This is a genomic window from Brevibacterium metallidurans, from assembly GCF_037101285.1.
Taxonomy (GTDB): domain Bacteria; phylum Actinomycetota; class Actinomycetes; order Actinomycetales; family Brevibacteriaceae; genus Brevibacterium; species Brevibacterium metallidurans.
In genome coordinates, this window is sequence record NZ_BAAAAF010000002.1 from 56,513 (window position 1) to 169,590 (window position 113,078).

General features: G+C 68.1%; 101 protein-coding genes and 1 tRNA gene (2 of these 102 running past the window's edge). 66 read left to right on the forward strand and 36 right to left on the reverse strand.

Going from position 1 to position 113,078, the window contains the following annotated elements; translation table 11 throughout:
- The 3 genes from AACX88_RS02875 to metX form a co-directional block, all read left to right on the forward strand.
- Window positions 1-2,844, forward strand: partial view of an error-prone DNA polymerase gene (locus tag AACX88_RS02875; protein ID WP_339391602.1) — the 3' portion only. The gene continues 528 nt to the left of window position 1, outside the view; only the last 2,844 of its 3,372 coding nucleotides appear in the window; the start codon falls outside the window, past its left edge; its stop codon occupies window positions 2,842-2,844.
- Window positions 2,845-2,963: 119 nt separating this feature from the next.
- A complete protein-coding gene (locus AACX88_RS02880; protein ID WP_339391603.1) occupies window positions 2,964-4,286 on the forward strand; it encodes a bifunctional o-acetylhomoserine/o-acetylserine sulfhydrylase in 1,323 nt (440 codons plus the stop codon).
- 1 nt (window position 4,287) lies between these two features.
- Window positions 4,288-5,322, forward strand: a complete 1,035-nt coding sequence (metX, locus tag AACX88_RS02885) for a homoserine O-acetyltransferase MetX (protein WP_339391604.1) — start codon at window positions 4,288-4,290, stop codon at window positions 5,320-5,322.
- Between the two features lie 36 nt (window positions 5,323-5,358).
- Here the strand turns inward: metX and AACX88_RS02890 are convergent, their stop codons facing one another.
- Together AACX88_RS02890 and AACX88_RS02895 are read right to left on the reverse strand one after the other, a co-directional pair.
- Window positions 5,359-7,392 (reverse strand): acyl-CoA dehydrogenase family protein, encoded by a 2,034-nt coding sequence (locus tag AACX88_RS02890; RefSeq protein ID WP_339391605.1) that lies wholly within the window; start codon window positions 7,390-7,392, stop codon window positions 5,359-5,361.
- An 84-nt stretch (window positions 7,393-7,476) separates the two neighbouring features.
- Window positions 7,477-8,130 (reverse strand): TetR/AcrR family transcriptional regulator, encoded by a 654-nt coding sequence (locus AACX88_RS02895; RefSeq protein WP_339391606.1) that lies wholly within the window; start codon window positions 8,128-8,130, stop codon window positions 7,477-7,479.
- Window positions 8,131-8,188: 58 nt separating this feature from the next.
- On the opposite strand from AACX88_RS02895, the gene AACX88_RS02900 reads away from it, so the two are divergent.
- From AACX88_RS02900 to AACX88_RS02920, 5 genes are all read left to right on the forward strand, one after another.
- Window positions 8,189-9,478: an acetyl-CoA C-acetyltransferase gene (locus tag AACX88_RS02900; RefSeq protein ID WP_339391607.1), complete on the forward strand. Its 1,290-nt coding sequence runs from the start codon at window positions 8,189-8,191 to the stop codon at window positions 9,476-9,478.
- The gene (locus AACX88_RS02905; protein ID WP_339391608.1) at window positions 9,475-10,830 is read left to right on the forward strand and encodes a 3-oxoacyl-ACP reductase; all 1,356 of its coding nucleotides are present in this window, start codon (window positions 9,475-9,477) and stop codon (window positions 10,828-10,830) included. The genes AACX88_RS02900 and AACX88_RS02905 overlap by 4 nt, the downstream gene beginning before the upstream one ends.
- Window positions 10,830-11,672, forward strand: a complete 843-nt coding sequence (locus AACX88_RS02910) for a MaoC/PaaZ C-terminal domain-containing protein (RefSeq protein WP_339391609.1) — start codon at window positions 10,830-10,832, stop codon at window positions 11,670-11,672. The genes AACX88_RS02905 and AACX88_RS02910 overlap by 1 nt, the downstream gene beginning before the upstream one ends.
- 152 nt (window positions 11,673-11,824) lie before the next feature.
- Window positions 11,825-11,912 (forward strand) — tRNA-Leu (locus AACX88_RS02915).
- 164 nt (window positions 11,913-12,076) lie between these two features.
- The gene (locus AACX88_RS02920; RefSeq protein ID WP_339391610.1) at window positions 12,077-13,384 is read left to right on the forward strand and encodes a M20/M25/M40 family metallo-hydrolase; all 1,308 of its coding nucleotides are present in this window, start codon (window positions 12,077-12,079) and stop codon (window positions 13,382-13,384) included.
- Here AACX88_RS02920 and AACX88_RS02925 read toward each other — a convergent pair.
- Together AACX88_RS02925 and AACX88_RS02930 are read right to left on the reverse strand one after the other, a co-directional pair.
- Window positions 13,338-14,369 (reverse strand): DMT family transporter, encoded by a 1,032-nt coding sequence (locus AACX88_RS02925; RefSeq protein WP_339391611.1) that lies wholly within the window; start codon window positions 14,367-14,369, stop codon window positions 13,338-13,340. The genes AACX88_RS02920 and AACX88_RS02925 overlap by 47 nt on opposite strands.
- Window positions 14,327-14,530, reverse strand: coding sequence for a DUF5703 family protein (locus AACX88_RS02930; RefSeq protein WP_339391612.1), 204 nt, complete (start codon window positions 14,528-14,530; stop codon window positions 14,327-14,329). The genes AACX88_RS02925 and AACX88_RS02930 overlap by 43 nt, the downstream gene beginning before the upstream one ends.
- A 37-nt stretch (window positions 14,531-14,567) precedes the next feature.
- Between AACX88_RS02930 and AACX88_RS02935 the strand changes: the two genes are divergently transcribed.
- A complete protein-coding gene (locus AACX88_RS02935; RefSeq protein ID WP_339391613.1) occupies window positions 14,568-15,281 on the forward strand; it encodes a histidine phosphatase family protein in 714 nt (237 codons plus the stop codon).
- A 42-nt stretch (window positions 15,282-15,323) separates the two neighbouring features.
- Here the strand turns inward: AACX88_RS02935 and AACX88_RS02940 are convergent, their stop codons facing one another.
- Window positions 15,324-16,157 carry an undecaprenyl-diphosphate phosphatase gene (locus AACX88_RS02940; protein WP_339391614.1) on the reverse strand — a complete coding sequence of 278 codons (834 nt, stop codon included), beginning with the start codon at window positions 16,155-16,157 and terminating at the stop codon, window positions 15,324-15,326.
- Between the two features lie 71 nt (window positions 16,158-16,228).
- On the opposite strand from AACX88_RS02940, the gene AACX88_RS02945 reads away from it, so the two are divergent.
- Entirely contained in the window at window positions 16,229-17,128 is a 900-nt protein-coding gene (locus AACX88_RS02945; protein WP_339391615.1) for an aldo/keto reductase, read from the forward strand.
- A 23-nt stretch (window positions 17,129-17,151) separates the two neighbouring features.
- Here the strand turns inward: AACX88_RS02945 and AACX88_RS02950 are convergent, their stop codons facing one another.
- The gene (locus tag AACX88_RS02950; RefSeq protein WP_339391617.1) at window positions 17,152-17,451 is read right to left on the reverse strand and encodes a hypothetical protein; all 300 of its coding nucleotides are present in this window, start codon (window positions 17,449-17,451) and stop codon (window positions 17,152-17,154) included.
- Window positions 17,452-17,527: 76 nt separating this feature from the next.
- Here AACX88_RS02950 and AACX88_RS02955 point away from each other — a divergent pair, with 76 nt between their 5' ends.
- From AACX88_RS02955 to mshC, 3 genes are read left to right on the forward strand one after another with little or no spacing between them, the layout of a single operon-like run.
- Window positions 17,528-18,091, forward strand: coding sequence for a DUF3090 domain-containing protein (locus tag AACX88_RS02955; RefSeq protein ID WP_339391618.1), 564 nt, complete (start codon window positions 17,528-17,530; stop codon window positions 18,089-18,091).
- A gap of 1 nt (window position 18,092) precedes the next feature.
- A complete protein-coding gene (locus AACX88_RS02960; protein WP_339391619.1) occupies window positions 18,093-18,908 on the forward strand; it encodes an SCO1664 family protein in 816 nt (271 codons plus the stop codon).
- A gap of 40 nt (window positions 18,909-18,948) precedes the next feature.
- Window positions 18,949-20,208 (forward strand): cysteine--1-D-myo-inosityl 2-amino-2-deoxy-alpha-D-glucopyranoside ligase, encoded by a 1,260-nt coding sequence (gene mshC / locus AACX88_RS02965; protein ID WP_339391620.1) that lies wholly within the window; start codon window positions 18,949-18,951, stop codon window positions 20,206-20,208.
- 26 nt (window positions 20,209-20,234) lie between these two features.
- On the opposite strand, the gene AACX88_RS02970 is transcribed toward mshC, so the two are convergent.
- Window positions 20,235-21,065, reverse strand: coding sequence for a PAC2 family protein (locus AACX88_RS02970; RefSeq protein WP_339391621.1), 831 nt, complete (start codon window positions 21,063-21,065; stop codon window positions 20,235-20,237).
- Window positions 21,066-21,087: 22 nt separating this feature from the next.
- Here AACX88_RS02970 and AACX88_RS02975 point away from each other — a divergent pair, with 22 nt between their 5' ends.
- Window positions 21,088-21,747 (forward strand): HAD family hydrolase, encoded by a 660-nt coding sequence (locus tag AACX88_RS02975; protein ID WP_339391622.1) that lies wholly within the window; start codon window positions 21,088-21,090, stop codon window positions 21,745-21,747.
- Here the strand turns inward: AACX88_RS02975 and AACX88_RS02980 are convergent.
- Window positions 21,725-22,534, reverse strand: coding sequence for a RecB family exonuclease (locus tag AACX88_RS02980; protein ID WP_339391623.1), 810 nt, complete (start codon window positions 22,532-22,534; stop codon window positions 21,725-21,727). The genes AACX88_RS02975 and AACX88_RS02980 overlap by 23 nt on opposite strands.
- 132 nt (window positions 22,535-22,666) lie before the next feature.
- Here AACX88_RS02980 and AACX88_RS02985 point away from each other — a divergent pair, with 132 nt between their 5' ends.
- Genes AACX88_RS02985 through arc form a run of 3 tightly spaced genes read left to right on the forward strand, consistent with a single transcriptional unit; the run spans window position 22,667 to window position 26,611 of the window.
- Entirely contained in the window at window positions 22,667-23,827 is a 1,161-nt protein-coding gene (locus AACX88_RS02985; protein ID WP_339391624.1) for a site-2 protease family protein, read from the forward strand.
- Window positions 23,828-23,873: 46 nt separating this feature from the next.
- On the forward strand, window positions 23,874-24,965 hold the full coding sequence (locus tag AACX88_RS02990) for a tRNA (adenine-N1)-methyltransferase (protein WP_339391625.1): 1,092 nt from the start codon (window positions 23,874-23,876) through the stop codon (window positions 24,963-24,965).
- Window positions 24,962-26,611, forward strand: coding sequence for a proteasome ATPase (gene arc / locus AACX88_RS02995; protein ID WP_339391626.1), 1,650 nt, complete (start codon window positions 24,962-24,964; stop codon window positions 26,609-26,611). The genes AACX88_RS02990 and arc overlap by 4 nt, the downstream gene beginning before the upstream one ends.
- 33 nt (window positions 26,612-26,644) lie before the next feature.
- Here the strand turns inward: arc and AACX88_RS03000 are convergent, their stop codons facing one another.
- Entirely contained in the window at window positions 26,645-27,043 is a 399-nt protein-coding gene (locus AACX88_RS03000; protein ID WP_339391627.1) for a DUF3054 domain-containing protein, read from the reverse strand.
- A gap of 31 nt (window positions 27,044-27,074) precedes the next feature.
- On the opposite strand from AACX88_RS03000, the gene dop reads away from it, so the two are divergent.
- The 7 genes from dop to AACX88_RS03035 are packed head-to-tail and all read left to right on the forward strand — an operon-like array spanning window position 27,075 to window position 33,111.
- Complete coding sequence (gene dop, locus AACX88_RS03005; protein WP_339391628.1) at window positions 27,075-28,613, forward strand: depupylase/deamidase Dop; 1,539 nt, start codon at window positions 27,075-27,077, stop codon at window positions 28,611-28,613.
- Window positions 28,613-28,804: a ubiquitin-like protein Pup gene (locus AACX88_RS03010; protein ID WP_095375555.1), complete on the forward strand. Its 192-nt coding sequence runs from the start codon at window positions 28,613-28,615 to the stop codon at window positions 28,802-28,804. The genes dop and AACX88_RS03010 overlap by 1 nt, the downstream gene beginning before the upstream one ends.
- A gap of 1 nt (window position 28,805) precedes the next feature.
- Window positions 28,806-29,603 carry a proteasome subunit beta gene (gene prcB / locus AACX88_RS03015; protein WP_339391629.1) on the forward strand — a complete coding sequence of 266 codons (798 nt, stop codon included), beginning with the start codon at window positions 28,806-28,808 and terminating at the stop codon, window positions 29,601-29,603.
- On the forward strand, window positions 29,600-30,289 hold the full coding sequence (gene prcA / locus AACX88_RS03020) for a proteasome subunit alpha (RefSeq protein WP_339391630.1): 690 nt from the start codon (window positions 29,600-29,602) through the stop codon (window positions 30,287-30,289). Before prcB ends, prcA begins: the two co-directional genes overlap by 4 nt.
- Complete coding sequence (gene pafA / locus AACX88_RS03025; protein ID WP_339391631.1) at window positions 30,289-31,692, forward strand: Pup--protein ligase; 1,404 nt, start codon at window positions 30,289-30,291, stop codon at window positions 31,690-31,692. The genes prcA and pafA overlap by 1 nt, the downstream gene beginning before the upstream one ends.
- A gap of 35 nt (window positions 31,693-31,727) precedes the next feature.
- Complete coding sequence (locus tag AACX88_RS03030) at window positions 31,728-32,687, forward strand: FKBP-type peptidyl-prolyl cis-trans isomerase (RefSeq protein WP_339391632.1); 960 nt, start codon at window positions 31,728-31,730, stop codon at window positions 32,685-32,687.
- Window positions 32,688-32,736: 49 nt separating this feature from the next.
- Window positions 32,737-33,111: an FKBP-type peptidyl-prolyl cis-trans isomerase gene (locus AACX88_RS03035; RefSeq protein WP_339391633.1), complete on the forward strand. Its 375-nt coding sequence runs from the start codon at window positions 32,737-32,739 to the stop codon at window positions 33,109-33,111.
- Between the two features lie 24 nt (window positions 33,112-33,135).
- Here AACX88_RS03035 and AACX88_RS03040 read toward each other — a convergent pair whose 3' ends face one another.
- The gene (locus AACX88_RS03040) at window positions 33,136-34,263 is read right to left on the reverse strand and encodes a DUF3866 family protein (RefSeq protein WP_339391634.1); all 1,128 of its coding nucleotides are present in this window, start codon (window positions 34,261-34,263) and stop codon (window positions 33,136-33,138) included.
- A 50-nt stretch (window positions 34,264-34,313) separates the two neighbouring features.
- On the opposite strand from AACX88_RS03040, the gene AACX88_RS03045 reads away from it, so the two are divergent.
- The 5 genes from AACX88_RS03045 to AACX88_RS03065 are packed head-to-tail and all read left to right on the forward strand — an operon-like array spanning window position 34,314 to window position 40,110.
- Window positions 34,314-35,330 carry a helix-turn-helix transcriptional regulator gene (locus AACX88_RS03045; RefSeq protein ID WP_339391635.1) on the forward strand — a complete coding sequence of 339 codons (1,017 nt, stop codon included), beginning with the start codon at window positions 34,314-34,316 and terminating at the stop codon, window positions 35,328-35,330.
- Complete coding sequence (locus AACX88_RS03050) at window positions 35,314-36,195, forward strand: WYL domain-containing transcriptional regulator (RefSeq protein WP_339391636.1); 882 nt, start codon at window positions 35,314-35,316, stop codon at window positions 36,193-36,195. The genes AACX88_RS03045 and AACX88_RS03050 overlap by 17 nt, the downstream gene beginning before the upstream one ends.
- Window positions 36,196-36,254: 59 nt before the next feature.
- Complete coding sequence (gene tatA, locus AACX88_RS03055; RefSeq protein WP_339391637.1) at window positions 36,255-36,530, forward strand: Sec-independent protein translocase subunit TatA; 276 nt, start codon at window positions 36,255-36,257, stop codon at window positions 36,528-36,530.
- Window positions 36,531-36,586: 56 nt separating this feature from the next.
- Window positions 36,587-37,372: a twin-arginine translocase subunit TatC gene (gene tatC, locus AACX88_RS03060; RefSeq protein WP_339391973.1), complete on the forward strand. Its 786-nt coding sequence runs from the start codon at window positions 36,587-36,589 to the stop codon at window positions 37,370-37,372.
- A complete protein-coding gene (locus tag AACX88_RS03065) occupies window positions 37,369-40,110 on the forward strand; it encodes a DEAD/DEAH box helicase (RefSeq protein ID WP_339391638.1) in 2,742 nt (913 codons plus the stop codon). Before tatC ends, AACX88_RS03065 begins: the two co-directional genes overlap by 4 nt.
- 57 nt (window positions 40,111-40,167) lie before the next feature.
- On the opposite strand, the gene secA2 is transcribed toward AACX88_RS03065, so the two are convergent.
- Together secA2 and AACX88_RS03075 are read right to left on the reverse strand one after the other, a co-directional pair.
- Window positions 40,168-42,429, reverse strand: a complete 2,262-nt coding sequence (gene secA2 / locus AACX88_RS03070; protein ID WP_339391639.1) for an accessory Sec system translocase SecA2 — start codon at window positions 42,427-42,429, stop codon at window positions 40,168-40,170.
- A gap of 19 nt (window positions 42,430-42,448) precedes the next feature.
- The gene (locus AACX88_RS03075) at window positions 42,449-44,107 is read right to left on the reverse strand and encodes a 5'-3' exonuclease H3TH domain-containing protein (protein WP_339391640.1); all 1,659 of its coding nucleotides are present in this window, start codon (window positions 44,105-44,107) and stop codon (window positions 42,449-42,451) included.
- A gap of 78 nt (window positions 44,108-44,185) precedes the next feature.
- On the opposite strand from AACX88_RS03075, the gene AACX88_RS03080 reads away from it, so the two are divergent.
- Both AACX88_RS03080 and AACX88_RS03085 read left to right on the forward strand, forming a co-directional pair.
- Entirely contained in the window at window positions 44,186-45,100 is a 915-nt protein-coding gene (locus AACX88_RS03080) for a metal-dependent hydrolase (RefSeq protein WP_339391974.1), read from the forward strand.
- A 276-nt stretch (window positions 45,101-45,376) separates the two neighbouring features.
- Window positions 45,377-46,129 carry a polyprenol monophosphomannose synthase gene (locus tag AACX88_RS03085; protein WP_339391641.1) on the forward strand — a complete coding sequence of 251 codons (753 nt, stop codon included), beginning with the start codon at window positions 45,377-45,379 and terminating at the stop codon, window positions 46,127-46,129.
- Between the two features lie 86 nt (window positions 46,130-46,215).
- Here the strand turns inward: AACX88_RS03085 and AACX88_RS03090 are convergent, their stop codons facing one another.
- Entirely contained in the window at window positions 46,216-46,557 is a 342-nt protein-coding gene (locus AACX88_RS03090; protein ID WP_339391642.1) for an RNA polymerase-binding protein RbpA, read from the reverse strand.
- A 48-nt stretch (window positions 46,558-46,605) separates the two neighbouring features.
- A complete protein-coding gene (locus AACX88_RS03095) occupies window positions 46,606-47,397 on the reverse strand; it encodes a glycerophosphodiester phosphodiesterase family protein (protein WP_339391643.1) in 792 nt (263 codons plus the stop codon).
- Between the two features lie 55 nt (window positions 47,398-47,452).
- Here AACX88_RS03095 and AACX88_RS03100 point away from each other — a divergent pair, with 55 nt between their 5' ends.
- Window positions 47,453-47,803, forward strand: coding sequence for a hypothetical protein (locus AACX88_RS03100; RefSeq protein WP_339391644.1), 351 nt, complete (start codon window positions 47,453-47,455; stop codon window positions 47,801-47,803).
- Window positions 47,804-47,962: 159 nt separating this feature from the next.
- Complete coding sequence (locus AACX88_RS03105) at window positions 47,963-48,733, forward strand: septal ring lytic transglycosylase RlpA family protein (RefSeq protein WP_339391645.1); 771 nt, start codon at window positions 47,963-47,965, stop codon at window positions 48,731-48,733.
- 46 nt (window positions 48,734-48,779) lie between these two features.
- Here AACX88_RS03105 and AACX88_RS03110 read toward each other — a convergent pair whose 3' ends face one another.
- A complete protein-coding gene (locus AACX88_RS03110; protein ID WP_339391646.1) occupies window positions 48,780-49,742 on the reverse strand; it encodes a helix-turn-helix transcriptional regulator in 963 nt (320 codons plus the stop codon).
- A gap of 85 nt (window positions 49,743-49,827) precedes the next feature.
- On the opposite strand from AACX88_RS03110, the gene AACX88_RS03115 reads away from it, so the two are divergent.
- From AACX88_RS03115 to AACX88_RS03140, 6 genes are all read left to right on the forward strand, one after another.
- Window positions 49,828-50,844, forward strand: a complete 1,017-nt coding sequence (locus AACX88_RS03115; protein ID WP_339391647.1) for an SDR family oxidoreductase — start codon at window positions 49,828-49,830, stop codon at window positions 50,842-50,844.
- 94 nt (window positions 50,845-50,938) lie between these two features.
- On the forward strand, window positions 50,939-52,291 hold the full coding sequence (locus tag AACX88_RS03120) for a flavin monoamine oxidase family protein (protein ID WP_339391648.1): 1,353 nt from the start codon (window positions 50,939-50,941) through the stop codon (window positions 52,289-52,291).
- Between the two features lie 17 nt (window positions 52,292-52,308).
- Window positions 52,309-53,847, forward strand: coding sequence for an APC family permease (locus AACX88_RS03125; protein ID WP_339391649.1), 1,539 nt, complete (start codon window positions 52,309-52,311; stop codon window positions 53,845-53,847).
- 1 nt (window position 53,848) lies between these two features.
- Entirely contained in the window at window positions 53,849-54,277 is a 429-nt protein-coding gene (locus AACX88_RS03130) for a helix-turn-helix transcriptional regulator (protein WP_339391650.1), read from the forward strand.
- Between the two features lies 1 nt (window position 54,278).
- Entirely contained in the window at window positions 54,279-54,698 is a 420-nt protein-coding gene (locus AACX88_RS03135) for a VOC family protein (RefSeq protein WP_339391652.1), read from the forward strand.
- Window positions 54,699-54,705: 7 nt separating this feature from the next.
- On the forward strand, window positions 54,706-57,069 hold the full coding sequence (locus AACX88_RS03140) for an ATP-binding cassette domain-containing protein (RefSeq protein WP_339391653.1): 2,364 nt from the start codon (window positions 54,706-54,708) through the stop codon (window positions 57,067-57,069).
- 36 nt (window positions 57,070-57,105) lie between these two features.
- Here AACX88_RS03140 and AACX88_RS03145 read toward each other — a convergent pair whose 3' ends face one another.
- On the reverse strand, window positions 57,106-57,363 hold the full coding sequence (locus tag AACX88_RS03145) for a type II toxin-antitoxin system Phd/YefM family antitoxin (protein ID WP_339391654.1): 258 nt from the start codon (window positions 57,361-57,363) through the stop codon (window positions 57,106-57,108).
- A gap of 515 nt (window positions 57,364-57,878) precedes the next feature.
- Here AACX88_RS03145 and AACX88_RS03150 point away from each other — a divergent pair.
- A complete protein-coding gene (locus AACX88_RS03150; RefSeq protein WP_339391655.1) occupies window positions 57,879-59,189 on the forward strand; it encodes an MFS transporter in 1,311 nt (436 codons plus the stop codon).
- Window positions 59,190-59,196: 7 nt separating this feature from the next.
- Here the strand turns inward: AACX88_RS03150 and AACX88_RS03155 are convergent, their stop codons facing one another.
- The gene (locus tag AACX88_RS03155) at window positions 59,197-59,763 is read right to left on the reverse strand and encodes a maleylpyruvate isomerase family mycothiol-dependent enzyme (RefSeq protein WP_339391656.1); all 567 of its coding nucleotides are present in this window, start codon (window positions 59,761-59,763) and stop codon (window positions 59,197-59,199) included.
- 134 nt (window positions 59,764-59,897) lie between these two features.
- Here AACX88_RS03155 and AACX88_RS03160 point away from each other — a divergent pair, with 134 nt between their 5' ends.
- The 6 genes from AACX88_RS03160 to AACX88_RS03185 all read left to right on the forward strand — a co-directional run bounded on the left by AACX88_RS03160 (window position 59,898) and on the right by AACX88_RS03185 (window position 65,365).
- Window positions 59,898-60,644 (forward strand): DUF5058 family protein, encoded by a 747-nt coding sequence (locus AACX88_RS03160; protein ID WP_339391657.1) that lies wholly within the window; start codon window positions 59,898-59,900, stop codon window positions 60,642-60,644.
- An 11-nt stretch (window positions 60,645-60,655) separates the two neighbouring features.
- Window positions 60,656-61,384, forward strand: a complete 729-nt coding sequence (locus AACX88_RS03165) for a hypothetical protein (protein WP_339391658.1) — start codon at window positions 60,656-60,658, stop codon at window positions 61,382-61,384.
- 25 nt (window positions 61,385-61,409) lie between these two features.
- The gene (locus AACX88_RS03170) at window positions 61,410-62,642 is read left to right on the forward strand and encodes an amidohydrolase (RefSeq protein WP_339391659.1); all 1,233 of its coding nucleotides are present in this window, start codon (window positions 61,410-61,412) and stop codon (window positions 62,640-62,642) included.
- 5 nt (window positions 62,643-62,647) lie between these two features.
- Window positions 62,648-64,102, forward strand: a complete 1,455-nt coding sequence (locus tag AACX88_RS03175) for an amidase (protein ID WP_339391660.1) — start codon at window positions 62,648-62,650, stop codon at window positions 64,100-64,102.
- Between the two features lie 151 nt (window positions 64,103-64,253).
- Entirely contained in the window at window positions 64,254-64,769 is a 516-nt protein-coding gene (locus AACX88_RS03180; RefSeq protein WP_339391661.1) for a ferritin, read from the forward strand.
- A gap of 134 nt (window positions 64,770-64,903) precedes the next feature.
- The gene (locus AACX88_RS03185) at window positions 64,904-65,365 is read left to right on the forward strand and encodes an Hsp20/alpha crystallin family protein (protein WP_339391662.1); all 462 of its coding nucleotides are present in this window, start codon (window positions 64,904-64,906) and stop codon (window positions 65,363-65,365) included.
- Between the two features lie 73 nt (window positions 65,366-65,438).
- Here the strand turns inward: AACX88_RS03185 and AACX88_RS03190 are convergent, their stop codons facing one another.
- Window positions 65,439-66,158, reverse strand: coding sequence for a class I SAM-dependent methyltransferase (locus AACX88_RS03190; protein WP_339391663.1), 720 nt, complete (start codon window positions 66,156-66,158; stop codon window positions 65,439-65,441).
- A gap of 143 nt (window positions 66,159-66,301) precedes the next feature.
- Between AACX88_RS03190 and AACX88_RS03195 the strand changes: the two genes are divergently transcribed.
- On the forward strand, window positions 66,302-67,561 hold the full coding sequence (locus tag AACX88_RS03195; protein WP_339391664.1) for an aspartate aminotransferase type Ic: 1,260 nt from the start codon (window positions 66,302-66,304) through the stop codon (window positions 67,559-67,561).
- A gap of 90 nt (window positions 67,562-67,651) precedes the next feature.
- Here the strand turns inward: AACX88_RS03195 and AACX88_RS03200 are convergent, their stop codons facing one another.
- The 3 genes from AACX88_RS03200 to AACX88_RS03210 form a co-directional block, all read right to left on the reverse strand.
- Window positions 67,652-68,506, reverse strand: a complete 855-nt coding sequence (locus tag AACX88_RS03200) for a 3-hydroxybutyryl-CoA dehydrogenase (RefSeq protein ID WP_339391665.1) — start codon at window positions 68,504-68,506, stop codon at window positions 67,652-67,654.
- 65 nt (window positions 68,507-68,571) lie between these two features.
- Window positions 68,572-69,072: a peptide deformylase gene (locus AACX88_RS03205; protein WP_339391666.1), complete on the reverse strand. Its 501-nt coding sequence runs from the start codon at window positions 69,070-69,072 to the stop codon at window positions 68,572-68,574.
- Window positions 69,065-72,466, reverse strand: coding sequence for a pyruvate carboxylase (locus AACX88_RS03210; RefSeq protein WP_339391667.1), 3,402 nt, complete (start codon window positions 72,464-72,466; stop codon window positions 69,065-69,067). Before AACX88_RS03210 ends, AACX88_RS03205 begins: the two co-directional genes overlap by 8 nt.
- Window positions 72,467-72,642: 176 nt before the next feature.
- Here AACX88_RS03210 and AACX88_RS03215 point away from each other — a divergent pair, with 176 nt between their 5' ends.
- Window positions 72,643-73,458: a ParA family protein gene (locus AACX88_RS03215; protein WP_339391668.1), complete on the forward strand. Its 816-nt coding sequence runs from the start codon at window positions 72,643-72,645 to the stop codon at window positions 73,456-73,458.
- A 138-nt stretch (window positions 73,459-73,596) separates the two neighbouring features.
- Here the strand turns inward: AACX88_RS03215 and AACX88_RS03220 are convergent, their stop codons facing one another.
- On the reverse strand, window positions 73,597-74,178 hold the full coding sequence (locus AACX88_RS03220; protein ID WP_095375580.1) for a MerR family transcriptional regulator: 582 nt from the start codon (window positions 74,176-74,178) through the stop codon (window positions 73,597-73,599).
- 215 nt (window positions 74,179-74,393) lie between these two features.
- Window positions 74,394-75,137, reverse strand: a complete 744-nt coding sequence (locus AACX88_RS03225) for a lysophospholipid acyltransferase family protein (protein WP_339391669.1) — start codon at window positions 75,135-75,137, stop codon at window positions 74,394-74,396.
- Window positions 75,138-75,253: 116 nt separating this feature from the next.
- Here AACX88_RS03225 and AACX88_RS03230 point away from each other — a divergent pair, with 116 nt between their 5' ends.
- The 3 genes from AACX88_RS03230 to AACX88_RS03240 are packed head-to-tail and all read left to right on the forward strand — an operon-like array spanning window position 75,254 to window position 78,289.
- Entirely contained in the window at window positions 75,254-76,042 is a 789-nt protein-coding gene (locus tag AACX88_RS03230; protein WP_339391670.1) for an alpha/beta hydrolase, read from the forward strand.
- 29 nt (window positions 76,043-76,071) lie between these two features.
- Window positions 76,072-76,500: a hypothetical protein gene (locus tag AACX88_RS03235; RefSeq protein ID WP_339391671.1), complete on the forward strand. Its 429-nt coding sequence runs from the start codon at window positions 76,072-76,074 to the stop codon at window positions 76,498-76,500.
- Between the two features lie 34 nt (window positions 76,501-76,534).
- A complete protein-coding gene (locus tag AACX88_RS03240; RefSeq protein ID WP_339391672.1) occupies window positions 76,535-78,289 on the forward strand; it encodes a DEDD exonuclease domain-containing protein in 1,755 nt (584 codons plus the stop codon).
- On the opposite strand, the gene trpD is transcribed toward AACX88_RS03240, so the two are convergent.
- Window positions 78,257-79,378, reverse strand: coding sequence for an anthranilate phosphoribosyltransferase (gene trpD / locus AACX88_RS03245; protein WP_339391673.1), 1,122 nt, complete (start codon window positions 79,376-79,378; stop codon window positions 78,257-78,259). The two genes, AACX88_RS03240 and trpD, sit on opposite strands and share 33 nt — an antisense overlap.
- A gap of 219 nt (window positions 79,379-79,597) precedes the next feature.
- Between trpD and ctaE the strand changes: the two genes are divergently transcribed.
- The 4 genes from ctaE to qcrB are packed head-to-tail and all read left to right on the forward strand — an operon-like array spanning window position 79,598 to window position 83,797.
- Entirely contained in the window at window positions 79,598-80,236 is a 639-nt protein-coding gene (gene ctaE / locus AACX88_RS03250; protein ID WP_438501752.1) for an aa3-type cytochrome oxidase subunit III, read from the forward strand.
- Window positions 80,237-80,293: 57 nt separating this feature from the next.
- On the forward strand, window positions 80,294-81,082 hold the full coding sequence (gene qcrC / locus AACX88_RS03255) for a cytochrome bc1 complex diheme cytochrome c subunit (protein ID WP_095375587.1): 789 nt from the start codon (window positions 80,294-80,296) through the stop codon (window positions 81,080-81,082).
- Between the two features lie 49 nt (window positions 81,083-81,131).
- Window positions 81,132-82,175: a cytochrome bc1 complex Rieske iron-sulfur subunit gene (gene qcrA / locus AACX88_RS03260; protein ID WP_339391674.1), complete on the forward strand. Its 1,044-nt coding sequence runs from the start codon at window positions 81,132-81,134 to the stop codon at window positions 82,173-82,175.
- The gene (gene qcrB / locus AACX88_RS03265; protein ID WP_339391675.1) at window positions 82,172-83,797 is read left to right on the forward strand and encodes a cytochrome bc1 complex cytochrome b subunit; all 1,626 of its coding nucleotides are present in this window, start codon (window positions 82,172-82,174) and stop codon (window positions 83,795-83,797) included. Before qcrA ends, qcrB begins: the two co-directional genes overlap by 4 nt.
- 1,430 nt (window positions 83,798-85,227) lie before the next feature.
- On the opposite strand, the gene AACX88_RS03270 is transcribed toward qcrB, so the two are convergent.
- The 6 genes from AACX88_RS03270 to AACX88_RS03295 all read right to left on the reverse strand — a co-directional run bounded on the left by AACX88_RS03270 (window position 85,228) and on the right by AACX88_RS03295 (window position 90,859).
- Entirely contained in the window at window positions 85,228-85,629 is a 402-nt protein-coding gene (locus AACX88_RS03270; RefSeq protein ID WP_339391676.1) for a cytochrome c oxidase subunit 4, read from the reverse strand.
- Window positions 85,626-87,323, reverse strand: a complete 1,698-nt coding sequence (gene ctaD, locus AACX88_RS03275) for an aa3-type cytochrome oxidase subunit I (RefSeq protein ID WP_339391677.1) — start codon at window positions 87,321-87,323, stop codon at window positions 85,626-85,628. Before ctaD ends, AACX88_RS03270 begins: the two co-directional genes overlap by 4 nt.
- Entirely contained in the window at window positions 87,320-88,192 is an 873-nt protein-coding gene (ctaC, locus tag AACX88_RS03280) for an aa3-type cytochrome oxidase subunit II (protein ID WP_137826136.1), read from the reverse strand. The genes ctaD and ctaC overlap by 4 nt, the downstream gene beginning before the upstream one ends.
- A 109-nt stretch (window positions 88,193-88,301) precedes the next feature.
- Window positions 88,302-88,952 (reverse strand): leucyl/phenylalanyl-tRNA--protein transferase, encoded by a 651-nt coding sequence (aat, locus tag AACX88_RS03285; RefSeq protein WP_339391678.1) that lies wholly within the window; start codon window positions 88,950-88,952, stop codon window positions 88,302-88,304.
- A 35-nt stretch (window positions 88,953-88,987) separates the two neighbouring features.
- Window positions 88,988-89,341, reverse strand: a complete 354-nt coding sequence (locus AACX88_RS03290) for a HesB/IscA family protein (RefSeq protein WP_339391679.1) — start codon at window positions 89,339-89,341, stop codon at window positions 88,988-88,990.
- A gap of 132 nt (window positions 89,342-89,473) precedes the next feature.
- The gene (locus AACX88_RS03295; RefSeq protein WP_339391680.1) at window positions 89,474-90,859 is read right to left on the reverse strand and encodes a dipeptidase; all 1,386 of its coding nucleotides are present in this window, start codon (window positions 90,857-90,859) and stop codon (window positions 89,474-89,476) included.
- Window positions 90,860-90,882: 23 nt separating this feature from the next.
- On the opposite strand from AACX88_RS03295, the gene AACX88_RS03300 reads away from it, so the two are divergent.
- Window positions 90,883-91,488 carry a DUF3043 domain-containing protein gene (locus AACX88_RS03300; protein WP_339391681.1) on the forward strand — a complete coding sequence of 202 codons (606 nt, stop codon included), beginning with the start codon at window positions 90,883-90,885 and terminating at the stop codon, window positions 91,486-91,488.
- On the opposite strand, the gene AACX88_RS03305 is transcribed toward AACX88_RS03300, so the two are convergent.
- Window positions 91,463-92,566, reverse strand: a complete 1,104-nt coding sequence (locus tag AACX88_RS03305) for a quinone-dependent dihydroorotate dehydrogenase (RefSeq protein WP_339391682.1) — start codon at window positions 92,564-92,566, stop codon at window positions 91,463-91,465. The genes AACX88_RS03300 and AACX88_RS03305 overlap by 26 nt on opposite strands.
- Window positions 92,567-92,675: 109 nt before the next feature.
- Between AACX88_RS03305 and AACX88_RS03310 the strand changes: the two genes are divergently transcribed.
- From AACX88_RS03310 to sucB, 3 genes are all read left to right on the forward strand, one after another.
- A complete protein-coding gene (locus AACX88_RS03310; RefSeq protein ID WP_339391683.1) occupies window positions 92,676-94,160 on the forward strand; it encodes a leucyl aminopeptidase in 1,485 nt (494 codons plus the stop codon).
- A 139-nt stretch (window positions 94,161-94,299) separates the two neighbouring features.
- The gene (gene lpdA, locus AACX88_RS03315) at window positions 94,300-95,688 is read left to right on the forward strand and encodes a dihydrolipoyl dehydrogenase (protein ID WP_339391684.1); all 1,389 of its coding nucleotides are present in this window, start codon (window positions 94,300-94,302) and stop codon (window positions 95,686-95,688) included.
- 20 nt (window positions 95,689-95,708) lie between these two features.
- Complete coding sequence (sucB, locus tag AACX88_RS03320; RefSeq protein ID WP_339391685.1) at window positions 95,709-97,592, forward strand: 2-oxoglutarate dehydrogenase, E2 component, dihydrolipoamide succinyltransferase; 1,884 nt, start codon at window positions 95,709-95,711, stop codon at window positions 97,590-97,592.
- Between the two features lie 61 nt (window positions 97,593-97,653).
- Here the strand turns inward: sucB and AACX88_RS03325 are convergent, their stop codons facing one another.
- Entirely contained in the window at window positions 97,654-99,207 is a 1,554-nt protein-coding gene (locus AACX88_RS03325) for a hypothetical protein (RefSeq protein WP_339391686.1), read from the reverse strand.
- A gap of 156 nt (window positions 99,208-99,363) precedes the next feature.
- Here AACX88_RS03325 and lipB point away from each other — a divergent pair, with 156 nt between their 5' ends.
- Genes lipB through AACX88_RS03340 form a run of 3 tightly spaced genes read left to right on the forward strand, consistent with a single transcriptional unit; the run spans window position 99,364 to window position 101,852 of the window.
- Window positions 99,364-100,002, forward strand: coding sequence for a lipoyl(octanoyl) transferase LipB (gene lipB / locus AACX88_RS03330; protein ID WP_339391687.1), 639 nt, complete (start codon window positions 99,364-99,366; stop codon window positions 100,000-100,002).
- A 10-nt stretch (window positions 100,003-100,012) separates the two neighbouring features.
- Window positions 100,013-101,065 carry a lipoyl synthase gene (lipA, locus tag AACX88_RS03335; RefSeq protein WP_339391688.1) on the forward strand — a complete coding sequence of 351 codons (1,053 nt, stop codon included), beginning with the start codon at window positions 100,013-100,015 and terminating at the stop codon, window positions 101,063-101,065.
- Window positions 101,066-101,120: 55 nt separating this feature from the next.
- Window positions 101,121-101,852: a DUF4191 domain-containing protein gene (locus tag AACX88_RS03340; protein WP_339391689.1), complete on the forward strand. Its 732-nt coding sequence runs from the start codon at window positions 101,121-101,123 to the stop codon at window positions 101,850-101,852.
- 177 nt (window positions 101,853-102,029) lie between these two features.
- On the opposite strand, the gene AACX88_RS03345 is transcribed toward AACX88_RS03340, so the two are convergent.
- A complete protein-coding gene (locus tag AACX88_RS03345) occupies window positions 102,030-102,470 on the reverse strand; it encodes an RDD family protein (protein ID WP_339391690.1) in 441 nt (146 codons plus the stop codon).
- A 142-nt stretch (window positions 102,471-102,612) separates the two neighbouring features.
- Here AACX88_RS03345 and glnA (AACX88_RS03350) point away from each other — a divergent pair, with 142 nt between their 5' ends.
- The gene (glnA, locus tag AACX88_RS03350; protein WP_339391691.1) at window positions 102,613-104,037 is read left to right on the forward strand and encodes a type I glutamate--ammonia ligase; all 1,425 of its coding nucleotides are present in this window, start codon (window positions 102,613-102,615) and stop codon (window positions 104,035-104,037) included.
- Window positions 104,038-104,156: 119 nt separating this feature from the next.
- On the forward strand, window positions 104,157-105,626 hold the full coding sequence (locus AACX88_RS03355; RefSeq protein WP_339391692.1) for a mycothione reductase: 1,470 nt from the start codon (window positions 104,157-104,159) through the stop codon (window positions 105,624-105,626).
- A gap of 39 nt (window positions 105,627-105,665) precedes the next feature.
- On the opposite strand, the gene AACX88_RS03360 is transcribed toward AACX88_RS03355, so the two are convergent.
- From AACX88_RS03360 to AACX88_RS03370, 3 genes are read right to left on the reverse strand one after another with little or no spacing between them, the layout of a single operon-like run.
- Window positions 105,666-108,707 carry a bifunctional [glutamine synthetase] adenylyltransferase/[glutamine synthetase]-adenylyl-L-tyrosine phosphorylase gene (locus tag AACX88_RS03360; RefSeq protein ID WP_339391693.1) on the reverse strand — a complete coding sequence of 1,014 codons (3,042 nt, stop codon included), beginning with the start codon at window positions 108,705-108,707 and terminating at the stop codon, window positions 105,666-105,668.
- Window positions 108,708-108,711: 4 nt separating this feature from the next.
- The gene (gene glnA / locus AACX88_RS03365) at window positions 108,712-110,064 is read right to left on the reverse strand and encodes a type I glutamate--ammonia ligase (RefSeq protein WP_339391694.1); all 1,353 of its coding nucleotides are present in this window, start codon (window positions 110,062-110,064) and stop codon (window positions 108,712-108,714) included.
- Between the two features lie 3 nt (window positions 110,065-110,067).
- Complete coding sequence (locus tag AACX88_RS03370; protein WP_339391695.1) at window positions 110,068-110,271, reverse strand: hypothetical protein; 204 nt, start codon at window positions 110,269-110,271, stop codon at window positions 110,068-110,070.
- Between the two features lie 343 nt (window positions 110,272-110,614).
- On the opposite strand from AACX88_RS03370, the gene ald reads away from it, so the two are divergent.
- Together ald and AACX88_RS03380 are read left to right on the forward strand one after the other, a co-directional pair.
- Window positions 110,615-111,733: an alanine dehydrogenase gene (gene ald / locus AACX88_RS03375; protein ID WP_339391696.1), complete on the forward strand. Its 1,119-nt coding sequence runs from the start codon at window positions 110,615-110,617 to the stop codon at window positions 111,731-111,733.
- Window positions 111,734-112,576: 843 nt separating this feature from the next.
- Window positions 112,577-113,078 carry the 5' portion of a GrpB family protein gene (locus AACX88_RS03380; protein WP_339391697.1) on the forward strand. The gene runs 62 nt beyond the window's last position, so 502 of the gene's 564 nt are visible here — the first part of the coding sequence; its start codon is at window positions 112,577-112,579; its stop codon lies beyond the right edge, outside the window.

Sequence of the window (113,078 nt, forward strand, 5' to 3'; positions counted from 1 at the left end):
CTCCTCGTCCTCGCCCGCGGGGTCGAGGGCTACCGCAGCCTCTCGGCGGCGATCACCGAGGCGAACCTCCGCGGGGAGAAGAACCGTCCCGTCTTCGACCTCGAGGACCTCGCGGCCAGGAGCGCGGACTGGATGGTCCTCACCGGCTGCCGCAAGGGTCCGCTGCGGCGGGCCCTGGGCGATCCCGACGGCGGACTCGCGGCCCTGCGCCGGCTGACCGCGCTCTTCGGACCTGAGTCGCTGGCCGTCGAACTCAGCCGCGACGGCACCCCGGATGACGACGAGAGGCTGCGCCACCTCGGCGAACTGGCACAGCGGACGGGACTGCCGGTCACGGCGAGCAGCAACGTCCACTTCGCGAGCCGCGCGCACTGGCGTTCGGCGCAGGTGCGGGCCTCCGTGCGCTCCCGGCGTCCCCTCGACGAGCTCGCCGGGTGGCTGCCGACGACCGCGGTCAACCGGATCCACACGGGTGCGGAGATGGCCGCGCGGTTCCCTGCCGCCGCCCTCGACGGGGCGGTGCGGATCGGTGCGGAGTGCGCGTTCACCCTCGAGACCGCGCGCCCCGAGCTGCCGCGCGCCCCGATGCCCGAGGACCGCGACGCCGAGGAGTACCTGCGGCAGCTCGTCACCGACTGCGGTCTGCGCCGCTACGGCACGCGTGCTCAGCACCCCCGGGCGTGGGAGCAGCTCGACCGGGAGATGGACATGATCGCCGAGCTCGGCTTCTGCGGGTACTTCCTCATCGTCCACGACATCACGAGCTTCTGCCATCGGGAGTCGATCTTCTGCCAGGGCCGCGGCTCGGCGGCGAACTCCGCGGTCTGCTACGTCCTCGACATCACCGCCGTCGACGCGGTCAAGCACAACCTCCTCTTCGACCGCTTCCTCTCCCCGGACCGCAAGGGGTACCCCGACATCGACATCGACATCGAATCGGGGCGCCGGGAGGAGGTCATCCAGTACGTCTACGACCACTTCGGCCGCGACCGTGCCGCCCAGGTCGCCAACGTCATCACCTACCGTGCGAAGTCGGCGATCCGGGACGCCGCGTTCAGCCTCGGCTACGCCCCGGGCCAGCAGGACGCGTTCTCGAAGGCGAGCAACCGCTGGTCCACCCTGCCCGAGGCGCAGGACTCACCCGTGCCCGCGCAGGTCCTCGACGTCGCCGGCGACCTGCTCGGCTCACCCCGCCACCTGGGCATCCACTCCGGGGGGATGATCCTCGCCGACCGCCCCATCGGCGAGGTGGTGCCCATCGAGCATGCGACGATGGACCACCGCACCGTCGTCCAATGGGACAAGGACGACTGTGCGGCGATGGACCTCGTCAAGTTCGACCTCCTCGGCCTCGGCATGCTCACCGCCCTCCACGAGATGGTCGACCTCGTCGAACGCCACACCGGGCAGCGCATCGACCGGGCGCTCATCGACGATGAGGACGAGGAGGTCTACGCGATGCTCTGCCGGGCCGATGCCGTCGGCGTCTTCCAGGTCGAATCCCGGGCCCAGCTCGCAACCCTGCCCAGGCTGAAGCCGACGGAGTTCTACGACCTCGCCGTCGAGGTCGCCCTCATCCGCCCCGGACCCATCCAGGGCGGCTCCGTCCACCCCTACATCCGCAGGCGGCAGGGACTCGACCCGATCGAATACCTCCATCCGCTGCTCGAGAAGTCGCTGGCGAAGACGTGCGGAGTGCCGCTGTTCCAGGAGCAGCTCATGCAGATGGCCATCGACGTCGGCGGCTTCTCCGGAGCCGACGCCGACCGGTTGCGGCAGGCGATGGGCTCACGCCGCTCGGAGCGGCGGATGGCCGAACTCGCCGAGAAGTTCCGCACCGGGGCTCGTGCCCGAGGCGTTGCCGAGGACACCGCGGAGACGATCTTCTCCACGATCGCGGCGTTTGCGAACTACGGGTTCCCCGAATCCCATGCGATCAGCTTCGCCAACCTCGTCTACCAGTCCGCGTGGTTCAAGTTCCACCACCATGCCGCGTTCACTGCGGGCCTGCTCCGGGCCCAGCCGATGGGCTTCTACTCCCCGCAGTCGCTCATCGCCGACGCCCGCCGGCACGGGGTGCCGATCCTGCCCGTCGACGTCGCGCGCTCGAACGCCGGCAGCGACCTCGAACGCACCGAATCCGGGGAGCTGGGGATCCGGCTCGGACTCGATGAGGTCTCCCATGTCGGCTCCTTCGCCGAGGTGATCGTCGCCGAACGCGCGAACGGTCCCTTCGCCTCGGTGGCCGACCTCGCCGAACGCACCGGCATCGGCAAGCAGGCCCTCGAGGGTCTCGCGACCGCCGGCGCCCTGGCCGGTTTCGACCTCGACCGCAGGCAGGCGCTGTGGCTGGCCGGGGGAGTCGCCGGCGCCCACCCGGGAGTGCTGCCGGGCACCGCGACCGTCTCCCATGCTCCCGCGCTGCCGACGATGGACTCCTTCGAGACGACCCTGGCCGAGCTCTTCTCCACGGGCATCACCGTCGACGGCTACCCGACGGAGATCCTGCGGCAGGCGCTGACCGAGCGCGGGTACGCCTCGACGGCCGACGCCGCCGCAGCCCCCGACGGGAAACGGCTGACCGTGGCCGCCCTCGTCACCCACCGGCAGCGGCCGGCGACCGCCTCGGGGATCACGTTCATCAACCTCGAGGACGAGTTCGGGATGCTCAACGTCGTCGCCACGGCGGGACTGATGAAGCGGTTCCGTTCGGTTGCGACCTCCCGCAACGCCCTCGTCGTCTCCGGCCTCATCCAGCGCGGGGGAGAGGTCGTGAGCCTCTACGCGCACAAGCTCGTCCCGCTTGAGGTGCAGCTGCCGACGAAGGCCCGCAACTTCCGCTGAGGCCCGAACGCCGCCGCGTGACGAAAGATGACGGTCGGTGACAGGTTCATGACGAGTTCGACGGGGAGAACCGCGCCCGGCGGTGAGAGTGGGATCACCACCTGTGCGAAGGAGAAGCCATGGCCCAGTCATTCGAAACCCGTCAGATCCACGCCGGCCAGACCCCCGACCCGGCGACGGGCGCCCGCGCCCTGCCCATCCACCAGACCACCTCGTACGTCTTCGCCGACAACGACCAGGCGAAGAACCGGTTCGCCCTGGCCGAACTCGGCCCCATCTACACCCGCATCACGAACCCGACGACCGAGGTCGTCGAGAACCGCATCGCCGACCTCGAAGGCGGCGTCCATGCCGTCCTCACCGCCTCGGGGCAGTCCGCGGAGTTCCTCGCGATCGCCAACATCGCCGAAGCCGGTGACCACATCGTGGCCAGCCGCAGCCTCTACGGCGGCACGTACAACCTCCTCGACGTCACCCTGCGCAAGCTCGGCATCTCCACGACGTTCGTCGACGTCGACGACCTCGATGCGTGGCAGGGCGCCGTGCAGGAGAACACGAAGCTCTTCTTCGCCGAGGTGGTCTCCAACCCCCGCTCCGACGTCCTCGACATCACCGCCGTCGCCGACACCGCCCACGCGGCCGGGGTCCCGCTGCTCGTCGACAACACCCTCGCCAGCCCCTACCTCGTGCGCCCCATCGAACACGGTGCCGACGTCGTCATCCACTCGGCGACGAAGTACCTCGGCGGGCACGGCACCTCGATCGCCGGGGTCGTCGTCGACGGCGGCACCTTCGACTACGGTGCGCACCCGCAGCGCTTCCCCGGCTTCAACACCCCCGACGAGTCGTACAACGGCCTCGTCTACGCCCGCGACCTCGGCGCGGACTCCCCGTTCGGGGCCAACGTCTCCTACGGACTCAAGCTGCGCGTCCAGCTGCTGCGCGACCTCGGACCCGCGATCAGCCCGTTCAACGCCTTCCTCATCGCCCAGGGGCTGGAGACGCTGAGCCTGCGCATCGAACGCCACGTCGCCAATGCGCAGCGGGTCGCCGCCTACCTCGAAGGCCACGACCAGGTTACCCGGGTCGCCTATGCGGGACTCGAGTCGAGCCCATGGCATGAACGGGCCGAGAAGTACCTGCCCAACGGCGTCGGTTCGGTGCTCGCCTTCGACATCGCCGGCGGCTACGACGCGGCCGTCGCCTTCGTCGACGCCCTCGAACTCCACTCGCTCGTGGCCAACATCGGCGACGTCCGATCCCTCGTCATCCACCCTGCCTCGACGACGCATTCGCAGCTCTCGGAGGAGGCCCAGGCCGCTGCGGGGGTCAACCCCGGCCTCGTGCGCCTCTCGGTCGGGCTCGAAGGCATCGACGACATCCTCGCCGACCTCGACGCCGGATTCGCCGCGGCCGCGGCCACGGTCACGACCGCTGCGTGAGATGACCACCCAGAGCACCTCGGTGGAATCGATCCTCGGCTTCACCACGGATTCCGGGCACACGTTCGGCACCGTCGAGATCGCCTACGAGACCTTCGGCACCCTCAACGCCGACCGGTCGAACGCGATCCTCATCGAGCATGCGCTCACCGGCGACACCCGGGCCACCGAGTGGTGGTCCGGGGTCGTCGGGCCCGGACAGGCGATCGACACGAACGAGTACTTCGTCGTGTGCGCGAACGCTCTGGGAGGATGCTCGGGCACGACGGGACCGCAGTCGACCTTCTCCGACGGCCTGCCGTACGGGTCGCGGTTCCCGACCGTGACGATCCGGGACATGGCCCGGCTGGAGCACAACCTCACCCAGATCCTGGGCATCGAGACCTGGCATGCCGTCGTCGGCGGGTCGATGGGCGGGGCCAGAGCGCTCGAATTCGGTCTCCTCGACCGCCGCAAGACCCGCAAATGCGCGATCATCGCCGCCCCGGCCTTCGCCGAAGCAGACCAGATCGCGTGGGCGATGATGCAGGAGCGGGCCATCGAACTCGACCCCGACTACTGTTCGGGCGACTACACCGCGATCGGCCGCTTCCCCACGGCGGGGCTCGGTCTGGCCCGGCAGATCGCCCACCTGACCTATCGCAACGACGCCGACCTCAATCAGCGCTTCTCCCGCCGGCGGCGCGCGGCCGACTACTACGAGGTCACCTCGTACCTCGACCATCAGGCGAAGAAGCTCACCGCGCGCTTCGACCCGCACAGCTACGTCCTCCTCACCCGCGCCCTGCGCGACCACGACGTCCGCACCGGACGCTCGGCGGATCTGCGCACCGCGCTGTCGGAGGCCTGCACCGACAGCCTCGTCGTCTCCGTGTCCTCCGACCGGCTCTTCCCCCCGTCCCAGGTCGAGCATCTCGCCCGTCACCTGCCGGGAAAGGTCGACCATCGGGTCATCGACTCACCGGTCGGACACGACGGCTTCCTCACTGAGGCAGCCGCCGTGTCCGCGGCCCTGCGGGAGTTCCTCACCCGCTGAGCCCGCCGAGGCGCGATGGGCTCAGCGGGCCAGGCCTCAGGCCGTGCGGGAGCCGGTGCGCTTGAGCTGCTTCTCCGGCACCGGGTAGTCCCGCTGCGCCCTGGCCCGCCGGTAGTACGCGGCGGCTTCGGCCTGCCGTTCGGCCTCGATGCCCGTGGCGATCGTCGCCCGCCGGTGGTCATCGCCGTAGCCGAAGGCGTCGACGAGGTCCAAGGCGTTCGCGGCGAGCTTCGCACACAGACGGTTGAGTGTGTCTCCGACCTGCCGGGCCCGGGACATGGGCAGGCGGCCGTACATGAGGTGCCAGCCCATGTGCTTCTCGACGAGACTGAGGCCGTAGGTGTCGCGCAGCCGGCGGAAGACCTTCTCCTGGGCGGGATCCGTCTGCGACTTCATCGCCTCGTCGATGGCCTTCCACTTCTCGAGCTCGACGTAGGCACGGGCCATCTCGACGAGTTCGTGCTGGTGGGAGTTGAACAGCTCGGCGGCCTTCTCCGGAGAGAGCTTCGCGGCGGGGCGCAGGGCGGCCGCGAGACCGGAGACCATGACCTCGAGCCGGGATTCGAGCAGCGTGCGCTGGAGCCGGCCCGAGCGGATGCGGCGCTCGGAGAGGTTGGGGGTGAAGACATCGGAGATCGCCAGGCCCGCATTGGCCAGACCGGTGCGGTAGAGGGTGTGCTCGGCGGCCTGCGTGCCGATGAAGCGGGCGGCGCCGCCGACGTCGATGTGCGCGAACTCCTTCGCATAGTCGCCGAGGATGCGCTTGGCCACGAGCTGGAGGAGGACGGTGTTGTCGCCTTCGAAGGTGACGTAGACGTCCATGTCCGCGCGTAGACCCACGAGACGGTTCTCAGCCATGAATCCGGCCCCGCCGCATGCCTCCCGGCATTCCTGGATGACGTCGAGGGCCATCCACGTCGAATCGGATTTGAACGCCGCGGCCCGGGTCTCGAGCAGGGCCCGGTTCTCCTCGCTGTCGTCGGCGCCGGAGAACACCTCCTCGAAGGAGGTGAGCAGCTTCTCGTGGGCGAGCGCCGAGGCGTAGGTGGCGGCGAGTGCGGGCATGAGCCTGCGCTGGTGCTGCTGGTAGTCCAGCAGCGTCGTCTCCCGGTAGTCGTCGACGGTGGTGAACTGCTTGCGTTCGAGGCCGTAGCGGATCGCGATGTCGAGGGCGAGCTTGCTCGCGACGACCGCGGCCCCGTCGAGGGAGACGCGTCCCTGGACGAGGGTGCCGAGCATCGTGAAGAACCGGCGTCCAGGGGAGTCGATGGGGGAGGAGTACGCGCCCTCGGCGTCGACGGCGCCGTAGCGGTCGAGGAGGTTCGTGCGCGGAATCCGCACCTGGTCGAAGGCGAAACGGCCGTTGTCGACGCCCTTGAGGCCGCCCTTGAAGCCGTCGTCGTCGATCGTGATGCCCGACAGCGGCTGGCCGTCGGCATCGCGCACGGGCACGAAGAACGCGTGCACGCCGTGGTTGACGCCTGCGGTGATGAGCTGTGCGAAGACGACGGCGGCCCGGGCGTCGCGGGCGGCATTGCCGATGTACTCCTTCGTCGCGGCCGTGAATGGGGTGTCGATGACGAATTCGTCGGTCTGCGCATCGAAGGTGGCCGTGGTGCCGATCGCTGCGACGTCGGAGCCGTGGCCGATCTCGGTCATCGCGAACGACCCGAGGAGTTCGCCGCGCTGGGCGGGTACGAGCCACTGGGCGTGCTGGTCCGGATTGCCGAGGTGGAGGATCGCACCGCCGAAGAGGCCGAACTGGACGCCGGCCTTGATCTGCAGGCTCGGTGAGGCGGTGACCGTCTCCTCGAATCCGGCGACTGTGCGGGCGTGCTCATTGGTCCCGCCCAGGGACTTCGGCAGTGCGGCGAGCGGCAGTTCGGTGGCGGCCATGAGTCCGACGGCTGCGAGCGTGTTCGCCCGCGTGGTCTCGAGGTCGTCGGCGGGATCGAGGTGGGTGGTCTCGTCCAAGGCGAGCTGGCGTCCCAGGTGTCGGGCGTCGGCCCAGGCACCGTCGAGGATCGACTGGATGGCTGCGGGGTCGAGGTCGAGGGCGAAGTCGTTCATGTGGGTGCTCCTGATCTGCTGGGTGCGGACGAGTCGATGGTCGGAGAGGAGTAGTCGGTGGCGAGTGGTGGTCGGAGGGAAGGGTCAGGACCTCGGCGGCCCGCCGTGGGCTTCGGGCGGCAGGGAGGCCCAGAGCCAGGTGCTCACCGAGGCGGCGAATGTGTCGGGGGAGCCGGGTGACTTGAGCCAGGTCTCCGTGGCGGCGCGGACGAACCCGATCGCCCCTGCCGCCCACAGCTTCCCGTCGTCGCCGTCGAACCGTCCGTCGGTGACGTCGAGGTCGAGCCGCTCTGCCAGCAGCTCGGCGACCTCGCGGAAGAAGCCGCCCTGTTCGCCGGGATCGAAACGCCCCACGGCCTGGTCGCAGAACCGGTAGACGTTCGGGGCTCCCGCGGCGAGGTCGACGAAGGCGCGGATCATCGCCTCGAGCGTCTCCTGCCTGTCCACGCGCTGCCCCTCTCCCGAACCGGAGGGGACCCGGTCGGCGCTGGCCTCGTCGAGGGAGGTCGCGATCACCTGCATGGCCCAGCCGCCCATCGCCTCCTGGAGGCCGGCGCGGTCGGTGAAGTAGCGGTAGAGAACCGCCTTCGTCGTTCCCGAGTGCTCGGAGATCTGCTCCATCGAGAGATCGTCGCCGTGTTCGTCGACGACGTGGCGGACGGCACGAAGGAGTTCGCGCCTGCGGCTGTCGCGGTGCTCCTGCCACCGAGTCGAGCGGCCGTCTGTGAGCGATTTCATGTTACAGACGGTAACAGGTACTGTCGGTATCAGCTAATTCCACTCAACGGAGGTGCCAATGTCCGCTCCCACCCAACGCGCCGTCATCCTCGGCGGCAACCGCATCCCCTTCGCCCGCTCGAACAAGCAGTACGCGAAGGCCAGCAATCTCGACATGCTCACCTCGACGATCGACGGCCTCGTCGCCCGCTTCGGTCTGGCAGGGGAGACGATCGGCGAGGTCGCCGGCGGCGCGGTGCTCAAGCACTCGAAGGACTTCAACCTCACCCGGGAGGCCGTGCTCGGCTCGGCGCTCTCGCCCACCACCCCCGCCTACGACATCGGCCAAGCGTGCGCGACGGGGCTTGAGACCGTGGTCAGCCTGACGAACAAGATCAACGCCGGCCAGATCGAGTCCGGCATCGCCTCGGGCGTCGACTCGGCCTCGGACGCCCCCATCGTCGTCGGGGACTCGCTGCGCGAGATCCTCCTCGAGCTCTCCCGGGCGAAGACGCTGACCCAGCGCATGCGCATCGCCGCCCAGATCCGTCCCGCCTACCTCGCCCCGCAGGCCCCGTCGACGGGCGAGCCCCGCACGGGTCTGAGCATGGGCGAGCACCAGGCGATCACGACCGCGGCCTGGGGGATCAGCCGGGAAGCCCAGGACGAACTCGCCCTCGCCTCCCATCAGGGATTGGCCCGGGCGTGGGACGAGGGCTTCTTCGACGACCTCGTCACCCCCTACCTCGGGGTCAGCCGGGACACGAACCTCCGTGCCGACTCGAGCCTCGAATCCCTTGCCAAGCTCTCCCCGGTCTTCGGCAAGCGCCTGCCGGAGCCTGCGACGATGACAGCGGGCAACTCGACGCCGCTCACCGACGGCGCGTCCTCCGTCCTGCTCGGCAGCGAGGACTGGGCCGCCGAGCACGGGTTCACCCCGCTGGCTCGGCTCGTCGACGCCGAGGCCGCGGCCGTGGACTTCGTCGACGGCGCCGAGGGCCTGCTCATGGCACCCGCGTACGCGGTTCCGCGCCTGCTCGCCCGCAACGGTCTGACGTTCGAGGACTTCGACGTCTTCGAGATCCACGAGGCGTTCGCCTCGACCGTGCTCGCCCATCTCGCGGCGTGGGAGTCCGAGGAGTTCGGACGCGAGAAGCTCGGCCTCGACGGCGCCTTCGGTTCGCTCGATCGGACGAAGCTCAACCCTCTCGGCTCCTCGCTGGCCGCGGGCCATCCCTTCGCCGCGACCGGCGGGCGCATCATCGCCACGACGGCGAAGTACCTCAAGCTCACCGGCAAGAAGCGCTCCCTCGTCTCGATCTGTGCGGCAGGCGGCCAGGGACTCACCGCGATCGTGGAGGCGGCATGAAAGACACGTACCTCGACCTCATGAGCGGCCCTCTCGGGAAGGTCGCGAAGAGCCTCGGGCTGCCCCAGCCCGTCGAACTCCAGCGTTTCGGGTCCACCCCGGAGTCCTATCTGCGCAAGCCCGTGCTCGTGCTCGGCTCGGGACCCGGTGCCCAGCGCATCGCCGATCTGCTCCTCGACAACGACTTCGAGGTCCGCCGTCACGCGGCGGCGGGGGAGTCGCTGCGGGCGATCATCGCCGTCCTCGACGACGTCACCACCCCCGAGGGTCTCTCGGAGACCGTCCTCGGCGTCGGCCAGGCGCTGCGCTCCCTGGCGAAGTGCGGGCGGGTCGTGACGATCTCGACCGCCCCGAATCCGAGCGAGCAGGATCCCGCGCTCGCAGCGACGACTCAGGGGCTGACCGGGTTCACCCGTTCGCTCGCCCACGAGATGCGCAAGGGCGCGACGGCCAATGGGATCCTCCTGGGTTCGGGTGTTCCCGTCGACGCCCCCTCGGTCATCGCCGCCCTGTGGTTCCTCCTCTCCGGCAAGTCCGCCTACGTCGACGGCCAGTTCATCACCGTCGGTGATGCTGCCGGCACCGCCGTGACCGATGCCGAGTTCCTCTCCACCGGGCAGGCGGGTCCGCTGGCCGGTCGCACCGCCGTGGTCACCGGTGCGGCTCGGGGGATCGGCGCCGAGGTGGCCCGTGTCCTCGCCCGCGACGGCGCGCACCTCATCGGGGTCGACATGCCGCAGGCCGGGCAGGCGCTCGCGCAGGTGATGAACGCCGTGGGCGGGAAGTCCCTGCAGCTCGACATCACCGCCGACGGTGCGGCGGATGCGATCGCCGAGGCGGCCGGCGGTCGCGTCGACATCCTCGTCCACAATGCGGGGATCACGCGGGACAAGCTGCTGGCGAACATGGACGCCTCCCGGTGGGAGTCCGTCATCGCCGTCAACATCGCCTCCCAGGCGCGCATCAACGCCCGCCTGTTCGAACAGGGCCGCTTCGCCGAGGGCGCGCAGGTCGTCTCCCTGGCCTCGACCTCGGGGATCGCCGGCAACCGCGGCCAGACGAACTATGCGACCTCGAAGGCCGGCGTCATCGGACTCACGGCCGCCTCGGCGGGGGACTTCGCGGCTCTCGGGGGCACGGCCAATGCGGTCGCTCCCGGGTTCATCGAAACGGATATGACGGCGGCGATGCCGGCGTTGACCCGGCAGGTCGCCCGGCGGCTCTCGAGCCTCCAGCAGGGCGGACTGCCCGTCGACGTCGCCGAGACGATCGCCTTCCTCGCCTCCGCCTCGGCGCGGGGGATCAACGGACAGACCCTGCGGGTGTGCGGTCAGAACATGGTGGGTGCGTGATGAGCATGCTTCCCGTCTATGCGAAGGCCCTGCTCAAGGCCCTGCCGTTCGGATCGGCGCAGGACTCCGAGCTGCCCACCCGCGGCATCGGCCGCAGCCTGTCCATCGACGCCGACGCGTACGCGGGGTTCGCCCACGTCGTCGATGCCCCGCTGACCAACACCGTCCACCCGGGCTATCTCCACGTCCTCGCGTTCCCGCTGAGCATGCAGCTGCTCGCGGATCCGGGCGTGCCCCTGCCGCTGGTGGGCATGGTCCATGTGCGCAACCAGATGGATGTCCATCGTCCGGTGCGCATCGGCGACGTCGTCGACCTCCACGTCTCGCTCTCCGGACCATTCGAGCACCCTGCGGGGACGACGATCGACGTCGAGATGCGCGCCCTCGTCGACGGGGAGGAGGCGATGACGGAGACGACGACGTACCTGGCGAAGGGAAAGCGACTCGACGGAGCGAAGCCGCAGGTCCAGCCCGAACGGGAGGACTTCGTCGCGCCCCGCCCGACGGCCCTGTGGCGTCTCGACCCGATCATCGGCCAGCGATATGCGAAGGTCTCCGGCGACTACAATCCGATCCACCTCAACGGGCTGGCCGCCCGCGGGTTCGGCTTCCCCCGCGTCATCGCGCACGGGATGTACACGGCCTCGCGGGCACTCGCGGCGGCCGACCCGAGGCTGGCGTCCTATCGGTGGGACGTCGCGTTCGCCAAGCCGATCCTCCTGCCGTCCACGGTTGGGTTCGCGTTCACGGAAGGACATCGGCACGCTCCCGCGCGCTTCGCCGTGTTCGACCCGGCCAAGGGCAAACCGCACGTGCTCTCCGAGGTGGCAGAGCTGTCCTGAGGAGCCGGAACCCGGGAACCTGAACACTCAGCGACGGGGCCTGACCGCGGCATGAACGCCGTGGTCAGGGCCCCGTCGTGTGGGGTCGCTCACATCGGGCTGTTTCGATTTTGCGTCGCCGTCGAACGCGTGTAGAGTAATTCCTGTTGCCAGCGCGGGTGGCGGAATTGGTAGACGCGCTAGCTTGAGGTGCTAGTGTCCAACTTATCGGACGTGGGGGTTCAAGTCCCCCTTCGCGCACAACAGGAAAGGCCCTTCCGGAGAGATCCGGAAGGGCCTTCCGTCATTCACCCCGGCCCGTCGGCTCACGCCCCGCATCCGGTGCCCGGACCCGCTGTCCGTGCCCCGCCCCCGGTGGGATACCGTGGACCCTGTTCGCACCGCCGCAACGAAGGGGAGCAATCGTGTTTGACTTCAGCGCTGCCGAGGCCGAGGTGACATCCCTGTGCCAGCAGCTCATCCGCATCGACACTCAGAACTGGGGCGGGAACAAGGCGAATCCGGAACGCCCCGCCGCTGAGCTCATCGAGAGCCTGTTCGCCGAGGTGGGTCTGCGCTCCGCGATCGTCGAATCCGCGCCCGGCCGGGCCTCGCTGGTCACCCGCATCTCCGGAGTCGACTCCACCGCCCCGGCCCTCGTCGTCCACGGGCACACCGACGTCGTCCCCGCCCAGGCCGAGGACTGGTCCGTCGACCCGTTCGCCGGCGTCATCAAGGACGGTCTCCTCTGGGGCCGCGGGGCCGTGGACATGAAGGACATGGACGCGATGATCATCGCCTCGATCCGGGACATGGTCCGGCAGGGGCTCTCGCCGAGGCGGGACCTCATCGTCGCGTTCTTCGCCGACGAGGAGGCCGGCGGCGAATACGGCGCCCGCTACGTCGTGCGCAACCACCCGGAGTTCTTCTCCGGCGCCACCGAGGCGATCTCCGAGGTCGGCGGGTACTCCGTCGACGTCCGCGGACAGCGGGTCTACCTCATCCAGACCGCCGAGAAGGGCCTCGCGTGGCTCAACCTCATCGCCCACGGTTCGGCAGGACACGGCTCCCAGCGCAACGACGACAACCCGGTCACCCGCCTCGCCGCAGCGATCACGCGCATCGGCGAGCACGAATGGCCGCAGGAGATCCCGACAGCGACGAGGCAGCTGCTCACCGGGGTCGCCGAGATGACAGGCATCCCCTTCACCGCCGAGACCATCGGCGAACTCCTCGCCGAACTCGGCTCCGTCGAGAAGTTCGTCGCCCCGACCCTGCAGAACACCTCGAACCCCACATACCTCAAGGCCGGCTACAAGCACAACGTCATCCCGGGCACCGCGACCGGCTACGTCGACTGCCGCACCCTGCCCGGGCAGCACGAGGACGTCATGCTCAAGATCAAGGAGCTCGCAGGCGTCGGGGTCGACGTCGAGGTCAATGAGGAGGGTCCGGCCCTCGAATCGCCCTTCGCGGTCCCGCTCGTGGCACAGATGCAGGCAAGCCTGCGCTCGGCCGATCCCGAGGCTGCGGTGCTGCCGTACACGCTCTCCGGCGGGACGGACAACAAGTCGCTGTCCGAGCTCGGCATCTCAGGCTACGGCTTCGCACCGCTCAGACTCACCGGTGTTCTCGACTTCCCGGCGATGTTCCACGGCGTCGACGAACGGGTGCCGGTCGACGCCCTCACCTTCGGAACCCGCGTCCTCGGCGACTTCCTGATGAAGGCGTGATCGTCACCGCGATCCCGACGAGGACGAGGGCGGCGCTGATGACCGTCGTCGTGCTCACGAGCGAACCCGGCAGCGGCAGAAGCGCGTCGAGGAGGAGGGCGCCGAGCAGATTGCCGAAGAGGGAGAAGAGGCTGAGCAGGAGCACGCCGAGGCGGGCGACGGTGAGCGAGGTCAGTCCGATGAAGACGACCCCGAAGGCCCCGCCGAGGAGCAGCCACCACTGACCGGGAGCCGCAGGGAACCCCGTCCATGCGGCCCCGAGAGCCATCGCGATCCCGGCGACCACGAGCAGTGCCGCCAGCCCGGTGAGGAAGTTCGTCGTCGTGGCCACCACGGCCGACCGGGAGGCCGCGCGGATGCGTCCGTTGAACGCCTGCTGGACCGCGGTGAGAGTGCCCGAGGCGAAGGGCAGCAGCGGCGCCCATAGGGGCACACCGAGCTCCAGACGCTCACCGGCACCGAAGACGAGGGCCCCGAGGACGATGAGGACACCGATGACGCGCAGGAGCGTGGGACGCTGCCGCCCGCCCGGTGGCAGCCGGGTCGCATCGACGACGAGACCGCCGGTGACCTGACCGGAGACGAAGGCCATCGTGAACATCGCCACGCCCATGATCGGCACCGTCGCGGCCTGCGCGATGACGACGAGGGCGCCGCTGAGGCCGCCGAGCAGCATCCACCACGGCATCCGCCCCGACCGCACCAGACGGGTGAGGATGCGGGCACCGGTGCGGGCGTGCGGTGAGCTGACGAGCACCGTGCCGACGATGAGGAGACCGGTGAGGAAGGAGACGAGGGCGGCGAAGACGGCATGGCCGAGGATCGGTCCGAGCAGTCCGTTCGCCCGGCCCTGGAGCGACATCGCGCCGCCGGCGACGACGGTGACGAACCCGGCCGCGAGCAGGCTGAGCAGACCTGCCGAGGCACCCCTGCCGGTCGGGGTCAACCGGCGGCCGGCAGCGGCATGATCTTGCGCCGCAGCCACACGGTGCGGGTGCCGCCTGCCGAGATCCGCGTTCTCGCAAGCTCCCAGTGGCCGTACTCGGCCTGGTCGTTGAGCTCCTGGAGGGTGACGGAGCGCGGAACGTCCTTGGAGAAGGACACCGACCGGTACTCGTAGGTCATTCTCGGGCGCTGACGTTTCATAGGCCCACTGTAGACGACGTGGGCTAGTCTGGATCGTATGCCCGTCATCGTCCTTCTCCGACACGGACTCTCGAGCGCGAACACGGCAGGAATCCTCGCCGGCCGGGCTCCCGGCGTGTCGCTGACCGACGACGGGGTCACAGCGCTCACGGACACTCTGCGGATGCTTCCGCACACCGCCTTTGCCCGACTCGTCCACTCACCTCTTGACCGCTGTGTGCAGACCGCACAGCTCGCTGCACGGTATGTGAACGCCGAAGCGACCGCGGTCGACGAGGCGTTCACCGAACTCGACTACGGGGACTGGACGGGACGCAGCCTCAAGGACCTCGTCGAGACACCCGAATGGACGACCGTGAGCGAACACGCGTCCGCGATGCGCTTCCCCGCTGGGGAGTCCATCGCCGAGGCGGCCGAGAGGGCCGTGGCCGGCGTGTCCGAGCTCGTCGCCGAGCTCCGAGCGGTCGAAGCCCGGACCGCCGAGGCGGCCGGTGCCGTCGACGGTGCGGCAGGCGAGAAGGCCGCAGGCCCGCGGGCGTGGGGGATGATCGTCTCCCACGGCGACATCATCAAGGCGATCATCGCCGCAGCGCTCGGCATGCCGCTCGATGACTTCCAGCGCCTGGCCGTGGCGCCGGGGTCCTTCACCGTCATCGACTACTCCGGTCGGGTGCCGGTGATGACGGCGATGTCCGTGACCGCCGCCGGGCTCTCCGAAGGCTCGGCACCCGGCGGGGGCGGACTCGCCTGAGCCTCCCGGCGGCGGGTGGCAGCTGCGGCGCCGGGACCCGGGTCAGATGGGCTGGAGGACGTTCGTGGCGAGCAGGATGTAGATGAGGATGCCCAGTGCCACGCGGTACCACACGAAGATCGCGAACGACTTCGTCTTGATGTAGCCGAGGAACCAGTGGATGACGGCGAGGCCGAGGCCGAAGGAGATCACGGTCGCAAGGATCGTCGGACCCCAGCCCAGGACCATGTCCGTGGAGCCGAGGCTCTTGTACACGCCGTAGAAGCCCGAACCGAGGACGGCGGGGATCGCGAGCAGGAACGAGTATCGGGCGGCCGCGGCGCGTTCGAAGCCCATGAACCGGCCGGCCATGATCGTGCCTCCCGATCGGGAGACACCGGGGATGACGGCGAGCGCCTGCGCGAGTCCGTAGACGATGCCCTGCCCCCACTTCATGTCCTCGAGCGTGTACTGCTTCTTGCCCACCCAGTCGGCGAGGCCGATGATGAGGCCGAAGACGATGAGCATCGTCGCGGTGATCCACAGGCTGCGCAGGGCGCCTTCGATGTAGTCCTGGAAGAGGAGGCCGATGACGACGATGGGGATCGAGCCGATGATGATCAGCCAGCCCAGGCGCACCTCGGGGTCCTTGCGGTCGTGCTTGCCGACCAGGGCGAGGCACCATTTGGAGATGATCGAGACGATGTCGTGCCAGAAGTAGACGACGACGGCGAGCTCGGTGCCGATCTGGATGATCGCGGTGAAGAACGCCCCAGGGTCCTGTCCCGGCAGGAGCCATTCCCCGACGATGCGCACGTGCGCCGACGACGAGATCGGAAGGAATTCCGTGAGTGCCTGGACGATTCCGAGCACGGCGGCCACGAGCCAGTCGTACATGGGTCTCCTTGAGAACAGGGGGTGGGGGAACGTGACCACGGTAGTCGGCGAATCGGGTAACCTCAAGAATCATGAAGCACAACCGCCTCGGCACGACCGGTCTCGACGTCAGCGATGTGGGCCTCGGCACATTCGAATGGGGTCACCGGGTCGACGCGGGAACGGCGCAGCGCCTCATCGACGACTTCGCCGCTGCCGGCGGCAATCTCGTCGAACTTCCCAGTTCAGGCCTCCACGCCGCCGCCGTGTTCGGGCAGCTCGACGTGCCGGACGAGATCGTGCTCGCCTCCCGGGTCGGAGTCTCTCTGAGTGAGTCCTCCCACATCGAGCTCGGGCTCGGTCGCGCGCGCATCCTCGACCAGGTCGCACAGCTGCTGCAGGCGAGCGGTCGCGACCACCTCGACATCCTCGTCCTCGACGTCTTCGATGAGGACGTCGAGCGGGCCGAGACCGCCTCGGCGATCGACACCCTGCTCACCCTCGGCACCGTCCGCTACGTCGGCGTGTCCCACCACACGGGGTGGCAGCTGGCGGAGATGCGCGGTGCCGGCATTCCCATCGCGTGCGCGATCAGCGAGTACTCTCTGCTCAACCGCGAGGCCGACGCCGAACTCAGGCCGGCCGCCGACTACGCAGGGGTCGGACTCATCGCCGGGGCCGGGCTCGGACGCGGGGTGCTCAGCGACAAATACCACCGGGGCACACCACAGGACTCGCGCCTGGCCGGGGAACTCGCCGACTACGTCTCGCCCTACCTCGACGACCGATCCGGACAGGTCCTCGCCGGGGTGCGCAGGGCTGCGACGGCGCTCGGGGTGAGCACGACCGACATCGCTCTCGCGTTCAACCGCGACCGGGGGATCGCCTCGACGCTCGTCTCGGCCAGGACGCCGGAGCAGCTGGCGCAGATCGTGGACAGTGATGTCGCCTTGGAACCGGAGATCGCCGAGGTGCTCGAGCAGATCTCCTGAGGGCCTCAGATCACCTGAGTGCCTCAGCGGCGGGCGTCGACCTCGTCTTCGTCGTCGTCATCGTCGGCGACGCCGAACTCGTCGTAGTCCTCGTCCTCCTCATCGGCCTTCGCATCCTCGACGTCGTCGAAGAGCTCGAAGGGGGTCACCTCGTCGTAGGCGGTGTAGATGGCGTCTTCGTAGATCTCGAAGGCGTCGGCGAGCGCCATGTAGGCGGCTTCGACGCGCGGGTCTTGGTCTCCGTTGCGGTGTGCAGAGGCGGCGAAGTGCTCCCTCACCGCTTCGAGGAATGCGTCCAGGGCCTCACGAGGATCTGTGCTCATGAGTCAAATGTATCCCAGTCGGAAGAGTGAGCCTAGGGGTCTCGGGGCGGCGCGCCTGTGGATTAGGCTGGAGGGCATGGCCTCACTCTACGATCACCCCACTCCCGACCGGTTCGTCGTCGGCACGGTCGGTCTGCCGGGGGAGCGGACGTTCCTCCTCCAGGCGAAGTCCGGGAACTCCCTGACCACCGTGGTCGTGGAGAAGGAGCAGGTCGAGATCCTCGCCGACCGCATCACCGAGCTCCTCGACATGGTCATGGTCAAGGACCCTGCGGCCCGGGTGCCGCAGACCGCGATCGACGACCGCATCGACAATGCCGGGCTCAACGTGCCCATCGACCCGGAGTTCCGGGTCGGGACGATGAGCCTGGGCTGGGACACCGTCGCGCACGAACTCGTCGTCGAATGCTTCGAACTCACCGAGGAGGACGCTCAGGCCGGCACCTCGGCGGACCCCGATGACGATGCGATCGAGCGCGATGTGCTGCGCACCGTCCTCGACGCCGCAGGGGCCAGGGAGTTCGCCAGGCGCGCCGAACAGGTCGTCTCCGCCGGGCGCGGCGACTGCCCGTTCTGCTCGCTGCCGCTCGAACCCGACGGTCATCTCTGCCCCCGCGCCAACGGCGTGGCCCGCGCCTGACGTGGCCTCAGTCGACAGCGTCGTCTCCACCGCCCTGACGAGCGGGGAATGCACGCTCATGGGCGAGATCCCGCGGGCGAGCAACGCGACCGCCCTCGTCGTCGTCGAAGCAGACGGGCGCACCCTCAAAGCTGTCTACAAGCCGATGTCGGGGGAGCGGCCCCTGCGCGACTTCGCGCGGGGCACCCTCGGGCTGCGCGAGGTCGCGTCCTACCGTCTCAGCCGCGGTCTCGACCTCGGCGTCGTGCCGCCCACCGTGCTGCGCACCGACCTGGGCGCAGGTCCCGGTTCGCTGCAGGCCTACGTCGAGGCCTCAGGTACGGCGGATCCTGTGGCGCTGACCTCGGTCGCCGAGATCCCGGAGGGGTATGTGCCGATGTTCGCCCTGCGCACCGAGGACGGACGGGACCTCGTGCTCTCCCACGGCCTCGGCCCGGGTCTGCGGCGCATCGCCTTCTTCGACCTGCTCGTCGGCAACGCCGACCGCAAGGCCGGTCACATCATCACCGGCAGCACCCTGCCGGGCGAGCCCGCCGCCGACGGCGTCTACGGCATCGACAACGGACTGAGCTTCCACACCGAGGAGAAGCTGCGCACCGTGCTGTGGGGGTTCGCCGGGGAAGAGTTCGACGACGCCGAAGAATCAGCCCTGTCCACGCTGACCGACGTGCCCGCGGCATTGGCCGACGACCTCGGCGAGTGTCTGTCGGAGGCGGAGATCACCGCACTGTCCCAGCGGGCGCAGGCGCTGCGCGCAGGGGGCGTCTTCCCCGAACCGCCGGGGGACCGCACGGTCATCCCGTGGCCCCCGATCTAGGAAATGCTCGAATCCGGAGGTCTCGGTTAGGCTGGTCTGCGTGAAGTCTTGGTCCGCACCCGATGTGCCCGTCCTGTCCACCCCCGGCATCCTGCCCACGGTCTTCGACACAGGAGCACGCAGTCCCCGCACACTCACCGGCCGAGACGGCAAGGCGACGCTCTACGTCTGCGGGATCACCCCCTACGATGCGACGCACCTGGGCCATGCCGCGACCTATGTCGCCTTCGACCTGCTCGGGCGGGTGTGGCGCGACGCCGGCCTCGATGTCGTCTACGTCCAGAACACCACCGACGTCGACGACCCGCTGCTCGAGCGCGCCACGGCCACGGGCGTCGACTGGCGGGAGCTCGCGGACTCCCAGATCCAGCTCTTCCGCGACGACATGACCGCCCTGCGCGTGATCCCGCCCGAAGACTACGTCGGCGTCGTCGAATCGATCCCCCAGATCGCCGAGGCGGTGGCCGAGCTGATCGAGACCGGGGCCGCCTACACGCTCGAGTCCGGCGACGTCTACTACCGTGTGTCCACACCCGTCCAGCCCCCGTTCGGCAGCGTCAGCCACGACGACCGAGCGACGATGCTGCGCCTGTCGGCCGAACGCGGCGGAGACCCGGACACCCCGGGCAAGGAGAACCCGCTCGATCCGCTGCTGTGGCGCGCCGCCCGCGAGGGCGAACCCGCATGGGACGGAGGCAGCCTCGGACCCGGCCGGCCCGGGTGGCACATCGAATGCACCGTCATCGCCGAGGAGAAGGCCGGCCTGCCCGTCGACGTCCAGGGCGGCGGCAGCGACCTCGTCTTCCCCCATCACGAGATGGGCGCCGCCCACGCCGCCGCGTGGCAGCATCGGCCGCTGGCGAAGACGTACATGCACACCGGCATGGTCGGCTTCGACGGGGAGAAGATGAGCAAGTCGAAGGGCAACCTCGTCCTCGTCTCCCAGCTCCTTGCCGAGGGCGTGGACCCGATGGTCATCCGCACCGTGCTCCTGTCCAACCACTACCGCAGCGACTGGATGTTCACCCCCGACCTCCTCGAGACTGCGAAGAAGCGGCTGGCCGCCTGGCGGCATGCCGCCGAACGCGAGGCCGAATGCCGGGAGGGCCTGCGCGGCCACATCATCGGCCTCCTGCGCGAGGCCCTCGCCGACGACCTCGACAGCCCGCGGGCACTGGGCATCCTCGACGAATGGGCCGAGCACTACGCGGACTCACCGGCCGGGGACGCCGGCCCCGTGAGCGGTGAACGGGTCGCCGACGCCGTCGATGCCCTCCTCGGCATCCGTCTGCGCGACTGACTGCGACCCGCGACCGAGCCCTGCGCTCAGCGGTCGCGGCCGCGACCGCGCAGATAGCGTTCGAACTCCGCGGCGATCGCCTCACCGCTGGCCTCGGGCAGCTCGGTCGCGTCGATGCGCTCCTCGAGGGTGCGGACGAGATCGGCGAGCTGGGGGTTCGCGGCGACGACCTCGTCGGCACCGAGCTCCCATGCCCTGCTCTCCTCCTCGAGGATGGGAATGTCGATCTCGACCCCGGTGGTCCGCTCGACGGCGCGGGCGAGTGCGAGCTCGGCCTTCGGCGACGGCGAGTCGCTGAGGTAGTCGGGGACCCCGACCCACAGGTTGATCGCCGTCAGCCCGCGCCACGAGCAGGCGACCCCGAGGAGTCCGAGGATGCCGATGGGCCCCGCATAGCTGTTGATCTCGATTCCGAGGTCCGCGGCGAGATCCGGGTCCTCGGTGTTCGCGACGACGGGGAAGGGCCGGGTGTGGGCCACCTCGGCGTGGAGACCGCCGAGGAGGACGACGGAATCGTCCTCACCGACCTCGGAGAGGATGAGGGAGAGGAACTCCCGCCACTTCAACCCGGGTTCGTGACCGTGGATGACGGTCACCGCCTGCCCGTCGTGCTCGCCGCGGTGGACCTCGACGCCGGGCCACGCGATGCTCGCCCGCCCCGTCTCGTCGCGTTCGATCTCCGGTTCGGAGAAGCGGAACTCGTAGAACCCGTCGGTGTCGAGGAGTTCGCTCTCATCGAGTCCCCACGCATCGATGATGTCCTTGACCAGGGAGCTCGCGGCTTCCGAGGCGTCGGCGTCCTGGCCCTCGAAGGCGATGAAGACGAGGCTGCCGGAACCGGATGAGAGAAATGTCATGCGACCAGATTACGCTGGAACCATGACGAACCCTGCCGCTGTCCTCTGGGACATGGACGGAACCCTGGTCGACACCGAACCCTTCTGGATCGCCGCCGAAACCGAGCTCATGACCGCCCACGGACTGCCGTGGAGTGAGGAGCAGGGGCTCGAATTCGTCGGCAACGACCTGCTCACCTCGGCGGAGATGATGCGGGAGGCCGGACTCGACCTGCCCGCCCCCGTCATCGTCGACACGCTGCTCACCGCGGTCATCGCCGCCGTGGGGCAGCGGGTCCCGTTCCGGCCCGGGGCGCTCGAGCTGCTCGAGGCGCTGCGTGCCGAGGGGATCCCGTGCGTGATGGTGACGATGTCATACCGGCGCCTCGCCGAGGCGGTCATCTCCGCGTGCCCGCCCGGCAGCTTCGCAGGCCTCGTGGGCGGCGACGACGTCACCCGGGGCAAACCCGATCCCGAACCCTACCTCGCCGGTGCCGCGCTGCTCGGCCTCGACCCCGGTGACTGCGTCGCCCTCGAGGACTCGCGTCCTGGGCTGGCCAGTGCCGAGGCGGCCGGGACGATCGCGATCGGCATCCCCCACCTCGTCGACCTCGACCCGGCCCCCGGCACCACGCTGTGGCCGAGTCTGGCCGGGCGCGGGGTGAACGATCTGCGCGAGGTCAGCGCCCGACTATCCGCGTGATCTCCGGCGTCGGCGGCGCCTCATTGCCCCACGCCGGGCAGATCGGCTTGAACGAGCACCAGTTGCACAGGGGGGACTTGCGCGGACGCCAGCGGTCGGCCTCGGCGGAGGCGACGATGTCGTTCCAGATCGCGTCGATCTCGAACTCGCTGGCCTCGATGTCCGACATCGTCGGATGCGACTTGAGGATGCTGCGCGAACCGAGGTACATCAGCTGCAGGGTGTGGACGAGCTCACCGGTGAGCCGGTACTCGACGAGAGCGTAGAAGCCCATCTGGAACTTCGCCTCCCGACCGTACTGCGGCTTCGGCTGCTTTCCCGTCTTGTAGTCGACGAGGCGCTTCTCACCGCCGGGGGCGACGTCGACCCGGTCGATGAACCCGCGCAGCTCGAGGCCCGAGTCCAGCGTCGTCGTCACGTACTTCTCCGTCTCCTCCGGTTCGAGGTGCTCGGGGAACTCGAGCGTGAAGTACGCGCCGATGAGCGAACGCGCCGATGTGAGGAATGTCTCCCTCTCCCCGTCGTGGGCGAAGATCTCGAGCACGCTCGGGTCCTTCTCCACCAGCGCCTCCCAGCTCGGGGCCAGCAGGGCCTGAGCCGAGTCCTCGGTCCGTTCGGCGGCAGGCAGTTCGAAGAGCTGTTCGAGCACGGAATGGACGAGTGTGCCCTTGAATGCCGCCTGCGACGGCGGTTCGGGCAGCTTGTCGATGCTGCGGAAGCGGAACTTCAGCGGGCACTGGACGAAGTCGTTCGCGCGCGAGGGTGAGAGACTGATGAGCTCGGCCATGGGACCACTCTAGCCAGGGGTCCTGACACGGGCGGGAAGTTGAGCCGACCCGACGCGTCTGTGAAGGTGAAGCCACCTCCCGCTGTTAGGCTGAGGAGTCCCGACCCCCAACCGATCTGAGGATTATCTGCGATGGCCGTGAAGAACCACCAGACCGGTGCCTCCTCCGGTCTGCGCCTGGGCACCGTGCTCGGCGCCCCGGTGATCCTGGCCTGGTCGTGGTTCCTCGCGGCGATCGTCATCACGATCCTCTTCGCCCCCTGGGTGCTCACGGTCAGACCCGACCTCGGAGTGTGGTCGTGGGGTGTGGCCTTCGCCTACGCGGTCCTCCTCTTCGCCTCCGTCTTCCTCCACGAACTCGCCCACGGCGTCGCCGGGCAGTTCTACGGGCAGAAGGTCGCAGCGATCGAGCTCAACATCTGGGGCGGCTTCACCCGTTTCGAACCGCAGGTCGACAACCCCCGGGACAAGGCGGCGATGACGAGCTTCGTCATCTCGATCGTCGGTCCCGTCGTCAACATCGTCCTCGCCCTGCTCGGCTGGTGGTGCCTGAGCGCGGTCACCCCCTACTCGGTGCCGTGGCTGCTGCTCATCGCCGTCACCTTCGCCAACGTCGCCCTCGGTGCGATCAACCTGCTCCCGGGCATCCCGCTCGACGGCGGCTGGGCCCTGCAGGCGCTGATGTGGCGCATCACCGGTTCGCAGTACCTGGGAACCATCGTCGCCAGCTGGGTGGGCCGGATCATCGCGATCGGCTTCATCGGCTGGTCGGTCATCACCCCGCTGCTCGCCGGGCAGCGGCCCGACCCGCTCAACGTCGCCTGGATGTCGCTCATCGCGATCATGCTGTGGTTCTCCGCCGGGGACGCCGCCACCCACGCCAAGCGCGCCCGGAAGATGGAGACCTACGACCTCGCGCAGGTCATCCAGCCGGCGATCGCGGCGACCTGGGACGCCGACCTCGCCGACACCCTCGACTACGCGAACACCCTCGGGCACGCGAAGGAGCGCACGCTCATCGTCGTCCTCGACCAGAAGGGCCTGCCCTACGGTCTCGTCGACCGCCACGCCGCGGCAGGGCGCCTGGCCGAATCCTCGGCCCGCATCCCCGTCGGTGAGGTGACACGCCCCCTTGCCGGCTGGATCGGGGTGCCCAAGGACATCACCGCCCCCCACCTGCTCGAGTCGCTCACCCACCGTCCCAAGGCGCAGTTCTGCCTGGTCATGGACGGCAACACCCTCATCGGCGTGATCGATCTGCAGGAGTTCTTCGACGAGCTTCTCGCAGCCTGAACCGGTGTGCATAAGGCACACCTCACCAGCGTAGAGTAGAAGCATCATGACGCAGCCAGAGACGATCCCCGCCGCCGTGCTGAGCGCGGGGGAGAAGATCCAGCTCACCGATCCCAAGGGCCGGATGCACACGATCGTGCTCGCCCCCGGCGAGGTGTTCCACACCCACAAGGGACTCATCGAGCACGACGAGATCATCGGCCGCCCCGAGGGCATCGTGGTGACGAACACCGGCGGGGTCGACTTCCAGATCTTCCGCCCGTTCTACGAGGACTTCGTCCTCTCGATGCCGCGCGGCGCCGCTGTCGTCTACCCGAAGGACTCGGGACTCATCGTCACCCTCGGCGACATCTACCCCGGGGCCACCGTCGTCGAGGCCGGCGTCGGATCCGGAGCCCTGTCGATCGCCCTGCTCCGTGCCGTCGGGCCCACAGGCTCCGTCCATTCGTTCGAACTGCGTGAGGAGTTCGCGCAGATCGCCGCCGGCAACATCGCCGACTTCTTCGACGGCGCCCCCGCGAACTGGGAGGTCACCGTCGGCGACCTCGCCGAGGAGCTGCCCGGCGCGTATCCCCCCGGCACCGTCGACCGGGTCGTCCTCGACATGCTCACCCCGTGGACGGTGCTGCCCGCGGTGAGTGAGGCCCTGGCCCCAGGCGGCGCCGTCGTCGCTTATGTCGCCACGGTGCCCCAGCTCTCCCGCTTCGTCGAGGCGGTGCGGGAATCCGGCTGCTTCAGCGAACCGAACGCGATGGAGTCGATGGTCCGCGGCTGGCACGTCGACGGACTCGCCGTGCGTCCCGACCATCGGATGATCGCCCACACCGGCTTCCTCGTCATCGCCCGCCGGATGGCCCCGGGCAGTGCACCCCTGGAGAAGAAGAAGCGCCCCCAGGGTTCGCCCGCCTCGAGCGCCGATGTCGACGCGTGGACCGGGGGAGAGGTCACGGAGTCCGCGATCGGCACCCGGGTGGCCACCGGCAAGAAGCTGCGGCGGGTGATGCGCGAGGCCGGCAGGCGCCTCGAGCGCACCGGCGAGGACACCGCGGACACCGGCTTCGGAGACACCGAGCAGACCGGCGTCGGCGCCACTGCGCACGGCGCCGTCAGCGACACTGAGCAGGAGGAGGAGAGATGACGGAGACGTCGACCCCCGAGGTCAGGAAGCTGCGTGAGGACACCGCCTCCCTGCGCCAGCAGCTCTACAGCGCCGGCAAGCGGAACGAAGCGCTGTCGAAGACTCTGCGCACCGCCCGGGAGGAGCTCGGACGGATCAAGGAGGAGGCCCGGCGCCTGACCGAGCCCCCGAACAGCTGGGGCACCCTCATCGCCCTGTCCGCGGACGGGCTCACCGGCGACGTCATCGTCGGAGGCAGGCGCATGCGCGTGGCCATCGGCCCAGAGGTCGACCCGGCGGCGCTTGGCACCGGTGCCGACGTGCTCCTCTCCGAGGGACTCGTCATCATCGGAACCGGCGACTTCGCCTCGGTCGGCAGCGTCGTCACCGTCCGCGAGTTCGTCGACGCCACCCGCATCCTCGTCGGCGCCCCCGGCGACGACGAACAGGTCTACGTGCTCAGCCAGGAGCTCATCGACGCAGGCCTGCGCCTCGGCGATGCCGTCGTCGTCGACAGCCGCACCCACTATGCGCTCGAGGTCGTCGAGAAGCCCGAGGTGTCCTCGCTGCTGCTCGAAGAGGTCCCCGACATCACCTACTCCGACATCGGGGGACTGGCCGACCAGATCGGGCAGATCCAGGACGCCGTCGAACTGCCCTTCGAACACCCGCAGCTCTACACCGAGCACGGTCTCAAACCGCCCAAGGGCATCCTCCTCTACGGTCCTCCCGGCTGCGGCAAGACGCTCATCGCCAAGGCCGTGGCGAACTCGCTGGCGGAGAGGACGACGGCCGCTCAGGCGCGCCGCACCTACTTCCTCAACATCAAGGGCCCCGAACTGCTCGACAAGTACGTCGGGGAGACCGAGCGTCAGCTGCGCCTCATCTTCGCCCGCGCCCGCGAGAAGGCTTCCGCGGGCTTCCCCGTCGTCGTCTTCTTCGACGAGATGGAGTCGCTCTTCCGCACCCGCGGCACCGGCAAGTCCTCCGATGTCGAGACGACGATCGTCCCGCAGCTGCTCACCGAGATCGACGGCGTCGAACAGCTCGACAACGTCATCGTCATCGGCGCATCAAACCGGGAGGATCTCATCGACCCGGCGATCCTGCGCCCGGGCCGCCTCGACGTCAAGATCCGCATCGAACGCCCCGACGCCGAGGGCGCCAGGGACATCTTCGGCAAGTACCTCACCGATCAGCTGCCGCTGCACCCGGCGCTGGTGGCCGAACACGGCTCACCCGCGGCCGCGGTGACCGCGCTCATCGGCTTCTGCGTCGAGCGGATGTACGCAGCGACCCCGGAGAACGAGTTCGTCGAAGCGACCTACGCCGACGGCTCCCGCGAGGTCCTCCACTTCTCCGACTTCGCATCGGGGGCGATGATCCACAACATCGTCGACCGGGCGAAGAAGGGCGCGATCAAGTCGCTGCTCGAGACCGGGGAGCGGGGACTGCACCCCGAGCACTTCGCCGAGGCGATCGCCGAGGAGTTCAGCGAGCACGAGGACCTGCCGAACACGACGAACCCCGACGAGTGGGCGCGGATCTCCGGTCGCAAGGGGGAGCGGGTGACCCATCTGCGGATGATGCACCTCGACACGACCCGGGGTGCCCCGGCGCTCGAGTCGGAGATCGCCGAGGCGACTCCGGACTCGGATCTGCTCTAGGTGCTCCGGCCTGCCGGCACTCCGGGCGCTGCTCTAGCGGCGGCGCGAGCGGGTGCCGCCGGCGACGGCGGTGGCGATGATCCTCCACCCGACGAGGGTGATGAGGTTGAGCGTCGTGGCGACGACCATGAAGCTCACCGGCACGACCCCCGGGTCCGAGCCGGCGCCGGTCAGCCCGCGCAGCACGAGCCCGATGAGCACGGTGATCGCCCAGATCCCCGTCCCGGAGTGCAACGGTGAGAGAGGACGGTCCCATACCGCGGTGAGCACCCATGCGAGGCCGAGGCCGGCAAGGAACGGCCACGCGGTGGCGGCGATGCCCGCCGGATCGAGATCGCGCGAATGCGTGTAATGACCGATGATGGTGAACAGGATGACGAGCACGAGGTCGACGACCAGGGCGATGGGGAGATGAGATTTCTTCGCAGCCACGAAGGCGAGTCTAGACGGTGGAGGAGTTGAGATGGTCACGGTGCAACGGGTCATGGGCGCGGAGACGGAGTTCGGGCTGAGCCAGCCTGGCAATCCCCAGGCCAATCCGATGCGCGACTCGGCGCGTGTCGTCGACGCCTACGCGGGTCCCCGCGGGCTGAAGTCCTCGCAGAGCTTCTGGGACTTCGCCACCGAATCCCCGCTGGCCGATGCGCGCGGGTTCCTCATGAACTCAGCCGACGCCGATGCCTCCCAGCTCACGCATCTGCCCGCCGAGGCGGTCGAAGCCGAATACCTCGCCAACGTCGTCACGGAGAACGGCGCCCGCTACTACGTCGACCACGCCCACCCCGAATACTCCTCACCCGAGGTGCTCACCCCCCGCGACCTCGTTCTCTACGACCGGGCCGGTGACCTCGTCGCACTCGACTCGGTGCGGCGTCTCGCGGAGTCCCAGGCCCCCGTCAACCTCTACAAGAACAACACCGACTCGAAGGGCTCGTCGTACGGCACGCATGAGAACTACCTCGTCGACCGCGCCGTCGACTTCGACGACCTCGTCGCCGGTCTCATCCCGTTCTTCGTCACCCGGCAGATCCTCTGCGGCTCCGGCCGCGTGGGTCTGGGTCGGGAAGGGGAGGAGCCGGGCTACCAGATCTCCTCGCGTGCGGACTTCTTCGAAGCCGAGGTCGGGCTCGAGACGACCCTGCGCCGGCCGATCGTCAACACCCGCGACGAACCCCACGCCGACCCGGAGAAGTACCGTCGCCTCCACGTCATCATCGGCGACGCCACCCTGGCCGAGCCCGCCACCCTCGTGCGCTTCGGGTCGACCTCGCTCGTCCTCGGCCTCATCGAGGCAGGACTGGCCCCGCGCCTCGAACTCGCCGACCCTCTGCAGGCCCTGTGGGACGTCAGCCGCGACCTCAGCCTGAGCACCCGTCTGCCCCTGACCGACGGGTCGAGCCTGAGCGCGCTCGAGATCCAGGAGCTCTACTGGTCCGCGTGCGCCGAGCACGCCGACGCCGACGCCGACACGCAGGAAGTTCTCGCCGAATGGCGCCGGTTCCTCACCGGTCTCGCGAGCGACCCGAAGAGCCTGTCCGATTCGATCGACTGGGTGGCCAAGTGGGTGCTCATGGACGGCTACCGGCAGCGTGAGGGACTCGACTGGGACGATCCGAAGCTCGCCCTCATCGACGTCCAGTACCACGACGTGCGCCCGGAGAAGGGGCTCTTCCACAAGCTCGAGCGGGCCGGTCGGATCACCCGGCTGACCACACCCGAAGAAGTCGAGGCGGCCGTGGTCACCCCGCCCGACGGCACCCGGGCCTACCTGCGCTCCGTGGCCGTGACCCGGCTCTCGGACTCCCTCGTCGCCGCGAGCTGGGACTCGCTCGTCTTCGACGCCGGGGAGTACGGTCTCGTGCGCCTGCCGATGAGCGAACCGCGCAAGGGAACCCGCGCTCTGCTGGCGGACAGACTTGCCGGAGTCGACGACGCACTCACCCTGCTGCGCCGTCTCGGAGTGACTAGACTGAGCGCGAGTACGCAAGAGAGAAGGCTGTGATGAGCTCGAACGAACAGATCAACAAGGATCACTCCGCCGGCGGGGACGAGCCCCCGGTCGATCCGCCGCAGGCAGTGTCGGCGCAGATCAACACGGAGAACGTCGATTCGATCCTCGACGAGATCGACAGCGTCCTCGAATCCAACGCCGAGGAGTTCGTCCGCAACTTCGTCCAGAAGGGCGGGCAATGAGATGGCAGGGTTCCCTCCTGCGTATCTGAGCTCGACGAGCAACTCCCTGACCGAACTGCTGCGCGACCTCGCTCCCGAGGCCCTGCCGCGGATGGGCGAGAGGGAGTTCGCCGAGGTCCCCGAGGGCACGACGATCATCTGCTTCCGCACCGCCGACGGCATCCTCATGGCCGGTGACCGGCGGGCGACGATCGGCAACCTCATCGCCTCCCATGCGATGGAGAAGGTCAGGGCCGCCGACGACTTCTCCGTCATCGGCATCGCCGGGACCGCGGGCGTCGCCCTCGACCTCATCCGGCTCTTCCAGCTCGAACTCGAGCACTACGAGAAGATCGAGGACGCCCGGCTGTCTCTGGGCGGCAAGGCCAACCGGCTCGCCGCGATGCTGCGGGGCAACCTCGGCCTGGCGATGCAGGGGCTGACCGTCGTCCCGATGTTCGCCGGGGTCGACGAGTCCCGGCCCGACGGACAGATCTTCAGCTTCGACGTCACCGGAGGCAAGTACGAGGAGCACCGCTTCCATGCGATCGGCTCCGGGTCCGGTTTCGCCCGGGGTGCGCTGAAGAAGCTGTGGCAGCCGGATCTGAGCACCGAGGCGGCGCTCGCGGTGGCCGTCGAAGCGCTCTTCGACGCCGCCGACGACGATTCGGCCACGGGCGGTCCCGACTTCGTCCGGGCGATCGCCCCGACGGTCTTCACCGTCGAACTGGCCACCGGGGTCCGGCAGCTGCCCTCCGAGACGGTGCTCGCCACGGCCGCCGAGGTCGTCGCCGAACGGACCCGGAAGGCGCAGTCATGACCCAGGCCCCGTTCTACGTCTCGCCCGAACAGCTGATGAAGGACCGGGCGGACTTCGCCCGCAAGGGCATCGCCCGGGGACGCTCCGTGGTCGTCCTCCGCTTTGCGGAGGGCATCCTCCTGCTCGCGGAGAATCCCTCACCGACCCTGCACAAGATCGCTGAGATCTACGACCGGATCGGCTTCGCCGCCGTCGGCAAGTACAACGAGTTTGAGACGCTGCGCCAGGCGGGAGTGCGCTACGCCGACCTGCGCGGATACTCCTACGACCGCCGCGACGTCACCGCGCGCGGCCTGACGAACGCCTACGCCCAGACCCTGGCCGGAGTGTTCACCACCGAGTCGAAGCCCTTCGAGGTCGAACTCGTCGTCGCCGAACTCGGGGTCACCCCGACCGAGGACCAGCTCTACCGGATCACCTACGACGGTTCGGTCATCGACGAGACCGAGCACGTCGCGATCGGCGGACAGGCCGATGCGATCACCGACCGGCTCCGCGGGGTCGTCACGAGCACCCAAGCGCTCGACCCGGTGCTGCGCCTCGGCGTCGACGCGCTAGCGGCGACGACCTCGGGCCCGCTGGCCGTCACGGACCTCGAGGCCGCCGTCCTCGACCGGCAGGCGCCGGGTCACCGGAAGTTCCGCCGCCTTCCCGACGCCGTCGTCGCCGACCTCCGAGGGCAGTGATGGCGCGGATCTACGGACTCGAGACGGAGTACGGCCTCGCGCACACCCCGGGGGAGGACCACAAGCGCATCGGTCCCGAGGAGATCGCCCGCTACCTCTTCCGTCCCGTCGTCGAATGGGGACGCTCCTCGAACGTGTTCCTGCCCAACGGCTCCCGCCTCTACCTCGACGTCGGCTCCCACCCGGAGTATGCGACGGCCGAATGCGACAGCCTCGGCGATCTCCTCGCCCAGGATCGGGCCGGGGAGGCCCTGATGATCGACCTGCTCGAGAAGGCGCAGGCGAGCATCGCCGCCGACGGTCTCTCCGGGCGGATCCACATGGTCAAGAACAACACGGACGCGGCCGGCAACTCGTACGGTTCGCATGAGAACTTCCTCATCCGCCGGGGACTCGACTTCAACCGGCTGACCACGGTCCTCCTGCCCTTCCTCGTCACCCGGCAGCTTCTCGTCGGGGCTGGGGCGATCATCCCCCGCACCTCGTCGCTGTCACCGGATGACACCGCCGACCGCGGGGACCTCACGTTCGGCCTCTCCGCCCGCTCCGACGTCATGTGGGAGGGTCTGTCCTCGGCGACGACCCGCTCCCGGCCGATCATCAACGCCCGGGACGAGCCCCACGCGGATGCGGAGAAGTACCGCAGGCTCCACGTCATCGTCGGGGACTCGTCGATGTCGACGGCCACCTCGGCGCTCAAACTCGGCTCCGCCGTGCTCATGCTCGACCTCATCGAACAGGGCGCGCGGATCCCCGACCACGGTCTGCGCCACCCCGTCCGCGACATCCGGGTCGTCGCCCGCGACCTCACCGGGCGCACCCGCCTCGAGCGGACCGACGGGTCGACGACGACGCCGCTGGGACTCCTCGCCGACTACCGCGACCGGGCGGCCCACCTCGTGGAGACCGGCGACCACAGCCTCGGCGAGGACGGACTCGCCGGCTATGTCATCGACCTGTGGACGCGGATGCTCGAGGCCCTCGGATCCCAGGACTTCTCGGCCGTGGACACGGAGATCGACTGGGTGATGAAACGGGCGCTCATCGACCGGGCGATGACGCGCGGAGGCATCGGACTCGCCGACCCGCAGATCCAGCGCCTCGACATCGCCTACCACGACATCACCCCGGCCACGGGCCTCTTCCCGAAGCTCGAGGCGGCCGGACTGGCCAAGCGCCTCGTCACCGTTGACGCCCAGACCGCGGCGAAGGACACGCCGCCGGCGAGCACCCGCGCAGCCGTGCGCGGCGCCTTCATCCGCGCCGCCCACGACGCCCGCCGCGACTACACCGTCGACTGGGTGCATCTGCGGCTCAACGACGAATCCGGCCGCGCCGTCGCGCTCAAAGACCCCTTCTCCCCGACGCATCCGCAGGCCGAGGCTCTCATCGCCGGCCTGTAGGATGCGCTCTGGAGTGATCGAACGAAAGGAACCACGTGCGCACCACAGTGCTCAGTGCCATCGCCGCAGCCGTGCTGCTGCTCTCGGCCTGCGGGCAGAGCGAACCCGAGGACGGCGGGGCCAGCGCCCCCGCCTCGGTGCCGGCCCAGGACGCGAAGTCGACGAGCCTTGACGACATCACCGTCGAGGGGAAGACGGGGGAGAAGCCGAGCGTGAGCTTCGCGGCCCCGCTCGTCGTCGAGAAGACGGAGAGCAAGACGATCGAAAAGGGCACGGGGAAAAAGATCGAAGACGGTGATCGCGTCACCGCGGACATGACGCTCTATTCCGGCAACACCGGAAAGCTTGTTGAATCGAGCTATGACTCCAAGGCGCCAGCGTCAATCATGATGAACATTCCTGGCGATATCTCGCAGGAACTGTACGATGTGCTGATCAAAGCCTCCGTCGGCGAGCGATTCATCATGACGATGAACGGTACTACCCAGTCGGGTCAGCCAGCACAGACACTCGTCTACGTCTTTGACGTAAAAGCCACCGAGAAGCCGCTCACTCGTGCACAGGGCGATAAAGTCGACCAGTCCGGCAACCCTGTCACTGTGACGTGGGCCGACAACGGCGAGCCCAAGATCTCCAAGCCTCAGGGCAAGGCCCCGACGAAGCTCGCGACGTACACGACCATCCAGGGCAATGGTCCCGAGGTCAAGGAAGGTCAGAAAGTCGCTGTGCAGTATTCCGGCTGGCTTTGGGATGACAACTCGAAGTACTTCGACTCGAGCTGGCAGGGAGGACGTACGCCGTTTGCCGTTGAGCCGGTTGGCCAAGCTCCTGTGATCGATGGCTGGAACGAAGGACTCGTCGGCCAGAAGGTCGGCAGCCAGATCGTCCTCGTCATTCCTCCGGACAAAGGCTACGGCGAGGCGGGCAGCCCTCCGAAGATCCCGGCGAACGCGACCCTCGTCTTCGTAATCGACATTCTCTCCGCCGTAGGCTGAGAGTTCTGTACCCTTCACAACGAGAACTTCAAGAGACAGGAGACCCATCATGAGCAAGCAGAAGCCCGACGTCGACTTCCCCGGCGGCGACGCCCCCACCGAACTCGTCATCGTCGATGACATCATCGGCGAGGGCCCCGAGGCGAAGGCCGGGGACACCGTGAGCGTCAACTACGTCGGTGTCGCCCATTCGACCGGCGAGGAGTTCGACGCCTCGTACAACCGCGGCACCCCGCTCGAGTTCCGCCTCGGCTCCGGCATGGTCATCGCCGGCTGGGACCAGGGCATCCAGGGCATGAAGGTCGGCGGTCGCCGCACCCTGCAGATCCCGCCGCACCTCGCCTACGGCGATCAGGGCGCCGGCGGGGTCATCAAGCCCGGTGAGAGCCTCATCTTCGTGTGCGACCTCGAAGGAATCCGCTAGTCGGAGGTCGCCGCCAGGCTCCTCTCAGAGGAGGCCGGCCGCATATCTGCCCGCCGCGGCGGCAGCGAGGAACGCTGCCGCATCGGCGGGCAGTCTGCGTCCCATGGTCGACAGACCCACGGGAGTGCCCTCAAGCGCCTGCCACAGACCGGTGAGGTCGACGTCGACGAGCTCATGGTCGGAGAGTCTCGGCAGCTGCTCGGCCACCGTGTCGGCGATGACTGCGGGATCCGGGTCCATCTGCGCACGCTCGGTCTCCGTGAGCGTGGTGAAGTCCGGCACGGGCACGCGGACCCCGGGGCGGGCGATCTCCGACAGGGAGGTCAGGGTGTGGTGGGAGATGCCGAAATGGCGTCCGCGGGCGTCGGCGTTCGACATCCGCAGCACCCCGATGGGGACCCCGCCGAGGAGGGCGGCGGCATTGAGGTGCTCGCCGGTGACGAGACCGGAGAACCCGTACTTCGTGCCGGTGCCGAGGTTCCCGGGGCCCTGGGCGACGACGGCGATGTCGGCGCCGAGGACGTGCTTGGCGGCGAGCAGTCCCGTGTGGATCGTCACGGCCTCGAAGTCCGCGCCCCACGACTGTCCGGTGCTCACACTCCCGGTGATCCAGCCGGCCTCCTTGAGCCCGGCGACCGCCTGCGAGAACGCCGCCGGCAGGGCGGCCCCGTCGCTGAGGACGTAGGCGATGCGCGCCTGCGGGTTGTCGGCTCGGATGCCCGCGACGATCGCGGGCAGGGCCGAGTGGAGGTCGGCGACGAGGACGGGCATGCCCCCGATCGACTCCGCCTCGGCCAGCACCCCATGATGCTCCGACTCCTGGTCGTCGACGCCGAGCACCATCGTCTGCAGCGGCGAGTAGCGGTCCTTGACTAGATGGCCGGGACCGGGCGGGGAATCGGCGGGCAGGCGCTCGGGCAGGGCCACGATGAGACCGAAACCGCCGGTGCCCAGGCGTTTGGCCAGGGCCGAGACGTTGAGCAGCACGGTGTCGCCGACCTCGGGTTCGCCCACGGCATCGGTGTAGGCGATCGCCCTGATCGAGTCGACCTCGGAACCCGGCAGCGGGGACTCGAGGGCGGCGTCGACCTCGGTGAGGCCGGGACGGGAGCTGCGGATGGCTGTGACGGTGCCTGTGCGCCAATGGATCATGCCCCCAACCCTAACCCGCGCACCCGCCGGGATCGGCTACGGTGGAGTCTGTGAACTCTCAACGTCCCAACCGGCAGCGGCAGCAGACCGAGCGTCTGATGAACCTGCTCATCGCGCTGCGCGCGGCCCGCGGCTGGGTGTCCAGGCGCACGCTGATGAGTGCGATCGACGGCTACCAAGACCTCGACGACACGGCGTTCGACCGCAAGTTCTCCCGGGACAAGGAGCTGCTGCGGCACATGGGGATCACGATCGCCACCCGCGCCGAACACGACGCGTACTCCGATGTCGGAGAGACCGGCTACCGCATCTCGACGGATGACTATGCGATGGGCGACGTCGACCTCACCCCCTCCGAGGCCGCCGCGGTCGCGGTGGCCGCACGGTTCTGGTCGGACACCGAGCTGAGCGAATCGAGTGCGCAGGCGCTGACGAAGCTGCGCGCGCTCGGCCTCGAACTCGACGACGACGCTCCCGGCCTCGGCTTCGGACCCGGGGCGGCGAGCAAGTTGGGGAATGCGAACTTCGCCACCGCCCTGCACCACATCAACGCCCGGGAGGCGGTCGGGTTCAAATACCACAAGCCCGGTCAGAGCCCCCGGAAGGTCCGGCTCGAACCCTACGCCCTGCTCAGCCGCGGCGACCGGGTCTACCTCGTCGGCAACGACCTCGACCGGGACGCCGAACGGACGTTCCGGCTCACCCGGATCGAGGGCAGGCTCGGGCGCCTCGGCGGGCGGGAGGCCGGGGACTACGAGATCCCCGCCGACTTCGTGCCCCAGGTCTCGCTCAATGCGAGCACGGAGATGGCCGTCGTCGACGAAGCGGTCCTCACCATCGCCGCGCACCGCGCCGATCCGCTGCGCCGGCGCGCCGTGAGCGTCGACGGGGCCACCCACATCGTCGAGTACTCCGATGCCGCGACCCTGGCCGCGGAGATCGTCGGCTACGGCGACGCGGTGACAGTCACCGGCCCCGAGGAGCTCGTCCGCGCCGTCGACCGGCGCCGGCAGGTCATCGCCGAGGCCCTGGAGCGACTGGGAGGCCGCAATGTCCTCAGCGCGTGAACGCCTCACCCGATTGCTCAGCCTCGTCCCCTACCTCGACGCCCACCCCGGTGCCGACCTCGAGGAGACCGCCGCGTACTTCGGCATCGATGCGGCCACCCTCATCGACGACCTCGAGCTCCTCTTCGTCACCGGTCGTCCCGGGCACATGCCCGATGACCTCATCGACGCGACCTGGGACGGCGGGAAGATCTTCATCTCCAACGCCGAGGAGGTCTCCGTGCCCGTGCGGCTGAGCGCCGAGGAGGCGGGCCTGCTCGTCCTCGCCCTCGAACTCATCGACGCCCTCCCCGGTCTCGACGCCGAGGCGGTGCGCACGGCCGCGACGAAGCTGCGGGTGGCGGCGGGGGAGAACCTCCACACGCCCGTCGACGTCAGCCCCGTCCCCGCCGACGCCGAACTCATGACCGCGTTGAAGTCCTTCATCGACGAGAGCACGGCCGTCGAGATCGACTACTACGTCGCATCCCGGGACGAACTGACCACTCGGGTCATCGCCCCCACCCGGCTCGTGCCCGGCGCCGACTGGTACCTCGACGCGTGGTGCTATTCGGCGCAGGCCCCAAGGCGGTTCGCGCTCTCCCGCATCCGCCAGTGGTCGGAGACCGGGCATCCGCCCATCGGCACGGGTGCGCCCGCGCCTGCACCGATTGAGGTGACGATGACGCTGAGCGCCGAAGGCGCGTGGCTGGCCGATGAACTCGATGTGAACGAACGGACCTACTCCGGCGACGGCAGCGTGGCGGTGCGGTTCTCCGTCCATTCGACCGACTGGCTCAGCCGCTTCCTCCTCGGTCACGCCGAGGTCATCGCCGACATCGACGCCCCCGACGCCGTCGCAGCGGCCAGGGCGCGCCTCGGCTGAGCGGATGAAAGGCTCAGCCGCACAGCGTAGAATCGATCTGAGCAATCTAAGGAGCTTCCATGAACCTCAGCCCCATGCACATCGCCGTGGTGGTCATCGTCATCATCCTCATCTTCGGCGCTCCCAAGCTGCCGATGCTGGCCAGGAGCCTCGGCCAGTCGCTGAAGATCTTCAAGTCCGAGGTCAAGGACCTCCGCGACGACAAGGATGAGAAGACGACCGAGCCGGGAGAGCTCGGCCGTGAGACGGGTCAGTCGACCCCGACGACGCCGACCGCCGACGCGCCCGAGCCGGCGGCGCACAGGAACCAGGATCCGCAGTCACGCGAGAAGTGAAAGACAGCAGCGAACGGTCGGGTAAGACCTCGAGGAAGAAGAACCCTGAGAAGAGGATGCCCGTCATGGGGCACCTCGTCGAACTGCGCAATCGGTTCTTCATCGCAGCGATCGCGATCGTCCTCGGCGCCGTGGGCGGCTGGTTCCTCTACGATCCGGTCCTCGACATCCTCCAGGAGCCGATCCGCACGATCAACGACTCGACGGGCCGGATGGCGGAGATCAACTTCGCCGGAGTCGCCTCCCCGTTCGACATGAAGATCAAGCTCTCCCTCTTCATCGGGCTCTTCATCTCGTGTCCGATCTGGCTCTACCAGGTGTGGGCGTTCGTCGTCCCCGGCCTGACGAGCAAGGAGAAGCGCTACTCGTTCGGGTTCCTCGGCGCCGCCGTCCCGCTCTTCCTCGCCGGGTCCGCGATGGCGTTCTTCGCCCTGCCCAACGCGGTGAAGGCCCTGACCTCGTTCACCCCGCAGGGGGCGACGAACATCATCCCCGCCCAGGACTACCTGACGTTCGTCATGATCATCATCGTCGTCTTCGGCATCGCCTTCGTCCTGCCCGTGCTCATGGTGGGACTGAACATGCTCGGCATCCTCTCGGCGACGCGGATCCGCAAGTCGTGGCGGATCATCGTCATGATCGTCTTCGTCTTCGCCGCGATCGCCACCCCGACCCCCGATGCGATGTCGATGTTCTTCCTCGTCATCCCCATGATCACCCTGTTCTGCCTCGCGTGGGGCGTGTGCGTGCTGAACGACCGCAGGCGCAGGCGCAAGCTCGTCGCCCAGGGCCTGTGGGTCGACCCCGAGGAGCTCGACGAACCCGAGAAGAGGAATCCATGACCAAGCGTGCCGGCACCGACATCGATCCCGCCGGCTCCGAGGCGGTGGGCTCGGCCGAGGCGCTCAGCCCCGCTGAGGCCTATGCGCAGTTCCGGGCCCGTGCCGAACGGGAGCAGACCCCGCTGGGTCGCTTCCTCGCCCGCACGGACTTCGACCTCGACGACTTCCAGATCCAGGCGTGCACCGAGCTTCAGGAGGGCAAGGATGTCCTCGTCACCGCCCCGACGGGCGCGGGCAAGACCATCATCGCCGAATTCGCCGTCGACCTCGCGATGGACGCGGGCACCCGGGTCTTCTACACCACCCCGATCAAGGCACTGAGCAACCAGAAGTTCGCCGACCTCGTGGCCGTGCACGGGGAGGAGAACGTCGGCCTGCTCACCGGGGACACGACGATCCGCCGGGATGCGCCGATCATCGTCATGACCACCGAGGTCCTGCGGAACATGCTCTACAACGATCCGGGGGGACTGACCGACCTCGGCTTCGTCGTCCTCGACGAGGTGCACTACCTCGCCGACCGCTTCCGCGGACCCGTGTGGGAAGAGGTGATCATCCACCTTCCCGAACGCGTCCAGGTCGTCTCCCTGTCCGCGACCGTGTCCAACGTCGAGGAGTTCGGCGCATGGCTGCGCGAGGTGCGCGGGCCGACCACGGTGATCTCGACCTCGCACCGACCCGTGCCGCTGGTCAACCATGCTCTCGTCGGGCATCGGATGTACGACCTGTTCACCCACCAGGACTCCGAGCGCATCGACCCGGCGCTCACGCATGCGACCCGCACGTACGGCGGCCCGCGGTCGAAGCGGGAGAAGGGCGCCCGGTCGCGGTTCCGGCGTCCCAGCCGCACCCAGATCGTCGCCTCCCTCGCCGAGGCGGGGATGTTGCCGGCGATCATGTTCATCTTCTCCCGCAACGGCTGCGACGAAGCCGTCGAGCAGTACATCGCCACGGGCGCCGACCTCAATTCGCGCGAGGACAAGGTCATCGTCAATGCCGCCCTCGAGCGACTGCGCGAGGAGCTGCCGGCCGAGGACCTCGGCATCCTCGGCTACCATTCGTTCCGCGAAGGCCTCCTCCTCGGCGTCGCCGCCCACCATGCGGGGATGATCCCGCAGTTCAAGGAACTCGTCGAGGAGCTGTTCTCCGCCGGGGTCATCAAGGTCGTCTTCGCCACGGAGACGCTGGCGCTGGGCATCAACATGCCCGCCCGCACCGTCGTGCTCGAGAAGCTCGTGAAGTTCAACGGCGAAGCCCACGTCTCGATCACGCCGGGGGAGTACACGCAGCTGACCGGGCGGGCGGGCCGGCGCGGCATCGACCGGATCGGCCACGCCGTCGTCGTGTGGCATCCGACGATGGACATCAGCGAAGTCGCCGGGCTCGCCTCGAACCGGTCGTACGCGCTCGGTTCGGCCTTCGGCCCCACGTACAACATGACGGCCAATCTGCTCTCGCGGATGAGCCCGGCCGATGCCGCGAAGGTGCTCGAGACATCGTTCGCCCAGTTCCAGGCCGACAAGGCCGTCGTCGGGCTCGCCCGGAAGGTGCGCAAGAACGAGGCGACGATCGCCGCGTATGAGAAGTCGATGCACTGCGACCGCGGCGACTTCGCGGAGTACGCGGCCCTGCGCCGGGAGATCTCGGAGACGGAGAAGCAGGAGACGCAGACGAAGACGAAGGTCAGGCAGCGTGAGATCGTCGAATCGCTGTCGGCGCTCAAGGTCGGCGACGTCATCACCCTGCCCGCCCGTCGGGTCGAGGGAACAGCCGTGATCATCGCCCCGATGTCCTCCCGCGACGGGGTCTCACGTCTGCCCACCGTGCTCACCGAGCAGGGCAAGGTCTGGCATCTGCGCCCCCACGAGGTGACCCAACCGGTGGCGCCCATGGGCCGGATCAAGGTCCCGAAGAAGTTCAACCATCGGCAGGCCGCGGACCGGCGGGCGCTGCTGGGGATCCTCGCCGAGGCGGTCGCCGACGGCCGCGTCGACCGCGACGTCCGCTGGGTGTCCCGACAGACCCCCGGCGGGGTGAGCGCATCCGTGTCCGAACTCACCGCGCGCATGCGCGCCCATCCGTGCCATGACTGCCCGGATCGGGAGATGCACGCCCGGTGGGCGAATCGGGCGGCGAAGCTCGAGAAGGAGAACGCGTCCCTGATCAAGCGCATCGAGGGCCGCACGACGTCGATCGCCCTCGTCTTCGAACGCGTGCAGGAGGTGCTGTCTACCCTCGGCTTCGATCCCGAGCACGCCGACATGCTCCGCCGCATCTACGGTGAGCGGGACCTCCTCGTCGCGCTCACGGTGCGGGCAGGACTCTGGGATCGGCTCACCGAACCCGAACTCGCAGCCTTCGCCTCGTGCTTCGTCTACCAGGCCAGGCGCAGCGAGAGCTTCCACGCCGAGCGCGCCCCGAGCCGTGACCTCAAGGTCGCAGGCGATGAGGCGATCGACCTGTGGCGGGAGCTCTTCCGGCTCGAAGAGCAGCATGCGCTCACCCCCACCCCGGAACCCGACCGGGGCCTCTTCGTCCCGATGTTCCGGTGGACGGAGGGCAAGAACCTCGCCGAGTCGCTGCGGGGCACCGACATAGCCGCCGGCGACTTCGTCCGCTGGGCGAAGCAGACCCTCGACCTGCTCGGTCAGGTCGCCGAGGTGTGCCCGCCGGAGACGGCCGTGCGCATCCGGCGCACGATCGAAGCCGTGCGCCGCGGCGTCGTCGCCGACACCTGAGCCTGCGGGCAGGGCTGCGGCGCAGAGCCTGCCCGTCGCCCGCCCGGCGTCGGTGCCTCAGCGGCGGATGCGTTTGACGATGTTCTCGATGTCGGAGCCGAACGCGTTCTCCGTCGTCAGGTAGGTCCACGTCGACGACGGGCGTTTGAGCCCGTGGGAGACGAGGTCGATGCCGTCGGCGGTGAACTCGGCCTCCTCGACGGTGGTCACGGAGTCGTCGAGGACATCGGACCAGAACGAGGAGAACACGCGGATCGACTCCGTGTTGAACGCCTCGTGCGGCTTCTCCTTGGCGAAGGTGCGCAGGTGGATGCCCTCACGCAGGTCGTTGAGGAACGCGAGGTGGTCGACCCAGCGGGCGTCGAGGTGGAAGAGCAGGACCTCCCGCAGGCTCTCGTCGACGACCTCGGGGGAGTGCGCTTCGGCCAGCTCCTCGGCCTTCTCACCGAGGCGGTCCTTGAGTTCGGTGATCGCCGCGTCGTCCGTCCGCAGCTCTCTGCGCCGGGCGAGGACGAGTTCGCGCTGCTTGGCCATGAGCTCGTTGAAGCGCCACGTGTCGCGGTGCAGGGCCGTGTTCTGGCCCTCGGCGATGCGCTGGGCGTGCTCGACGAGGGTGAGCGCCCGCTTCGAATCGATCCATCCGGTCTCGTCGCCTTCGGAGACGAAGCGCTGGATCTCCGGCACCCGGGTGAGGAGTTCGTCCTCGAGGCTGGTGAAGAACACCGAGGTGCCCGGGTCGCCCTGCCGGCCCGCACGTCCGCGCAGCTGATCGTCGAGGCGGGAGGATGGGTAGCGTCCGGCGCCGATGACGAGCAGACCACCGGCCTCGGCGACGGAGTCGTCGGCGAGCCGGATGTCCGTGCCGCGCCCGGCCATCTGCGTCGAGACGGTCACGGCGCCTGGCCGACCGGCCGCGCCGATGATCTCGGCTTCCGCGGAGTCGTCCTTCGCGTTGAGGACGGCGACCTCGACGCCGCGTTCGGTCAGGCGCTGGGCCAGGGATTCGCTCTCGGCGACCGAGGAGGTGCCGATGAGCACGGGACGATCCTTCGCATGGTTGTCCACGACCTCCTCGACGATCGCCCGCTCCTTCGACTCCTGGTACGTGTAGAGGCGGTCGGCTTCGTCCTCGCGGACGACGGGCAGGTGCGTGTCGACGGGCACGATCTCGAGGTCGTAGAACTCCCGCAGGTCATCGCCGACGGCCAGCGCCGTGCCGGTCATCCCGCACACCGTCGCATAGCCGTGGATGAGCTCTTCGACGGTCATCTGGTCGAGGATCTCGCCGCTCTCGGTGGTCGCGAGCTTCTCCTTCGCTTCGACGGCGGCCTGGAGGCCGTCTGGCCAGCGCTGGAGTTCGGCGACGCGTCCGCGGGAGGCGGAGATGAGCTTGATGCGTCCGTCGACGACGAGGTAGTCGATGTCGCGTTTGACCAGGGCCTTCGCGTAGAGGGCGAGGTTGACGGCGGCGAGGTCGGCGGCGCCGTTGCCGTAGAGTTCGACGTCGAGCTCCTCCTCGACCCGGGTGACGCCCGCATCGGTGAGGGAGACGGCACGGCGGTCGGGGCTGATCTCGTAGTCGGTGTCCGGGGTGAGGGTCTCGACGAGGGCGGCGATGCGCTCGTTGCCGTCCTCGATGCTCGAGGAGCCGGCGAGGACGAGGGGGACGCGGGCCTCGTCGATGAGCACCGAGTCGGCTTCGTCGACGATGACGACGTCGCGGTCGGTGACGCGGATGTCGTCATCGTCGAGGACGAAGCGGTCGCGGAGGACGTCGAAGCCGACCTCGGTGACCGAACCGTAGACGACCTCCGCCCGGTACGACTCACGTCGATGGTCGTCGTCCTGGACCGCCGAGATCGCCGCCGACGACACGCCGAGGAGGTCGAAGACCGGGTGCATCCACGTGCGGTCGCGCACCGCGAGGTAGTCGTTGACGCTGACGACGTGGACGCGGCGGCCCTGGAGGGCGTAGCCGGCTGCCGCGAGCGCCCCGACGAGGGTCTTGCCCTCACCGGTGGCCATCTGCACGATGTGGCCCTGGAGGAGGCCGATGAGTCCTATGAGCTGCGTGTCGTACGCGCGTTCGCCCAGGGTGCGCTCCGCGGCCTCCCGCGCGAGTGCGGCGTAGCGGACGAGAGTCTCACGAGCCGTGCCGGTCGCGAAGACCTCGGCGGCCGCCTCGGTGAGTTCGGCGTCGCTGAGATCAGCGAACTCGCGGGCCGCCTCGTCGAGTTGGGCCGTGGCCTTCTCGAACCATCCTGTGGCCTTCTCGGCCTGGGCGCCGGGGCGGTTGAGCAAACGGGAGAAGAGTCCCAATTCATCGTCCTTTACGTCGTTAGGGTCGCGACTGAAGTCTATCCTCGTCGGCGATCGGCCAGGATCCGTCGACGACGGCGTCGGCGTTTCCCTTCCGGCGCAGGAATGCCTGGAGATCGGCGGCCTGAGCGCGTTTCCATTCGCCCTGGGCGGCCATGATCTCCGGTCCCGTGAGTGCGGCGATTTCCGTCGACTTCATGGCCAATGCTCGGGAGATGTCCAGGGCCGCGCGCGCGTCGGCGGCGGCATCGTGGGCGTCGAGGAGGTCCACGCCCCACGCTTCGGCGGTGGCCGTGAGCGTGCGCTTGCCTCTCCGGTACCGGTCGACCTGCCGGTCGAGGACGAAGGTGTCGACGATCGCCGGCAGCAGTGCCCGCAGCTCGAGGTCGGGCCGGTGCCGGCGCACCTCGGCGTCGAGGACGCTCAGGTCGTAGACGATGTTGTGGCCGACGACGACGGCACCTTCGTCGCGGAACCCGGCCAGCGCGGTGCACAGGGCGGTGACGACCTCGACGGCCGGGGCGCCGTTTGCCTGCGCGTACTCCGTCGTGATGCCGTGGACGGCGCGGGCGGCCTCGGGGATCTCGACGCCGGGATCGGCCAGCCACATCTCCACCCGGTCGGGCTCCTCGACGAGGGCGGCGGTGACGATGCGCGCGGTGTCGGGGTCGACCCCGGTGGTCTCGAGGTCGAAGCCGATGAGCCGGGCCTGGGGCCACGGCACTTCTGCGCCGGGGCGTTCCCCGGTGTCCGGGGAGGCTGTGACGCCGGCGCTGTCGAGGGCGGCGAGCAGGTTGTCGACCGAGCGGGCGATGTTCTGCCCGTGGGCCGCAGTCTCGAGCGCAGCGGCGTCGAGGGACCTGGGGAGTGAGTCGAGGGCGATGCCGTGGTCGACGTCGGTCAGGCACGTCATGACCTCGACGGTGCGGGCGAGCATCTCCTCGGAGTCGACGATCGTCGTCGCGCGCTTCGGGCTCAGACCGCCGGTCTTCACTCCGGCCTTGGCCGCGGAGACGATTCCCGCGAGCGTCCCGAAGTTCGTCAGCAGGGTGGCAGCGGTCTTCTCCCCGATCCCCGCCGCACCGGGAAGGCCGTCGGAGGGGTCCCCGCGCAGGGCGGCGAGCTCACGGTAGCGGATGCCCGATTCGACGCCGTAGAGCTCCGGCAGGTCGGCCGCGGTGATCGCCTCCCATTCGCCGCCTTTGCGGGGGCGCAGGACGCTGACGTCACGGTCGGCGTCGAGGAGGGCGAGAAGGTCGCGGTCGGGGGAGACGATGACGACGGGGGTGGTCGACTCGGCCGCCATCGTCGCGATGACGTCGTCGGCCTCGGTGCCGTCCGCCTCGGCGATGGGAATGCCTGCGGCAGTGAGCACGGCCCGCAGGATCGGCAGCTGGGCGTCGAGCTCCGGTGGGATCTCGGTGCCCGCCTCCTCGTCCTTGATGCGGGCGGCCTTGTACTCGGGCATGATCGCGGTGCGGAACGCCGGGCGCCAATCGGCGTCCATCGTCGCGACGACCCGGGCGGAGGAGAAGCGGCGGATCATCTGGGCGATCGCGTCGAGGACTCCGCGGACCGCGTTGACCGGCTGACCCTCATCGTTGACGATCGAGTCCGGCACCGAATAGAAGGCGCGGTAGTAGAGCGCGGGCGTGTCGACGAGTACCAAAGGCTTCACAGTCCCCGACCCTACCCGAGACTCCTGACGCGGATGCGCGCGCAGGTCGTGAGCAGGTGTAGCCTGTCGGCTGTGAATATGTACTACGGCGGAGACGTCTACAGCAGCGCCGACCCCTTCGCGACTGCCCTGGGCACCGCGGATGGGACCGTGAGCTTCATCGGTTCGGACGAGGCGGCCCTCGCCCTCGACCCGGCCGCGGCCGACCTCGGCGGGGACTTCCTCGCCCCCGGCTTCGTCCATGCCGGGCTCGTGCTCGGTCCGGATGCGCCCACCGCGGCAGACCTCCACGCCCGCGGGATCATGCACGTCCACGTGCTCGGCGACCCGGCCGCGATCGAGCGCTTCTCGGCACAGGCCCCCGACGAGCTGCGGATCATCGGCTATCCGGATCTCGCTGCGGGCGGGGAGCGGGCCTGGCTGCCGGCAGCTGCGCTGGTCGGTCTCGACACCCTGCCCGAGACCTCGCTCTACCTCGTCGTCTCGACACCGTCTGAGCTCGCCGCCGTGCTCGACCGGCTGAGCGAGTCCCCGGCGCACGCGCAGCGGTGGGGCTACCGTCTGCTGCTCGACTTCCCCGTCCCCGCCGAGAGCGTCGAGGCGCTCGGTCGGTCGGGGATCGCCGTCACCCTCGATCCCGGCCGCGACCAGCCCTTGGCGGCGCTGCTCTCGGCCGGTGCACAGGTCTCCCTGGCACTCGGCGACGACTCGCCGTGGGGCAGCGTCCGCTCGGCGGTCCTCGGCTCCGACGGGATCGGAGCGCGCGCGGCCTTCAATGCCGCGACCCGCTTCGCCCATCGTGCCGCCGGCAATCCCGAGGGCGGGGTGCTGCGCCCCGGAGCCGACGCCGACTTCGTGCGCTGGAGCGTCGAGCGGCTCGTCGTCCAGGTCGCCGACGCCCGAGTCGCTGCCTGGAGCACCGACCCCCGGTCGGGGACTCCGGGACTGCCGGAGCTCGCTGCCGACGTGGCGCTTCCCACACGCGTGGGCTGATGTCGATCCGACACGCCGATGAGTGAAAGTTTTTTCGCTCCGGTAACTTGCCCCTCACCTGCGATTTCGACCATTCTCCCAGGTGAGAGTGATTTTGCCTGAAGCTCAAGTGCGATTAGATTCGTCGTTGACATTCCACCGCGCGTGGGATGGAGCCGACGCTCCTGTCATTAGATAACTCGCTGTGCTCTGCGGCTGTGATGCCCGGCACATCGTGGTCCGAAGGCGGGGGTGTCGGCTCATTGTTTCCCCCTGTGCGGGCGTAGGGTGGGGGCCGTGATTCCAAAGATCCTCGTCGTCATCCCCACATACAACGAACGGCTTGCCCTGCCCGTGACCCTCGCCGGTCTCTTCGAGCATCAGCCCGCAGTCGACGTCCTCGTCGTCGATGACGGCTCCCCGGACGGCACGGGGCAGTGGGCCGACGAACTCGCCGCGAGCGACCCGCGGGTCAATGTCCTCCATCGCAGTGAGAAGTCCGGGCTCGGCATGGCCTACATCGCCGGTTTCGCGTGGGCGCTCGAGCGCGACTACGAGATCATCTGCGAGTTCGACGCCGACGGCTCCCATCGTCCCCTCGACCTCGGTCAGCTGCTTGCGCCGGCCCTCGCGGACGAGGCCGACCTCGTCATCGGCTCCCGGTGGGTGCGCGGCGGGGCGATCGTCGACTGGCCGCGCTCGCGCTTCCTCCTCTCCCGCGGCGCGAACCTCTACGTCGATGCGGCGATGGGCCTGGGTGTGCGCGATGCCACGGCCGGGTTCCGCGCCTACCGGAGGGTCGTCCTCGAATCCCTCGACCTCTCAGGGGTGCAGTCCCAGGGCTACTGCTTCCAGATCGACATGACCGGCCGCACGGTCGATGCCGGGTTCCGCGTCCTCGAGGTCCCCATCGTCTTCGTCGAACGCGAACTGGGGGAGTCGAAGATGAGCTCCTCGATCATCTCCGAGGCCTTCACGAAGGTCGCGGGGTGGGGTCTGGCCCGACGCGGACGCCAGCTCAAGAGCCTGCTCGGCCGCAGGAGAGCCTGACCGGAGCAGCGGCAGCCGACACAGAGTCGGCAGACAGCACGAGGGGTGCCGGTCGATCGACCGGCACCCCTCGTGTGTGTGGAATATCAGCTGTTCGCGGGAACCTCACCGCGGCGAATCGCCAGGCGCTCGTCGAGGAGGACCTGGAGTTCGTCGAAGGACCGGCGCTCGAGGAGCATGTCCCAGTGCGAGCGCACGTGCTTCTCGGGTTCCCCGTCGGGTTCGTTGACGCCGACGCGCACACCGATGCCGTGGATGCCCGAATCCCATGTCGAGGGGACTTCCGCTTCGATCGAGAACGGAACCTTGAACCGGGTGCCGTCCTCGCATTCGAATTCGACCATCTGTCGGGGCGCGGGCTCGACGCCCTCCTCCGACTCGAGGCTGCGCGAGCCCAACTGCGTTCCGCGGAGACTGCGTTCGCTCATATCTCTTCCCTTCCGACGCGACTGCCGAGACCGTACAAAGGCAACAGTCTACCGTCTTCGGCTATTCCCCTTCCGCCCCGGGATCCCGGCTGACAACCCGGTGAGGGATGACAGTGTCGTCTGGGCCAGCCGCACCTCGTCGGTGACGATCCCGTCGACGCCGAGGCGGGCGAGTTCGACCATGTCCGCGGGGTCGTCGATCGTCCACACGTGCACCGCGAGTCCGATCCGGTGGGCGCGGTCGACGAAATCCGCGGTGACCACAGGCACTCGCTTCCAGCGCATCGGGACCTGGAGGGCGTCGAGTCCCGGCGGGAGGCGGAGGAGTCCGCGGGCAGGCAGAAACGGCAGGGCACCCGCTGCGAACCGTGCCGTCTCCCCGGTTCCCGCCGAGGTGCGCACCCCGGGCAGAGCTCGCCGTAGCCGGGTAAGCGTCGTATCCGAGAACGACGCGAGGCGCAGGCGGTCCTCGACCCGGCGGGCCCGGACGAAGCGGATCATCGCGGCGATCGAGACCGGGGATTTGACGTCGATGTTCCACTCGACGTGCGGCAGGGCGTCGAAGAGCGCGCCGAGGCGGGGCAGGCGCCCGCCGTCGACGAGGTCGAGCCGATCGAGTTCGGCCGCCGACAGTTCGCGGATGAGGTGGGGGCGGCCGGCGATGCGGGACAGATCGGCGTCGTGCGCGGCGAAGAGCACCCCATCGGAAGAGGCATGGACGTCGGTCTCCATCCACCCCACCCCCGCCTCGGCGGCGAGGGTGAAGGCGGCCAGAGTGTTCTCGCTCGTCTCCGGCCAGCGACCGCCGCGGTGGGCGATGACCTCGGGCTGGGAATTCATGGTCCAATCCTAGGCTCCTGTTGAAATCGCGAACCGCGTCGACAACGATGGAGGCATGAGCCGAGAAGAAGAGCCCCTCGAACCCGACTTCGTCATCGATTCCACCAAACGGACCCCGACCCAGCGGGCACGGTCCGCAGCTGGTCGCGCCTACGGCGCTGCGAGCAGCGGGGTGAGGAATGTGCGCGAGGCGGCGAAGGGGTCGCGGCTCATCGAAGCCACCGAAGCAGGCGTGAACAAGGCGCTCGGCAATGTGTCCCACGCGATCGACGAGGCCGTGCGCAGCGGCAAGGTCGAGCGCGCCTTCGACAAGGCTCAGGAGACGGTGACGACCGGTGCCGACGGTGTGCGCCGCCTCATCGACAAGGTCTCGAAGAAGGACCCGAAGGATCCCGATCCGCGCTGAGAGCGTCGGCGAGATGCTCAACATGTGAGCGACCTCTCGTCCTCTTCGCGTGCCGCGGTGGAAATGTAACAGTTTGTTAACTAGACTGTCCTCTGGTAACGATCCGATAACTTGAGGCACGGTCAGCACTGTGCCGCTCATCGACACGAAGGACGGACAGTGGGCAAACACTCCTCGACCTCGACGAAGGGTTCGATCCTCTCCGCGCTCAAGCCGGGGAAGAAGCGCTCCGGTCGGCACACTCCGGAACCCGCATCCGCCGGCGGCGTCCTCGCCGCGGTCCGGTCCCGCCCCGTCCTCTCGGCGTTCGTCGTCCCCGCCGCGGCCACCGCGGCCGTCGTCGGTTCGAGCTTCGCGATGGTCCCCGGCGCCACGGACAACAACAGCCGTGTCGTCGCCGAGAGCCCCGTCGTCGTCGAGGTTCCCGCTGCCAGCCCGGCCGCCGATGAGAACCTGAAGAAGGCCGAGGACCAGGCGAAGGAGAAGCCCGGCAAGGTCTCGCTCGAGACGAAGACCCAGGCCCCGGAGCCGAAGCCCTCGACGTCGAAGTCCTCGTCGTCGGGCAGCGGAAAGTCGTCCTCGAAGAGCTCGGGCTCGGAGGACTCCGGTCCCTCGAAGTCGGGCAAGTCCGCCGGCACCTCCGGGGAGTGCCCGATGTCGTTCTACGGCGGCGGTGACGGCACCGACGGCGGACCGACCGCGAGCGGTGAGCGCTTCGATGCGAGCAAGCTCACGGCCGCCCACAAGTCGCTGCCGTTCGGCTCGAAGGTCAAGGTCACGAACAAGGCCAACGGCAAGACCGTGACCGTGCGCATCAACGACCGCGGACCCTACTCCGGTTCGCGCTGCATCGACCTCTCCGCGGCGGCGATGAAGGCCGTCGGCGGCACCGGGGCCGGAGTCATCCAGGGCAAGTACGAGGTCCTCTGAGACTTAGTCCGCCCACCGGGTCGGCGCCTCCCCGCATCGGGCCCGCTCAGCCATTGCGATCGAGAAGCTCGCGCGCTCTGCGTGCGAGCTTCTCGCGTACCTCGGCGGGGGAGACCACCTCGACACCGGGAACGGTGAGCAGCTGAGCCACCGCGACCTCGACCGATTCGAGGAGGATGACGAGTTCGCCGATCGGCCCGCCGTCAGGACCATCCGCATCGACCGCCCATGACCCGGCGATCGCCTCGGCGGTCAGAGGTCCCGGGATCGCACGGGAAAGGTCGGGAAGGTGCGCCTCAGCCAGTCGCAGCGTCACCGGAATCGTTCGGATGGCGCTGTCGAATCCGCGTTTCGCCTCCTCCCAATAGGACCCGAGATCGAAGTCCGGTGGACGTACTGCCCGCAGCCACCGCAGTCCGACGTCTGCGATCCGCGACACCCGATATGTGCGTGGCAGGCCGCCGGGCGGTTGGGCGATGACATACCAGCGACCGGCCTTGACGGCGAGGCCGAGCGGGATGACGCTGCGCCGCTTGGTCGCCTCGCCACGCACATAGGCGAAGGACAGTCCGCGCCGAGTCCGCAGTGCGGTGACGATCGTGCCGAGCGCCTCGGGAGCCTCCGGAGCGGAGAACCAGTCCGGGCCGTCGATCACGATGAGGCGGGCGAAGTCGGTGTCCGCCTCCGGTGCGGACGCGATCTTCGCGTGCGCGGTGGCTTGAGCGTCGCCGAGCCCGAGATCTCCGGCGGCGATCGATCCGAGGAGGACGGCGTCGAGTTCCTCCCGCGTCAGTCCCTGCAGCGGCGAGGTCCAGCCGCCGAGGAGACTCACTCCGCCGCCCGGACCCGACTCGGTGACGATGGGGACGCCGATGCGCGAGAGCTCGGCGAGGTCCCGGTAGATCGTGCGCTCGGTGACCTGAAGTCTCTGTGCAAGAGCTGCGGCGGTGATCGGCTGCGTGCGCGCGGAGAGGACGACGATCTCGGAGACGAGCCGGGCAGCCTTCATACATTCGGACTCTAGACGCCGCCACTGACAGGAGTTCTTCCCGCGCTGACAGAGGATGTCAGGGATGGTCGGTCAGACTCATTCCATGAGTACAGAGAACCCGACCCCAGAGACTACGACACCCCAGACGACGAACCCAGAGCCCACCGAATCCCTGCAGCCTGACGCACCTCGCACCGACCGTCCTCTGACGGGGAAGACCGCCGTCGTGGCCGGGGCCACGCGCGGCGCCGGACGGGCCATCGCCCTCGACCTCGCCGCGGCCGGCGCCTTCGTCTGGTGCACCGGCCGCTCGAGCGCCGACCGACCCTCTGACTACGGACGTCCCGAGACGATCGAGGGCACGCTCGACCTCATCCGCGAGGCCGGGGGAGACGGCGAGGCCGTCGTCTGCGACCACCTCGTCGACGCGGACCTCGCAGCCTTGGCGGGACGGATCCAGGCGGTGAGCGGGGCGATCGACATCCTCGTCAACGACATCGGGGGAGAGGCGTACGTGTCCTGGGGCGAGAAGCTCTGGACGGCCGACCCGGCAGCCGGCCGACGGCTCTTCGACGCCGGACTCCTCACCCACCTCAGCACCGCGAGGACGCTCCTGCCGCTGCTCATCTCCCGACCCGGCGGTCTGCACATCGAGATCACCGACGGCACGAGCGAGTACAACACGACCCACTTCCGGGAGGCCGTGTGGCTCGACCTGACGAAGACCGCCGTCAGCCGGCTCGCCTTCGGCCTCTCCCACGAACTCGCCGACTCCGGGGCGACCGCGGTCGCGCTCACCCCAGGGTGGCTGCGGTCGGAGATGATGCTCGAGGGCTTCGACACGCGCGAGGACACCTGGATGGCAGATTCCCTCGATCCCGCCCGCGAGGTGCCGCCTGTCGACTTCGCGATCTCCGAGACCCCGCACCTGCTCGGCCGCGGCATCGTGGCCCTGGCTGCCGATCCCGACCGGAACCGCTTCACGGGACAGACCCTTTCGAGCTTCGCCCTCGCCGAGACCTACGATCTGCGCGATGTCGACGGCACACGCCCCGACGCGTGGGGCTTCCTCGCAGCCAAGGAGACCGACCCTCACGCCGACCCACGGGCCTTCCGCTGACGGTCGCCGATGCCCGCGGACGTCTTCCCAAGGTCTGCGCGCATGGCTACTGTGTGTCCTACGCGCGCACGCGCACCAGCGACAGGGGAGTGCCATGGAGACAGTCGAGACCATCATCGTCGGAGCAGGACCGACCGGGCTGACCGCAGCGCGGACCCTGCAGGCGGCCGGGCAGTCCGTCCTCGTCCTTGAAGCCCGCGACCGGGTTGGCGGGCGCACGTGGACCGACCGCATCGACGGTCAGATGTTCGAGATCGGCGGACAGTGGATCTCACCCGATCAGACGGCGATCCTCGACCTCGTCAGCGAACTCGGACTCGAGACCTTCCCCCGCCACCGGGAGGGCGACAGCGTCTTCATCGCCCCCGACGGCACCCGCACCGTCTACGACGGGGGCATGTTCCCGGTCCCCGCGGCCACTCAGGCGGAGATGGAACGCCTCATCGGCCTCCTCGACGACCTCGCCGCACGCATCGGGGCCGAGGCCCCGTGGGACGCCGAGGATGCCGCGGAGCTCGACGCGATCTCGTTCCACCACTGGCTGCGGCAGCAGTCGGAGGACGAACTCGCGTGCGCGAACATCGGCATGTTCGTCGCCGGCGGCATGCTCACGAAGCCCGCCACTGCGTTCTCGGCGCTCCAAGCCGTCCTCATGGCCGCCTCGGCGGGATCGTTCTCCCACCTCGTCGACGATCATTTCATCCTCGACCGCCGGGTCGTCGGCGGGATGCAGCAGGTCTCCCAGCTCCTCGCCGCCGAACTCGGTCCCGAGGTCGTGCGCCTGAACAGTCCCGTCCGGCGCATCGACTGGTCCGGCGCCGAGGTGGTCGTGAGCACCGACGACGCCGACTTCGCGGCCACCGACGTCATCGTCGCCGTGCCCCCGAACCTCTACTCGCGGATCACCTACGTCCCGCACCTGCCGAGGCTCCAGCAGGTCTTCCACCAGCACCAGTCGATGGGACTCGTCATCAAAGTCCACGCCACCTACGACCGGCCGTTCTGGCGCGAGCAGGGACTCTCGGGGACAGGGTTCGGCTCCGGCCGTCTCGTCCAGGAGGTCTACGACAACACCAACCACGGGGAGGAGCAGGGGACCCTCGTCGGCTTCATCTCCGACGTCAACGCCGATGCGATGTGGGCGCTCGACGAGGAGGACCGCAAGCAGGCGATCCTCACAGCGATCGCGGACTTCCTCGGCCCCGAAGCGCTCACCCCACGGGTCTTCCACCTCTCCGACTTCGGGGCGGAGGAATGGACGCGGGGGGCGTACGCGACGAGCTACGACCTCGGCGGGCTCCACCGGTGGGGTCGGTACCAGAACGACCCGGTGGGACCGCTGCACTTCGCGAGCTCCGACATCGCCGGGCGCGGCTACCAGCACGTCGACGGCGCTGTCCGCATCGGACGGGCCACGGCTGAGACGATTCTCTCAGACGCGCACTGATCTGATTAGATGAGCCAATGACCTCGGCAACACCCGCACCAGACCGCCCCATCGACACCGACTCCGGACTGAGCGCAAAGGGGCTCTCAGCAGGAAAAGTCGGTGCGATCGGCGGCGCGATCATCGGCATCGCTTGCATCGCCCCCGCCTACACCCTCACCTCGGGGCTCGGACCCACGATCTCGGAGGTCGGCGTCCACACGCCGGCGATCCTCCTCATCGGCTTCGTCCCGATGCTCCTCGTCGTCTTCGGCTACCGCGAACTCAACTCGGCGATGCCGGACTCGGGGACGACCTTCACGTGGGCCACCCGCGCCTTCGGTCCCTGGCTGGGCTGGATGGGCGGCTGGGGGCTGATCGCCGCGACCGTCCTCGTCCTGTCCAACCTCGCCGCCGTCGGCGTCGACTTCCTCTTCATCCTGCTCAGCCAGATCTTCTCCGACCCCGCCATCGCCGACCTCACGCGGGTGCTGTGGATCAACATCCCGATCACCATCGCCCTCACCGCGATCGCCGCGTGGATCTCCTACCGCGGGGTCGAAGCCACCGAGAAGATCCAGGTGTGGCTCGTGGCCTTCCAGGTCATCGCGCTCGGCTGGTTCGTCATCGCCGCCCTCATCCACGTCGCCAACGGCACCGCCTTCGACGCGACCCCCGTGCGCCTCGACTGGTTCAACCCGGTCGCCGCCGGAGACTTCTCGACGGTCGCAGCCGCCGTGTCCCTGTCGATCTTCCTCTTCTGGGGCTGGGACACCGTCATCACGATGAACGAGGAGGCCAAGGACCCGGAGAAGACCCCGGGACGGGCAGCGATGCTGACGATCTTTGCGATCGTCGTCATCTACATCGCGTGCACGATCGCCGTGATCTCCTACGCCGGTGTCGGCACCGAAGGACTGGGCGCCGGCAACCCGGAGAACCAGGAATCGATCTTCGCGGCCCTCGCGGGACCGATCATGGGCCCCTTCGCGCTCATCGTCTCGATCGCCGTCCTCTCCTCCTCGCTCGCCTCCCTGCAGTCGACGATGGTCTCGCCCTCGCGCACGATCCTCGCGATGGGCCACTACGGGGCGCTGCCGCAGCGCTACGGCAACGTCTCCCCGCGGTTCAAGTCCCCGTCGGTGGCGACGATCACCTCGGCGGCCGCGGCGATCATCTTCTACGTCGTCATGCGCGTGCTCTCGGAGAACGCTCTGTGGGACACGATCACCGCGCTCGGGCTCATGGTCTGCTTCTACTACGGGATCACGGGTCTGGCCTGCACGTGGTACTTCCGGAAGTCGTTGTTCAACTCCGCCCGCACGGTCTTCTTCCGGTTCCTCTTCCCGCTCATCGGCGGGGCCACCCTGCTCGTCATCTTCGTCCGCACCGCGATCGACTCCCTCGATCCTGCCTACGGTTCGGGGTCCTCGGTCTTCGGCATCGGCCTTGTCTTCGTCCTCGGCATCGGGGTCCTCCTCCTCGGCGTCGTCATCATGATCATCCAGGCGATCCGGTACCCCGCGTTCTTCCGCGGTGAGACGCTGCGACAGGGCGTGGCGGCCAAGGACGCGTGAGGTGCGCGCGGACCGTCTTGCCGAGCTGCGTGCTCTGCGTCGGGTCCGCGACCGGATCGACCGGGAGTTCGCCCGGCCGCTCGACGTTCCCGGGCTCGCCGCCGGAGTGCACATGTCCGCCGGACACCTCAGCCGCCGGTTCAAGGCGGCCTACGGCGAGTCCCCGTACTCCTACCTCATGACGCGGCGCATCGAGCGGGCGATGGCGCTCATCCGCGGTGGGGACGCGTCGATCACCGACATCTGCTTCGCCGTCGGCTTCTCCTCGCTGGGGACCTTCAGCACCCGGTTCTCCGAGCTCGTCGGTCTCCCGCCGAGCGAGTACCGGGCGCGTGCCGTCCACGGCGACCTCGACCTGCCGACGATCGTGGTGAAGAATGCGCTGCGACCGGTCAGGAATCGAGAAGCCGGTCGCAGCGCAGCCGACTAGCATGGCTGTCATGGACATCACCATCAACGCCAGTTTCCTGCCCCATGTCGACGCCGAGGAGTCCGTGGCCTTCTACCGGGACGTGCTCGGCTTCGAGGTCCGCCTCGACGTCGGTCAGGGTCAGATGCGGTGGATCACCGTCGGCCCCACATCCCAGCCGGACACCTCGATCGTGCTCACCCCCGCCGTCGTCGACCCGACGATCAGCGAAGCCGAACGCGAGACGATCGAAGCGCTCATGGCCAAGGGCAGCTATGCGGCCATCGTGCTCGCGAGTCCCGACGTCGACGAGGCGTTCGCCGCGATCGAGGGGAAGGGTCCCGACATCGTCCAGGAGCCGATGGACCAGCCCTACGGTCTGCGTGACTTCGCCCTCCGGGACCCGGCCGGCAACGTCATCCGCGTCCAGCAGCGTGGCTGAGGCGGGCATGGTCGCCGCGGACAGCCATGACCTCATCCGTGTGCGGGGAGCACGGGAGAACAACCTCAAGGACGTCTCCCTCGAGGTGCCCAAACGCCGCCTCACCGTGTTCACCGGGGTCTCCGGCTCGGGCAAGAGCTCGCTCGTATTCGGCACGATCGCCGCGGAGTCGCAGCGGATGATCAACGAGACCTACAGTGCCTTCGTCCAGGGCTTCATGCCGACGATGGCCCGGCCCGAGGTCGACGTCCTCGAAGGGCTGACCACGGCGATCCTCGTCGACCAGGAGCGCATCGGCTCGAACCCGCGATCGACCGTGGGCACCGTCTCCGACATCAACGCGAAGCTGCGGATCCTCTACTCGCGCCTGGCCGAACCGAACCTCGGATCCCCGAACGCCTACTCCTTCAACGTCGCGACGATCAGCGGCAAAGGCGCCGTGACGATCGAGAAGGGGGATTCCAAGGAGGTCGAGCGGCGCAGCTTCTCCGTCAACGGCGGCATGTGCCCGCACTGCGAGGGCATGGGCACGGCCACCGACATCGACATCACCCAGGTCGTCGACGAGACGAAGTCCGTCAACGGTGGGGCCATCACGATCCCAGGGTTCAAGGTCGGCGGCTGGTCGGTGCGCATGTACTCCGAGTCCGGGCTCTTCGACCCGGACAAGCCGGTGGGCGACTTCACTCGGGAGGAGCGGCGCGCCCTGCTCCACCTCGAAGGGGAGAAGGTCGTCATCAATGGGACGAACATCACCTACGACGGGCTCATCCCGCGGATCCAGCGCTCGTTCCTGTCCAAGGACCGCGACGGCATGCAGAAGCACATCCGTGAGTTCGTCGACCGGGCCGTCGTCTTCACCGTGTGCCCCGAATGCCGGGGGACCAGGCTCAACGCCGCCGCGCGGTCCTCGTACCTGGCAGGGAAGTCCATCGCCGAGGTGTGCGCGATGCAGATCTCGGACCTGGACTCGTGGCTGGCCGAGATCACCGATCCGGGGGTCCAGCCGCTCGTGGCATCGCTGCGTGAGACCGTGCGGGCCTTCGTCGACATCGGCCTCGGCTACCTCTCACTCGAACGGTCCTCAGGGTCGCTGTCCGGGGGAGAGGCGCAGCGGATCAAACTCGTCCGGCATCTCGGTTCGGCGCTGACCGATGTCACCTACGTCTTCGACGAGCCGACGATCGGGTTGCACCCGCACGACATCGAGTCGATGAACCGGCTGCTGCTCCAGCTGCGGGACAAGGGCAACACCGTCCTCGTCGTCGAGCACAAACCGGAGACCATCGGCATCGCCGACCACGTCGTCGACCTCGGACCCGGGGCGGGTGCGGCCGGGGGAGAGGTCTGCTTCACCGGCACGGTCGAGGGACTGCGCGCCTCGGGAACGCTCACGGGCGAACACCTCGGGTTCACGGCCTCACTCAAGGACTCGACGCGTACCCAGACTGGGACGATCGAGATCAGGGGGGCGAACGGGCACAACCTCCAGGACATCGATGTCGACATCCCACGGGGAGTCCTCACGGTCGTCACCGGTGTCGCCGGGTCCGGCAAGAGCACGCTCATCCATGATTCGCTCATCGGCCGTGACGGCATCGTCTTCATCGACCAGGCGCCGATCAAGGGCTCGAGGCGGAGCAACCCGGCGACGTACACGGGCATGCTCGAACCCGTGCGCAAAGCGTTCGCCAAGGCCAACGGCGTCAAACCGGCGCTGTTCAGTGCGAATTCCGAGGGTGCGTGCCCGGTGTGCAACGGTGCTGGGATCATCTACTCCGACCTCGGGGTGATGGCGGGGATGTCCGCGCCGTGCGATGTCTGCGAGGGCAAGGGCTTCCAGGCCTCGGTGCTCGAGTACACCCTGGGTGGGAAGAACATCCGCGAGGTCCTCGACATGCCGGCGCTCGCAGCGGTCGAGTTCTTCTCATCGGGGGAGTCGAAGGTGCCGGCTGCGGCGCGCATCGCCCGCACCCTCGTCGATGTCGGTCTCGGCTATCTCAGTCTGGGCCAGCCGCTGACAACGCTCTCGGGTGGTGAACGGCAGCGACTCAAGCTCGCCACCCACCTGTCGGCGAAGGCTGCGGACGCCGCCTCGGTCATCGTCCTCGACGAACCGTCGACGGGTCTTCACCTCGCCGACGTCGCGAATCTGCTCAGGCTGCTCGACGACCTCGTCGATTCGGGCCGCACGGTCATCGTCATCGAACACCATCAGGCGGTCATGGCCCACGCCGATCACCTCATCGATCTCGGGCCCGGCGCCGGGCACGACGGCGGACGCATCGTCTTCGAGGGCACACCCGCCGAGCTCGTCGCCGCGGGCACCACACTCACAGCCACCCACCTCGGCGAGTACATCGGGCGGTGAGGCGCGACTTCGTTGCGATAAGAGTGCACTCCGATGTCACGCCAGGCCGAGGTCGGACTTGACCTGGTCCCAGGGGATGGGCGCGACTCCGTCGCGCACCATCTCAGTACGAGCTTCGGCTGCCGATCTCAGGTCGGCCAGATCCTGTGCGTCTTCGATGAGCTGGTCGAGGACGCCGGCCCCCACGACTGCGGCAACTCGGTTGCCGCGTCTCGTCAGATACACGGGATCGCGCGCAATTCGGGCCTCGTCGATGACATCGGCGAGTCGGGCTCGGGCATCGCTGATGCTCATTTCGCTTATAGCACCATCGTGTGCCGAGTTGGCTGAAATGTACATGACTGCCGAAACGTACAGGCCACCGAGAGTCGGCTGCCGGTCGGTTACATCGATTGAATCAGTCGGTGGCTACGGTGCGTGTGCCACCTCTCCCGCACCATCGTGGGCTACGCCGATAATATACATTATGTTAACTAAGCTGATCGGGCATCTCCCCGCTTCGATGCGCCTCGTCGGCTGAGTAGCTGCACGGGCATCGCCTCCCGAGCATCTGCACGAGCTCGGCCCGCAAGCTGTCTAGGATCATTCCTGTGAAGATGCGGCCGATGTCGGACTGGGCACATGTTCGCCTGCCGGTCGCTCGGTTCACCCTGATGCGCGCTCACACCTGCCCGTGCACGCCTCGCCACCTGCGACGACACCCGTGGTAATCGGCAATAACCATTGACTTGTCGAACGTGCGATCAATAAGGTGACTGTGACGGCGACCACATTCGGTGGTCGGATGCATCACGACGCAAGGAAGCCTCATGATCCTCCCGCCCTCTCCCCCTGTCACCACGACGTCACAGCCCGGCACCGAATCCCGCCGCAAGGCCTGGTCGCTCACCGCGCTCCTCGTCGTCCTCTACGTCGTCAACTACGGCGACAAGGCCGCGTTCGGCATCGTCGCCCAAGCACTCAAGGACGAACTCGGCGTCAGCGCCGCCCAGATCGGCCTCGTCGGCAGCCTCTTCTTCTTCGCCTTCACGATCGGCGGCTTCTTCGCCGGCGCACTCAACCGGTGGCTGTCCCTGCGCACGGTCCTCCTCGTCCTCGCCCTCGCGTGGGCCGCCGCGATGCTTCCGCTCGTCGTCTCCGCGACCTTCGCCGTCCTCGTCGCCTCCCGGATGCTCCTCGGGTTCGCCGAAGGGCCGAGCTCAGCCCTCATCCACACCGCCGCCTACTCGTGGCATCCCACCGAACGCCGCGGATTCCCCGGCGCCCTGCTCGCCTCCGCCGCCTCGGTGGCGAAGATCGTACTCGCCCCCGCCCTCGCCTACCTCGCCGTGACATTCGGCTGGCGCAGCGCGCTCATCGCGATGGCTGCGATCGGCATCCTCTGGTGCTTCCTCTGGCTGCGCTTCTGGGAGGTCGGGCCCTACATCCCCGCGAAGGCGACGAAGGAGACCGTCGAGAGCCCCGACGAGGAGCCGCGCGTTCCGTGGATGCGGATCATCCTCACCCCCACCTTCCTCACCGGCGTCCTCCTCGTCGCGAGCATCTACGCCCTCGTCACCGTCGTCCTCACCTGGCTGCCCTCGTACTTCGAGGTCGGCCTCGGCTACAGCCGCCTCGAAGCCGGCTCGATGCTCGCGATCCCCTCCTTCGTCGGACTCGTCAGCCTCGTCGGCGGCACCCTGCTCTCCGACCGGCTGCTCGCCCGCGGTTGGTCCTCCCGGTTCGTCCGCATCATCGGCCCCTCGCTGTGCGTCATCCTCGGCGGCGGCATCCTCTTCTTCCTCCCGCAGATCCAGAGCGCGCCCGGCGCGGTCGCCGTCGTCGCGATCGGCTACGGCGTCGGCGTCGTCGTCCTGCCCCTGTTCAACGCCGCGGTCTCGGAGATCTGCCCGCCGAGGCAGACCGCCGGCACCCTCGGCGTCTTCCTCGCCCTCATGGCCGTCGGCGGCCTCATCGGCCCGTACGTCACCGGACTCATCGTCGACGCCGCCCCGGATCCGGGCCTCGGCTATGCCACGGCCTTCCAGGTGCTCGGGATCGCCGCGGCCGTGAGTGCGGCGCTCACCTTGGTCTTCGCCGATCCCGAACGGGACCGCGACCGCGTCCGCGGAACCGCGTGAATGAGCCTCAGCGTCCCGAGATCCGCAGCACGCGTTCGGCCGCCGACTCCCCCGCCCGGGTTCCGGAGCGCGGAGGCCGGTAGCCGCCGGTGTCGCCGAGGTCGACGATGAGATCGCCGAGCTCATCGGCCATGAACTGCGCAAGCGTGTCGTCGATCGGCCACGCATACCCCGTGCCGCGGGAGAGGTCGGCGGCGTGGAGGGCGAGTTCGAGGATCCGCATCCGCACGAGCTGGTCTCCCGGCAGCGCACCGATCCGGTGGCGGACCGGGACCGACAGGTCGACCGCCGCGGCGGCGGTGCGGAACTCGCGTTCGCGCTCCCAGAACGCTGCGAGCGGATCCGCGCCGAGGTGGTCCCGACCGCGGGTGGCCTCGACCTCGGCAGGCGGCTCCTGACGCAGGAGCATCGCATAGCGCACTCCCCCGCCGACGAGGTGGTTGACGAGCTCCCGGTTCGACCAGTCCGGGCAGCCGCTCGCACAGTCGAGGTCGTCCTCGGTCATGTGGGTGAGCGCCGCAGCCCAGCACCTCTCGGCGCGGTCGAGATGGACGGCGATGACGGGATCGAGCATGCCCCGATTCTCACACGCGACGCGCGGCCCGGCGACTCGTTCTCGTCTGCTGGGAACTTGAGCGAAAGCTGTGGGTTTCCTGGCGGTTTCGCGCTATGTTGCACTCACGAGCACACCGAAGTGAGGAGCCTTCCATGGTCACGGCAAGCGCCGCCGCCGACTATCTTCCCCTGGCCAATGCGCCGGTCCTCTGGATCCTCGCGATGGCTGTCATGGGCGTCGTCGTCCTCCAGTCGCTCATCTACATGAACGCGGTGCGGAAGAACGCCGAGTCCGCCGGAATGACCCAGGCCGAGGTGACGACGGCCTTCCGCGCCGGCGGGGTCGCAGCGATCGGCCCCTCACTCGCCGTCGTCCTCGTCGCCGTCGCCCTCCTCCCTCTCTTCGGCACTCCCCCGGTCATCGTCCGCGTCGGCCTCATCGGTTCGGCTGCCACCGAGGTCGCCTCCGCTTCGATCGCGGCCGGGACCATGGGCGCGAACCTCGGCGATGAGACGTTCACCCGCGGCGTCTTCATCGTCGCCCTCATGGCGATGAGCCTCTCCGGTGCCGGATGGATGCTCTCGACCCTCATCCTCACGCCGATCTTCAAGCGCAGCTCCCACAAGCTCGAGAAGGTCAATCCGGCGCTCATGTCGATCATCCCCGGAGCCGCCCTGCTCGCGGCCTTCGCCGCCCTGACGTTCCGGGAGATCCCCAAATCGCCGACGCACATCATCGCGATCGTCGCCTCCGCTGTGGTCATGTCGATCTGCCTGTTCCTCGCCCACACCCTGCGCCAGTCGTGGCTGAAGGAATGGGCGCTGGGGATCTCCGTGCTCGCCGGACTCATCGCCGCCTACTTCGCCCACTACGCCGGTCTCGGCGTCGCCCCGAGCTGAGGAGCGCACCCATGTCGAACATCATCGCCTCTCCCTCCCACGAGGCCTTCGAGGCCACGACGACGAAGTGGGGGTCGATCACGCTCTTCACCGGCTTCCTCATCGCCACCTCGGTGCCCTTCTATCTCCTCTTCGTCGCAAAAGCCGACATCAGCGTCGGCGACATCCTCGGCGCCTTCCTCGCGGTCTTCGCCGTCTACGGCGTCTTCTACGTCGTCGAACCCCTCACCTACTTCCCCATCCTCGGCCCGGCGGGCATGTACCAGGCATTCATGATCGGCAACGTCGCCAACAAGCTCCTGCCCTCGGCGATCGTCGCCCAGGACACGATCGGGGCGAAGCCGGGCACCCGCAAGGGCGAGTACGCGGCGACGATGGCGATCTGCGGGGCCGCCCTCATCCACGTCTTCTCCATGGTCGTCTTCGTCGGGGTGCTCGGCACCTGGCTGGTGACGATCATCCCCGAGGACATCACGCTCATCGCCCAGCTCTACATCCTCCCGGCGATCCTCGGCGGCGTCACCGTCCAGCTCATCGTCTCGATGAAGCAGGTGAAGTCGACGATCATCGCCCTGGCCGTCGCCGCCCTGGTCATCCTCGTCCTCATTCCGGTCGTCCCCGTCCTCGCTCCCGGTGACGTCGCTATCGTGGTCATCGTGACGATCATCATCACGTGGTTCACCAGGAACAAGGCGGTCACCGACGCCCGATCCGGCGACGACGCCGTCGGCATCAACTGACCCGACCCGAAGAGACAAGGACACCATGTCGCTCAACCCCCGACTGCGCACCGCGATCACCGACACCCTCGCCGAGGCGGTCGACGACTACGAGGACTTCCACCGCTCCCCCGAACTCTCGATGCAGGAGATCGAGACGTCCCGGGCGATCGCGGACTTCCTCTCCGACCTCGGACTCGTGCCGCAGGCCTTCGGCGGCACCGGTGTCGTCGCCGTGATCGAGAACGGCGAAGGTCCCGTCGTCGCCTACCGCGCCGACACCGACGGGCTGCCGATCGCCGAGGACACCGGACTCGACTACGCCTCGACCGCCGAGGGTGTGCTGCCCGACGGGACGGAGACCGCGGTCATGCACGGCTGCGGTCACGACACCCACATCACCGTCGGCCTCCACCTCGCCCGGGCGCTCACCGAACACCGTGATGCGTGGTCGGGCACCGTCGTCCTCCTCTTCCAGCCGGGCGAGGAGACCGCGGCCGGGGCGAAGGCGATGCTCGACGACGGACTGTGGGAACAGGTCGTCCACCCCGAGGTCGTCTACGGCCAGCATGTCTGGCCCGGCCAGGCCGGTGACGTCTACGTCTCCTCGGGCACCGCGATGGCGATGTCCGACTCCCTCAAGGTCACCGTGCTCGGCAAACAGGCTCACGGCTCGCAGCCGGAGAACGCGATCGACCCGATCGTCCTCGGCGCCTATATGATCACCCGTCTGCAGTCGATCGTCTCCCGGGAGATCTCCGGCCGCGACACCGCCGTCGTCACCGTCGGGACCTTCCACGGCGGGCTCAAGGAGAACATCATCCCGGATTCCGCGGTTCTCACCCTCAACATCCGCACCTTCGACGAGGACGTGCGAGCCACCGTGCTCGAGCGGGTGCGGCGGATCGTGGAGGCCGAAGCGCAGGCCTCGGGAGCCCCGGAACCCCTCATCGAGGAGATGCACTCGTTCCCCCGCTGCTACAACGATCCCGATGCGACCGCCGCGTTCGTCACCGCTGCCGAGGCGGAACTCGGGGCCGCGCACGTCCACGTCGTGCCCGCCGTGACCGGCAGCGAGGACTTCGGGGCCTTCGCCGACGCCCTCGGCGTGCCCTCGGTGTACTGGTTCTTCGGCGGCTACTCCCCCGAGCGACTCGCGAAGGCCGAACCTCCGGCCGGCAACCACTCCCCGCACTTCGCCCCCGACGACGTGCCGACGACCCTGGAGACCGGTCTGCGGGCCGCGCTCACCGCCGTGCTCAGCCGGGTCGGGAAGTGACCGGCATGGACGAGCTGCGCTGGATGAGCACCCGGGAGCTCGCGGCCCGGATCGCTGCGAAGGAGATCTCCGCCCGGGAGGCGCTTGCCGATCAGCTGCGCCGCATCGACGAGGTCAACCCCGCGATCAATGCCGTCGTCACCCGCGATGACGACCGGGCGATGGCCGCGGCGGCCGCCGCGGACGAAGCACTGGCCGCGGGAGCGGAGCCCGGTCCCCTCCACGGGGTGCCGATGACGCACAAGGACACCCACGACACCGCGGGCATGCGCACGACCTGGGGTTCGCCGATCTTCGCCGACCGGGTGCCGGAGACCGATGCGCTCATCATCGCGCGGCTGCGGGCGGCGGGGGTGATCACCTCGGGCAAGACGAACGTCCCCGAGTTCGCCGCCGGCTCCCACACCTTCAACCCGGTCTTCGGCACCACCCGCAATCCCTACGACCTCACGAAGTCCGCCTCCGGCTCCTCCGGCGGGGTCGGGGCGGCACTCGCCGCCGGCATTCAGGCCTCCGGGGACGGTTCCGATATGGGCGGGTCGCTGCGCTCCCCCGGTTCGTTCAACAACGTCGTCGGCTTCCGGCCCTCGAACGGCCGGATCCCGCACACGCGCCCCGGCAATCCGTTCGCCTGGCTGGCCCAGAGCGGGTTCATGGCCCGCACGGTCTCCGACGTCGCCCTGCTCATGAGCGTCGGCGCCGGCCCGGAACCTGGAGCACCCGCCTCGCTGCTCGAACCCGGTTCCGTCTTCGACCGGCCGGTCTTCCGCCTCGGCGCCGAGGTCGAACCGTCCCTGTCCGGGATGCGGATCGGCTTCAGCCCCGACCTCGCGGGTCTTCTCCCTCTCGAACCCGAGGTGCGCGCGATCGTCTCCGACACCGCCGCCGTCTTCGCCGGTCTCGGCGCCGACGTCGATGACACGATCCCCGACCTGCGAGATGCCGACGAGGTCTTTACCGTCCGCCGCGCCCTCGACTTCGTCGGTTCGTGGGGGCCGTTGCTGAAGACGGACCGCGGCCGGATGAAGGACTCCGTCGTGTGGAACATCGAGGAGGGTCTGCGGCTCACCGGCGCCGAGGTGGTCTCAGCCGAGACCGCCCGAGCCAGGCTGAGCGGGGAGGTCGACGCATTCTTCGCAGGCCACGACGTCCTCGTCCTCACGACCTGCCAGGTCCTGCCGTTCGACATCGGCATCGAATACCCCACGGAGATCGACGGGGTGGCTATGGGCAGCTACCTCGACTGGATGCGGGCGCTGTGTCTGATCTCGGCGACCGGCTGTCCCGCGGTCTCCGTGCCCGCCGGCTTCTCGGCCTCGGGACTGCCGGTCGGCGTCCAGCTCGTCGCCCGGCCCGGCGACGACGTCCGCCTCCTCGAGGTCGCCCACGCCTTCGAACAGGCGACTCTGGTGGCAGAGCGCCATCCCGACATCCCGGTCGTGGACGTCGGGGAGGAATGAGGACGGTCGACGCCGGGTGCGCAGCGAGGTTCGGCTTGCCTCAGCACTGTTTGCCGAGCCTTCCCACACTGGAATGATTCCAGAAATGGTGTCAGGCTAGTCTTGAAGCAGGCGGCATCCCGTCGCCGGCCGCAGTCATTAGGAGTCACACATGCACATGAGCCCCGCAATGCAGAAGGTCCTCGGCGAGCAGGTCACGCTCGAACTCGAGGCCTCGATGGTCTACCTCCAGATGTCGATCCAGCTCGACGATCAGGATCTGCCCGGCATGACCCGGTGGATGCGCGCGCAGTCGGAGGAGGAGCAGGTCCACGCGGCCAAGTTCATCCAGCACTGCGTCGACCGTGGCTTCGCCCCGCAGATCGGCGACATCGCCGCCCCGAAGGTCTCGGGATCGCGTCCTCTCGACTTCTTCAAGGCCGCACTGGCCCATGAGGAGAAGGTCTCCGAGTCGATCCGCAACATCTACCGCACGGCTCAGACCGAGGGCGACATCGACGTCCTGCCGCTGCTCAACTGGTTCATCGACGAGCAGGTCGAGGAGGAGGCGAGCATCTCGGAGATCATCGGCCGCCTCGAGATCGTCGGCGACAGCGGTTCGGGTCTGCTCTCGATCGACAATGCGCTCGGTTCGCGCCACCCGGACATCACCGCCAAGAGCGAGTGATCTCCTGAGTCCACGGCCGGTCCCCGCTTCGGGGGCCGGCCGTTTCGCATTCGGTGGGAGTTCCCTGTGTGCGGAATGATTTCAAAGTTGAGTGTGTTTGACTCAATGTACAGACTCTCTGAGAAAGGATGCTCATGGCCACTCGCTTCGACCCGATCCGCGATCTCGACCGTTTCTTCACCGAGGTCACCCGGAACCCGAACTCGACGACCCTGCCGATGGACCTCTACCGCGACGGCGAGGTCTTCGTCGCACAGATCGACATGCCCGGGGTCGACCCCGCGAGCATCGACGTCGATGTCGAGGATCGGACCCTGACCGTGCGTGCTCAGCGCACCTCGCCGGTGGGTGAGAAGGACGTCAAGTGGCTGACCCGTGAGCGCACGACCGGCACGTACGCCCGGCAGCTCACGCTGGGCAACCGCGTGGCCCTCGACCGGATCAGCGCCGACTACCAGGACGGCGTGCTCACGCTGACGATCCCCGTTGCCGAGGAGGCCCGTCCCCGCAAGATCAACGTCAACCACCAGGCCCCGAAGGAGACCGAGGTCGTCGAATCGACCGAGGTCATCGAGACCGAGGAGCGGACCGACTGAGTCCCCCGTCTCCGGATGCCCAGCGGGGTCGCACGATGTGCGGCCCCGCTTCGCGTGTCCGCAGGCCTGCGGCTCAGAGCCGATCGAGCACGTAGGCCAGGCACATATAGGGCAGGTCGACAGTGCCCGAGATCGGATGCTCCTCGCCGAGGTAGCCGCGCAGATTGGACTCGACACGCGCCCGCGTCGCCTCGTCCGACCGCAGCCAGTACGAACGCGTACGCGCGAGGTCGACGATGCCGTCGACGTCGAGCGGGGTCGCGAAGTTCACGACCGCCCGCTCCCGCAACGCGAATCCGGCGGGTGCGGGAACGTAGGCGGGACGGTAGACGTCGCCGGCGTGCATGATCCGGCTCAGCCGCAGCACCCAGTCGACGCGGACGTCGAGCTGATTGATGAGGATGACCAGGCGACCTGCGGGCCGCAGAATACGGGCGATCTCCGCGGCGGCGGCCGCCTCGTCGAACCAGTGCCAGGCCTGAGCGACCGTGACGACGTCGACGCTGCCTGTGGCCAGGCCCGTGTCCTCGGCGGTGCCGAGCGTCGTCGGTGCGGGGTTGCGGGTCAGGGCGGGTCCGTCGGGATCGACGGCGACCACCTCGGCGCCGAGGCCGAGCAGCTGCGTCGAGAGGATCCCCGTGCCCGCGCCGAGGTCGCAGACGCGCAGCCCCTGCCAGCCTCGGCCGAGGAGGTCGAGGGCGGCCTGCGGATAGCCCGGGCGCACCGCATCGTAGCGGTGGGCCTCACGGGAGAAGTTCGTCCCGTGGGCGGCCCGGGCGCGCGGTCTGACCATGCGGTTCCACTCCCCTGCTCATCCACCCGCATTCTGCGGGCCCGTCTCGGCATCCCACTCTAGCGGTCGCACTCCCTCGTTGTGACTAGGATGGGGAGGACCGGCAGAGACCACCGCCGAGAACTCGGCGAAAAGGAGCATCGATGACCTCAACCCCCGATCTCGAGTCCGAGCTCGAGCAGGCCTCACGTGCGTACGAGGAGTTCGCCTCCCGCGGACTGGCCCTCGACATCACGCGCGGCAAGCCGGGCAGTGAGCAGCTCGATCTCTCCGATGCGCTGCTCGGCCTGGTCACCGGGGAGGATGCGCGCACGCCGAGCGGGGTCGACGCCCGCAACTACGGCGGCATCGACGGCCTTATCGAACTCCGGGAGATCTTCTCCCCCCTGCTCAAGGTGCCCGCCGACCAGCTGCTGGCCGGCGGCAATGCGTCCCTGACCCTCATGGGGCAGGCCCTGACCTTCGCGCTCCTCCACGGCACTGCGGTCGACGGCACCCCGTGGGGTGCGGGACCGCATAAGCTCCTGTGCCCGGTTCCCGGCTACGACCGCCACTTCACGCTCGCGGAATCCCTGGGGTTCGAACTCCTCTCCATTCCCATGGACGACGAGGGGCCGGTCGTCGCCGAGGCGCAGCGTCTCGCCGAGGATCCCAGCGTCAAAGGCATGTGGCTCGTGCCCATGTACTCCAATCCCACGGGCATCACGATCACCGAGGAGCGCGCCGCCGAACTCGCCGCGATGCCTGCGGCCGCCCCTGACTTCACGCTGCTCTGGGACAACGCGTACGGCCTCCACCATCTGCGTGAGACGCACCCGGAGCCCGTGGACATCCTCAGCCTGTGCGCCGAGGCGGGACATCCCGAGCGACCGTGGATCTTCGCCTCGACGTCGAAGATCACCCATGCGGGCGCGGGCGTATCCTTCTTCGGCGCCGGCCCGGAGACGATGCGCTGGTTCATCGCGAACCTCGGCAAGATCGCGATCGGTCCGGACAAGGTCAACCAGCTGCGCCACCTGCGGTTCTTCGGTGATGCCGACGGCGTCGTCGCCCACATGCGCAAGCACGCTGAGATCATCGCCCCGAAGTTCGACGCCGTCCTCGACGCCCTCGAACAGGGTCTCGGCGGCACGGAGCTGGCGACGTGGACGAAGCCCGACGGGGGGTACTTCATCACCCTGACGACGCTCGAGGGCACCGCGGAGAGGATCGTCAAGCTCGCCGCCGAGGCCGGCGTCAAGCTCACCCCGGCCGGGGCGACCCATCCCTACGGGATCGACCCGGCCGGCAACGTCATCCGCATCGCCCCGACGATGCCGAGCCTCGCCGACGTCGAACTCGCCGCCGAAGGCCTCGTCGCATGCGTCAAACTCGCCAGCTACGAGAAGCTGCTCGCCGGATAGGACCTGACAGCGATGCGAAGGGCACCCGGCTGAACCGGGTGCCCTTCGTCGTGTGCGGATCTGGCGCCGGAACTGCTCCGACCGAGGCCCTCAGTACTCGTAGAAGCCGCGTCCGGACTTCACACCGAGCAGGCCCGCATCGACCATGCGGGAGAGGAGGACCGGCGGCTTCGCGGCGGGGTCACCGGTCTCGGTGTAGATGCTCTCGGCGGCGAACAGGCAGGTGTCGAGGCCGACGAGGTCGGCCAGAGCGATCGGACCCATCGGGTGCGCGCACCCCTTGACCATCCCCGTGTCGATGTCCTCCTTCGTCGCCAGCCCCGCCTCGAGCATCCTGATGGCCGAGCACAGGTACGGGATGAGGAGGGCGTTGACGATGAATCCGGGACGGTCGGAGGCCTGGACGGGTGCCTTGCCGAGAACCTCGGTCACGAACGTCGTCGCGGTCTCGGCGACCTCGGGGTCGGTGAGCACCGAGGAGACGATCTCGACGAGCGGCTGCACCGGCGCCGGGTTGAAGAAGTGGATCCCGAGGACGCGTTCGGGCCGCGAGGTCGCCTGCGCGAAGCGGATGATCGGCATCGACGAGGTGTTCGAGGCGAGGATCGCGTTCGGATCGGTGACGACCTCGTCGAGCTGGGCGAAGATCGCCTTCTTGATGTCCTCGTTCTCGCTCGCGGCTTCGATGACGAGCTGCCGGTCGGCGAGGTCGGCGATGTCGGTGGTGAACCGCAGACGCGCGAGAGCCGCCTCCGACTCGGCGGCCGAGAGCTTGCCCTTCTCCACGGCCTTGGCCAGCGACTTCTCGATCCGCGCGCGACCGGCGGCAACCGCGTCGTCGCTGACCTCGGAGACGATGACGTCGCAGCCGGATTTCGCGAGCACCTCGGCGATGCCCGCCCCCATGAGCCCGCTGCCGATGACGGCGGTGCGTGCGATGACCATATGCTTGTTCCCCTCGTTGTTCTCAGATTCTGCTGTGTGCGCAGACGCTGCTGTGTGCGGTGCGGTCATGAGGCCAGGAACCATGAGGACGAGCGGATCGCCTTCATGGCCTCGCGGCGGCGCTCCCCCGGCAGCGTCTGGATGTAGACCTGACCGTCGAGATGGGCGATCTCGTGCTGGATCATCTGCGCGAAGACCTCGTGTCCTTCGATCTCGACCGGATTGTTCTCCGCATCGACCCCGCGGGCACGGGCGAACTCCCACCTCGGGGTGGGGAAGAACAGCCCGGGCACGGACAGGCAGCCCTCTTCGATGTCGCGCAGCTCGCCGCCGACCTCGACGATCTCCGGGTTGATGAGATACCCGGTGCGCCCGTCGAGGTCATAGCCGAACGCCCGCAGCCCGACCCCGATCTGCGGGGCCGCGACCGCGGCGCGACCGTCGGGCAGCGAGGTGTCGACGAGGTCCTGGGCGAGAGCGGCCACGGAGTCGTCGAAGACCGTGACAGGGGCGCTGGTGCTGCGGAGCACGGGGTCACCCCACAGGCGGATCTCGCGCTCAGCCACCGATGACCGCCACAAGGTCGCCGCCCTCGAGCTGGGACACGGAGTCGATCGCGACCCGGGAGACGGGACCGGCCACCGGGGCGGTGATCGAGGCCTCCATCTTCATCGCCTCGATCGTGGCGATGACGTCACCGGCGTCGACGGTGTCCCCGACTCCGACCTGGAGCGTGACGACGCCCGCGAACGGACTTGCGACGTGACCGGAGTTCGTCGCATCCGCCTTCTCCGCGGTCTTGACCTCGGATTCGATCGCCCGGTCACGGACCTGGAGGGGACGCAGCTGACCGTTGAGGGTGAACATCACCGAGCGCATACCCCGTTCGTCGGTGTCGCCGATCGCCTGCAGTCCGATGAGGAGGTTCTTGCCCTTCGAGAGCTCGACCGTGTGCTCATCTCCCGAGGTCAGGCCGTAGAGGTACTCGGAGGTCTCGACGACGGAGAGGTCGCCGTAGCTGGCGCGCATGCGGTCGAACTCCTTCGTCGGTCCCGGGAAGAGGAGTTCGTTGAGCTTGGCCTGACGCTGCGGGCCCGGCTCGGCCAGGGCGGCGGCATCCTCGGCGGCGAGGTCCTCGACGACGGGCTTGTGCGTGCGCCCGGCCAGGGCCTTCGTCCGGAACGGCTCGGGCCATCCGCCGGGAGGATCGCCGAGGTCGCCGGAGAGGAAGCCGATGACCGAGTCGGGGATGTCGAACCTGTCCGGGTTCTCGGCGAACTCCGCGGGGTCGACTCCTGCGCCGACGAGGTGGAGGGCGAGATCCCCGACGACCTTCGACGACGGGGTGACCTTGACGAGGTGGCCGAGGATGTCGTCGGCGGCTTCGTACATCCGCTCGATCTCCTCGAACCGCTCCCCCAGGCCCAGGGCCACGGCCTGCTGGCGCAGGTTCGAGAGCTGCCCGCCGGGGATCTCATGCCGGTAGACGCGACCCGTCGGTCCCGGCAGACCGGATTCGAAGGGCGCGTAGACCTTGCGCACCGACTCCCAGTACGGTTCGAGGTCCTGGACGGCGGTCAGGCTCAGCCCCGTATCGCGGTCGGTGTGTTCGAAGGCGGCGACGAGGGCCGAGAGGCTCGGCTGGCTCGTCGTGCCCGCCATCGCCGCCGAGGCGGCATCGACGGCATCGGCACCGGCATCGGCGGCCGCGAACAGGGTCGCGAGCTGTCCGCCTGCGGTGTCGTGGGTGTGGACGTGGACCGGGAGGTCGAAGTTCTCCCGCAGGGCGGTCACGAGCTTCGCAGCGGCAGCCGGGCGGAGCAGCCCGGCCATGTCCTTGACCGCGAGCACATGCGCACCGGCGCCGACGATCTCCTCGGCCAGCCGAAGGTAGTAGTCGAGGGTGTAGAGCTCCTCCCGCGGATCGAGGATGTCCGAGGTGTAGCACAGGGCCACCTCGGCGATCGTCGTGTTCGTCGCGCGCACGGCCTCGATGGCCGGACGCATCTGCTCGATGTCGTTGAGCGCATCGAAGATGCGGAAGACGTCGATGCCGGTGCGGGCGGCCTCGTCGACGAAGGCGTCGGTGACCTGGGTGGGGTACGGGGTGTAGCCGACGGTGTTGCGGCCGCGAAGGAGCATCTGGAGGGCGATGTTGGGGATCGCCTCCCGCAGCTGGGACAGCCGCTCCCACGGATCCTCGCCGAGGAAGCGCAGGGCAACATCGTAGGTGGCCCCGCCCCAGGCTTCGATGCTCAGCAGCTGCGGGGTCATCCGGGCGACGTGTCCGGCGACGGCGAGGAGGTCCCGGGTGCGCACCCGGGTGGCCAGGAGCGACTGGTGGGCGTCGCGGAAGGTGGTGTCGGTGACACCGAGCGCCGTCTGCTCCCGCAACGCGCGGGCGAAGCCCTCGGGACCGAGCTCGAGGAGGCGGTCACGGCTGCCGGCGGGCGGGGCCTGCGAGAGGTCGATCTCCGGCAGCTTCTCGGCGGGACGGAGATGGACCTTCGCCTCCCCGTGCGGCCGGTTGACGGTGACGTCGGCGAGGTAGTCGAGGACCTTCGACCCGCGGTCGGCGCTCACCCGGGCGTCGAGGAGCTGCGGGCGCTCCTCGATGAACGAGGTCGCGATGTCGCCGGCGATGAACGCATCGTCCTCGAGCACGGCCTGGAGGAACCCGATGTTCGAGGACACGCCGCGGATGCGGAACTCCGCGAGCGCCCGGCGGGCACGCGAGACCGCCTGGGCGAAGGTGCGGCCGCGGCATGTGAGCTTGACGAGCATCGAATCGAAGTGCGCGCTCACCGAGGCACCGGCGTGGACGGTGCCGCCGTCGAGGCGGACACCGGCGCCGCCGGCCGACCGGTAGGCGGTGATCGTGCCGGTGTCGGGACGGAACGAGTTCGCCGGATCCTCGGTGGTGATGCGGCACTGGAGGGCGGCGCCCTTGATCCGCATGTCCTCCTGGCGCAGGCCGAGATCGTCCAGGCTCGCCCCGGCCGCGATGCGCATCTGGGAGGCGACGAGGTCGACGTCGGTGATCTCCTCGGTGACGGTGTGCTCGACCTGGATGCGCGGGTTCATCTCGATGAACACGTGCTTGCCCGCCCGCGGGCCCTCGGTCTCGAGGAGGAACTCGACGGTGCCGGCGTTCTGGTAGCCCAGCGCCTGCGCGAACTTCAGCGCATCCGAGTGCAGGGCCGCGGCGATCTCGGGATCGAGATTGGGCGCCGGGGCGATCTCGATGACCTTCTGGTGACGGCGCTGCAGGGAGCAGTCGCGTTCGAAGAGGTGGATGGCGTTGGAGTCGTTGTCGGCGAGCACCTGGACTTCGATGTGCCGGGGACGCTGCACGGCCTGTTCGATGAAGACCGTCGGATCGCCGAAGGCGCCTTCGGCTTCGCGCATCGCGGCCTTGAGCGCATCCTCGAGCTGGGAGGCCTCGGCGACCCGGCGCATGCCGCGTCCCCCGCCGCCGGCGACGGCCTTGACGAAGAGCGGGTACTCCATCGACTCGGCGTCGGCGAGGAGCTGGGCGACGTCAGCCGAGGGCTTCGTCGAGTCGAGGACCGGGATGCCGGCGGCCCGGGCGGCACCGAGGGCCTGGACCTTGTTGCCGGCAAGTTCGAGCACGTCGGCGGCGGGCCCGATGAAGGTGATGCCGTTCTCGGCGCACGCGCGGGCGAGATCGGGGTTCTCGGACAGGAAGCCGTAGCCGGGGTAGACCGCGTCGGCACCGGACTCCTTGGCCACCCGGATGATCTCCTCGACGCTGAGGTACGCCCGGACGGGGTGGCCCTCCTCGCCGATCATGTAGGCCTCATCGGCCTTCATCCGGTGTTCGGAGTTGCGGTCTTCGTAGGGGAACACAGCGACGGTGGAGGCACCGAGCTCGTATGCCGCGCGGAACGCGCGCACCGCGATCTCTCCGCGATTGGCCACAAGGACTTTAGAGAACATCTGTGTTACTCGCTTCTGTATCGATCGCGCAGGCGCGATGCGTCGACGGGCTGTCGAGAGACAACTCTACTCAGTGACCTGTGCCACGGAATGCAGGGGGTCCCCGATCGGGTGGGCACCCCCTCCTCGGCGTGGTCGGACCTGCCCGATGAGGGCGGATACGTTACCGTAGGAGGGTGCTTGTCCTCAGTATCAGCAGTCTCAAGGGCGGCGTCGGCAAGACGTCGGTGACTCTCGGTCTCGCCTCGGCGGCCTACAACCGCGGCATCCCGACGCTCGTCGTCGACATGGACCCGCAGGCCGACTCGTCGACGGGACTCGATGTGCCGACCTCGACGAAGGTCGACATCGCCGACGTCCTCGCGGCGCCGAAGTCGCAGAAGATCCTCTCGGAGGCGATCATCCCCTCGGGGTGGGTCGGCGACAAGATGGGTCACCTCGATGTCATCTCCGGCTCCCCGCGGGCCGCCGAGTTCGACCGCCCCTCGCTCTCCGAGCGCTACCTGCGTCGGCTCGAGGATGCGCTCAGCCGCATCGCGAAGGGCTACCGGCTCGTCCTCATCGACTGCCCGCCGAGCCTCAACGGACTCACACGCACCGCCTGGACGGCGAGCAGCCGGGTCGCCGTCGTCACCGAGCCCAGCCTCTTCTCCGTCGCCGCAGCCGACCGTGCCCTGCGTGCGGCCGATGAGCTGCGCCAGCGCGGCACCTCGCAGATCCAGCCGCTCGGTCTCGTCGTCAACCGCGTCCGCGCCGGCTCGACCGAGCATGACTACCGCATCGCGGAGATGCGCGAGATGTTCGGTCCCCTCGTCCTCAATCCCCCGCTGGCCGAACGTGCGGTCATGCAGCAGGCCCAGGGTTCGGCTCGCCCCATCCATTCGTGGCCGGGCAAACCCGCCGAGGAGGTCGCCTCCTCCTTCGACGCCCTCCTCGAGAGGGCGCTGCGCTCCGAGAACATCCGCGGACGCAAGGCCGCGAAGCAGCAGTGACCTCGAACTGAGTCCCCTGGATGGGCCGCAGCGGATGGGCTGACTCCCACAACGCATGACGGCCGCCGCGATCCCGTTGCGACACCGAAGGCCCCCTCCTCACGGAGGGGGCCTTCGTCGTGGTCTGTCTGGTGCGGCTCAGCCGAGCTTCTGCGCCCGACGCTGAGCGAGTTCGTCCATTGCGAAGACCGTCGAGTCGTCCTCGGGGAGGCGTTCGCTGGGAAGTTCGGAGAGGCTGCCCTCGACTTCGTTCCACACCCGGCCGACGGCGATGCCGAACACGCCCTGGCCGCCCTGGAGGAGGTCGACGACCTCGTCGGGGGACGTGCATTCGAAGACGCTGGCGCCGTCGGACATAAGGGTGATCTGGGAGAGGTCCTCGACGCCGCGGGAGCGGAGGTGGTCGACAGCGGTGCGGATCGACTGCAGCCCGACGCCGGTGTCGAGGAGGCGCTTGACGATCTTGAGCACGAGGATGTCGCGGAAGCTGTAGAGGCGCTGGCTGCCCGAGCCGGTGGCGTTGCGGATCGAGGGGGTGACGAGGTCGGTGCGCGCCCAGTAGTCGAGTCGACGGTAGGTGATGCCGACGACCTTGCACACGGTGGGACCGCGGTAGCCGGCCTCCTCATCGAGGACGGGCAGATCGTCGTCGAACAGGAGACCCTGTGCCGCGGACGGCAAGGGCGTCGACTCGACGCTTTCGTGACTTGAGCGGTTCACACCGACTCCTCCTTATAGTCCCTGGGGGAAGTGAGGTCGCGTTGTCGGGCAGAGAATGAAGCCATTCTACCGCTCTTCGCAGCGAACCTACAGTGGGATTCAGCAACTCCAAACTATTCTGCCCGGGTCGCGGCGACAAACACCCCAAGGTAACGATTCGCGCGTGTCGCCGTTACCGCAGTATTCGAACACCGCCGCTGAGCGTCACGGCAGCGTCATTTCGCCGGGTCGGAGGCGGTTCCGTCCTCGGTCTCCTCGGCCGGCTTCTTCGGCTTCGCGGAGGTGAGCAGCTTCGTCTTCACGGTCGAGGCATACGTGTCGACGTATTCCTGGCCCGAGAGCCGCATGATCTCGTACATGATCTCGTCGGTGATCGACCGCAGCAGGAACCGGTCGACAGGCAGGCCCTCGTACCGGGAGAAGTCCATGGGCGAACCGAAGACGACGCCGACCCGGCGGAACTTCTGGATGAGACGACCGGCCGGCTGGATCTTGTCGGTGCCGATGATCGCGACCGGGATGACCGGGGCACCGGATTCGAGGACGAGACGGGCGATGCCGGTCCGGCCCCGGTAGAGCTTGCCGTCGGGCGAGCGGGTGCCTTCGGGGTAGATCCCTAAGGAGTTGCCTTCGCGCAGCACCTTGAGGCCGGCTTCCAGCGAGGCCTGGGATCCCGAACCGCCGCCGCGGTCCATGGGCAGCTGGTTGTTGAGCTTGAAGAACCAGCGCGTCACCGTGCCCTTGATCCCGCGGCCGGTGAAGTAGTCCTTCTTCGCCAGGTAGACGACGGGGCGGGGGGCGAGGAGGGGGACGAAGATCGAGTCCATGAAGTGCATGTGGTTGCCGGCGATGATCGCCGGGCCCTCCGGCGGCAGGTTGTCCAGGCCCCGCACCCACGGACGGAAGAGGATCCGCAGGATGGGTCCGGCCACGACCCGTTTGAGAAACCAGTAGAACACGCGCACCCTTCCATGTCACGACGCTTGGACGTCCCCGGTCATCATATATCCATCTCGCCCCGTCTCGGACCGTCGACGGCGATGCCGGGAAGCCTCGATCGTGGGATGCTGGGAGCATGGAGATCGACTTCGCACCGCTGCCCGCACCGCGCTCCGCGTACTCCCGGATCGCCCCCGACGCCGAGGTCGCGGTCCTCTTCCTCCACGGCATCACCGGTTCGCCGGCCGCGTGGCATCCCATCGCCCGCGCCCTGGCCGCCTCAGACCTCAGTGTCAGCGTTCCCCTCCTCCCCGGCCACGGCGGCTCCTGGCAGGAGCTCGCGGCGACGACATGGTCGGACTGGTTCTCCGCCGCCGAGGCGCAGCTGCGTGTGCTGCAGGCCGACCATGACCGTGTCGTCGTCGCCGGGCTGTCGATGGGCGGGGCGCTCAGCCTCGCTCTCGGCACTCTGCCGCAGCCGCCTGACGAGATCGTCGTCGTCAATCCCGCGCTCTTCGTCGACTCCCCGCTCACTCCGCTCCTTCCCGTCCTCAAGCGGTTCGTGCCCTCGGTCGCGGCGATCGGCAACGACATCGCCCACCCCGGACGGGACGAGTTCGCAGGCGATCGGACTCCGGTGGCCGCGGTCGCCTCCCTCGCCTCGGCGCTGAAGGATCTGCGCACCGACCTGTGGGAGATCTCCTCCCCCGTCACCGTCCTCGTCTCCGGCCTGGACAACGTCGTCGGGCCCCGCAGCCTCCGGGCCCTGCGTGCGGGCCTCGTCCGCCCCCCGCGCATCATCGCCCTGCGCCGCAGCCGTCACGTCGCGACCCTCGACTTCGATGCCCCGCTCATCGCCGAGGCGGTCGCCCGGGCCGCACGCACCCCGGATGCCGTGCCCGGCGGGCGCCCGGGCGGGGAATAGACCGACGCCGGAGATTGCTGATGAATGACATGAACGACGACGCGGACCGTGAGGACTGGCGCGATCACGTGCCCGAATCCGAGCGCCTCGGCGAATCCTCGAAGGTCAGCGACAGTCATTGGGACGACCTCGTGGCGCAGATCTCCGAACCCGACGCGGCGATGAGCGAGATGCCCGTCGAGGAGATCCGGGAACGGCTCGAGGCGACGGAGCGGTGGCAGCCGGAACCGGCCGCGCCCATCGGCTGGCGGACGGCGCCGCCGACGTTCGTGCTCTCCGTGCTTGCGACCTTCGGTGCCGTCGTCCTCCTCATCATCGGGGCGATCTTCTTCCGCCCCCTCCCGACGTGGTTCCTCCTCGTGGGACTGAGCGTGGGCATCGGCGGAGCCGTCGGGCTCTTCTTCCATCTGCCGGGGCAGTCGAAGACCGAGGGCGGCGACAGCGGGGCCTCGGTGTGAACTCGCGTCAGGGGCGGATGGCAGACTGCTGACCATGTCCTCACCGGCCACCCCCTTCGATCGCGCCCCGCACGGCCTCGAGCACACGCAGCTGTCCTTGGCCGACATCGGCACACCCCTCTACGAGGTCACGTTCGTCGTCGTCGACCTCGAGACGACCGGCACCCGGGCCGGATCCTCGGAGATCACGGAGATCGGCGCGGTCAAGCTGCGCGGCGGCGAGGTCATCGGCGAGTTCCAGTCGCTGGTCAAACCCGAGCATTCGGTCATCTCCCCGTTCGTCGCCCAGCTCACGGGGATCACGCATGCAATGGTCGACGACGCCCCGTCGATCCGTTCGGTGCTGCCGAGCTTCCTCGAGTTCGCCGTCGGTGCGGTGCTCGTCGCCCACAACGCGCCCTTCGACATCGGCTTCCTCCGCTCGGCCTGCGAACGCCTCGACTACCACTGGCCGCAGCCGCAGGTCCTCGACACCGTCACCCTTTCCCGTCGGGTCCTCGGTCGCGACGAGGTGCGCAACCACAAGCTCGGCACCCTGGCCGCGCACTTCGGCACCGAGGTCGAACCCGACCATCGCGCCCTCTCCGACGCCCGCGCGACCGGCGAGGTTCTCCACCGGCTCCTCGAACGCTTCGGCGGGTTCGGCATCACGACCCTCGAGGAGCTCGCCACCGTGCGCCAGTCCGGGTGGGCCAAACGGCAGGCGAAGGCCCACCTGGCCAAGGGGGTGCCCGCCGAACCGGGCGTCTACATGTTCCTCGACGGGACGAGGCGGGTCCTCTACATCGGCAAGTCGGGCAATATGGCCAGGCGTGTGCGCGGGTACTTCAACGCCTCGGAGAACCGGGGGCGGATGGCGGAGATGGTCACCGCCGCGCAGGAGGTCTCGTGTCTGCCGTGTGCGCACGTCCTCGAGGCCGAGGTCCGCGAGATCCGACTCATCGGCGAACTCGCTCCCCCGTACAACCGGCGGTCGAAGAATCCCGAACGCAATTCGTGGGTCGTCCTCAGCGACGAGGAGTTCCCGCGGCTCTCCGTCGCCCGGTCGGCCTCGGCCCTCGAACGTTCGCCCGCACCCCCGCTGGGACCGTTCCGCTCGCGCAAGTCCGCGCAGGCGGTCAAGGATCTCCTCGAGACCCTCTTCCCCGTCAAACGGTGCACGGCGAAGGTCACCGTGGCCACCCTCGATCGCCATCGGGCGTGCGTGAGCGCTCAGGTCGGTCAGTGCGGGGGCCCGTGCGCGGGAGTGCACGACCCTGAGGTCTACCGGGAGCGCATCGCCGGTCTCGTCGGCGCGCTGAGCGGTGACTTCTCATCGCTGCGCACACACAGCGGCGATCGCATGGCCCGCCTCGCCGGCGAAGCCCGGTACGAGACGGCCGCGGAGGTCCGGGACGGCATGCGCACGGCCCTGGCCACGGCTTCCCGCGCGGAGACCGTCGCCCGCCTGGCCGCGGTCGAGGAGATCCAGGCGTGGGCGCCGGGCAGTGAGAGCGGTGTCGCTCTCGTCGTCATCCGGCACGGGAAGCTCGCCGCCGCCGCGCACCGATCGACGACCGCGGGCTTGGACTCCGGGTTCGCGGCACTGACCCCGACCGCCGAATGGGTGCCGGCACCGGGTCCCGTCCCGGGACCGAACGATCCGCTGCCGGAGGAGACGAGGATGCTCGCCCAGTGGCTGGAGTCAGCGCAGCTGTGGTCGACGACCGGGGCGTGGTCGATGCCGCACCGGGGCGCGGCCTTCCACGCGCAGGCCTCAGGCTCCGTTCGCCTCGGCGATGCGACGTGAGACCGTGACGAGCTGATCGAGCTTGGCCGCACCGAGGCCGGCATCGACGGTGTCCTCGGCGATGCGCAGCTTCGCGGCCACCCGCTCCGTGAACGATCCGACACCGGATTCGTCGGCGGCGACGAGTGCCGCGGCGGCGTTGATGAGGACGATGTCGCGCACCGGGGACTTCTCCCCGGCCAGCACCGAGCGCATGATCGCGGCGTTGTCGGCCGGACCTCCGCCGCGCAGGTCCTCCTTCGTCACCCGGTCGAAGCCGAGGTCGAGGGCGTCGAAGGTCGTGTGCTCGACCTCGCCGTGCCGCACCTCCCACACGTCGTTGACGTCGGTGTTGCTCAGCTCGTCGAGTCCGTCCCGGGAGCGGAAGACGACCGCCTGATGACCGCGCTTGGCCAGGGTGCCGACGACGAGCGGAGCCATCTGGGCGTCGGCGACCCCGATCGCCGTATGTCGGGCACGTGCCGGATTGGTCAGCGGGCCGAGGATGTTGAACGCCGTCGGCACGCTGATCTGGCGGCGGACGGCGGCGACGAACTGCATCGAGGGGTGGAAGACGTTGGCGAAGCAGAACGCCAGCCCCACCTCGGCGGCGACGATGCCCGTCTGCTCAGGGGTGATGTCGAACCGGACCCCGAGGGCCTCGAGGACATCGGCGGACCCCGACGCCGAGGAGGTCGCCCGGTTGCCGTGCTTGACCACCCGCTGACCGGTGGCGGAGATGATCATCGCCGCCGTCGAGGAGATGTTGGCCGTCTTCGCCCGGTCGCCGCCGGTGCCGACGATGTCCACGGAGTCCTCGAGGCCCGGCAGCGGCACGGCGTGCTCCATCATCGCGGCGACGAGACCGGCGATCTCGGCGACGGTCTCTCCCTTGGTGTGGTGGGCGGCGAGGAACGCGGCCATCGTCACATCGGGGACCTGGCCGGACATGATCTGGTCCATCGCCCACGAGGCCTGCTCCTCGGTGAGGTCCTGGCCGTGCATGAGGGTCATGAGGAGGTCGGGCCAGTTCGCGGCGGAGTCCGTCCCGGTCGAGGCGGTCCCGGGGAGGGCGGTCTCCGGGGCTGTCGTACGCGGTGCTTCCGTCATGGCCACGAGCTTTCGATCTGGGGGACATCCACCGCCTCCCAGCAGGGAAGCGGACCTTACCTGCGGCATCCTATCGTGAGTTCGACACGCGGGGTGGACATCACAGTCCGGTGAGATTGCGGCACCAATCCGCGGTTTTCGCTACATCGTGTAGAAATTTCTCCTCCGAAACCTGGGTAAAAGGTGAAAACTCACCCCGAGACGGGTAATAATGGTGGGGTGTCAACTGCCACTGCATCCCAGACAGCGCCAGCACATCCGGTAGTCAATCGCCCGAATGTGACCACGGTGGGCTTCATCGTGTTCCTCGCGAGCGACCTGATGTTCTTTGCCGCGCTCTTCGCCATGTACTTCACCATTCGATCCGTCGTGCCGGGTCTGTGGGACACGCAGACCGAGCTGCTGAACGTTCCGTTCGCGCTCGGCAACACCATCATCCTGGTGTCGTCGTCCTTCACCTGCCAGATGGGCGTGTTCGCAGCCGAGAGGTTCCGCCCGCGGCGGACCGGCGGGCTGTTCAACATCGCCAAGTGGGGCATGATCGAGTGGTTCTACCTGACGTTCCTCCTCGGGGCGGTCTTCGTCTCGGGACAGGTCATGGAGTATGCAGAGCTCGTCCGCGAGGGCCTGTCGATCAGCACCGACGGGTACGGCTCGGTCTTCTACCTGACCACCGGATTCCACGGTCTCCACGTGACCATCGGACTCATCTGCTTCCTGCTCGTCATCGGACGCGCCTACGGAGCGAAGAAGTTCGGTCACCACGAGGCGACCTTCGCGATCTGCGTGTCCTACTACTGGCACTTCGTCGACGTCGTCTGGATCGGCCTCTTCGGCGTCATCTACCTCCTGCAGTAGTTCGCGCCGGGCCACCGGCCGCACGGACACTCGAAACTCCAAGCAAAGGACCAACACGTGAAGCTATTAGCAGATCGCCGCAGGCACCCGATGGCACTCGTCGTGCTGCTCCTCGTGGGCCTGCTGCTGACCGGCGGAGCGTACGCACTCTTCACCCAGACCTCGAGCGCGAATGCCTCCACGGCGGCCAGCGCCTCCGACATCGAAGAGGGCAAGAAGCTCTTCGCCGCGAACTGCGCGACATGCCACGGCCTCAACGCCGAGGGCTCCAAAGCCGGACCGGGCCTCATCGGCGTCGGCGCGGCAGCAGTCGACTTCCAGGTCGGCACCGGCCGCATGCCCCTGCAGGCCAACGGCCCGCAGGCCCGCGTCAAGGAACCCCAGTTCAACGATGAGCAGACCGCTCAGCTCGCGGCCTATGTCGGTTCGCTGGGACCGGGACCGGCGATCCCGGAGGCACAGTACCTCGATCCCAAGAAGGGCGACCCCGCTGCCGGCGGCGGCCTCTTCCGCACCAACTGCGCGATGTGTCACAACGTCGTCGGCGCCGGCGGCGCCCTGACACGCGGCAAGTACGCACCGAACCTGTCCGAGGTCTCGCCCAAGCACCTCTACGAGGCGATGCAGACCGGACCGCAGAACATGCCCATCTTCAACGACGCGAACCTCACTCCCGATGACAAGCGAGACATCATCTCCTACATCCGGGAAGTGTCGGAGAACCCCTCCCCCGGCGGCTTCAAGCTCGGATCCCTGGGACCAGTGGCCGAGGGTCTCTTCATCTGGTTCTTCGGACTCACCGCCGTCATCGGTCTCACCGTGTGGCTGTCCTCGAGAGCGAAGTGAGTCCGCACGTGTCGTACACCCACCATCACGAGATTAGACGGGGAATTCAATGACCTCGAAAGAGCACTCCGGCGGCGGCAGCCAGCTCGAGGAGCTGAACGGGTTCACCAACCCTGGCCTGCCTGAGCACAAGCCGCGACTGTCCGACGCCGATCCGCGCGCGCAGAAGGTCGCCGAACGCCAAGTGGCACTGTGGTTCATCGCTTCGATGATCGGCACCATCTGGTTCATCGTCGCCTACTTCCTCTTCCCGCTCGAAGAGTCCATGCAGAGCATCCGCATCCACACGATGGCCGTCGGCCTCGGTGCCGCGGTTGCGATGTTCTCCCTCGGCGCCGGTGCGGTGCTGTGGGCGAAGAACCTCATGAGCGATCACGAGGGCATCGACGAGCGCCACGACATCCACGGCAGCGAAGAGGATCAGGCCATTGCGCTCGAGATCCTCCACCAGGCCAAGGAGGAATCGGGCATCGCCCGTCGTCCGCTGCTGCGCAACACGCTCATCGCCGCCCTGGCGATCGCCCCGCTGCCGGCCATCCTCGTCTTCCGCGACCTCGGTCCGCTGCCCGGCGACGCGCTGTTCAAGACCCTCTGGGGCGAAGGCGTGCGTCTCATCCGTGATCCGGGCGGCATTCCCAGCCCGGACTCGGAGCGTCCGATCAAGGCCGAAGAGGTCACGATCGGCTCGGCCTACCACGTGCTTCCCTCGGGCATCGGCGATGACTCCAATGAGGGGAAGGCGCTCGACGAGAAGGCGAAGGCCGCTGTGCTCCTCATGCGCATCGACCCCAAGGAGCTCAAAGAGGATCCGGCACGCGCGAACTGGTCGCACGACGGCATCGTCGCGTACTCGAAGATCTGCACGCACGTCGGCTGCCCGGTGGCCCTCTACGAGCACCAGACGCATCACCTGCTCTGCCCGTGCCACCAGTCGACGTTCGACGTGACCGAACACTGCAAGGTCATCTTCGGCCCGGCGAAGCGCCCGCTGCCCCAGCTGCCCATCACCGTGGACAGCGAAGGCTACCTGGTCGCGCAGTCGGACTTCCCTGAGCCTGTCGGACCTACGTTCTGGGAGATCAATCACCCATGAGTACTTCACAGCCCACCACCACAGTCGGGAAGCTGGCGAACTTCACCGAATCCCGTGTCGGGGCCTCTGTCCTCGTCCGCGAGTTCGGTCGCAAGATCTTCCCCTCGCACTGGTCCTTCATGCTCGGCGAGGTCGCTCTCTACAGCTTCGTCATCGTCGTGCTCTCGGGTACGTTCCTCACGTTCTTCTTCCACCCTGCGATGGGCGAGCTTCACTACGAGGGCCCGTGGGTTCCGCTGCGCGGAGTCCAGATCTCCGAGGCGTACAACTCGACCCTGGCGATCTCGTTCGAGATCCGCGGCGGTCTGTTCATCCGTCAGATGCATCACTGGGGCGCTCTGCTCTTCGTGGCCGCACTCAGCCTCCACATGCTGCGCGTGTTCTTCACCGGTGCCTTCCGGAAGCCGCGTGAGCTCAACTGGGTCGTCGGCGTCTTCCTCGTCATCCTTGCCATGGCCGCCGGCTTCACCGGCTACTCGCTGCCTGACGATCTGCTCTCCGGCAACGGTCTGCGCATCATCGACGGCATCCTCAAGTCCCTGCCGCTGGTGGGAACGTACATCTCGTTCTTCCTCTTCGGCGGCGAGTTCCCGGGCATCGACATCGTGTCGCGTCTCTACACGCTGCACATCATGATCGTTCCCGCGCTGCTCATCGCGCTCATCGGCATCCACCTGATGTTCGTCGTCGTCCACAAGCACACGCAGTGGCCGGGCGCCGGACACACCGAGAAGAACGTCGTCGGCGAGCCCGTGCTGCCGACCTTCGCGGCCAAGGGCGGCGGGTTCTTCTTCCTCATCTTCGGTCTCATCTCGGTGATCTCCGCTCTGTTCACGATCAACCCGATCTGGAACTACGGACCGTACGACCCCTCCCCCGTCTCCGCCGGCACGCAGCCGGACTGGTACATCGGCTGGGCGGACGGTTTCCTCCGCATCGTTCCGGGCTGGTTCGAGTTCTACATCGCCGGCTGGCCGATCTCGTTCAACATCAACAGCTCGGTCCTCGTGCTCGGCGGCGTGTTCGGCGCGATGTTCGTCTACCCGTTCTTCGAGGCGTGGCTGATGAAGGACAAGCGCGAGCACCACATCCTTGACCGTCCCCGCAACAACCCCACTCGCACCGCCATCGGTGTGGCAGGCATCATCTTCTACTGCAACATGTGGGCTGCGGCCTCGGGCGATATCATCGCGGTGTTCTTCCAGATGTCGCTCAACGACATGATCTACATCTTCCGGACGCTCTTCTTCCTCGGACCGATCATCGGCTACATCATCACGAAGCGCATGTGTCTGGCTCTGCAGCGCAAGGACCGCGAGGTCGCTCTGCACGGTCGGGAGACGGCGAACATCATCCGCCTCCCCCACGGCGAGTTCCTCGAGCGTCACGAGGCCCTCCCGCCGAACAAGCTGTGGAAGCTCACGGCATTCGAGTCGCCGCAGTACGTGCCGGCCGAGCCGAACGCCGACGGCAAGATCACGAAGCTCGAGAAGTTCCGTGCGCGTCTGTCGAAGTTCTTCTTCGAAGATCGCGTCGCACCGGTGACGAAGACCGAGCTCGAGGCCTCGCATCACGACCACGACGCTGTCGAAGGTTCGGATGCGAAGTCGATCAGCCACTGATCGTCGCGCGCTGATGGTCACCTGACCATCGCCGGCTCGCTGAGGGCCCCAGCACACTGTGCTGGGCCCCTCGACGCATCTGTGGGTGGTCTCGGCCGTCAACGTGCACGACCGCGGCCGTCAACGTGCACGACCGCGGCCGTCAACGTGAGCGACCTCGCCCTCGACGGACAGGACCTCGCCCTCGACCTGGACGCACTCTGTCGCTCTCAGCACACACCACCTTCAGCGCTACGTCCTACCCGTGCGCGGGTGGTTTTTCGCGCTGCAGCGTCGTCATGCTGAGCTCCACCGAGGTTGTCGCGCTACAGTGCGTCTTAGCCTTCGTTGCCCTGGAGCCGCAGGTGCGTCCGCGTGCAGCGTGCCTCGACTCCACCGGCCCGCGCCAGAAGGCACTCTCGCGGTAGATGGCACTCCCCCGTCGGAGAGCACTCTCCTGTCAGACTGCACTCTCCGACCAGCGCGCATCTCCCCGCAGAAAAGGTCCCCGCAGGCTAGCATCGTCAGCACACACCACCCTGAGCGCTACGTCCTACCCGTGCAAGGGTGGTTCATCGAGGTAGGACGGCGTCATGTGGCGCCCGCCGAGGTTGTCGCCCTACGGGTGCGTGCCTGCGGCGTCAGTTTTCAACCGCCGCGTAGAGATCATTCTTTACGCATCGTTGACCCTGTCGTTCAGGAGCGAGAGCGCTCATGCTTGGCCAAAGCTCGCACACGCTCGCGCTGCTCTCAGTGCAGCATCTCCGAGCCGCCGGCGGCCTCCGACAGGCGCTCTCTATCCGCGCCCTTCGGGCAGAGTGGATGAGTCTTCGACGGTCGTGCGGCGAATGCGTGGCGTAACTGCGGAGGCCGTCGTAGGTCAGAGTGATGCGCCTGTGGTCGTCGAGTCCGTTGCTGCTCTCCATAAGAGGGTCACAGTGCTGACCTGCGGGCGTGCTCAGCTCACCACGACAGAACACTCATGGTTAGCGCTACGTCCTACCTGTGCACGGGTGGTTTATGCGGCTTCACCGCCGTTTTATGAAGCTTCACCGAGGTTGTCGTGCTGCAAGTGGGTTAACGCGTTGCAGGTGGTTTGACACGCTCCGAGTGGGTTCCGCGCAGTGTCGACGTCGCATCGCGACATGGGCGTACTGGGCCGAATCGGCGGCTCGCAGTTGTGGTTGGTCGCGTGCCGCGGGTGGAACGCCTGGGTGCCCACTGTGGAGGGCAGTGCCGGCGCGGCAGGGTCGCGGTCCGCGGCATCGTGGTCGAGCGTCCGCGGTGCATGGTGGTGATCGTCAACTGTCGGGGGAATGCAGTCGGATGACAGCTGCGCGATGAATGCCGTGGGTTGGGCGCGTGCGGTGAATGCAGTGAGGCCCGGACTCTGAGAAGAGTCCGGGCCTCGAAACCAGTGACGTCAGTGACGCCTCAGGAGCCTGAGTCGATCAGTGGGCGAAGCCGCCGCGATCGTGCTCGTACGAGATGCCGATGAGGGCGACGATACCGAGCACCGCGCCGAACGGGAAGATCCACCATCCCATGGCGATGCCGTAGAACGAGACCGCACCGGCACCGGCGCAGACGATCGGCCACCAGCTCCACGGGCTGAAGAACCCGTAGTCGGCGTCGGCATCGGAGATCTCGGCCACGTCGTTGTCCTGCGGCTGGCGGCCGACACGGCGGTCGGTCAGCCACAGGTAGGTGCCGATCATGATCGACATGACTCCGACGAGCAGCAGCGCCGGGAATCCGACGAGCTCGTTGAAGTTCGTGACGAACCCGTAGACCACTGCCACGACCATGAAGAACAGGCCGCAGTAGATGAAGACGTTGATCGAAGCTTTCACTTGGCGGTACCTCCGGCGAGCTGAGGTTCGGCGTGGCCGTGGCCGGCGTACTCCAGAAGCTCAGGGTGGTTGACGTCGAATGCCGGGCGCTCCGAGCGGATGCGCGGCAGCGAGGTGAAGTTGTGGCGCGGGGGCGGGCATGAGGTCGCCCATTCGAGCGAACCGCCGTAGCCCCACGGGTCGTCCACGGTGACCTTCGGCGCCTTGCGGGCCGTGATCCACACGTTCCAGAAGAACGGCACCATCGACAGGCCGAGGATGAGCGAACCGACGGTCGAGACCTGGTTCATCCACGTGAAGCCGTCCTGCGGCAGGTAGTCCGCGTAGCGACGGGGCATGCCGTCGACGCCGAGCCAGTGCTGGACGAGGAACGTGCCATGGAAGCCGATGAAGAGGATCCAGAAGTGGATGTGGCCGAGCTTCTCATTGAGCATCCGGCCCGTCCACTTCGGCCACCAGAAGTAGAATCCGGCGAACATCGCGAACACGACCGTGCCGAAGATGACGTAGTGGAAGTGCGCGACGACGAAGTACGAGTCCGAGACCGACTGGTCGAGCGCCGGGCTGGCGAGGATGACACCCGTGAGACCGCCGAAGAGGAAGGTCACGAGGAAGCCGATCGCCCACACCATGGGAGTCTCGAATGTGATCGAGCCTCTCCACATCGTGCCGATCCAGTTGAAGAACTTCACACCTGTGGGAATCGCGATGAGCATCGTCATGAACGCGAAGAACGGCAGCGCCACCACGCCGGTGACGTACATGTGGTGTGCCCACACGGTCACGGACAGGGCCGCGATCGAGATCGTCGCGAACACGAGCTCCTTGTAGCCGAAGACGGGCTTGCGGCTGAAGACAGGGATGATCTCCGTGATGATGCCGAAGAACGGCAGAGCGATGACGTAGACCTCTGGATGTCCGAAGAACCAGAACAGGTGCTGCCAGAGTATGGGTCCGCCGTTACCCGGACTGAACACATGGGAGCCGAGTATGCGGTCGGAGGCGAGCACGAGCAGGGCCGCGGCCAGAGGCTGGAAGGCCATGAGCACGAGGATGCCGGTGATGAGGACGTTCCAGCTGAAGATCGGCATGCGGAACATCGTCATGCCCGGAGCGCGCATCGTGATGATCGTCGTGATGAAGTTGACCGAACCGAGGATCGTGCCGAAGCCCTGCAGCGCGAGGCCGAGGACCCAGAGATTGCCTCCGGCGCCTGGTGTGAATGTCGTGTTGCTCAAAGGCGCATACGCCGTCCAGCCGAATGCCGCCGCACCCTGCGGGGTGAGGAAGCCGGAGAGGGCGATGAGGCTGCCGAAGAGGTAGAGCCAGAACGCGAAGGCGTTGAGCCTGGGGAACGCCACGTCGGGCGCGCCGATCTGCAGCGGCATGATGACGTTGGCGAAGCCGGCGAACAGCGGTGTCGCGAACATCAGCAGCATGAGCGTGCCGTGCATCGTGAACAGCTGGTTGTACTGCTCCTTCGTCTCGACGATCTGCATGCCGGGCTCGAAGAGCTCGAGGCGGATGATCAGAGCCATCACGCCGCCGACGCAGAAGAAGAAGAACGAGCCGATCAGGTACATGTACCCGATGGTCTTGTGATCGGTCGACGTGATCCAGTCGACGATGATCTTGCCCTTGCTCCGGGGAACCACCGGAGCGTCAAGAGCCGCCTGATCTGTCATGGCGGTCATTCCTCTGCACCTTCTTTCGGGTACCAGTTGCGATCGTATTCGGGCCCGAGCTGACCGGTGTTGCCCTCGTCTGCCAACGACTTCGTGTACGCGTCGAATTCGGCCTTCGAGACGACCTTGACGTTGAAGAGCATCTCCGAGTGGTACTCACCGCAGAGTTCGGCGCACTTGCCGACGTACTCGCCTTCCTTCTCGGCACGCAGGAACAGGCTCTGATCGTGGCCGGGGATCATGTCGCGCTTCTCGAGGAAGGCGGGGACCCAGAAGGAGTGGATGACGTCACGCGAGTGGAGCTTGATCTCGAGGTCCGTGTTGACGGGCAGGTAGAGGGTCGGAGCCTTCTCACCCGGCTTCTCGGTGCCGTCGAGGTTGACCTGCGTGCCCGCGTAGTAGACGTCCTGATTGACGTAGTTGAAGTCCCACGCCCACTGCTTGGCGGCGACCTCGATGACCTGTGCGCCGGGCGTCCGGTCGTCGGTGGTCTTGGCCATCACCTGGACGTTCTGGAAGAAGAATCCGAGCACGAGGATGACGGGCGTCACCGTGAACAGGATCTCGATCGGCATGCTGTAGCGCATCTGCACCGGCAGACCGCGATCGTTCTTGCGGCGGCGGTAGGCCACGATCGCCCACAGGATGAGGCCCCAGACGATGAGGCCGACGATCATCGAAGCGATCCACGCTCCGTTCCACAGGGCGGTGTAGGCCTCCGTGTGGTTGGTCGCACCCTTCGATTCGAGTGGGAAGAATCCGTTGGCAATCTGCTCTTTCGTGCATCCGCTAAGGAGCGCCGGCAGAGCCAGGGCGCCCAGAATGCCGAGCCGCTTCGCCCAGGACCGTCGCGGTCCTGACTGATTCGGAGAATCCACGTGCAGCCTTTCACAACCATCTTCGCCGTTCGGCAGGCCGAAAGACGAACTCGTACTTTGTCATATAACAGACTACCGCTACACACGGTAGAAATTCACATGCAGATGTTCATTTGTTGAGAATTAGCTGAGCGCGATTGCCCCGGAGCGCGGATTCAAGCCGCGCGGCGTACGTGAGACCGCTGATCTCCGACACGCCGAGGGTGGCCAGATGTGGTGTCTGCCACTGTGTGTCGATGAGCCACTCCCCCTCATCCGCCGAGGTGACACCGTCGGAATGGTCGTCGAGCAGACCGACGAGGTGAGCGAGAGCGGCCTTCGAGGCGTCGGTCTCACGGTGGAACATCGACTCGCCGGCGAAGAGGGAGCCGATCGCCACGCCGTAGAGGCCGCCTGCGAGGCGTCCGTCCTTCCACACTTCGACCGAGTGCGCCCAACCGTGGGCGTGCAGGGAGGTGTAGAGGTCGAGGATCTCCCGGGTGATCCAGGCACCGGCGCGGGAGGGGTCGGCGCACGCGCGGATGACATCGTCGAAGGCGGTGTCGACGGTGAAGTCGAAGGCGCGCATCGACTTCCGCAGGCTCTTGCTCACCCGCAGGTCACCGGGCAGGAGCACCCCGCGGCGGCGCGGGGCCCACCAACCCATGCGTCCGGTGCCGCCGCGTCCGATGCCCATCGGGAAGAGACCGGCCCGATACGCGGAAAGGACCTGGGGTTCCGTCGCCGTTGCAGTGACGGCGCGCAGATCCTCCAGGTCCATTTCGCTGTGTGTCAGCGGGCGCTAGACGGAATGACTCAGTGGAACGAGTCGCCGCACGCGCACGATCCGCCCGCATTGGGGTTGTCGATCGTGAAGCCCTGCTTCTCGATGGTGTCGGAGAAGTCGATGGTCGACCCGTTGAGGTAGGGAACGCTCATCCGGTCGACGATGACCTCGACGCCGTCGAAGTCGCGCACGGCGTCGCCGTCGAGGAAGCGCTCGTCGAAGTAGAGCTGGTAGATGAGTCCCGAGCAGCCGCCGGGCTGCACTGCCACACGCAGGCGCAGATCGTCGCGGCCCTCCTGCTGGAGAAGGCTGCGGACCTTGTCCGCGGCCTCGCCCGAGAGCTCGACCTCGTGCGTGGCGGTGGCTTCGTTCGTCGCTGTCATTGCTGCTCCTTATGTGGTCTTGGGCCCAAGGCTACACCGCGTTCAACATGCGCGGTGCGCAGGCTATTCCCAACTGCCTCTCCCGACTGCGGGAGTTCTCCGGTGACGCCCGTCACCAGGCCGTTGCGCCCGTCACCGGGCGGCGTCTGTGCGCCCGAGGGCGTCGAGGAGGAGCGCCTCGGCGACGATGGCGGCTCTGAAGTCGGGCAGGTACAGCGACTCGTTCGCGCTGTGCGCCCTCGCATCGGGATCCTCGACCCCGGTGACGAGGATCGAGGCCTGCGGGAAGACCTCGAGGAGGTCGGCGATGAACGGGATCGACCCGCCCAGGCCCATCGTCGTCGATTCCGTGCCCCACGCCTGGGTCAGCGCCTCACGGGCAACGGAGACGACGGGATCGTTCAGGTCGGCCTGCCACGGGCTGCCGCCCTCGGTCTCCCCGATCGTCAGCGTCGCCCCGAAGGGCAGGTTCGCCTCGAGGTGCTTCGTCACCGCTGCCACGGCGTTCTCCGGGGTGTCGCCGGGGGCGAGGCGGATCGAGAGCTTGGCCCGCAGGCTCGGCTGCAGGGTGTTCGAGGAGACGTCGACGTCCGGGATGTCGAGGCCGATGACCGTGATCGACGGCTGCGACCACAGCCGCGAGGCCAGGGTCCCGGTGCCGATGAGCTCGGTGCCCTCGAGCACGCCCGAGTCCGCCCGGACCGTCGCCTCCTCGTAGTCGATGTCGGTCTCGGGCGTCGACACGAGGCCCTCGACGGCGACCGAGCCGAATTCGTCGTGGAGGCTCGCGAGCACCTTCGTCATCGCGAGCATCGCATCCGGCACGACTCCCCCGTACATGCCCGAATGCACCGCATGGTCGAGCGTGGCGACCTCGAACTCGACCGCGCACATGCCCCGCAGGCTCGTCGTCAGGGCCGGCACCCCCGCCGCCCAGTTGCCGGAGTCGGCGACGACGATGACATCGGCTGCGAGCCTGTCGCGATAGCGGTCGAGGAAGTTCCGGAAGCTCGGGCTGCCGGCCTCCTCCTCGCCTTCGATGAAGAGACGCACCCCCACGCCGAGGCGGTCGGCAAGCAGCCGCAGAGCCGTGAGGTGGACCATGATGCCGGCCTTGTCATCGGCGGCTCCGCGCCCGTAGAGCCGGTCGCCCTTCCGCGTCGCGGTGAACGGCTCGGTCTCCCAGGTCTCGGCGCGGCCGGGAGGCTGGACGTCGTGGTGGGCGTAGAGGAGGACCGTGGGGGCACCCGCGGGGGCCGGCACCGAGGCGACCACGGCCGGGTAGCCCGGCGTCCCGTCCTCGGTGGGGGCGGTGAGGATCTCCGCCTCGATCCCGAGCTCGCGGATCAGCCCGGCGACCGCCTCGGCGCTGGCGGTGACGTTCGCGGGATCGAAGCTCGGCCAGGCGACCGAGGGGATCGCGACGAGGTCGCTCAGCTGGTCGAGGACCTCGTCGAAGATCTCGTCGACGCGGGAGTGGAGGTGGGCAGCATCAGGTGCGGAAGTCGATTCGCTCATGGTCCAACGGTAGTATTCATTCCGTGTTCGGAAGCAAGAAGACTCACGAGGACAACGACTCCTCCCCCAAGACAGACAACGATTCCACGGAGGCGGAGGCGTCGACTCGTGATGCCGAGGCGAAGAAGGGCCGCCCGACTCCCAAGCGGAGTCAGCAGGAGGCCGTGCGCCGTCAGCCGCTGGTCTCGAAGGATCGCAAGGTCGCGAACCAGCGGGCCAAGGATCAGCAGCGCAAGGAGCGCGACCGTGCCCGCATCGGCATGATGAACGGGGAGGAGAAGTACCTCACCCGCCGCGACCGCGGACCCCAGCGCCGCTACGTCCGCGACTACATCGATGCGCGATTCTCGATCGGCGAGCTCTTCATCCCTGCCGCGATCCTCATCCTCGTCGTCGCCTTCACCCAGCCCGTGGCGATCCAGCAGTACTTCACCTACGCGGTGTGGGGTCTCCTCGCGCTCGTCATCCTCGACGGCTTCATCCTCAACTACATCCTCAAGGGGCGCCTGCGCGCGAAGTTCGGCACCGTCGAACGCGGCATCCCCTTCTACGCGGTCATGCGCAGCGTCCAGCTGCGGCCGCTGCGCATGCCCAAGCCGCAGGTCAAGCGCCGCCAGTACCCCGAGTGAGCAGGCGGGTCCCCTGGTCGCGGATGATGCGTCCGGGCCAGAAGGGACCCGAGTAGATCATCTCCGAGTAGACCTGGACGAGGTCGGCGCCGGCGGCGAGACGAGCGGAGACGTCGCGTCCGTCGCCGATGCCGCCGACCGAGACGACCGTGAGCTGATCGCCGACCGTGGCCGTGACCAGCCGGAGCACCTCGAGCGACCGTTCGGCCAGAGGGCGTCCGGAGATCCCGCCCGCCTCCCGCTTCGCGAACGCCGCTTCGGCTCCGGTGAGCACGCTGCGGTCGATCGTCGTATTGGTCACGATGAGCCCGTCGGCGCCCGCGCGCGCCGCCAGGTCGCAGATGTCGACGACATCGTCGTCGCTGAGGTCGGGGGCGATCTTGACGAGCAGCGGCACATGTCCCAGCGTCGACCGCGGTGCCGCCACCACCTCGGCGGCGGTGTCGCGGACCGCGGTGATGATCGGCTCGAGGGCGGCCACCGACTGCAGGTCGCGCAGACCCGGGGTGTTCGGTGAACTGACGTTGATGACGAGGTAGTCGGCGAGGGCGGCGAGCTCACGGGTCGAGGCGACGTAGTCGGCGACCGCATCGGAGGCGGCCACGACCTTCGTCTTGCCGATGTTCACCCCGACGATCGGACGCTTCCCGGCAGGCAGGGAGTCGATCGCCTTCCGCGCCCGGGTGATGTTGAACGACGCCTGACGCGCACCGTCGTTGTTGAAGCCCATCCGATTGAGCAGGGCGCGGTTGCGCAGCAGGCGGAAGAGCCTGGGCCGGTCGTTGCCCGGCTGGGCGTGCGCGGTGATCGTGCCGACCTCGATGTGTCCGAAGCCGAGCGTCGAGAGCGCCCGAATGCCGACGCCGTTCTTGTCGAAGCCTGCGGCCAGACCCACCCGGTTGGGAAACGGCAGGCCGAGGACGTCGACGCGGTCACGGGTGCCGCGGGCGAAGATGAGGCGCATGAGCCGGGAGAGTCCGGGGAACCGATCGAGGGTGCGCAGAGCGGTGAAGGAGACGTGGTGGGCGCGTTCGGCGTCCATGGGGGCGAAGACGAGAGAGAAGATGAGTCGATACACGCCCTCAACAATAGGACAGTCCCAGGTGTGAGAGACGGGCGCATCCACCTCGGCGAGCGAATTGGGACTAGGATCGAAGGCAACGCTCAATGACGAAGAAAGGGAACACATGCCCGGTGCCTCCACCCCCTCCAGCTACGCTGCGACGAATCCGACCAAGTCAGGCGATTCCGTCCTCGTCCTCGGCGTCGCCGACGGGTCCGTGCTCGGACTCGATGCGACCAAGGCCGTGCGCGCAGCCCTCGACGACGCCGCCAAGGCGATCGAGTTCACGGGGAAGGCTGGTGCGACCGTGCGCATTCCCTCCCCGAAGGGCGTGAGCGCCGACAGCGTGCTCCTCGTCGGCCTCGGATCCTTCGACCCCTCGACCGACAGCGATCCCGTCGCCGACCGCGAGGCGCTGCGCCGCGCCGCCGGCACCGCGCTGCGGGCCCTGACCGGTGCCTCGTCGATCGCGGTGGCCCTGCCGGTCTCCTCCGCCGAGGATGTCGAAGCCGTCACCGTGGGAGCCGGCCTGGGCGCGTACCGCTTCCTCGCCTACCGCACCGGCGACGACGACACGGTGCCCGGCCCCGTCACCGTGGTCGGACCCAAGGGCAAGGCGTACACCAAGGCCCACGCCGAGGGCGTCGTCATCGCCGAGGCGACCAACCGCGCCCGCGACCTCGTCAACACTCCCCCGCTCGACCTCTACCCCGAATCGTTCGCCCAGACCGTCAAGGACCAGGCGAAGTCGCGCAAGGTCAAGGTCACCGTGCTCGGCGAGAAGGAACTGACCGCCGGCGGCTACGGCGGCCTCATCGGCGTCGGTCAGGGCTCGACCCGCGGACCCCGCCTGGTCAAGGTCGAATACAGCCCCAAGGGGGCCGCCCGCCACCTCAGCTTCGTCGGCAAGGGCATCACCTTCGACTCCGGCGGACTCTCCCTCAAGCCGGCCGCGAGCATGGAGGACATGAAGTCCGATATGGCCGGCGCCGCAGCCGTCGTCGAGGCCGTGTTCGCGATCGCCGACCTCGGTCTGCCCGTCAAGGCCACCGCGTGGCTGCCGCTGGCGGAGAACATGCCCGGCTCCTCAGCGCAGCGTCCCTCCGACGTGCTCACGATGCGCAGCGGCAAGACCGTCGAGGTGACGAACACCGACGCCGAGGGCCGCCTCGTCCTCGCCGATGCCCTCACCGACGCCGACGCGGAGAACCCCGACCTGCTCATCGACGTCGCCACCCTCACCGGAGCGCAGATCGTGGCGCTGGGCAACCGGACCTCCGGTGTCATGGGCACCGAGGCGGTGCGCACTCAGGTCGCCGAGCAGGCGAAGCTCGCCGGTGAGGACATCTGGCCGATGCCGATTCCCGAGGAGATGCTCGCAGGCTTCGACTCGACCGCGGCGGATCTGAAGAACTCGGGACCGCGTCCCGGCGGCATGCTCGCCGCAGCCGCGTTCCTGCGCGAGTTCGTCGGCAAGGACACCGCCTGGGCGCACATCGACATCGCCGGACCCAGCTTCAACACCGGCTCGGCGTTCGGCTACACCCCGGTCGCCGCCACCGGCGCTGCCGTGCGCACGCTCGTGCAGCTCGCCCGGGACGCCGACTGAGGCACATTCGATGCGGGAGTGACGCTCCCCACCTGTGGCGCAACAGACACTGTGTGCTTTCGCGCCTGGCGAGAAAAGTGGAAAGATAAGAGGGATAGCTGCCTGAGGCAGGCTTGACCCCAGCTACGAGGAGTAATCCGTGAGTGACTCATTGACCTACGACCTTGTCGTCCTCGGCGGCGGAACCGGCGGCTATGCCGCGGCTCTGCGCGCGGCAGAGCTCGATATGAAGGTCGCTCTGATCGAACGCGACAAGGTGGGCGGAACATGCCTGCACCGCGGCTGCGTGCCGACGAAGGCCCTCCTCCACACCGCTGAGGTCGCCGACTCGGCCAAGGAGTCCGAGACCTTCGGTGTCGACGCCGAGTTCAAGGGCATCGACATCGACAAGGTGCTCGAGTACAAGACGAACGTCATCAACCGCAACTACAAGGGCCTGCAGGGACTCATCAAGGCCCGCGGAATCGACACCTACCTCGGTGACGGCAAGCTCGTCGGCCAGGACAAGGTCGAGGTCAAGGGAGCGGACGAGACCTACACGCTCACGGGCAAGAACATCCTGCTCTCGACCGGGTCGACCTCGAAGACGCTCGGCCTCGACGTCACCGACCGCGTGCTCACAAGCACCGAGGCTCTCGAGCTCAAGACGGTCCCGAAGTCGGTCATCGTCCTCGGCGGCGGCGTCATCGGCGTCGAGTTCGCCAGCGTCTGGAAGTCCTACGGTGCCGACGTCACGATCGTCGAAGGCCTGCCCCACCTCGTGGCCAATGAGGACGAGTCGATCTCGAAGGCGCTCGAGCGCGCGTTCAAGAAGCGCAAGATCAACTACAAGCTCGGCGTCATGTTCAAGGGCGTCGAGGAGACCGCCGACGGTGTCAAGGTCACCCTCGAGGACGGCACCGTGCTCGAAGCCGAGTACCTCCTCGTCGCCGTCGGCCGCGGACCCGTCACCGAGGGCTTCGGCTACGAAGAGCAGGGTATCCCGATGGACCGCGGATTCGTCCTCGCCAATGAGCGCCTGCACACCGGCGTCGGCAACATCTACGCCGTCGGCGACATCGTCCCCGGCCTCCAGCTCGCCCACCGCGCGTTCGGTCAGGGCATCTTCGTCGCCGAGGAGATCGCCGGGCTGGGACCTGTGCCGATCATCGAAAGCGGCATCCCCCGCGTGACCTACTGCGAACCGGAGATCTTCTCCGTCGGACTCTCGGCCAAGCAGGCCGAGGAGAAGTACGGTGCGGACAACGTCGAGACGCTCGAGTACAACCTCGGCGGCAACGGCAAGTCGGTCATCCTCAACACGACCGGCTTCATCAAGGTCATCCGTGAGAAGGACGGCCCCGTCGTCGGCATCTTCGGCATCGGCGCCCGGCTGAGCGAGCAGGTTGGTGAGGCGCAGCTCATCGTCAACTGGGAAGCGTTCCCGGAGGAAGTCGCGCAGCTCATCCACGCGCATCCGACGCAGAATGAGGCCCTCGGCGAGGCTCACCTGGCTCTCGCCGGCAAACCCCTGCACTTCCACTCATAAGATCCGAGGAGACGAAAGATATGTCGAATTCCGTGCAGATGCCGGCTCTCGGAGAGTCGGTGACCGAAGGTACCGTCACCCGGTGGCTGAAGTCCGTCGGCGATGAGGTCGAGGTCGACGAGCCGTTGCTCGAGGTCTCGACCGACAAGGTCGACACCGAGATCCCGAGCCCCTTCGCCGGTGTGCTCGAGAAGATCCTCGCCGACGAGGACGATGTCGTCGAGGTCGGCGGCGACCTCGCCTACATCGGCGACGGCAGCGGCTCGGCCGAGGCCGAAGTCGCCCCCGAAGAGGAGCCCGCGAGCGTCGAAGCCGGCGCGACCGAGGAACCGAGCGGCGCCGACGAGCCCGCACCGGCCGAGGAATCTCAGGCCGAGGAGCCCGCGCAGTCCGCCGCGTCGGAGCAGCCTGCCGAGTCGTCGGCATCCGATTCCGGCGAGGGCACCGAAGTGACGATGCCCGCACTCGGCGAGTCCGTCACCGAAGGAACCGTGACCCGCTGGCTCAAGGAGGTCGGTGACGAGGTCGAGGTCGACGAACCTCTCCTCGAGGTCTCGACCGACAAGGTCGACACCGAGGTCCCCTCCCCCGTGGCCGGCATCGTCCAGGCCCACCTCGCCGAGGAGGACGAGACCGTCGACGTCGGAGCCCCGCTCGCGCGCATCGGCTCGGGCGCCCCGACCGAGAGCGCTCCTGCCAAGGAGGAAGCTCCCGCCGAGGCGGCCCCCGCCAAGGAGGAGCCGAAGCAGGAAGCTCCCGCCGAGGAGCCTGCCAAGGAGGACCCCAAGCAGGAATCGGCACCCGCCGAGAAGCCAGCCGAGGCACCCAAGCAGGAGACCCAGGCGCCGGCAGCCCAGACTGCACCGGCCGCCCAGACTGCACCGGCCGCCCAGGCGGCACCCGCTGCCCAGGCGGCACCCGCCGCTCCGGCGAAGTCCGAGTCGGCTGCCGCTGACACGGTGGGCGAGAACTCCGCATACGTGACGCCGCTCGTGCGTCGCCTCGCCCGCGACGAGGGCGTCGATCTCTCGACGGTCACCGGCACCGGTGTGGGCGGTCGCATCCGCAAGCAGGACGTCATCGCTGCGGCCGCGAACCGCCCGGCCGCCGCCTCGGCGCCTGCGGCATCCGGCGAGGCGAAGAAGCCGTTCACGCTCGAGATCCCCGAAGAGGCTGCGAAGCTGCGCGGCACCACGGAGAAGGCCTCGCGCATCCGGCAGACCATCGCCAAGCGCATGAGCGAGTCCCTCGAGGCCTCCGCACAGCTGACACAGGTCATCGAGGTCGACATGACCCGGGTGGCGAAGCTGCGCAAGGCGAGCAAGGACGCGTTCCTGTCCAAGCACGGCGTCAAGCTCACCTACCTGCCGTTCTTCGCGAAGGCGATCGTCGAGGCGCTCAAGCAGCACCCGAAGGTCAACGCACAGTACGACCTCGAGACGCAGGAGATCACCTACTTCGACCACGAGAACCTCGCGGTCGCCGTGGACACTCCGCGTGGTCTGCTCGTGCCCGTCGTCAAGGACGCCGGTGACCTGAGCATCGCAGGCCTGGCCAAGGCCATCGACGATGTCGCCGATCGGACGCGCAACAACAAGATCATGCCCGACGAGCTCTCCGGCGGAACCTTCACGGTGACGAACATCGGCTCGGTGGGTGCGCTCTTCGACACCCCGATCATCAACCAGCCGCAGATGGGCATCATCGGCACCGGTGCGATCGTGCGCCGTCCGATCGTGGTCAAGACGGCCGACGGTGAGGAGTCCATCGCGATCCGCGACATGGTCTACCTGCCGCTGACCTACAACCACCAGCTGGTCGACGGTGCGGATGCGGGACGCTTCCTGCAGACGATCAAGGCCCGCCTCGAGGACGGCAACTTCGAAGCCGACCTCGACCTCTGAGGCAGCCCGAACACAGCAGTGCCCGTTGGGGGCCGGTCATCCGACCGGCCCCTTCGGTCATTCACTCCTCGATCACCTCGGCGATCTTCCACACTCCCGAATCGAGGGTGAGGGTGAAGACGACGTCGCGCGCCTCGAAGCTCCTCTTCTCCCCGTCCGTCGTCGCGCTCGTCGACATCCGTGCGGCGGCCGTGACCGTGGACGCGCTGCGCTCGCGCACCTGCACATCCTCGACCGTGATCGCATAGGTCCCACCGGCGAACGCTGTGAGGTCGATGAGCTCATCGGCGAGTGCTGCCGAGGAGCCCGGCACCGTGAGTGCCGCCAGGCCCTTCGCATCGCCGGCTCCGAGAGCGCGGGCCCGGGCAGCACAGAGTTCGCCGAGGCGGTCCCCGACGTCCGCATCCGACAGCGCCGCCGCGGTCGACGGCGAGGGCGCCGCGGTCGACGGCGAGGGCGCCGCTGTCGACGGTCGACCATCGCCGTTCTCGGGCGAGGCTCCCCCATCGGTTCGGGTCCCGGCGATCGGTTCCGCCGACGGTGCCTGAGAGTCCGACCACGCACGAGTGATGAGCAGTCCGCCGATGAGGACCACGACCATCGCCGCGGCGATGCCGACCGTCGTCAGGGTGCGGGCACGGAGCCGATCGCGCACGAAGGAGCTCACTCGCGACCACGCAGCGGTCGGTGCTCCTGCCCCGGGCCGACCAAGGGTTCTACGACCGTGTCGCCCGTGGTCGGCGCGGGAGTCCCCTGCGCCGGTGCGTGACCGAGCGCCCGACCCGTTGCGCCGCCGCCACGGCGAGTTCTTCACCGCGGCCTCCCGGAGTGCCGCAGGCCCCGACGCGGCGGCACCACCGCCTGCCGCGACTCGTGACCCCGCACCTGCGGCTGTCCGGTCGGGCGCTGACGGCCCGGTTGTCGACGGCGCCGGTGTCGCCCGCAGGCGCGCCGTGATCGCCTGCGCCGGATCGAGGTCCCTGGCCGCAGGCACCAAAGGCAGCGGGGTGGGCGCCGGCAGCAGGCTGAGCTGAGGCACCACCTCGGCGAGGACAGAGCTGAGAACGATGTCCGCACCCGTACGCGGCGGCGGGACGTCGTCGAAGAGACCGGCCACGAGACTGCGCAGCTGAGGACTGCAGGAGGCGAGGGCGACGTCGACAGGCAGCAGCGACTCACTCCACGGCGAGCCGTGCGCGGCATGGTAGATGAGCTCGCCCACCGCGCGACGCACCGAGGTCTCCAGCGGATGCCGCACTCCGGGAATGATGCGCGGCCGGCCCTCCTCGTCGAGGCCGAGGCAGGCGAGACCGAGGCGGGCGCTCGGGTCGTCGACGCGCGCGAGCTCATCGGCGAGGCCGCGCACGAGCGTGCGGATCTCGGATTCGGTGAGTCCGTGGAAGGCGCGGACGACGTCGAGGACGAACCCGCCGGGCAGAGGCTCGACGAGGAGGACCGAGGCCTCCCCGGTCGGCAGGAGCACCTCGGCGGTGCCGAGAGCCGCCTCGCTGCCAGCGTCGAAGCCGTCGTTGACCACGCCCCACACGGACTCCCCGGTGTCGTCGCGAAGGCGGTGGACCACCTCGGCGATCGTGGCTTCGTAATGCCATGTCATAGTTCGTCATCCCCATCGATGAACGATCATTGCAATCAATGTACTTAGATAGTGATTGATGACGTTTGATATGTCAATGACGAGGCTCGGGAAAAGGTGTCGAGGGTCATGTTCTGCGCAATTGAACACCCCGAACAAGGGGCATATTGTGGTGGCATGCCACTGGCCACAGAGATTCTCGGGTTCGCACCGGCATTTTCGGACTACCGCCGAACGTGGGACCTGCAGAAGAAGTATCACGAAGACGTGCTCGCCGGGACGCGGGAATCGACGATCCTGCTCCTCGAACATCCGCCGGTCTACACCGCCGGCAAGCGCACTGAGGACCACGAGAGGCCCACCGACGGCACCGAAGTCGTCGACGTCGACCGCGGCGGCAAGATCACCTGGCACGGGCCCGGACAGCTCGTCGCCTATTTCATCTACCGACTCAACGATCCCAAAGAGGTCCGCCTCTTCGTCGCCCAGCTCGAGGACTCGATGATCCGCCTCCTCGGCGAATACGGGATCGAGGCGACGACGGTCGAGGGACGGGCCGGGGTGTGGATCCTCGGCGACGGAACCCGCCGCGACCGCAAGATCGGCGCCATCGGCATCCGCATCCACGAAGGCGTGACTATGCACGGTCTGGCCCTGAACTGCAGCAACGACCTCGGCGCGTACTCCTCGATCATTCCCTGCGGGATCACCGACGCCGACACCACGACCATGAGCGCCGAGCTCGGACGCACCGTGACCCCGGAAGAGGTCGCCCCCCGGCTCGACGAGATCCTCCACGAGACCATCACCGCTTAGGAGAACCGACGTGACGATCGCACCTGAAGGCCGCCGCATGCTCCGTGTCGAGGCACGGAACTCGGAAACGCCGATCGAGGAGAAGCCCGCCTGGATCAAGGCCAAGGCCCACATCGGACCCGAATACACCTCGCTGAAGTCCCTTGTGCGCAAGCAGGACCTCCACACCGTGTGCGAGGAGGCGGGCTGTCCCAACATCTTCGAATGCTGGGAGGACCGTGAGGCGACCTTCCTCATCGGCGGCGAGCAGTGCACGAGGCGCTGCGACTTCTGCCAGATCGACACGGGCCGACCCGCGGACTTCGACGCCGACGAACCCCGCCGCGTCGCCGCCTCCGTGGGCGAGATGGGTCTGCGCTACTCGACGATCACGGGCGTGGCCCGCGACGACCTGCCCGACGGCGGCGCCTGGCTCTACGCCGAGACGGTGCGTCAGATCCACGACCTCGACTACGTCGACGGCCGCGGCACCGGTGTCGAACTCCTCATCCCCGACTTCAACGCCAAGCCCGACCAGCTCGCCGAGGTGTTCTCCTCCCGCCCCGAGGTGCTCGCCCACAACGTCGAGACGGTCCCGCGCATCTTCAAGCGCATCCGCCCCGCCTTCCGCTACGAGCGCTCCCTCTCCGTCATCACGCAGGCTCGGGAGGCCGGCCTGATCACGAAGTCGAACCTCATCCTCGGCATGGGCGAGACGAACGACGAGATCATCTCCGCCCTCCAGGACCTCCACGACGCCGGTTGCGACATCATCACGATCACCCAGTACCTGCGTCCCTCCCCCCGGCACCATCCGGTGACCCGGTGGGTCAAGCCCGCCGACTTCGTCATGCTCCGCGACGCCGCCGAGGAGATCGGGTTCCTCGGTGTCATGTCCGGGCCGCTCGTGCGCTCCTCCTACCGCGCCGGTCGCCTCTGGGCGACGGCGATGCGCCACCGCGGCGAGGAGATCCCCGCGCATCTGGCCCACCTCGACAAGCACACGCCCGCCCGCCAGGAGGCGCAGGCCGTCGTGGATATGTTCGGCGGTGGCGAAGAGGTAGACTTGACTGCTGAGCAATGAGTGGTCCCGGACACGCGTCCGGGCGCCCGCCGGCCCGTCAAGAGCAAGTGAGAGAATGAGCGAAGAACCGCGCAAGGGACTGTTCCGCCGCAAGCCCAAGGATCCGAACAAGAAGCCGGGCCGTCTGGCGCAGATGCGCCAGGTCTACGACCTCGCGGCCAAGCACAACAAGGCGACGCCGTGGCTGCTCGCCGCCGCGATCCTCGGCTGCACCCTCGTTGGTCTCATGGCCGGACTCGTCTTCGGCGGCGCGGTCTTCACGACGATCCTCGGCCTCATGGTCGGTCTCCTGCTCGGCATGTTCATGCTCGGCCGCTTCGCCGAGACCGCCGCGTTCGCGCAGATGGAAGGCCAGCCCGGCGCGTTCGGCGCCGTGCTGAACACCGCTCGCCGCGGATACCTCATGGACGAGAAGCCGATCGCCATCGACCCGAAGAGCCGCGACATCGTCTTCCGCTCGACCGGTCGCTCCGGTGTCGTGCTGCTCAGCGAGGGCCCGAAGGCTCGGAGCGCGAAGCTGCTGGCCAAGGAGAAGAAGCGCCACGAGCGCATCCTGCCCAATGTTCCCGTGCACACCCTGCAGGGCGGCAACGAGGACGGACAGCTGCAGATGAAGCAGGTCGTCTCGACCGTGCACAAGCTCCCCCGCAAGCTCAACCGCGCCGAGGTGCTCGCCGTGCGCAACCGCCTCTCGGCTCTCGGCACCCAGGGTTCGCGGCCGCCGATCCCCAAGGGCATCGATCCGAACAAGGCCCGCCCCAACCACAAGGCGATGCGCGGACGCTGATCCGCTGGACGCTGCTCCGCACTGGTTGCGACATCGGCCCCGACTCGATTCGAGTCGGGGCCGATGTGCGTTCGGTGTGCTACCGGTTTCGCCTGTGCTCCGGGTTTCGCCGAGGCGGTCCGCCGGGCCGGCCGGCAGGGGCCGCTGAGCGGCCGAGTGCGTCAGCGGCTGAGTGCGTCAGCGGCGGAGGATGACGGTGCGCGCCGCGAGGTCGTGGAGACCGCGGTGGTCGCGGTCGAAGATGAGCGCCGGGAGGACGAGGACGACGAGGGCGGTGCGGATGAGGGCCGGCAGGAACCCGGGCACCCGGCCGTCGAGACGGCGCACCTCGATGCCGAAGAGGCGGTGGCCGACGGTGTAGCCGAGGGTGGAGACGAGGAGGATGTTCTCGATCGCGAAGATCGCCGGGGCGAGGAACGGGTTGTTCCAGCCGATCGCGCCGGCGATCGCCAGGCACATGAACCAGTCGACCATGAGGGCGAGCAGACGCCGCCATGCGGGGGCGATCGAATGCCGACCGGTCTCGGGCAGACCGAGTCTGCGTCCGGGCCAGTCGCCCTCTTCCCTGTTGATCTGTGGGCCCTGCAGCCAGGACCCGAGGTCGTCGCGATTGATCACCCTGCCAGCCTACCGAAGGCGGCGTGGGAGAATCCTCAGGAAACATCCGCGAAACATGACCGTCATCACGGCTTCACTTCTCGACTACTAGGATGGACGGTGGTCAGGGTCAACCGACCACTCGTCTAACTAGGAGACCTAAGTGTTCTCGTCTGCTGAAGAACTCGTCAACTACATTGCGGAGAACGACGTCCGTTTCGTCGATGTCCGCTTCTGCGACCTGCCCGGTGTCGTCCAGCACTTCAATCTGCCCGCCGCCTCGTACGGCGTGGACGAGATCACCGAAGGCCTCCTCTTCGACGGGTCCTCGATCACGGGATTCCAGGGCATCCACGAGTCCGACATGAAGCTGCTCGCCGATGTCGCTTCGGCGTTCATCGACCCCTACCGCGAGGCGAAGACGCTCGTGGTCACCCACTCGATCGTCGACCCCTTCACAGATGAGCCGTACTCGCGTGACCCCCGCCAGGTCGCGGCGAAGGCCGAGAAGTACCTCCAGTCGACCGGGATCGCCGACACCGTCTACTACGGTGCCGAGGCCGAGTTCTACATGTTCGACTCGATCCGCTACCAGAACTCCCCCGGTCACAGCTTCTACGAGATCGACTCGGTCGAAGCCGCCTGGAACACCGGCGCCGAAGAGCCCGGCGGCAACCTCGGCTACAAGACGCCGTACAAGGGCGGCTACTTCCCCGTCTCCCCGCAGGACAAGTTCGCCGACATCCGCGACCAGATGTCGATGACGCTCGAGACCATCGGCTTCGAGATGGAGCGCGCCCACCATGAGGTCGGCACCGCCGGTCAGCAGGAGATCAACTACAAGTTCAACACCCTCCAGCATGCCGCCGACCAGCTGCTCGACTTCAAGTACGTGATCAAGAACACCGCCGACGAGTACGGCAAGACGGTGACGTTCATGCCCAAGCCGCTCTTCGGCGACAACGGATCGGGCATGCACTGCCACCAGTCGCTGTGGAAGAACGGCGAACCCCTGTTCTACGACGAGAACGGCTACGCGGGCCTGTCCGACCTCGCCCGCTGGTACATCGGCGGCCTCATCGAGCACGCCGGCGCCGTGCTCGCCTTCACGAACCCGACGATCAACTCCTACCGTCGCCTCGTGCCCGGCTATGAGGCCCCGGTCAACCTCGTCTACTCGGCTCGCAACCGTTCGGCGGCGATCCGCATCCCGGTCACCGGTTCCTCGCCGAAGGCCAAGCGCCTCGAGTTCCGTGTGCCCGACCCGTCGTCGAACCCCTACCTCGCGTTCTCCGCGCAGCTCATGGCCGGACTCGACGGCATCCGCAACCGGATCGAACCGCCGGAGCCGATCGACAAGGACCTCTACGAACTGCCCCCGGAGGAGGCCAAGGACATCAAGCTCGTCCCGGCGTCCCTCGACGAGGCGCTCGACGAGCTCGAACGCGACCACGACTTCCTCACCGCCGGTGACGTGTTCACGCCCGATCTCATCGAGACGTGGATCCGCATCAAGCGCGAGAACGAGATCGACGTCGCACGTCTGCGTCCGACCCCGACCGAGTTCGAGCTCTACTTCGGGGTGTGAGCCGACACCTCACCGCGACCGGCTGAGGGAATACAGTGGGGGCGTCACGGGTTCCACCCGTGGCGCCCCTTCCGTGTCCGCGGATTGGGGCGGAGGACCACCTGCTGCGAGGACGGACTATGACGCATTTCGATCTCCTGGTCATCGGCACCGGATCGGGGAACATGTTCCTCGACGACCGATTCGCCGATCTGAGCATCGCGATCGCCGAGGAATGGCACTTCGGGGGCACCTGCCTCAATGTCGGGTGCATTCCCACGAAGATGTTCGTCTACCCCGCGACCCTGGCCGAGCAGGCCGGCCGCGGCGGCCGCTACAACGTCGACACCGCGTTCACCGGCGTCGACTGGCAGGCTCTCCAGGAACGGATCTTCTCCCGCGTCGACGCGATCGAAGCCGGCGGACGGGCCTACCGCAGCGGAGACCGACAGCCCAACGTCACCGTCATCCCCGAGCACGTCCACTTCGTTGCCGAGAAGACCGTGCGCACCGCCTCGGGTGAGGAGCTCACCGCCGATCGCATCGTCATCGCCGCCGGCGCCTCCCCCATCCTTCCCGAGGTCCCGGGTCTCGATCCCGCCCGCGTCGACACCCCGGGATACCCGATCGTCACCTCGAACTCGATCATGCGTCTGCCTCGGCGTCCTGAGAGCCTGGCCATCGTCGGTTCCGGGGTCATCGCGATGGAGTTCGCGCACATCTTCGCAAGCTTCGGCACCGAGGTGACCGTCATCGCCCGCAGCCCCAGACTGCTGCGCAGCATCGACGGGGAGGCCTCGGCCGAGTTCACCCGCCTCTTCACCGCAGACCACAACGTCATCCTCGGTGCGGAGGCGACGTCGTTCCGCGTCGGCGAGGGCTCGGTGGAGGTCACGCTCGAACCCAGCGGCCGGGTCGACGAGGTCGACGTACCGAACTCCGTGACCGCCGAGGTCGTCCTCGTCGCGATCGGCCGCGAACCCAACACCGAGGGTCTCGGGGTGGCCGAGGTCGGCTACGACGTCGACTCAGAGGGCCGCCTCGTCGTCGACGAGTTCCAGCGGGTCCTGTCCGGGGATGCCCCCGTCCCCGGGGTCTTCGCCCTCGGCGACATCAGCTCCCCGTTCCAGCTCAAGCACGTCGCCAACCACGAAGCCCATGTCGTCGGCGACAATCTCCACGCCGACGTCCTCGCAGGTTCTCCCGGCTCCGCCGCGCTCGACGGCCTGCGCAGAACCAATCACCATGCCGTCCCCGCAGCGGTGTTCACCTCACCGCAGGTCGCGACCGTGGGGATGACCGAGGACGAAGCGCGCGCAGCCGGGCACGACGTCACCGTCAAGGTCCAGAACTTCTCCGATGTCGCCTACGGTTGGGCGATGGCCGACGACCCGGGGATCGTCAAGGTCATCGCGGATCGCGCCACCCGCCGCATCCTCGGCGCGCACATCGTCGGACATGAGGCGACGATGGTCATCCAACCCCTCATCCAGGCGATGGCCTTCGATCAGCCCGCCGACGAGGTGGCTCGTGGGCAGTACTGGATCCACCCGGCCCTGCCCGAGGTCGTCGAGAACGCTCTGCTCGGACTCGACTTCGCCGACCGGTGAGCATCGCCCGCCGCGGTGTGTCGCCTGCCGGCGACTTGTTCAGAACTCGTAGAAGCGCTGCTCCATGACCGCTCGGGCGTGGCGAGTCGCCCGCAGGTAGTCGTCCTCGAGCTCCCGGCCGGCCCCGGCGGGGTAGCCGAGGAGCCGGGCGGTGGCTTCGAGCTCGGAGTGTTCGTCGGGCAGCGCTTCGGCGGTGCGGCCGCGGAAGAGCATCACGGCTGAGCGCACATCAGTGGCCAGCTGCCAGGCGGCGGCGAGCTCCGCGGCATCCTCGGCGGGGATGAGCCCTGCCTCAGCTGCGACCATGAGCGCCGGCAGCGTCGAGGTCGTCCGCAGTCCCGGCACCGAGTGGGCGTAGCGGAGCTGGAGCAGCTGGACGGTCCATTCGACATCGGAGAGGCTGCCGCGGCCGAGCTTGAGATGGCGACGCTTGTCGGCCCCCTTGGGCAGGCGTTCGTCCTCCATCCGCGCCTTGAGCGTGCGCACCTGGGTGAGCGCCTTCGTCGACATCTGTGCGGGATAGCGCAGCGGGTCGATGAGTGCGGTGAAGTCCGCGGTGAGAGCGTCGTCACCGGCCACTGGGCGGGCGCGCAGCAGAGCTTGGGCCTCCCACGGCTCGGACCACTTCGCATAGTAGGACTGGTACGAGGCGAACGTGCGCACAAGCGGGCCGTTCTTGCCCTCGGGGCGCAGGTCGGCGTCGAGGTCGATGCCTTTGGCGCCTTCGCTCGCCTTGAGGCGCGAGGTCAGCTGCAGGGCGACCTTGTTCACGTGTTTGCTCAGCTTCGCCCGCGTCTCGGCGTCGAGACCCTCGTCGTGGGCACGGTAGACGAACATCGCATCCGCGTCGGAGAAGTAGCCGATCTCCCGCCCGCCCCAGCGGCCCATCGCGACGACGGCGAAGTCGTAGGCGGGGATCGTCTCGTCGTCGAGGTCGAGACGCACGGCCTGCAGTGCCCCGGACACGGCGAGGTCCATGAGATCGGAGAGGTCTCCGGGGACCTCCGCCCGGTCGCCGACGTCGAGGACGTCGCGCAGGGCGATGCGGAGGAGTTCGCGCGAGTAGGTCTCGCGGATCCGCGAGACGGCGGACCCCCGGTGACGGGAGAGCAGCCCGTCGATCTCGGCTCCGAGGACCTCAGGATCCCGGGCCGCGAGGCTGCGATAGTCGTCGAGCCAGGCGACCGCCGCCGGTTGGCGCAGCAGCAGCTCCGTGGCATAGCCGGAGAGCGTGAGCACCTCGGCGACGGACTTCGCGGCCAGTCCCGAATCGCGGAGCATCTTGAGGAACCAGCCCGAGGAGGACAGGGAGTCGGTGAGGCGACGGAACGACAGGAGCGCGGCATCGGGGTCGACCCCGTCGGAGAACCAGTCGAGCAGGGCGGGCAGGACCTGTTTGATGACCAGCGCGGTGCGCGACATGCCCGTCGTCAGCGATTTGATGTGGCCCAGCGCGCCCTGCGGGTCGTGGTAGCCGAAGGCCCGCAGCCGGTCGGCGGCAGCCTGCAGGCTCGTCCCGCGGTGGTGGGCGTCGACGACGGCGCCGTGGACGCCGACTGCGGCGTCGAGGATGGGCCGGTAGAAGATCTGGTCGTGGAGTCGGGTGACCTGCTTCGAGTAGTCCCGGCGGGTCTCCTCGAGGCGCGCGCCGGACCGGGTGCCGGAGGAGAACACGGAGCGGGCGAGCATCCGCAGCTTCGTCTCGTCATCGGGGATGAGCGCGTTGCGCAGCATGCGCGGGATCTGTACCCGGTGCTCGACGACGCGCATGAAGCGGTAGGCGGCGGAGAACGCGGCGGCGTCGTCCTGACCGATGTAGCCGTGCTCCCCCAGGGCGGCGAGGGCGAGCAGTGTGTTCGGGGTGCGGATCTCATCGTCGCTCTGCCCGTGGACGAGCTGGAGGAGCTGGGCGGAGAACTCGACGTCGCGCAGTCCCCCGCGTCCGAGCTTGATCTGTCGGGGCGCCTCGGCGGCAGGGATGAGATCGACGACGCGGCGTCGCATCGCCCGGATTCCATCGATGAAGCCCTCCCGACCGGCTGCCACCCACACCTGCGGGCCGAACGTATCGGCGAATGCCTCCCCGACCTCGGGGTCCCCGGCGACGGGCCGGGCCTTGAGGAGCGCCTGGAACTCCCAGTTCTTGGCGATGTCGGAGTAGTAGTGCTCGTATTCCGACATCGTGCGCACGAGTGCGCCGGCCTTGCCTTCGGGCCGCAGGGCGGTGTCGACCTCCCACAGCGCGGGTTCGGCACCGGGATCGGAGAGGATCGCCCGCATTCGCTGGGCCATCTCCGTGGCCACCCGGCGCTGCTCGTCGCTCGAGTCGGAGGCGAGGACGAAGACGACGTCGACGTCGGAGACGTAGTTGAGTTCCCGGGCACCGGTCTTGCCGAGGGCGATGACGGCGAGGCGGACCTCGCCTGTCGGGTCGAGCTCAGCCCGCGCGATCGCCAGTGCGGCCTCCATCGCGGCCGCAGCGAGGTCGGAGAGGACGGCGGTGACGAGGTCGACGATCTCCTCAGGCGATTCCGCGAAGAGGTCGTCGGCCATGAGGCCCAGAAGCACGTCGCGGTAGGCGCGGCGCAGGCGGGCGGTGCCGTCGGTGCCGATGTGCTCGGCGCGGGGGGCGGAGGTGTCGGCATCGGCACCGACGGCCCCGAGCAGGGTGTGCCGCAGCGCGCTCGCGGAGGCCTGCGGGGTGGAGATCATCAGGTACGGGGCCGGTTCGAGCAGGAGACCCAGCGAGTCGGGATGGCGCACGAGGTGGTCGACCATCGCCTCGGAGGTGCCGAGGACGCGGAGCAGTCGGGCGAGCAGCGGGCGGTTGAGGTCGTCCGCGCTCACGGGCCCGGGTCCCCCGGCGCCGGCCGCCTCGACGAAGGCGGCGCCGTCGTCGTCGGTCTGCTCGAGCACGCGGAGGAGGCCGAGGGCCGCCTGATGCGGGTCGGGGGTGGCCTCGACGAGGTCGACGAACCGGGAGTCGGTGGCCAGCGGCAGACCGAGGACACCGTCGATGTCGTCGAGGAAGCGGTTCGCCGAGGCGGAGGCGGCAGGAGTCCGGGAGGTGATCCGAGCCATCGGTCTACATCGCGGAGAAGTGCTTGCTGAGCTCGTACGGCGTCACCTGCGCCCGGTACTCCGTCCACTCCTGGCGCTTGTTGCGCAGGAAGAAGTCGAAGACCTCCTCACCGAGGGTCTCGGCGACGAGGTCGGAGCCCTCCATGATCTCCAGCGCCTCGGCGAGGCTGGCGGGCAGGGCGCGGATGCCCATGGCACGGCGTTCGGTGTCCGAGAGCAGCCACACGTTGTCCTCGGCCTCTTCGGGCAGCTCGTAGTCCTCTTCGATGCCCTTGAGACCGGCGGCGAGCATGAGCGCGTAGGACAGGTACGGGTTCGCCGAGGAGTCGAGGCCGCGGTACTCCACGCGGGCCGAGGACGACTTGCCCGAGTTGTACTGCGGGACCCGGACGAGTGCCGAGCGGTTGCGGTGGCCCCAGCAGATGTAGGAGGGCGCTTCGTGGCCGGTCCACAGCCGTTTGTAGGAGTTGACGTACTGGTTCGTCACCGCGGTGATCTCGGCCGCATGGTGGAGGAGGCCGGCGATGAATTGGCGGCCGGTCTTCGAGAGCTGGTAGGTCGCCCCGGGTTCGAAGAAGGCGTTGTTCTCCCCTTCGAAGAGGGAGACGTGGGTGTGCATGCCGTTGCCGGGGTGGTCGGGCATCGGCTTGGGCATGAAGGAGGCGTAGACGCCCTGGGCGATCGCGACCTCCTTGATCACGGAGCGGAAGGTCATGATGTTGTCGGCCATCGTCAGCGCATCGGCGTAGCGGAGGTCGATCTCGTTCTGACCCGGCCCCGCCTCGTGGTGGGAGAACTCGACGGACAGCCCCATCGCCTCGAGCATCGTCACCGCCGAGCGCCGGAAGTCGTTGGCGGTCCCGCCGTTGACGTGGTCGAAGTAGCCGGCGGTGTCGACGGGCACGGGAGCACCGAGCGAACCGTTGCCGGAGTCGAGGTCGCCGGAGCGGAAGAGGTAGAACTCGATCTCGGGGTGGACGTAGAAGGTGAAGCCCTTCTTCGCCGCGGCCTCGAGCGTGCGCTTGAGGACGTTGCGGGGATCGGCCTTCGCCGGTTCGCCGCCGGGGACATGGATGTCGCAGAACATCCGGCCCGTCGGTTCGGTCTCTCCGCGCCAGGGCAGGAGTGAGAACGTCGAGGGGTCGGGTTTGAGGACCATATCGGCCTCATAGACCCGGGAGAGTCCTTCGACCGCCGAACCGTCGAAGCCGATGCCCTCGGAGAACGCCCCTTCGAGTTCGGCGGGCACGATCGCCACCGACTTCAACCCGCCGAGGACGTCGGTGAACCACAGCCGGATGAACCGGACCTCACGGTCCTCGACGGTGCGGAGGACGAACTCTTCCTGCTTCGACATCGATCAGCCGTTCCACTTCTCGTCGGCTTCGTTCCACTCCTCGTTGCGCTTCTTCGCCTGTTCGAGGGCGTCCTTGGCCTCGGCTTCGGTGTTGTACGGGCCCATCCGGTGGGTCCAGTCGCTGACGAGACCCTGTTCGACCTCGCCGGTCGCAGTGTTGAAGTACCACTTCGAGTTCGCTTCGTCGATATCCTTGAACAGTCCCATGACCGGCCTTCCGTCGTTCGTGTCGTGGTGCCCTGACGGTGTCAGCTTACCGGTTCGCAGGCCTCCTGCCAGGGGTGATCGCCGAGGTGTCGGCCCTGATCGGTGCATGCGGGCCCCGTGCCGGGGCAGTCTCCCCTGCGACCGGTCCCGAGAGACTCAGAAGTGTACGTTTCCGTAATTTTTCGCATGGTGGACAACCGATTCCGCAACATCGACCACGAAATGGGCACGTAAAGGTTTGCCTCCCAGACCTTCAGACGCTTAGAGTGAGATGTACCCTCGGCCGCTGCCCCGCACGGTCGGACCTGCCCCGGTCACGGGGCGCCATGAGAGAAGGAATCCAATGCGCATTTCAGTGCCCACAGAGGTCAAGAACAACGAGTTCCGGGTCGCCATCACCGCTGCCGGCGTCCACGAGCTCGTCTCCCGCGGCCACGAGGTCACCGTCCAGGCCGGAGCCGGCGAAGGCTCGTTCATCAGCGACGACGAATACACCGCAGCCGGCGCCACGATCGCTCCCGACGCCGCGAGCACGTGGGCCGCCGGTGACATGGTCCTCAAGGTCAAGGAGCCCATCGCCCAGGAGTACGGCTTCCTCCGCAAGGACCTCATCCTCTTCACCTACCTCCACCTCGCCGCCGACGAAGCGCTGACGAAGGCGCTCATGGAGGCCGGCACCACGGCCATCGCGTATGAGACCGTCCAGCCCGACGGCGGCGGCCTGCCGCTGCTGGCCCCGATGTCGGAGATCGCCGGTCGCCTCTCGACCCAGGTCGGCGCGCACAGCCTGCTCAAGGCCGAAGGCGGCCGCGGCGTGCTCCTCTCCGGTGTGCCCGGCACCGACAAGGCCAACGTCGTCGTCATCGGCGCGGGTGTGGCCGGCACGAATGCCGCCCGCATGGCGCTCGGCCTCGGCGCCAATGTCGAGGTCATCGACATCAACATCCCGCGTCTGCGCCAGATCGACGAGACCTTCAACGGTGCGATCGCGACGAAGGTGTCGAACAAGTACGAGATCACGAAGTCGCTGTCGACGGCCGACCTCGTCATCGGCTCGGTCCTCATCCCCGGCAAGAAGGCCCCCAAGCTCGTCACCGACGACATGGTCGCGGGCATGAAGGCCGGCTCCGTGCTCGTCGACATCGCGATCGACCAGGGCGGCTGCTTCGAGGGCTCGCACCCGACGACGCACGACGACCCGACCTACGTCGTCCACCAGTCGATCTTCTACTGCGTCGCGAACATGCCCGGCGCTGTGCCCAACACCGCGACCGCGGCGCTGACGAACGCGACCCTGCCGTTCGCCGTCAAGCTCGCCGACCAGGGCTGGCACAAGGCCCTGTCGAACGATGCCGGCCTCGCCCGCGGACTCAACACGCACAACGGTCACGTGACGAACGACAACGTCGCCGAGGCGTTCGGCCTCGAAGCCGTCTCCGTCGCGCACGCTCTCGCGAACTGAGTCAACCCCGACCGGCTGGTTCACGCTCGGTAGCGGGCCCAGTCGTCGCGAACTGAGGCGCCAGTCGCTGCGGGCGCCGGCTTAGGCTCCGGTCGCAGCCGGCGCCTGAGCGCATACCGCACCGTGGGCGTCTGTTCCTCCCCCTGCACGGGGATGAACAGACGCCCACGGTGCGCTTCGCATTCCTTCGCCGAGGTTGTGCCGCTTCACGTGCACAGTGGTGCCGCGGATGCGCTTGCGCGCTCCGGGTAGGACGTATCGCTGCAGGGATGAAGTGCCACTGCAGGGAGGACGTGAGAGAAAGCGTCCCCGCGGGGACGTCGGCAGGGCCGAGCACGTCCCCGCTGCGGAGGGCAAAACGTCCCCGCGGGGACGTCCCAAGGAGGTGTGTGCCGGAGGCCCTAGGACTGCTCGCGCATCGTCGTGTGCCGGAAGTGCTCCTCAATCAGCTCCGCGATGAAGGCGCCACCTCGACCTTTTCATCGGAGATCGCCCACTCGCGCTCCCCGATCCGATTGCCACCCACACCAGAGAACAATGTGATCTCTTCCCGGGGGTACCGTCCGAGGGCTGGCTATTCCCGTGCCTCCGACCTGGCCGACCCCGTGGCTTGCAATAACTCAACCGGCGACTCCGCCCGCTCGGCGTCATCATCTCCGAGTTGCAGAACACCGCCCGATTCCGCCTCGCAAGCGCAGTCCCCGCCAAAGTCCTCGCGGACATGCTCGATTTCAGCGTCGCAACCTTCGGGAACTTCGCTCGCTCTCCGGCAGCACCCACGGCGACTACTCCGCGCTTCGCGCGTCAAACATCACCACGCGATCACCGTGAGATGATCTCGTCATGCCTGTTGAAGTCGTTCCGTACTCGGAAGCGTGGCCCACGCAGTTCGCGAACGTCGCGGGCGACTTGAGCCGCACGCTAGAGACGCTGCCCGTCGTGTCGATCGAGCACGTCGGCTCCACCTCGGTGCCGGGCCTAGCAGCGAAACCGATCCTCGACATCGACATCATCGTGAAGCGGCAGCACGTCGCCGCGGCGCTATCTGCTCTCGCAACGAAAGGTTACGTTCACCGCGGCGATCTCGGCGTGACAGATCGAGAGGCGCTGGAAGCACCGGACGAACATCCGCCACGGAACGTCTACGTCTGCGTGGATGGGACGCTGCATCTGCGCAACCATCTGGCCGTCCGTGACATCCTTCGACGCCGCGCAGACTTCCGTGAGAGATACGGAGCAGTGAAGGTGGAATTGGCTCGCGACCCCGAGATAGACATCACCACCTACATCGCCAAGAAGTCAGATGTCCTCCAGGACGTCCTCGCGGCTTCCGACCTCTCCGACG

Excerpts from the sequence above, each read along its gene's own strand:
- AACX88_RS02880 (WP_339391603.1), top strand. The coding sequence starts at position 2,964 with ATGGCCCAGTCATTCGAAACCCGTCAGATCCACGCCGGCCAGACCCCC.
- metX (WP_339391604.1), top strand. The coding sequence starts at position 4,288 with ATGACCACCCAGAGCACCTCGGTGGAATCGATCCTCGGCTTCACCACG.
- AACX88_RS02890 (WP_339391605.1), bottom strand. The coding sequence starts at position 7,392 with ATGAACGACTTCGCCCTCGACCTCGACCCCGCAGCCATCCAGTCGATC.
- AACX88_RS02895 (WP_339391606.1), bottom strand. The coding sequence starts at position 8,130 with ATGAAATCGCTCACAGACGGCCGCTCGACTCGGTGGCAGGAGCACCGC.
- AACX88_RS02900 (WP_339391607.1), top strand. The coding sequence starts at position 8,189 with ATGTCCGCTCCCACCCAACGCGCCGTCATCCTCGGCGGCAACCGCATC.
- AACX88_RS02905 (WP_339391608.1), top strand. The coding sequence starts at position 9,475 with ATGAAAGACACGTACCTCGACCTCATGAGCGGCCCTCTCGGGAAGGTC.
- AACX88_RS02910 (WP_339391609.1), top strand. The coding sequence starts at position 10,830 with ATGAGCATGCTTCCCGTCTATGCGAAGGCCCTGCTCAAGGCCCTGCCG.
- AACX88_RS02930 (WP_339391612.1), bottom strand. The coding sequence starts at position 14,530 with ATGAAACGTCAGCGCCCGAGAATGACCTACGAGTACCGGTCGGTGTCC.
- AACX88_RS02935 (WP_339391613.1), top strand. The coding sequence starts at position 14,568 with ATGCCCGTCATCGTCCTTCTCCGACACGGACTCTCGAGCGCGAACACG.
- AACX88_RS02940 (WP_339391614.1), bottom strand. The coding sequence starts at position 16,157 with ATGTACGACTGGCTCGTGGCCGCCGTGCTCGGAATCGTCCAGGCACTC.
- AACX88_RS02945 (WP_339391615.1), top strand. The coding sequence starts at position 16,229 with ATGAAGCACAACCGCCTCGGCACGACCGGTCTCGACGTCAGCGATGTG.
- AACX88_RS02950 (WP_339391617.1), bottom strand. The coding sequence starts at position 17,451 with ATGAGCACAGATCCTCGTGAGGCCCTGGACGCATTCCTCGAAGCGGTG.
- AACX88_RS02955 (WP_339391618.1), top strand. The coding sequence starts at position 17,528 with ATGGCCTCACTCTACGATCACCCCACTCCCGACCGGTTCGTCGTCGGC.
- AACX88_RS02970 (WP_339391621.1), bottom strand. The coding sequence starts at position 21,065 with ATGACATTTCTCTCATCCGGTTCCGGCAGCCTCGTCTTCATCGCCTTC.
- AACX88_RS02975 (WP_339391622.1), top strand. The coding sequence starts at position 21,088 with ATGACGAACCCTGCCGCTGTCCTCTGGGACATGGACGGAACCCTGGTC.
- AACX88_RS02980 (WP_339391623.1), bottom strand. The coding sequence starts at position 22,534 with ATGGCCGAGCTCATCAGTCTCTCACCCTCGCGCGCGAACGACTTCGTC.
- AACX88_RS02985 (WP_339391624.1), top strand. The coding sequence starts at position 22,667 with ATGGCCGTGAAGAACCACCAGACCGGTGCCTCCTCCGGTCTGCGCCTG.
- AACX88_RS02990 (WP_339391625.1), top strand. The coding sequence starts at position 23,874 with ATGACGCAGCCAGAGACGATCCCCGCCGCCGTGCTGAGCGCGGGGGAG.
- arc (WP_339391626.1), top strand. The coding sequence starts at position 24,962 with ATGACGGAGACGTCGACCCCCGAGGTCAGGAAGCTGCGTGAGGACACC.
- dop (WP_339391628.1), top strand. The coding sequence starts at position 27,075 with ATGGTCACGGTGCAACGGGTCATGGGCGCGGAGACGGAGTTCGGGCTG.
- AACX88_RS03010 (WP_095375555.1), top strand. The coding sequence starts at position 28,613 with ATGAGCTCGAACGAACAGATCAACAAGGATCACTCCGCCGGCGGGGAC.
- prcB (WP_339391629.1), top strand. The coding sequence starts at position 28,806 with ATGGCAGGGTTCCCTCCTGCGTATCTGAGCTCGACGAGCAACTCCCTG.
- prcA (WP_339391630.1), top strand. The coding sequence starts at position 29,600 with ATGACCCAGGCCCCGTTCTACGTCTCGCCCGAACAGCTGATGAAGGAC.
- pafA (WP_339391631.1), top strand. The coding sequence starts at position 30,289 with ATGGCGCGGATCTACGGACTCGAGACGGAGTACGGCCTCGCGCACACC.
- AACX88_RS03035 (WP_339391633.1), top strand. The coding sequence starts at position 32,737 with ATGAGCAAGCAGAAGCCCGACGTCGACTTCCCCGGCGGCGACGCCCCC.
- AACX88_RS03040 (WP_339391634.1), bottom strand. The coding sequence starts at position 34,263 with ATGATCCATTGGCGCACAGGCACCGTCACAGCCATCCGCAGCTCCCGT.
- AACX88_RS03050 (WP_339391636.1), top strand. The coding sequence starts at position 35,314 with ATGTCCTCAGCGCGTGAACGCCTCACCCGATTGCTCAGCCTCGTCCCC.
- tatA (WP_339391637.1), top strand. The coding sequence starts at position 36,255 with ATGAACCTCAGCCCCATGCACATCGCCGTGGTGGTCATCGTCATCATC.
- tatC (WP_339391973.1), top strand. The coding sequence starts at position 36,587 with ATGCCCGTCATGGGGCACCTCGTCGAACTGCGCAATCGGTTCTTCATC.
- AACX88_RS03065 (WP_339391638.1), top strand. The coding sequence starts at position 37,369 with ATGACCAAGCGTGCCGGCACCGACATCGATCCCGCCGGCTCCGAGGCG.
- AACX88_RS03080 (WP_339391974.1), top strand. The coding sequence starts at position 44,186 with ATGTACTACGGCGGAGACGTCTACAGCAGCGCCGACCCCTTCGCGACT.
- AACX88_RS03090 (WP_339391642.1), bottom strand. The coding sequence starts at position 46,557 with ATGAGCGAACGCAGTCTCCGCGGAACGCAGTTGGGCTCGCGCAGCCTC.
- AACX88_RS03095 (WP_339391643.1), bottom strand. The coding sequence starts at position 47,397 with ATGAATTCCCAGCCCGAGGTCATCGCCCACCGCGGCGGTCGCTGGCCG.
- AACX88_RS03100 (WP_339391644.1), top strand. The coding sequence starts at position 47,453 with ATGAGCCGAGAAGAAGAGCCCCTCGAACCCGACTTCGTCATCGATTCC.
- AACX88_RS03110 (WP_339391646.1), bottom strand. The coding sequence starts at position 49,742 with ATGAAGGCTGCCCGGCTCGTCTCCGAGATCGTCGTCCTCTCCGCGCGC.
- AACX88_RS03115 (WP_339391647.1), top strand. The coding sequence starts at position 49,828 with ATGAGTACAGAGAACCCGACCCCAGAGACTACGACACCCCAGACGACG.
- AACX88_RS03120 (WP_339391648.1), top strand. The coding sequence starts at position 50,939 with ATGGAGACAGTCGAGACCATCATCGTCGGAGCAGGACCGACCGGGCTG.
- AACX88_RS03125 (WP_339391649.1), top strand. The coding sequence starts at position 52,309 with ATGACCTCGGCAACACCCGCACCAGACCGCCCCATCGACACCGACTCC.
- AACX88_RS03135 (WP_339391652.1), top strand. The coding sequence starts at position 54,279 with ATGGCTGTCATGGACATCACCATCAACGCCAGTTTCCTGCCCCATGTC.
- AACX88_RS03140 (WP_339391653.1), top strand. The coding sequence starts at position 54,706 with ATGGTCGCCGCGGACAGCCATGACCTCATCCGTGTGCGGGGAGCACGG.
- AACX88_RS03145 (WP_339391654.1), bottom strand. The coding sequence starts at position 57,363 with ATGAGCATCAGCGATGCCCGAGCCCGACTCGCCGATGTCATCGACGAG.
- AACX88_RS03150 (WP_339391655.1), top strand. The coding sequence starts at position 57,879 with ATGATCCTCCCGCCCTCTCCCCCTGTCACCACGACGTCACAGCCCGGC.
- AACX88_RS03155 (WP_339391656.1), bottom strand. The coding sequence starts at position 59,763 with ATGCTCGATCCCGTCATCGCCGTCCATCTCGACCGCGCCGAGAGGTGC.
- AACX88_RS03160 (WP_339391657.1), top strand. The coding sequence starts at position 59,898 with ATGGTCACGGCAAGCGCCGCCGCCGACTATCTTCCCCTGGCCAATGCG.
- AACX88_RS03165 (WP_339391658.1), top strand. The coding sequence starts at position 60,656 with ATGTCGAACATCATCGCCTCTCCCTCCCACGAGGCCTTCGAGGCCACG.
- AACX88_RS03170 (WP_339391659.1), top strand. The coding sequence starts at position 61,410 with ATGTCGCTCAACCCCCGACTGCGCACCGCGATCACCGACACCCTCGCC.
- AACX88_RS03175 (WP_339391660.1), top strand. The coding sequence starts at position 62,648 with ATGGACGAGCTGCGCTGGATGAGCACCCGGGAGCTCGCGGCCCGGATC.
- AACX88_RS03180 (WP_339391661.1), top strand. The coding sequence starts at position 64,254 with ATGCACATGAGCCCCGCAATGCAGAAGGTCCTCGGCGAGCAGGTCACG.
- AACX88_RS03185 (WP_339391662.1), top strand. The coding sequence starts at position 64,904 with ATGGCCACTCGCTTCGACCCGATCCGCGATCTCGACCGTTTCTTCACC.
- AACX88_RS03190 (WP_339391663.1), bottom strand. The coding sequence starts at position 66,158 with ATGGTCAGACCGCGCGCCCGGGCCGCCCACGGGACGAACTTCTCCCGT.
- AACX88_RS03195 (WP_339391664.1), top strand. The coding sequence starts at position 66,302 with ATGACCTCAACCCCCGATCTCGAGTCCGAGCTCGAGCAGGCCTCACGT.
- AACX88_RS03200 (WP_339391665.1), bottom strand. The coding sequence starts at position 68,506 with ATGGTCATCGCACGCACCGCCGTCATCGGCAGCGGGCTCATGGGGGCG.
- AACX88_RS03210 (WP_339391667.1), bottom strand. The coding sequence starts at position 72,466 with ATGTTCTCTAAAGTCCTTGTGGCCAATCGCGGAGAGATCGCGGTGCGC.
- AACX88_RS03230 (WP_339391670.1), top strand. The coding sequence starts at position 75,254 with ATGGAGATCGACTTCGCACCGCTGCCCGCACCGCGCTCCGCGTACTCC.
- AACX88_RS03235 (WP_339391671.1), top strand. The coding sequence starts at position 76,072 with ATGAACGACGACGCGGACCGTGAGGACTGGCGCGATCACGTGCCCGAA.
- AACX88_RS03240 (WP_339391672.1), top strand. The coding sequence starts at position 76,535 with ATGTCCTCACCGGCCACCCCCTTCGATCGCGCCCCGCACGGCCTCGAG.
- trpD (WP_339391673.1), bottom strand. The coding sequence starts at position 79,378 with ATGACGGAAGCACCGCGTACGACAGCCCCGGAGACCGCCCTCCCCGGG.
- qcrA (WP_339391674.1), top strand. The coding sequence starts at position 81,132 with ATGACCTCGAAAGAGCACTCCGGCGGCGGCAGCCAGCTCGAGGAGCTG.
- qcrB (WP_339391675.1), top strand. The coding sequence starts at position 82,172 with ATGAGTACTTCACAGCCCACCACCACAGTCGGGAAGCTGGCGAACTTC.
- ctaD (WP_339391677.1), bottom strand. The coding sequence starts at position 87,323 with ATGACCGCCATGACAGATCAGGCGGCTCTTGACGCTCCGGTGGTTCCC.
- aat (WP_339391678.1), bottom strand. The coding sequence starts at position 88,952 with ATGGACCTGGAGGATCTGCGCGCCGTCACTGCAACGGCGACGGAACCC.
- AACX88_RS03290 (WP_339391679.1), bottom strand. The coding sequence starts at position 89,341 with ATGACAGCGACGAACGAAGCCACCGCCACGCACGAGGTCGAGCTCTCG.
- AACX88_RS03295 (WP_339391680.1), bottom strand. The coding sequence starts at position 90,859 with ATGAGCGAATCGACTTCCGCACCTGATGCTGCCCACCTCCACTCCCGC.
- AACX88_RS03310 (WP_339391683.1), top strand. The coding sequence starts at position 92,676 with ATGCCCGGTGCCTCCACCCCCTCCAGCTACGCTGCGACGAATCCGACC.
- sucB (WP_339391685.1), top strand. The coding sequence starts at position 95,709 with ATGTCGAATTCCGTGCAGATGCCGGCTCTCGGAGAGTCGGTGACCGAA.
- AACX88_RS03325 (WP_339391686.1), bottom strand. The coding sequence starts at position 99,207 with ATGACATGGCATTACGAAGCCACGATCGCCGAGGTGGTCCACCGCCTT.
- lipB (WP_339391687.1), top strand. The coding sequence starts at position 99,364 with ATGCCACTGGCCACAGAGATTCTCGGGTTCGCACCGGCATTTTCGGAC.
- AACX88_RS03340 (WP_339391689.1), top strand. The coding sequence starts at position 101,121 with ATGAGCGAAGAACCGCGCAAGGGACTGTTCCGCCGCAAGCCCAAGGAT.
- AACX88_RS03355 (WP_339391692.1), top strand. The coding sequence starts at position 104,157 with ATGACGCATTTCGATCTCCTGGTCATCGGCACCGGATCGGGGAACATG.
- AACX88_RS03360 (WP_339391693.1), bottom strand. The coding sequence starts at position 108,707 with ATGGCTCGGATCACCTCCCGGACTCCTGCCGCCTCCGCCTCGGCGAAC.
- glnA (WP_339391694.1), bottom strand. The coding sequence starts at position 110,064 with ATGTCGAAGCAGGAAGAGTTCGTCCTCCGCACCGTCGAGGACCGTGAG.
- AACX88_RS03370 (WP_339391695.1), bottom strand. The coding sequence starts at position 110,271 with ATGGGACTGTTCAAGGATATCGACGAAGCGAACTCGAAGTGGTACTTC.
- ald (WP_339391696.1), top strand. The coding sequence starts at position 110,615 with ATGCGCATTTCAGTGCCCACAGAGGTCAAGAACAACGAGTTCCGGGTC.